This is a genomic window from Micromonospora sp. NBRC 110009 (assembly GCF_030518795.1).
Classification (GTDB): Bacteria; Actinomycetota; Actinomycetes; order Mycobacteriales; family Micromonosporaceae; genus Micromonospora.
Window position 1 is genome coordinate 6038634 of record NZ_CP130427.1, and the last position, 115343, is coordinate 6153976.

Below are 115343 nucleotides of genomic sequence, written 5' to 3' on the forward strand. Positions count from 1 at the left end.
CCGGTCGCTCCCCGGCGCGCCGTACGGACCGCGCCCGCCCGCGTCGGACGTCGACCCCACCTCGCCGACGCCCGTCCCCGGCACCGGCGGGGTCGGCTCGGCCAGCGCCGGGCACGGTGACTCGGCCGACGCCGGCAATACCGCCTGGGCCCCGCCCGCCCTGGCCGAGCACCACTGCTCCCGGGCGGACGGCGACGTCCCGCCGTCCCGCGCGTCCCGACCCGGCACCCGCCCCGCCTGACCGACGCGCCGGTGCGCTCTCCGCTGAACGCGGGCGCCACCGGCGGGTTGCGGCGCGTCCCCGTCAGCCTCACGGCCCCGGTGGCCCGCGCCGGCACGCGGCGATTCCGCGAACCCCGGCGCTCTTCCGACTACCCATCTCGATGGTGTCTTTGGAGACAACCATGAGCGTGAGACTTCCCGTCGTCCGGGCCCGATGGTCCGACACCGGCCGGCTCGTCGATCTCGTCACGGCCACCCTCTCCCCCACCAGCCTCGGCGCCTGGCTCGTCCCGGACGAGCGGCGCCGCTCGATCGTGCTGGCCGCCGCGGCGCGGATCTGGATCGAGCACGCGCTGCTCGTCGGCGACGCGTTTTTGCTCCGCGACGGCACGGCCGCGACGGTCTGGTTCCACCGCTACCGACCCATTCCGGCCCCGACCCGGTACGCCGACCGGCTCGGCCAGGCATGTGGCGAGTACGCGACCCGGTTCCTCCTGCTCGACCAGAGGCTCAGCGCGCAGCGCCCGGTCGAGGCGCACAACCACCTGGCGATGCTGGCCGCGCCGGGACCCCACGGCGCCCGGCGGGCGGCGGCCGTGCTCGCCGGCGCGCAGCGCTGGATGGACACCCTCGGCCTGCCGACGTACGCGGAGGCGTTCACCGAGGCCGACCGGGAGCTCTACCGGCGGCACGGCTACGCCGACGGGGAGGCCTTCCGCGTCCCGGGCGGCACGACCACCCATCCGATGTGGCGGGTGTCGCCGCTCTGGACCGCCCGCGCCGGCGGCAACGCCCACTGGTCGACCCACTACACCTCGGGCCGGGCGCGCAACAGCTGGTCGGCGGCGCTGAGACAGGTCTGACCGGCGAACCGAGGCACGGACCGGCCCGACACGCGCGCGCTCGACGACGCCCGATCCGTCCGGTCGCCCGGGGCGGGACGCTGGCCGACCGGTCACGGAGCGTGAGATCGCGAGATGCGCCACATCCCACCGACGCGGACGGCCACGGCGTCACCGCAGCTCCGCTAGCCTGTCAGGCCGAGCATGGACACGATTCGGCCGAGCAGTCGGAGGGTATCGGGTGCGGGTGCTACCTACCGGTGACAACGACAACGCGGGTGGTTCCGCCGCCCCGACCCCGGGGCGGAAGCGGCGACGCCACCGCCTGCTGATCTTCCTGGCGGTCTTCGCGCTGCTGGCCGGCTCGGGCCTGGTGGCCGGCGGCTACTACTTCGACAGCGTGCCCACCCCCACCGACCTCAAACTGCCGGAGTCGACCACGGTCTACTACGCCGACGGCCGCACCCCGATGGCCAAGCTCGGCGCGGAGAACCGGACCATCGTTCCGTACGACCAGATGAACGACTCCGCCAAGCAGGCGATCGTCGCCGCCGAGGACCGCACGTTCTGGACCAACAAGGGGGTCGACTTCAGTGGCGTGCTCCGCGCCGCCTGGTCGAACCTGACCGGTGGCCAGCGTCAGGGCGCCTCCACCATCACCCAGCAGTACGCGCGGGTCGCGGCCGACCTGCGCGGGGTCACCTACTCGCGGAAGCTACGCGAAGCGGTCATCGCCTGGAAGCTGGACGACAAGTACCGCAAGCAGGACATCCTCGGCTTCTACCTGAACACGGTCCCGTTCGGCCGGGGCGCGTACGGGATCGAGGCGGCCGCGCAGACGTACTTCGGCAAGACGGTGCGCCGGGACGCCCCGCCGGCGCAGCAGCTCACCCAGGCCGAGGCGATGGTGCTCTGCGCGATGGTGAAGCAGCCGGAGGCGGACCCGAACGACCCCGAGGGCTCGCCCGGCTACGACCCGGGGCGCAACGCCAGGGCCAGGCAGAACTCGATCGACCGCTGGAACTACATCCGTGACGGCATGGTGAAGCTGGGCTACCTGACGCCGGAGCTGGCGGCGAACCTGGCGTACCCGGACTCGGTGAAGCCGATCGACCGGAACGCCGGGCAGTCCGGGCTCGACCGGCCCACCGGCCTCGTGGTCAACCACGTGCTCAGCGAGCTGCGCCAGACCGAGCAGTTCAAGGGCAAGCCGGACGAGGTCATTCGCGACGGCGGCTACAAGATCGTCACCACCGTCGACAAGCGGGTCCAGGACGCCGCCGAGGCGGCCGCCGACATCCGCCGCGACAGCGCGCCCGAGGCGGTCCGGGGCCAGCCGAAGAACTGGCAGGCGGCCCTCGTCGCGGTGGAGCCGGGCACCGGCCGGGTGCTCGGCTACTACGGCGGCAACGGGGGTTCCAGCGGCGCCGACTACGCCGGCTGGTACTACGACGAGAAGGGCCAGGCGCGGGGCTTCGGCCAGCACCCGCCGGGCTCGTCGTTCAAGGTGTACGACCTGGCCACCGCCGTGGAGAACGACATCTCCGTGAAGCAGCACTTCGACTCGCCGGACACCAAGGAGTTCCCCGAGTCGGGACGGACCAAGGGCAGCGCGGCGGGCCCGATCCGCAACGCCGAGCACGCCCCCTGCCAGCCGAACTGCGCCCTCTGGGAGGCCACGGTGGCCTCGCTGAACGTCACCTACTTCGAGCTGACCGAGAAGCTGGGCGTCGCGAAGGTCATGGACATGGCCAAGCGGGCCGGCATCAACTCGATGTGGGAGACCGTGAAGGGCAATCCGCAGCCGCAGCGAGTGGACCTGCGCGAGCAGCCGGCCGAGGAGGTGGCCAAGCGCTTCTCCACGGAGGTCGGCATCGGCCAGTACGGCATCAGCGTGCAGGACCACGCCAACGGGATGGCCACCTTCGCCGCCGGCGGCAAGCGCGCCGAGGCGCACTTCGTCCGGTCGGTGACCAAGGGCGACGAGAAGGTCTACAGCGAGCAGCTGAAGGCGACCGACCTGGGGCTGGACCAGGAGGCGATCGACCAGCTCGACTGGACGCTGCGCCGGGTGAAGGCCGCGAAGCTGGACAACGGCTGGGACTCCGCCGGCAAGACCGGCACCTGGCAGGCCGGGCAGAGCACCACGCAGAACGTGCACACCTGGATGGTCGGCTGGACCGGGGCGCTGGCCGCCGCCGTCTGGCTCGGCACCACCGACGGCAAGCCGCTGAAGACCACGGACGGCAGCTACGAGGTGTACGGGTCGACCGGTCCGGGGCCGATCTGGCGGCAGTTCATGGAGCAGGCGACCGCCGCCATGAAGCTCGACCCGGACAAGTACCGGTTCGAGGACCCGAAGTTCCCCAACGACGCGCCGACCGAGACCGCTCCGCCGCAGCCGGCCCCCGCCACGTCCTCGGTTAGCCCGAGCGCCCAGCCGACGCCGGACGCGGAGCCGTCCAGCCCGAGCCCGAGCCCGAGCGACCGGAAGACGCCGCTGCCCACCTGGTCGCCGCCGGCGACGCCGCTGCCGAGCCTGTCCCCGTCGAAGAGCCGACGACCGGGCTGACGGCGGTGGCGGCGGTCCGCGCTCCGGACCGCCGCCACCCGTGGAATGATCCAGCCGTGGCGCAGTCGACGGCGAACGCGGTACGGGCGGCGTGGACGGCGCTGGGCGGGGACCCGGCCGACCCGGCGACGGTGGACCTGCGCGGCCCGGCCGGCACGCTCCCGGCCCGGCTGCCCGTCACCGACCTGGCGGTGGCCTGCGTCGCGGCCGCCGGGCTGGCCGCGACCGAGCTGGGCCGGGCCCGGGGCCGCCACCCGGCCGGCCCGCTGATCGTGGACAGCCGGGCCGTGGCGGTGGCCTTCACCAGCGAACGGCACCTGCGTCTGGACGGGCGGGCGTTCACCGGCTTCGCCCCGCTGTCCCGGTTCTGGCCGGCCGCCGACGGCTGGGTACGCACCCACGCCAACTACCCGCACCACCGCGACCGCCTGCTGGCCGCGCTGGGCCTCGACCCGGCCACCGCCGACGACGACGCCCTGGTCGAGGCCGCGGCGGACCGGATCCGCGCCTGTCCGGCCACCGACGTCGAGGAGCGGGTGTACGCCGCCGGCGGCCTCGCCGTCGCGACCCGTACACCGGACGGGTGGGACGGCCATCCGCAAGCGGCGGCGGTCGCGGTGGAACCGCTCGTCCGGCTGGCCACGGACGGCCCGGCGGCGCCCCGCCGGTTGCCGCCCGCGCCGGCCGGGCTGCCGGCCGCCGGGGTACGGGTGCTGGACCTGACCCGGGTGATCGCCGGACCGGTGGCCACCCGGTTCCTGGCGCTGCTCGGCGCGGACGTGCTCCGGGTGGACCCGCCGGGCCTGCCGGAGATCGGCGGGCAGCACCTGGACACCGGCTCCGGCAAGCGCTCCACCCTGCTCGACCTGGGCCGGCCCGCCGACCGGGACCGGTTCGAGGCGCTGCTCGCCGAGGCCGACGTGGTGGTCGGCGGCTACCGACCGGGGGCGCTGGCCCGGTGGGGCCTCGCCCCCGACGCGCTGCGCCGCCACCGCCCCGACCTGGTGGTGACGTACCTGTCGGCGTGGGGCCCCACCGGCCCGTGGGCGGGGCGGCGCGGCTTCGACAGCCTGATCCAGGCCGCCACCGGGATCGCGGAGGTCGAACGGCATCCGGACGGCACGCCGGGCGTGCTGCCCGCCCAGGCGCTCGACCACGGCACCGGCTACCTGCTGGCGGCGGCGGTGCTGCGGGCGCTCGCCCTGCGGGCCCGGGACGGGGGCGCCTGGTCGGTGGAGCTGTCCCTGGCCCGGGCTGCCCGATGGCTGCGCCACGACCTGCCGGCCGGGCCGGCCGCGGCGGGCGCGGTGCCCGACCCCGGGCCCTGGTGCGACGAGCGGGACGCCCCGGTCGGCCGGCTCCGCTACGCGCTGCCGCCGGTCACCCTGCCGGGCGGTCCGCATACCTGGGCGACGCCGCCGAGCCGCTGGGGCGCCGACCAGCCGGCCTGGCTGCCGGTGACCTAGCCGGCGCGGCACGCCAGGGTGCCGGGTCAGGGAGCCAGCACCAGCTCGCCGAGCCGGTCGTCGAGGGCCGCCGCGTCCACCCCGCCCGGCCAGCCCCGCAGCAGCGCACCGCCCTTGGCGACGAGCACCACGGCCGGCGGTTCGCGGACCGCGTACGACCGCGAGATCGCCCCGTCGCCGTCGACCACGACCGGGTACTCCACCCGGTGCTCCCGCAGGTAGCGCTGCACGTCCGGCGGCTTGTCCTCGGTGACCACCCCGACGAACACCACCGCGTCGCGGTGGCGGCGGGCCAGGTCGCTCAGCGCGTCCTGGCGCTGCCCGCACAGGGTGCACCAGGAGCTGAAGAAGACCAGCACCACCGGCCGGTCGGCCCACAGGTCGGCGAAGGCGACCCGGCTGCCGTCGGTGAGCGGACCGGTGACGGCCGGCGCGCCGGGCGCCCCGGACGGGGCGGGCCGCAGCGCGCGACCCGCCGGCGCCGGGCCGGGCAGCGCCGCCGCGCCACCGGCGACCGGCTCCGTGCGCGCCGGCGCCCCGGCCCCGCCGGAGCAGGCGGCGGTGGCGAGCACCCCGGCCAGCGCCAGCGCCACGGCGGCCAGGCGGAGGGCGGGCCGGCGGGTCATGACGGCACCACCGCGACCAGCGCGGGTCCCTGGCTGCTGTTCGGGGTGAGGGTGATCGGCGGGTGCCCGTCGACGACCAGGCCGTAGGCGTCCCGCTCGGCCACCGTGACCGGGACGTCGAACTCGCAGTAGGTGGGGACGCGGGCCACCTCCAGGTCCTCCTCGAAGGTCGGCACCGCGGTGCCGGACGACAGCGCGCCCGTGGCGAGCGTCCGGCCGTCGGCGTCGACCACCTGGAACGGTGCCCGGTTGTGGAAGTGGGTGTAGGGGCCGGTGCCGGCGCACTCCACGCCCTCCGGCCGGATGTTGATGTCCCGGACGAGCACCCGCACGGTCAGCGCCGACCGGGCTTCGTCCGCCTCACCGCACGCGGTCAGCGCGCCGGCGAGCAACCCCGGCACGCACAGCGCTGCCAGCAGGCGCCGCATCAGTCCTCCCAGGTGGTCGGGGCGGGGCCCGGGGCGGTGGCGGGCACCGCCCCGGGCTGGTCGCGTGGGTCAGCCGAGCAGCGCCCGGGGCCGCTCGACCCGGCACTGGCTGGTCACGGTCCTGCTGGGGTCGCTCTCCGAGGTGGCGGTGAGCGTCACCAGGGTGGTCGCTGTCGCGTCGGCGGCGGCGCCGACCGAGACGCTCACCGGGGTGGTGGCGCCGAACTCGGCCGTGGCCAGCTCGTTCGGCAGCTCCACCCGCCAGCCCACGCCACCGACGCTCGCCGAGAGCCGGTACACGTCGGACTTCAGGTACGCCTCGGCGTCCTCCGGGTGCTGCTGGTCGCCCGCCACGTACCGTCCGGTGTTGGTCAGGTCGAACGTGCAGCTGGCGCCGTTGCCGGTGGGCTGGCTCCGGGTGACCAGGGAGCCCTTGGAGAGCGCCACGCCGTGCTCGCTCGGGCCGGCGCCGTCCAGGGACCGCACCGCCACCGTGTACGACAGCACCCCGTCGCCGTCCCGGCGCACGTTGAGCACGTAGAAGTGCAGGCGGTTGGCCTCGTCCACGTACTCGTACTCGCTGCCGGAGTTGGCGCCGGCGTGGAACAGCGCGTCGGACAGCTGCCGGTAGTCACCCATGGTGAGCTTCTGCGGGGTCCCGTTCGGCTGGTAGAAGTCCACCATGTCGATGTCCTGCGGGTTGGCGTCGACGACCCACACGAACGGGGCGCTGTCGGTGTTCTTCGTCTTGCTGATCAGCACGCCGTTGTCCGGGGTGAACGAGTCCGCGCCCATCCGGTCGACGACCTCGACGGTGTAGTTGTTGTAGCGGCCACCGTCGCAGAGCGGGTCGGTGGTGACGCTGCACGCCGGCGCGCGGTCGGCGTTCATCGCGATGTTGATGCCGGTGAGCCCGCCCGGGCCGGCGTCCACCGCGCGGGCGGTGACGTCCGCGACCACCGGGCCGGAGGTGGCCAGCGCCTCCCGGGACAGCCGCAGCACGTGCTCCTCACCGAGCAGCCCGATCTTCAGCTTGTCCCGGACGGTGTGCAGCGAACCCATCGAGCCGCCGTTGACCGGTGGGATCTGCCAGCGGGTGTGCGGCCCGCCCGGACCGTTGAAGGAACCGCGCGACATCATGCTCCAGATGCCGGTGTACGCGCGGCGCAACGGCGTGCCGTACGGGTTGTTGTAGTTGTCCCCGATGCTCAGCAGGTGGCTCAGCTCGTGCGCGTAGACGCCCATGCCCGAGCTCTCCGCCTGGGTGGACGAACCACCGCCGGCGTTCGGCCAGATGGTGGCGGCCGCCTTCCAGGAGGTCCACTCGACGTACCGGGTCTTCGCGTAGTTGGGCAGGGCGGGGTCGGGCGGGCCCCACGCGTCCGGCACGTCCTCCTTGGTCTGGAACATCATCTGGCCGAACTCCTGCCAGGTCGAGGACTCGTCCTGGCCGGCGGAGAGGATGAAGACCAGTTCGAAGCTGTTGGCGACCTCGTCCCCGACGGCCGCGCGCCAGGCGCCGAGCCCGTCGGTACGGATGTTCCGGGCGCAGGTGTCCCCCGACGGGCAGGCGCCGGGGTTGAAGCCGTTGTCGATGCCGTACTGGTAGGACTTGGACGGCATCTCGTACGGGCCGAAGCCGGTGAGGTCCACGCCGTACCGGCCGTTGGAGTCCTGCATCCAGTACTCGTGCAGGGTGTGGCCCCGGTTGAGGTCGCCCGGGGAGTTCAGGAAGTCGGTGTAGAACCGCGCGACCCGGTCCCGCGGCACGTTCGCGGCGCTGGCCTGGGGATTGCCGAAGACCGTGGCGCCGGCCGGCTTGGTGATGACGAACGGCTGGTCCGGGTAGTCGAGCGTGACCAGGGCGATCTTGAAGTTGCGGACCGATCCCCGCACGGTCGGGTCGGCCCAGTTCCGGTGGGGCACCGGCCGGTAGTCGTCCCAGGTCATCGTGTCGGGGTTCTGCCAGTGCTGCGGGTCGAGCACCTGGAACGGGGCGGGCCCGTCCGGCGGGTCGCCCGGTGCGGCGGCGGCCGGCCCGGAGCCGGTCGCGACCAGGACGGTCGCGGCGGCGGCAGCCAGCACCGAACGCCACACCGCACGCCTGGTGGGCAGCGGGTGCATCGAGTCACCTCTCAGGTCGGGGCTCAGGGGCGGGGCGATCGAGGGCGGGCGCTCGCCGTTCCGATCGATCACACCCGATGCCGAATCTAGGAGCCGGCCGGGAGGGTGGTCACCGTGCAGATGTCGGCAGGTGGGCGGGCGACTTCCGACACGTGCAGGACGCCGCCGACCGGTGCCGGCGACGCCGTTACCCGTCGGCGGCCCGCATCGCCCGCCCCATGTCCCGGCACAGCTGCGCCTCGGTCTCGGGGGACAGCGCGCCGCGCGGTGGGCGGCACGGCCCGCCGTACCGGCCGGCCAGCCCCATCGCCAGCTTCACCGCCTGCACCAGCTCCGGCTGGGGGTCCCAGCTGAACAGGTGGTACAGCTGGGCGTAGAGCGGCAGCGCCGCCGCCAGGTCGCGGGTGACGCAGAGCCGGTGCAGCCGCAGGCAGAGCCGGGGCAGCGCGTTGGGGCTGTGCCCGATCCACCCGGTCGCGCCGCACACGGTCAGCTCCAGCAGCGCGTTGTCGGCCCCGACCAGGACATCGAGGTGGGGACAGAGCTCGCGGACCCGGTGCAGCCGGCTCACATCCGTCTCCCGCACCGCCACGACGCCGTCGGTCTCGGCGACGCGGGCGAGCAGTTCCGGGGTCAGGTCCACGGTGGACTCGCCTGGATCGTGGGACGCCACCACCGGCAGCCCGACCGCGGCCACCTCGCGGTAGTGCGCGACGACCTCGGCAGCGGCGGCCGGATACCCGACCGGCGGCGGCGCCAGCACCGCCTGCGCCCCCGCCGCCAGGGCCTGCTCGGCCCACTGCCGGGACTGCCGGCTGCCGTACCCGCCGACGCCCGGCACCACCGCGCAGCCCCGCGGTGCCGCCTCGACGGCGGCGCGGACCACGTCGGCGCGCTCGCCGTCGGAGAGGGCCCGGTACTCCCCCATCGGGCCGCACGGCGTCACGCCCTGGCAGCCCTCGTCGGCCAGCCACCGGACGTGCTCCTGGAGCCGGTCGTGGTCCAGCGAGAGGTCGGCCCGGAACGGCGTGGGGACGGCGACGATGACGCCCTGCCAGGGCGTGGTTGCGGCCACGACGTGTTCCCTTCTCGGACACTGCGGTCGGCCGGCGTACCCAAGGCCGGGACGCCCGCCCTGGCCCCTCGGGCCGGCACCCGCACACGTTAGGGGCGGTGCCGGTCGGGGTCTTCCGACAGATGCCGGAAGACCCCGGCGCGGTCCGGCTACGGCTGTCGCGGTGCCGGCACGGGGGATTGCGCAGCGGCCAACATCATCGGAAGGTAAGCCAACGGTCCTACCAGCACACTCCCGGCCCGGGCCGTGCGGAGAGCCGCCGGTACCGGGCCGGTCCGGGGGGAGCGCATGCGCGTGGAACTGCAACGCATCGTCGACCGGGTCGCGGCACGGGTCAGGCGGCCGGCGCTGATCGAGGACCGCCGCCAGCGGGTGGTCGTCTACAGCGAGCACACCGGGGTGATCGACGGGGTACGCCGCAGCTCGATCCTGCGCCGGCACACCACCCCCGAGGTGATCGCCTGGGCGCGGAAGATCGGCATCATGGAGGCCCGGCAGCCGGTCCGCACCCCCGCCTGCCCGGAGCTGGACCTGCTGCCCCGGGTGTGCGTGCCGATCCGGCACCGGGACCTGCTGCTGGGGTTCGTCTGGTTCATCGACGCGGCCGACGGGATGACCGACGAGGACATCTCGGTGGTGACCGAGGCGGTGCCGGACCTGTCGCTGGCCCTCTACCGGGAGAACCTGCTCGGCGAGCTGACCTCGCAGCGGGAGACGGAGGCGACCCGTACCCTCCTCGTCGAGTCCCCGGAGGCGCGGTGGGAGGCCGTGCGGTCGCTGCTGACCGACGGCGCGGTCGCCCGCGACGGCCAGGTCACCGCCCTGGTCGCCGAGCTCGTCGCGGCGCCCGACGAGGCGCTCGACGACGCGGCCCGGATCGCCCTGGAGCACGCCCTCGTCGCCACCCGGCAGTGGGTCGGGTCCCGCGAGACGTTGCACCTGGTCCGGCACGATCACGGGGTGCTGCTGCTCTGCGGCGGGCGGAGCACCGGGCGGGTGGCGGCGGAGGACGCCGCCGCACACCTTGACGAGGCCCTGCGCGGCGCCACCCGGGGCCTGGCGTCGGTGGCGCGCACCGTCCTCGGGATCGGCGACGCCCGGCCTCGCCTCTACGACAGCGTGCTGTCCTACCAGGAGGCGTTCCAGGCGGCCCGGGTGGCTGTCCAGCTGCCGGCCCTGGGGTCGGTCGTCGCCTGGTCGGAGTTGGGCATCTATCGCCTGTTGTCCGGTGTGGACGCCCGGCAGTTGGACGCCGCGCGGGTGCACCCGGGGCTGGGCCGGCTGCTGGACGACGAGTCCCAGCAGGTGCTGCTGGAGACCCTGGAGGCCTACCTCGACCTGGCCGGCAACGCCCACGCCACCGCGGAACGCCTGCGGCTGCACCGGACGACGCTGTACTACCGCCTGCAGCGGGTGGAGCAGCTCGCCGACACCGACCTCAAGGACGGCAACGAGCGGCTCTGCCTGCACCTGGCACTGAAGCTGGGCCGGCTGACCGGCCGGTACCGGCCCGGGCGGTAGCCGGCGGGGCGGGGCGCCGGTGCCGGGCGCCCCGCCCCAGGTGACGGCTACAGGCCGGCGGCCGCCGCCGCCGTCCGGCCGCCGACGATCGGCAGGGTGATGCGGCTGCGATCGAAGTGGACGGTGAGGTACGCCCGGTTCTGCTTGGCCCGGCTGCTGTAGCCGGAGTAGGAGCCGAGCAGCACCACCCCGAGCTGGTGGCCGGTGTCGAAGATGTAGTCCTCGGGGAGCAGGTTCAGGTCCACCGCGGTCTTCTCGCCGGGCACCAGCGGCGTCGAGACGGCCGGCGAGTCGAGGTTCAGGCCGTCGATGACGCCCTTCGTCACCAGTTCCTGCGGGTTGCTGGCGACGGTCTTCTCCGTCCTGCGGTAGCAGGCGTCCTCGGCGAAGCCACCCCAGTCGGCCGGCTCACCCCAGCAGTCCTCGTCGGTCAGCGTGCGGATGCCGTCGCCTGAGGTGCTGAACCGCTGGCGGGTGCCGTAGTCGACGAGCAGCCCGGCGAAGCTGGTGTCCGTGCCATCCACGGTGGCGTTGATCCGGACCACCGGGGTGCCCGAGATGTGCAGCGGCGCGGTCAGCGCCGCGGAGAGGAACACCAGCCGGTTCTCGGTGTTGGCGAGGGGGTCCGACGGGTGGCGGATGGCGTTGGTCGCGGTCATCGTCGGCGTGTCCTGGAAGGTCGCCGACGCGTTGCCGGGCCCGGAGCGGAGGGACAGCCCGCCGGCGTTGCCGGCGGCCGGTGCCCCCAGGAACACCTGGGTCGGCTGGGTGTCCGGCAGCGGCCACCGGCTGGCCGTCTCCCAGACGTCCGGCGCCCGCTCCAGGTCGACGGCCGGCTCCCGCATGATCCCGTTGTCGATGCCCTGGAGCCAGTGGTCGAACCAGCGGTGCAGGGTGTCGACCCAGGCGGCGCGGCGGAAGTCGAACGGGTCGACGTGGCCGGTGCCGGTCAGCCAGAGCTTGCGCGGCACGCCCTGCTCGCCCAGCGCCGCCCACCACTTGCTGAAGTGGTCCGGGCGGACGTTGTCGTCGTTGATGCCGTGCACCACGAAGACGCTGGCCCGGACCCGGTCGGCGTGCGGCACGTAGTCCCGCTCCGCCCAGAAGTCGTTGTAGTCCCCGGTGACGTCGTCGCCGCCCTGCCCGAGGGCGGCCCGCACCGGGGCGCAGTACGCCCGGCGGGCCGGGTTGGTGACCGTGTTCGAGAGGCTGCCCGAGTAGTTGTTCGCCCGGGTGACCAGGCCGTTGCTCCGGGAGTAGTCGTACCAGCTGGAGATCGCCGAGATCGGCACGATGGTGGTCAGCCCCGCCACCCCGTCGGCCGCGGCGGCGTTGGCCAGGGTGCCGTCGTAGGACTTGCCGATCATGCCCGTGCGGCCGTTGTGCCAGTCCGCCACGACCTCCCGACCGGCGGCGTCGAAGCCCGGCCGGCGCCCGTTGAGCCAGTCGATCGCGGTCGGCGCGCTGATGTTGTCGGCCCGCCCGCCGGTGACCGGGCAACCGGTCGAGTTGTTGGTGCCGATCATGTCGAGCAGGATCACCGCGTAGCCGCGCGGCACGAAGTAGTTGTCGTAGAAGAGCGGCCACCGGTCGTTCAGCCCGTCCCCGTCGACGTCGGCCTTGCACTCGCTCTCGTTGCCCCGGCAGACCGTCGAGTAGTACGGGCTGGCGTCCATCACCACCGGCACCTTCAGCCCTTGCTCGCTCGCCCTCGGCCGGATGATGTCCATGGCCACCACGTCACGGGCCCCGTCGCCGTCGGTGTCGACGTCGGCGGTGACGAAGACCCGTTCCCGGACCGCGTCGGCGTAGCCGAACACCGGCTGGGTGACGCCGCCGCTGATCACCAGACCCGGGGGTCCGTCGGCGCCCGGCTGGGCCAGGGCGCCGGTCGCCGGCAGCCCGGTGGCCACGACCGCCAGGGCCACCACCGAGGCGCGCCAGGCACGTCTTGCGCTTCGCATCCGCGTGCTCCTCCTCCCCGCACCGGCCGTCGTGCGCGGCTCCGCCCCGCGTCCGGGCGGACCACCGCCGCGACGGTCGCCCCGAACCTATTGATCGACGCGGGTCCACGTCATCGGACACCTGTGGAAGTTGACCCGCGTCGGCTCCTACGGCTGTCGCAGGGGCCGGGCCGGGACGCGAAGGTGCCGGGCACGAGGGTCGACCCCGTGCCCGGCACCGGTCCGGTTACAGCTCCCGGACCCGTACGTCGCGGATCTCGATCAGGTCGTTGTTGCTGTGGTTCTGCAACCCGACGAACCCGCTGAGGAACTGGCGCAGGTCGGTCGGCGGGTCACCCGCCCGGCTCGACGCCTTGCCCGGCGTGTTGTCGAACTCGTTGATCACCACGCCGTTCCGGATGATCGAGTAGTGCTGCCCGACCACCCGGACCTCGTAGTCGTTCCACTGGCCCTTCGGGGTCACCCCCGCCTGGTCCAGGTTGTTCGGGTCGAAGTTGTAGATCGACCCGGTCTTCTGCGGCTCACCGGTCGGCCCGTCGTAGATCTGGATCTCGTGGCCGCAGTAGATCGCCACCCAGGCCTGCGAGCTGCGGGCCGAGCCGACCGTGCCGCAACTGCCGGCCGGCCGCTGGTCCACCGGGATCCGTGGGTCCGGGAACCGGGTGAAGACCCCGCTGTTCGCGTACGTGGTGCCGGTGGAGACGTCCCGGAACTTCAACCGCAGCGAGAAGTCGGCGAACTCGTCCTTGGCGTACCAGAGCATGCCGAGCCCGCCGGAGCTGCGGATGGAACCCTCGGGCTGCAGGGTGAACGATCCGCTGGGCGCCTGCCGCCAGTCGGCCAGTGACCCGGCGGTGCCGTCGAAGAGCGGCTGGTAGCCCGGCACCTTGCCGATCTGCGACTGGGCCGCCGCGCTGTTCAGCTTGGCCGCCTCCTTGTTGTCCAGCACGCCGTCGCCGCGCAGGTCGTTGACCACGTCGGCGACGTGGCTGACGAACTGGCCGTGGTTCGACCAGTTCCGCTCGTCGTCGATCAGGTCGTTGACCGTGCAGCCGCCGCCGACCTCGTGGTTGGTCACCCCGGTGTCGGTGTCGAGCAGCCGGACCGTCTTGCCGGTGTCCGGCGCGGCACAGCCGGTGGTGACGGTGATCTTCGCGGTGGAGGTGGTGCCGTCGGCGTACGTCACCTTGAGGGTCGCCTGGTAGGTGCCGTAGTCGGCGTAGGTGTGGGTCGGGTTGGCCTCGTGCGACGGCGCGCTGCCGTCACCGAAGTTCCACTCCCACGCCACACCGCCGGCCCGGGCCGCCGAGAACGCGATGGTCTTCGGCTGGCTCGGGGTGACCGCCCGCCAGGTGGCGTCGCTCGGCCGCGGCGTCGCCTCGCCACCGGTGTACACGACCCGGATCAGCTTCTGGTTGCCGTGCAGGCTGAAGAAGCCGCCCGCGTAGTCGAGCATGTAGAGCGCTCCGTCCGGGCCGAACTTGGCGTCCATCCAGGACTGCAGCTGGGTGGCGCCGGAACCGGAACGGATGATCTGACGCAGGTCCTCGGCGAAAGCCGGCGGGCGGTGGTCGGCCACCCCGGCCGGGTCGACGGTGACGGCGACCCGGTTGCTGGCGTTGGACTCGTCACCGATGAACCACTTGTCGTCCCAGTACGCCGGCCAGGCGACGCCGCTGCCGGTGTCCACCTTGTCCCGGTGGTAGGTCGGGCCGTTCATGATGGCCTGCCCGCCGCCCTTGAGGTACGGCTGGGTGAAGGTCTCCTCGCCCAGCACGTACGAGGGCAGCCCGCTGCCGTCGGTCCGCTTCGGGAAGACCGGGCCACCGCCCTGCGGCGAGTACCAGATCATGTTGTCCCGGATCGGCGGGAGGTTCACCAGGCCGGTGTTGCGCGGCGAGGTGTTCTTCGGGTTGTCGCAGTCGTACCAGCCCGTCAGCACGTTCGCGTCGGTGTTGCTGCGGTCCCGGTACGGCTGCCGGTTACCCATGCAGTACGGCCAGCCCTGGTTTCCCGCGGAGGTGATGATCGTGGCGGTCTCGTACTTGGCCGGGCCGAGGTCCGGGCTCGGGGCGCCGGCGTCCGGGCCGACCCAGGCCGCGGTCAGCCAGTGGTTGACCGGGTCCCAGGCGATGCGGGCGATGTTGCGCACGCCCATCACGTAGATCTCCGGGCGACTCTTGCCGCCGCCCTCCTCCTTGCCGGTGAACAGGTTGCCGGCCGGGATGGTGTAGGTGCCGTCCGCCTCCGGGTGGATGCGGAGGATCTTGCCGTTGAGGTCGTTGGTGTTGCCGGCGGTACGCCGGGCGTCCTGGAACGAGGTGCCCTTGTAGTCCTGGGTCCAGTTGTTGCCGGAGTACCCGTTCGACCCGCCGGAGGAGTTGCTGTCACCGGAGCCGATGTAGAGGTTGCCGCTCTCGTCGAACGTCATCCCGCCACCGGCGTGGCAGCAGCTGTGGATCTGGGTGTCCCAGTGCAGCAGGTCCTTGCGGGTGCTCTGGTCGATGGTCTGCTTCGCGGCGTCGTAGGTGAACCGGGAGACGGTCCGCTGGCCGATCCGCCGGTCCCGGTCGATCGACTCGTGCGGCATCCAGTAGACGTAGACCCAGCCGTTCTCGGCGAACTTCGGGTCCAGGGTGATGCCGACCAGGCCCTCCTCGTTCTTCACCAGTTCACTGCCGCTGCCCCGGTTGCCCATCACGGCGAGCGCGGTGAGCAGCTTGGGCTGCTTGGTCTTCGGGTCCCACTGGTGGATCGTGCCGCAGCCGAGGCCGACCTTGGGGTCGTCCCAGCTCACGATCGGCCCGGACGGGCAGGCCGCCTTGCCGATGTAGAACACCTTCCCGTCGGGGGCGATGGTGAGGCCGTGCGGCTCACCGATCTGGTCGAGCTGGCCCGACTGGTTCGCGGCGGTGAGCCGCTCGATCCGGTAGTTCGACGCGATGGTGGCCTGGCAGTCGCCGCGGACCAGGCCCGCCGACCACTTGATGGCCCCGGCCAGGTGGCCCTGGAACTGCTTGTCGCTGGTCCAGCTCGCCTCGGTCCGGCCCATGCCGGTGTAGAAGGACCGCCCACCCTCGTAGTCCTGGCACCACGACACCGGGTGGAACGCCCCGTTGCCGCTCAGGCCCGCGTTGTAGGTCCCCTCCTCGACCTGCGCGACCGTGTGGACCTTGCCGATCGGGCTCGGGTCCCAGTTGATCCACTGGTCGGAGCGGGTCCAGGTCAGCGGCAGGCCCTTGTTGGCCGGGTGCTGCCGGTCGGTGAGGTCGACGGTGGCCTTCTGCACCGTGCTCTCCGGCGCCGGGCCGGCGTCCGGCCCGATCAGCCACAGCTCGGCCAGCTGGATCAGCGGCTCCCCGCTGTTCGCCGTGACGTTGAGCCGGTAGTGCTGGTAGGCGGTGGTGTTGGTGAAGCTGTACTGCTTGGTCTGGAACCGCTGCGGGAAGGTCTCGTTGCTGCGGGTGTCCAGGTCCGTCCAAGTGGTGCCGTCCTGGGAGCCCTGCAGGGTCCAGTTCTTCGGGTCCCGGCCGGGGAAGTCGTTGGCCGACGTGAGGGCGTACCGGCTGACCACCACCGGCGTGGCCAGCTTCGCCGCCAGCCAGCCGGTCGGCGAGAAGGTCAGCCACTTGGTGCCGGTCGACCCGTCGATCGCCTTCGCGGCGGTCTCGTTGGGCGGGTTCTCCCCGCTCGCGGTCGCCGAGACCGGCTTCTCCGCGTTGGGCAGGCCGGCGGCCGGCCGGGTGCCGATCAGGCCGGTGAACCAGGACGAGTCGGGCTGGGCGCGCGCCGCGTCGTGCACGCCGACGAACCCGCCGCCGCTCTTCACGTACGCCTGGAACGCCGCCTCCTGCGCGTCGTTGAGGGTGACGCCGTTGGCGGAGAGGAACACCACGGCCCGGTAGCGGGCCAGGTTGCCGAAGGTGAACACCGCCGGGTCGGCGGAGTCGTCGACGCTGAAGCCCTGCTGCTCCCCCAGGTCCCGGATGGTCGCGGTGGCCTTGGCGACCGGGTCGTCCTGCTTGTCCACCGGGCCGTGGAAGACCAGCACCTTGACCGCCGCGGCGGCCTCGGCCGCGGCCGCGGGCGTCGGGGTGAGGGTCTGGCCCGGCAGGGCCAGCAGGCCGAGCGCCAGGGCGGCGCTCGACGCGAGCGCCCCGACGCGGCGGCGGCCGCCGGGGCGACGCGGACCGGTCGACGGGGGCGGTGTGGGCGTGATCGGTCCCGTCGGATCGGCGCCGAGGCCGATCCAGCGGGAGAACCGGAAATGGCGTCTGTCGGCCATCTCGACTCCTCCTGGGTTGGGTTTCCGGGTTCGTCGACTCCGCCGGCGAGCTGAGACGCTCACCGGATGAGGGCGTACGCGTCCACCGGCGCCACCCGTGCGCGGGCGGCCGGTGCGGCGGTGCGGGTGGTGGTGCGGTCCGGGGACCGCCGGTCCTCGACGCTGAGGCCGGCGGTCCCGAACCCGTCAGTCGTGCTGGTGGGCGGCGTCGTCGGCGGCGGGCGCCGCGGCGGCGTCGGCGGCGGTGTGCTGGTGGTGGTCCATGCCGGGCGGCATGTTCCCGTTCTCGTCCAGGACGTGCAGCATCGTCGACATCCCGGCGTCGGAGTGGAACTGCATGTGGCAGTGCAGCATCCAGTGGCCCGGCCCGACCGAGTCGCCGGCGACCACGCTGACGCCGAAGGAGTCGCCCGGGCCGAGCGTCTTGTTGTCGATGATCGGCACGGAGTCGGCGAACGGCTGTCCGTTGCTCACCACCCCGGTGCGGGTGTCCGCCCAGGAGTGCCCGTGCAGGTGGAAGGTGTGCATGTCGTTGCCGACGCCGACCACGACGAACTCCACCCGCTCCCCCTTGCGGGCGACCAGGCAGGTCGGGCCGGGCTGCGGGTTCACCTCCGCGCAGGTGTCAGTCGCGGTGCCACGGCGCAGGTTGATGCTCTGCCGGTCACCGAAGACCACGGTGTAGGTGCGGTCCGGCTTCGGGTCGCCGGGGCGGCGGACCACCAGGCCGCCGAAGAGGCCGGCGGAGAGCCCCTGGGTGCCGTGCGGGCCACCCACCACATGGTCGTGGTACCACCAGTACCCGGCGGTGCCCTGCGCCCCGGTCCGGTTGTTCCGCGGCTGGGCGTACCAGGTGTAGGTGCGGGAGCCGCCCGACGGGACGTACGACCCGCTCTGCACCGTGCCGTCGGAGTCCTGGGTGTACTTGACCCCGTGCACGTGCAGGGAGACACCCAGCGGGTGGCTCGGGTCGGTCCGCAGCGCCGCCAGCGTCGCCTCGGGCACCTGGTTGTGCAGGGTGATGGCGAGGCACTCGCCCTCCATCATCTCCATCAGCGGGCCCGGGTAGGAGGCGGTCTCGGGGGTGAGGCCGTAGCCGAGCCGGACCTGGGTGCCGTCCTTCGGCAGCTCCACCGCGTACAGCTGGATGGTGCGGTCCGGCTTGGTGCAGCCGTCCGGACGTTCGGCGAACATCCCGGTGCGGGCGGCGGCGAAGCCGCCGGCGCCGACCAGGGTGAGCAGCACGACCGCCGCGACGACCAGGATCCGCCGGGCACCGGTGCGCGGGCGCTCCCGCCGGGTGTCCACCGGCCCGGGCTCGGCCGCCGGCCCGTCCTCGACCAGCCGCCAGGCGCTCACCGGGCACCCCGCAGCTCGACCATGCGCTGGTAGCTGCGCTCGGCGGCACCGAGGGATCCGGGCGGGTTGGGCTGGGCCCCGGGCGCGGAGTCCTGCTCCCAGAGGAACTCGAAGCGCCCCCGGCCGGTCAGCTCGCCGAAGAAGTCGGCGAACGGGATCACGCCCGCGCCGAACTCCACGTCGGCGTAGGAGTTGCCCTGCTGCGGGTCGGGCAGCGGGACGCCGTCCTTGACGTGGAAGAGCGGGTAGCGGTGCGGGTGGGCGTTGACGTACTCGACCGGGCGGAAGCCCGGGTACTTCCGCGCCCCGCCGTACGCCCACAGGATGTCCATCTCGAGGAAGACGTACCGGGGATCGGTGAGCTCCAGGAAGAGGTCGTACAGCCGCACGTCGGGACGGTCCGTCGCGAAGGCGAACTCGACGGTGTGGTTGTGCTGGTAGAGCTTGAGGCCCCGGGCGGTGGCCGCTTCGCCCCAGGCGTTGAACTCGGCGGCGGCCGCCTGGTAGCCGGCGATGGTCCGGTTGCCGGTGGGCGCCTCCGCGGTGCCGATCGCCGGCATGCCGAGGATCTCCGCGACGTCGAGCTCCCACGCCAGGTTGGTGCGGAAGTCGCGCAGCCCCCGGTGGCTGCCGGCCGCCTTCAGCCCGTTGTCATCGAGCAGTTGGCGGATCTGCTCCGGGGTGATGGCGCCGACCGAACCCTGGGTGTAGCCAGCGAACTCCACCTCCCGGTAGCCGATCCGGGACAGCTCCTCGAAGACGGCGGCGAAGCCGACCTGGGCGATCTTGTCGCGGACGCTGTAGAGCTGGATGCCCACATGTCCCTGCGGGATGAGCTTGCCCTGACCCCCCTGCTCAGCCCCGGCCGGCAGCGCGCCGGCCAGGCTGGCCGCGCTGACCGCCACCGTGGAGCCGGCGAGGCCCCTCAGCAGGGTCCGGCGGTCGATCCTGTTCCTTGCCATGGTGTCCTTCCCTTCCAGTCAGCAGCAGGTGTTCGAGCCGCCGGAACAGCAGGCGGTCAGCGGGGCGATCCGCACGTTCCGGAAGCTGATGACGTCACCGGTCCCGTGGTTCTGCAGGCCGACGTAGCCGGTCGCGCTCTGCCGCCCGGCGCCGCCCGGGTCGTCCGCCCGGGGCGGGCTGAAGACGGCGTCGGGCTTGTTGACGTACTCGTTGATCAGCTTTCCGTTGCGGAAGATCGAGTAGTGCTGGCCGACCACGCGGATCTCGTAGTCGTTCCAGGTGCCCTTCGGGGTCACGCCGGCGCCGGCCAGGTCGACCCGGTCGAAGCCGTACACCGAGCCGCTCTTGTACTGGTCGCCGTCGCTCCGGTCGAGGATCTGGAGTTCGTGGCCGTACTTGATGGCGACCCACTCGGGGCGGGACTCCGTCGGGTGCTGGCGGACGTCCGGGAAGCGGACGAAGACCCCGCTGTTGGCCCGGCCGTCGCCGGGGGCGTCGTCGCGCCACTGCAGCTTGAGGGAGAAGTCACCGTACGCGGCGACCGGGTACCAGAGCATGCCCAGCCCCGGCACGGCCTTGCTGGTGATCGACCCGTCGGCGTTGCGGGCGAACCCGCCGGCGCCGACCTGCTGCCAGCGGCCGAACGAGGCGGCCGTGGCGTCGAGGATCGGCTGGTAGCCGTCCTTGCCCGCCGGCTTGCCGACGCCGGAGCGGCCGGCGGCGCTGACCAGCTTGCCGTGCTCGGAGTGGGTGACGATGCCCAGGTGGTGCAGGTGCTCGGCGATCGCGCTCACGTACGAGACGAACTCCCCGTGATTGGCCCAGTCCCGCTCCTCCTGGATGACGTCGTTGATCGTGCAGTCGCCCTGGACCACCCGGTTGGGCACGCCGCTGTCGACGGTGCCGAGCCAGACGGTGGGCCGGGTGTCCCGGACGCACTCGGGCTGCGGTCCGCTGGCGACCACCGTGAAGGCGACCGAGGCGGTGCCGGAGGTGTTGCCGGCCTTGTCGGTGGCCCGGTAGCTCACCGTGTGCTGCCCCGGCTGGTCGACGGTGACCGGGGCGGCGTAGCGGGCGTACGGCTGGCCGTCGAGGGAATACTCGACGCGGTCCACGCCCGACCCGCTGTCCGCCGCGGACAGGGTCACGGTCGCGCTGCCGACGTACGCGCCGTCGTCGTCGAGCTGCCCGGAGAGGGCGGCGGTGACGGTCGGCGGGGTGGTGTCCGGGGCGGGCGGGTCGACCACGGTGAACGACACCTGCTGCGGCGACGAGGTGTTGCCGGCCTTGTCGGTCGCCCGGTAGCTCACCGCGTGCTGGCCGACCTGGTTGACGGTGACCGGGGCGGTGTAGGCGGCGTAGGGCTGCCCGTCGAGGGAGTACTCCACCCGGTCCACGCCCGACCCGCTGTCCGACGCGGTCAGCGTGACGGTGGCGCCGCCGACGTAGGCGCCGTTGGCGTCCCGCTGGCCGGTGACCGCCGACGTCACGGTCGGCGGGGTGGTGTCGGCCGGAGTGGGCTCCACCACGGTGAACGACACCTGCTGCGGCGACGAGGTGTTGCCGGCCTTGTCGGTGGCCCGGTAGCTCACCGTGTGCTGCCCCGGCTGGGTCACCGTGACCGGCGCGGCGTAGCCGGTGTAGGCGCCGCCGTCGAGGGCGTACTCGACCCGGTCCACACCGGACTGGGTGTCGCTGGCCGACAGGGTGACCGTCGCGCTGCCCACGTACGCGCCGTTGGTGTCCCGCTGGCCGGTCACCGAGGCGGTGACCGTGGGCGGGGTGGTGTCGGCCGGGGTCGGCTCCACCACGGTGAACGACACCTGCTGCGGCGAGGACGTGTTGCCGGCCTTGTCGGTGGCCCGGTAGCTCACCGTGTGCTGGCCCGGCTGGTTCACCGCGACCGGGGTGGCGTAGGCGGCGTAGGGCTGCCCGTCGAGGGAGTACTCCACCCGGTCCACACCCGACCCGCTGTCCGACGCGGTCAGGGTGACCGCCGCGCTGCCGACGTAGGCGCCGTTGGCGTCCTTCTGGCCGGTCACCGCCGCGGTCACGGTCGGCGGGGTGGTGTCGGCCGGCGGCGGTTCGACCACCGTGAACGACACCTGCTGCGGCGACGAGGTGTTGCCCGCCTTGTCGGTGGCCCGGTAGCTCACCGTGTGCTGACCCGGCTGGTTCACCGTCACCGGCGCGGCGTAGCCGGCGTAGGCACCGCCGTCGAGCGAGTACTCGACCCGGTCCACACCCGACTCGCTGTCGGCGGCGGTGAGGGTGACGGTCGCGCTGCCCACGTACGCGCCGTTGGTGTCGCGCTGGCCGCTGACCGCGGCGGTCACCGTCGGCGGGGTGGTGTCGGTGGGCGGCGGTTCGACCACCGTGAACGACACCTGCTGCGGCGACGAGGTGTTCCCAGCCTTGTCGGTGGCCCGGTAGCTCACCGTGTGCTGACCCGGCTGGTTCACCGTCACCGGCGCCGAGTAGGTGCCGTAGGCGCCGCCGTCCAGGGCGTACTCGACCCGGTCGACGCCGGAGCCGCTGTCCGTGGCGGTCAGCGTGACGGTGGCGCTGCCGACGTACGCGCCGTTCGCGTCCTTCTCGCCGGTCACCGCGGCGGTGACGGTCGGGGCCGTGGTGTCCGAGCCACCGCCGCTGACCACCAGCAGGCCGGTCATGCCGCCGTGGCCGGGGATGGAGCAGAAGTAGCGGTAGGTGCCCGGGGAGAGCACCACGTCCATGGTCCAGCGGCCCCCGTTGGCGTCCGTCGGATCGGCGAGGACGTTGACGTCGACGTCGCTGTTGTACCGCGGGTCGCCGGTCTCGAAGGTCAGGGTGTGCTGCATCCCCGTGGTGTTGCCGGTGGCCGCGCTGTTCTCGAAGACCAGGGTGGCCGGACCGGCGACGGCGGTGGTGGGTGCGGACCGGTAGGCGAGGAAGTTGTCGCCCGCCGTCCAGGTGAGCACCTGGGCCTGTAGCGGCGTCGTGGCGGCAGCCGGGGCCGACCGTTCCGGGTCGGTCGGCCGCGCGTTCGCCGGGGACGAGGGGAGGCCGGTGGTCAGCAGCAGCGCCAGCGTGGCGAGGGCGGCCACCGATCTCCGGAGCCGGCGCACCGGGCGCCGGTCCCGCGGTGGATGTGAGTTCATGGGTTCCTCTTTCACGGTCCGGGAAGCAGCGGGCGGAACGTGCGTGCGTGTCGTCGGTGCGGTTCGGAGCTGGCGTGCCGGCGTCGAGCCCCGTCGGCCCCTCCCAGGCCGCGCGGGATCCCCGGCCGTGGCCGGCCGGCCACGGTCGTTCTGCGGGTATGACGGAGCGCACCGCGCCGACGGCGGGGACCGTCGCGCACAGTGGTGCTCGCTTCAGGAGCTGGTGGGGTTGGTCGGGTACGGGCAACGGTCGACCCGTGGCGCGTGCCGCGCCGGATCGCCGTGGGTGGCGTTGACCCGGGGTTGGCCCTCGTTGGCCGGTCGTGGCCGCCGGACGTGTTGCGCCGCCTGGGGCCACAGTCGAGAGCTACCGTGCCGGTAGTTCATCTCGACGAAACATATCGATGATCCCGACACTACTGACTTCCTCTCAGCGTGTCCATAGCTTTCGTCAGTTCCGTGACTACTTTTCTACGACCCAAACGAAAGTAGTTGGCGGATTCCTACGGCCTCGCCGTAGGCCGGCCGACCGGCGGCCGGGCGCCGATCAGGCGGGGTGGCGAGCACCGCGTCGACGGCGGCGACGAACCCGCCGAGGTCGGCGGCGAAGGGCCGGCCGCTCGCCGTCGTCCGCGGCGGTCCGGCCGTCGATCCACCGGTTGACCGCCCAGCGCCACGGGCAACCCTCGCCCGGTTCACCCACCGCGACCAGGATGAGGCATTCATCGATCCTTTGGCATCGATTGGCAGGAGAGCGGGCGGCTTGTTACGACATCCACCGAACGGCGGCTCGGCCGCCCGGTACGGGTGATCATCACGGTCCGTTCGGCACCGGCTCGCGGCCCGGAAGGGGTATGCCGACCCGGATCTTCGACCGAGGGCGAAGACACGCCATTTGCACGGAGCGGCAAGAGCCGCAAATCAACCAGACGACCGTCCAATGAGAATCGCGTTAGCCCTGATCAGGGGCTATAGAAGATCATGGCTTCCTAGATCCGCGCGGTCGGCGCGATGACCGGGAGGTGTCGGTTGCCCGGGTCACCCATTGATCCCGGCCGAAGGCCGTGTGATTGTGCAGCAACGAGTCGCCGACCCCCGGCGACCCGGACGGTCGATCTGTCGAACCGGGGCCACGCCGGCAGTCCCCGGAGACCGACCGCCTCCCGCCTCGCTACACCGCGCCGCACGCCCCCACCGGGCTCCGTGCTGCGCGCCTAGGAACAGGAGCACACCCCCTTGAAGCTCTCACCCCGCCTCGCCGCGCTCTCCGGCGCGGCCGCGGCCGGCCTGATCGCCGCCGGCACCGCCGCGGCCGTGCAGGCCGCGCCGCCCAGTCCCGGTCCCGACGCCGCCCAGGCCCGCGCCAACGCCGCCAGGTCGGCCAGCGCCCTGGTCGCCACCCGCCCCGCCTACCTGCACACCAGCGCCGACGAGGCGTTCGTGCAGAAGCAGGTCATCTCGTCCGAGGGCACCCAGTACGTCGCCTACGACCGCACCTACAGGGGGCTGCCGGTCACCGGCGGCGACTTCGTGCTGGCCACCGACGGGGCCGGCAACCTGAAGTACGCCTCCGTCGCGCAGCAGCAGGCCATCGGCAACCTCGCCACCACGCCGACGCTGACCTCCGCCGCCGCCGAACAGACCGCCCGCGCCCAGCTCAAGACCGTCAGCACCGTCGAGGGCACCAACCTGGTGGTCTACACCCTCGGCGCCAAGCCGGCGCTGGCCTGGGAGACCACCGTCCGCGGCACCGCCGCCGACGGCCCGAGCCGGCTCACCGTCGACGTGGACGCCGTCAGCGGCAAGGTCCTGCGGACGCAGGAACACGTCATGCGCGGCAGCGGCACCGGTGCCTGGAACGGTCCGGTCACCCTGACCACCACGCTGTCGGGCAGCACGTACTCCATGAAGGACCCGAGCCACACCACCCTGGTCTGCCAGGACGCGGCCACCAACACCACGTTCAGCGGCTCGGACGACGTCTGGGGCAACGGCACCGCCACCAACAAGGAGACCGGCTGCGTCGACGCGTTCTTCGGCGCGCAGACCGAGGGCAAGATGCTCTCGGCCTGGCTCGGCCGCAACGGCGCCGACGGCAACGGCGGCTACTGGCCGATCCGGGTCGGTCTGAACGACCAGAACGCCTACTACGACGGCACCCAGGTCCAGATCGGCAAGAACACCGCCGGCGGCTGGATCGGCTCGATGGACGTGGTCGCGCACGAGATCGGCCACGGCATCGACGACCACACCCCGGGCGGCATCTCCGGCAGCGGCACCCAGGAATTCGTCGCCGACACCTTCGGCGCGGCCACCGAGTGGTACGCCAACGAGCCGTCCACCTACGACGCCCCCGACTTCCTGGTCGGCGAGAAGGTCAACCTGGTGGGCAGCGGCCCGATCCGCAACATGTACAACCCGTCGGCGCTGGGCGACCCGAACTGCTACTCCAGCAGCATCCCGAGCACCGAGGTGCACGCCGCGGCCGGCCCCGGCAACCACTGGTTCTACCTGCTGGCCATGGGCAGCAACCCGACCAACGGCCAGCCGACCAGCCCGACCTGCAACGGCAGCACCGTGACCGGCCTCGGCATCCAGAAGGCCATCAAGATCATGTACAACGCGATGCTGCTGAAGACGACCTCGTCGTCGTACCTGAAGTACCGCACCTGGACGCTGCAGGCCGCGAAGAACCTCTACGGCAGCACCGGCTGCACCGAGTTCAACACCGTCAAGGCCGCCTGGGACGCGGTCAGCGTGCCGGCCCAGTCCGGTGACCCGACCTGCTCCGGCAGCACCACCCCGCCGCCGACCGGTTCCTGCTCCGGCCAGAAGCTGGCCAACCCGGGCTTCGAGTCGGGCAACGTGAGCTGGAGCGCCACCTCCGGCGTCATCACCACCGACAGCGGCCAGGCCGCGCACGGCGGCTCGTGGAAGGCGTGGCTGGACGGCTACGGCACCACCCACACCGACACCCTGTCCCAGTCGGTGGCGATCCCGTCCGGCTGCCGGGCGACGTTGACGTTCTGGCTCCACATCGACACCGCGGAGTCGACCACCACCACCGCCTACGACAAGCTGACCGTCAAGGCGGGCAGCACCACCCTGGCCACCTACTCCAACCTCAACCGGAACACCGGCTACGTGCAGAAGTCCTTCGACATCTCGTCGCTGGCCGGCACCACCGTGAGCATCTCGTTCAGCGGCGTGGAGGACAGCTCCCTGCAGACCTCCTTCGTCGTCGACGACACGGCGGTCACCCTGTCCTGAGCAACACCGGAGCGGCCGGTCGTCGTCCTCCCGACGACCGGCCGCTCCGTCGTGTCAGGCCCCGCGCGTGTCAGGCCCCGCGCGAGGGCACCGCGGTCACGCCGGGCGATCCGCCCGAGCGGCCGGCTCCCCGTTCCGGTTGAGCCGGGCGACCACGCTCTCCATCGCTCGGCCGAACGTCTCCTTCTGCCGCACCGACTGCTCCGGCAGGCCGCCGAGCCGCGCGGCGAGCGCATCGACGTCGGCCCGCGCCGAGGCGGTGACCCGCGCGTCGAGTTCGGCGAGCGCGACATTGGCTGCCGCCACCACGTGCTCGCAGACGGTCTCCCAGCCGGCCCCGGCCAACGCCGGGTCGACGCTGACGGACTCGAGCCGGCCACCCTGGACGGCCACCACCCGGACCAGGCCGTCGGCCGCGGCGCCCTCGGCGCGGAGCAGCTCGCCCGGGTCGCCGTCGGCGTGCCCACCGTCCCGCGAGCGCATGAAGGACAGGGCCTGCTCGGTCTGGGTGAGCAGCTCGTCGAGGCTCGCGGCCGCGGAGAACGGGTCGATGGTCATAGCCGCGCTTTCTTCACGTCTTTCCGGAGCACCGTGACGATAGCAACCGCGCCCGACAGCGACGCGGTCCACACCGCTCAGAACGTCCGCCGGTACAGCGAGCAGCCCTGACACACCTCCGGCGGCGTGTCGGCAGCCAGCCGCCGGCGGAACGCGCGGTTGACCGGCGGTCTGTTCACGCCCGCTGGCGCACGCCGACGGCCTCCGCGCTGAGGTCCGCGTGGAGGAGGCGGAGCGCCGCCTCGGCCGGCGACCCGGCCGCCGCCGGGTAGGTCATCAGTCGGTGGCCGGCCTTCCCGGGCAGGTGCAACATCTCGAAGTCGAGGTCGAACTCCCCCACCACCGGATGCCGGAACCGGTTGGTGCCGGAGACGCAGGTCTGCACCGGATGCCGGGACCAGAGGGCGGCGAAGGCGACCGCGCCGCTGCTCCTGCTCGGCCCGGACCGGGGGTGGATGGTGCTGCTGCTCGTCACCACGTTCGTCGGTGGGGTGGCCAACCTGGTGGTGATCGTCGGCTTCATGGTGACCGCGACGTCCGGCCTGCCCGACGGCGAGCAGGGCCTGGCGACCGGCATAGCCACGCTGAGCCAGCAGGTGGGGATCACCGTCGGCATCCCGGTCATGTCCGCGGTGTTGGCCGCGGTCGTGCACGGCCTGGGCACCGAGGGCGCCGGGGCCGTACTGCGCGGGGTCACCACCGCCGTCGGGGTGAACGCCGCCGTCTGCCTGCTCGGCGCGGGGCTTGCCGCGCTCCTGCTCCCGCCGCCCCAGCCAGGCGGTCGGGCGGCCGTGGGCTGAGCGGCTGCGGCGTGGCGTCACGGGACGAGACGCGCGGAACGCCCGACCGGGAGACCGGTCGGGCGTTCCGCTCGGACCGCCGGGGAGGTCGGGTCCGGTGGTGCCTCAGTGCAGGCGCAGCCGCTGGCCCGGGAAGATCAGACCCGGGTTGCCGCCGACCACGCCCTTGTTGCGCTCGTACAGCGCGTGCCAGCCGCCGGCGACCTGGTGCGCGCCGGCGATCTCGGACAGGGTGTCACCGCGCTTGACCACGTAGCTGCCACCGCCGGTGCTCGGCGCGGTACGCCGCTGCTTGTGGGTGGCGTGGTCGCTGCGCGACGACCGGTCCTTCGTGGCCTTCCTGGTCGACTTCTTCTTCGACCCGCTGTCCGACTTGGCCGAGTAGTGCTTGGTCGAGCCGGCCTTCTTGCCGCAGACCGGCCAGGCGCCGATGCCCTGGCCGTCGAGGACCTTCTCGGCGATGGCGATCTGCTCGCTGCGGCTGGCGAGGTCGGCACGGCTGGCGTACTTCCCACCGCCGTAGCCGTTCCAGGTGCTCCGGGTGAACTGGAGACCGCCGTAGTAGCCGTTGCCGGTGTTGATGTGCCAGTTGCCGCCGGACTCGCACTGGGCGATCGCGTCCCAGTTCACGCTGGACGCGCTGGCCGGGGCGGTCGGACCGAGGAGGGCGGCGGCGCCGGTGGCCGCGCCGGCGACGAGCGCGCCGACGGCGACGCGACGCCGGGTGGTCCGCTGGGGACGGGCGATATGTGCACTTGCCATGTGGGATTCCTCCACGCCGACGAGGTGAGCTGTCGGGTTCGGGCCGAGGAGCCCGGCCGCCGGCCGGCGGCTTCACCCCGAGGTGTCGAGCACCGAGGAACGTGTGGGTCCCCCGCTTCCGCCTGAGGTCCAGGTCCCGCCGGCCGGTGGCGGAATTAGGCGTTACCGGCCTGCGGTGTCCGCGATCGCGAACGGAGACGACGTTAGGTCCGGTTTGGGACGGTCGCCCACTTCTTGTGAAGTTCTTCACCCGGCCGAGCGACGTCCGCCCACTCCGAGTTGCGGACCGGCCGAACATGCCCTACAAGCACACGCATCACCCACAGTGACCGTCCAAGCCGGTCCCGCAGCCGTCCCTTCAGTACGTCAGGCCGTAGCCCTGCGCGTAGAGCGGGACCTGGCCGTCGCCGGCGTTGATGGGCTGCTGGCTGACCGAGTTCATCCAGGTCATCGGCAGTTTGCCGGTGGGCGCGTACCCGCCGAAGAGGACGTCCGCGACGCCGGCGCCCTCGGTGCCGGGCAGCCACGAGGCGAGCAGCCCGTCCCACTTGGGCAGCTCCGCCGCGATGTCCAGCGGCCGCCCGGAGACCAGCACCACGATCACCGGCACGCCGGCATTACGCAGCGTCGTGATTGTCCGAAGGTCCTCCCGGTCCAGGCTCATGCTGCCGGTGCGGTCGCCCTGGCCCTCGGCGTACGGCGTCTCGCCGACCACCGCGATGGCGGCCCGGTAGCTGCTGTTGATGCCGGTGCCGCGCTGGTTGTAGGTGACCGTCGTGGTCGGACCGACGGCGGCGCGGATGCCCTGGAGGATGGTGGTGCCCGGGGTGATGTTGCCGGAGGAGCCCTGCCAGGAGATGGTCCAACCGCCACTCTGGTTGCCGATGTTGTCGGCGTTCCTGCCGGCCACGAAGATCTTGTTGTTGTCCCGGGCGAGCGGCAGGATGCCGGCGGAGTTCTTCAGCAGCACCTGGGACTCGCGGACGGCCTGCCGGGCCAGCGCCCGGTGGGTGGCGCTGCCGACCGTCGAGGTCCAACTCCGGTCGGTGTACGGCCGCTCGAAGAGGCCCAGCTCGAACTTCTTGGTGAGGATGCGCCGGTTGGCGTCGTCGATCCGGCTCATCGGCACGTGCCCGTTCTGCACCTCGGCCCGGAGCGTGCTGATGAAGGTCTTCCAGGCGGTGGGCACCATGACCATGTCGATGCCGGCGTTGATCGCCGTGCTCACCTCGGCGGCGGTGAAGCCCGCGGCGCCGTCGATCTGGTCGATGCCGTTCCAGTCCGAGACCACGAAGCCGGAGAAGCCCAGTTCTCCCTTGAGGACGGTGGTGATCAGGTACTGGTGGCCGTGCAGCTTCACGCCGTTCCAGCTGCTGTAGGAGATCATCACCGCGCCGACGCCACGCTGGACGGCCGCCTGGAACGGGGGCAGGTGGATGGCCCGTAGGTCGGCCTCGCTCAGCTGGGTGTTCCCCTGGTCCACCCCGCCGGTGGTGCCGCCGTCGCCGAGGTAGTGCTTGGCGGTGGCGAGCACCGAGGTGGGACCGCCGAGGGTGGCGCCCTGCAGGCCGGTGACCAGGGTGGACATGCTCGACGGCAGGTCCGGGGTCTCGCCGAACGACTCGTAGGTGCGGCCCCAGCGGTCGTTGCGGGCGACGCAGAGGCAGGGCGCGAAGTCCCAGTCCACCCCGGTGCCGGTGATCTCCTCGGCGACGGCCTGGCCGATCTGCTGCACCAGGGCGGGGTCGCGGGTGGCGCCGAGCCCGATGTTGTGCGGGAAGATCGTCGCACCGACGACGTTGTTGTGGCCGTGCACGGCGTCCACGCCGTAGATCATCGGAATGCCGAGCGGAGTGGCGAGGGCGCCCCGCTGGAAGCCGTCGTACATGTCGGCCCAGGCGGTGGCGGTGTTCGGCGAGGGCGCGGAGCCGCCACCGGAGAGGACCGAGCCGAGCCGGTAGGTGGTCAGGTCGGTGGCGGTGACCGAGCCGCGCTCGGCCTGGGTCATCTGGCCGATCTTCTCGTCCAGGCTCATCCGGGCGAGCAGGTCGGCCACGCGGGTCGCGACGGGCAGCGTCGGGTCCTGGTACGGCAGGCCGGCGGCGGCGGCCGGCGGCGGTGCGGCCACGGCGGTGACCGCGACGAGGAGGAGGGATAGGCCGAGGGGGCGGTGACGGGTCACGGGTCGCTCCTTCCGGAGGAACGTGCGGCCGATCACCAGCAGCCTATGCGGTTCTCACATTCACCGACACCACTGCAATCCCCACATTGTGAACAGTCCTTGCGGTCGGGGAGCGGGGGCGCGCCGGCCCGGCGCGGACTACGGTGGCGAGGTCCGGCGCGGTCGCCGGGCCGGTGCGCAGGCGGAGGACCATGACTGACTACGGACACGACCTGACCTTCGGCGGGTTCATCACGCCCGTCGCCGGCCAGGTCGAGCAGGTGGTGGCGCTGGCGAAGCGCTGCGAGCAGGCCAACCTGGACCTGCTCACCTTCCAGGACCACCCGTACCAGCCGGGCTTCCTGGACACCTGGACGCTGATGTCGTACCTGGCCGCGGCGACCAGCCGCATCCGGCTGGCCGGCAACGTGCTGAACCTGCCGCTGCGCCAACCGGTGGTGCTCGCCCGTAGCGTGGCCAGCCTGGACCTGCTCAGCGGCGGCCGGGTGGAGCTGGGCCTGGGGGCCGGCGCGTTCTGGGAGGCGATCGAGGCGGTCGGCGGACGGCGGCTCAGCGCCGGGCAGGCGGTGGACGCCCTCGACGAGGCGATCCGGGTCATCCGCGAGGTCTGGAACGTCGAGCAGCGCGGCATGGTCCGGGTGCCGGGCACGTACTACCGGGTGGTCGGGGCGAAGCGGGGGCCGGCGCCGGCCCACCCGGTGGAGATCTGGGTCGGCGCGTACAAGCCGCGGATGCTGCGGCTGGTGGGGCGCGCGGCGGACGGCTGGCTGCCGTCGCTGGCGTACCTGCCGGACGGGCCGGCCGAGCTGCCGGCGATGAACGCCGTCATCGACGAGAGCGCCGAGGGCGCCGGGCGAGACCCCCGGTCGGTGCGGCGGCTGCTGAACATCAGCGGTCGGTTCACCCGGTCCTCCGGCGGTTTCCTCGCCGGCCCGCCGAAGCAGTGGGTGGAGGAGCTGGCCGGGTTGGTGCTGGACCACGGCATCTCCACCTTCATCCTCGGCGCCGACGACCCCACCGCGATCCAGCTCTTCGGGCAGGAGGTCGCGCCCGCCGTGCGGGAGCTGGTCGCCGCGGAACGTGCCCAGCCCGGCGCCCGGGCCGGGGCCACCGAGGAACAGCAGGAGGCGGTCGAGGCCGGGGGCGCCACCACGCTCGCGGTCACCCCCACCCCCGATCCGGGGGTACGGCTGACCGACCACCAGCTCTGGGACGAGTCCACCCGCCCGGTCGCCCCGCCGGCGCCGGCCGGGCACGTCTACACCCCGCACGACCAGGCGGTCGGCGCTCACCTCGTCGACGTGCACGACCACCTGCGGCAGGAGCTGGCGCAGGTGCGCGACCTGCTGGGGCAGGTCCGGCGCGGGGTGGTCTCCGCCGGTGCCGCCCGGGCCGTGCTCAACCAGATGACCATGCGGCAGAACAACTGGACGTTGGGGGCGTACTGCGCCGCGTACTGCACGGTGGTGACCCAGCATCACGGGCTGGAGGACAACTCGGTCTTCCCGCACCTGCGGCGCGCGGACCCGGGGCTGGCCCCCGTGCTCGACCGGCTGGAGGCGGAGCACGTGGTGATCCACGACGTGGTCGAGGGCGTGGACCGGGCGCTGGTCGACCTGATCCGCAACCCGGGCGACTTCACCGAGATCCAGAAGGCGGTGGACCTCCTCACCGACACCCTGCTGTCGCACCTGTCGTACGAGGAGCAGCAGATCGTCGAACCGCTCGCCCGGTACGGCTTCTACGCGGGTCAGGTCTGAGGCGTGGGTTGTTCCCGCTCGCCGGCGCGTCGCGGCGTGAGATAGCTGACTTTTGTTTTCCTAAGTCAGCCGGGTAGCGTCAACGGCATGACCGACTTCCTCGCGCAGCGTGACACCTGGTCCGCCGCCAACTGCTCGATCGCCCGGGCGCTCGACGTGGTGGGCAACCGGACCACCCTGCTGCTGCTGCGGGAGGCGTCGTTCGGCACCCGGCGCTTCGACGACTTCGCCCGCCGGGCCGGGGTCAGCGAGCCGGTGGCCGCCGCCCGGCTGAAGCAGCTCGTCACCGACGGCCTGCTGGAGCGGCGGCCCTACCGGCAGCCGGGGCAACGCACCCGCGACGAGTACGTGCTCACCGCCAAGGGGCGGGACCTGCTGCCCGTGCTCGCCGCGCTGCGGCAGTGGGGCGACACGTACGCCGTCTCCGAGACCGGACCGTCGGTCCGGGTGGCCCACCACGACTGCGGCGCCGCCGTGCACGTACGGCTGCGCTGCGCGGCCGGGCACGACGTGTCGCCCGGCGAGGTGGACGTGCTGCCCGGCCCCGGCCTGCTCCCGGCGACGGCCTGACCCGCCGATCTCGGCCACACCCTCAGGAGCGACACATGAAGATCTCTGGACGCACAGCCCTGGTCACCGGGGCCAACCGCGGCTTCGGCCGGCACCTGGCCGCCGAACTGCTGGCCCGCGGCGCCACCGTCTACGCCGGCGCCCGCAACCCCGACACCGTAGATCTGCCCGGGGTCACCCCGGTGCGGCTGGACATCACCGACCCGGCGTCGGTGGCGGCCGCCGCCGCACTCGCCGGCGACGTCACCCTGCTGATCAACAACGCCGGCTCGGGCACCGGCGCCGACCTGCTCGACGCCGACCCGGCCAAGGTCCGGCTGGAGATGGAGACCCACTACTTCGGCACGCTGGAGATGGTCCGGGCGTTCGCGCCGCGGATCGCCACCAACGGCGGCGGCACGGTCCTCAACGTGCTCTCCGCGCTGTCCTGGATCGCCCTCCCGCAGGTCGGGGCGTACAGCGCGGCCAAGTCGGCCGAGTGGGCGATGACCAACGCGCTGCGTACACAGCTCGCCGACCGGGGCGTGCGGGTCACCGGGCTGCACGTCGGCTACATGGACACCGACATGACCGCCGCGCTGGACGTGCCGAAGTCCGACCCGGCCGCGATCGCCCGGATCGCCGTCGACGGCATCGAGGCCGACCGGTACGAGATCGTCGCGGACGAGACCTCCCGCCAGGTCCTCGCCGGCCTGTCCGGCGGGGTGGCCGCCCTCTACCCCCAGCTCCCCTGACCCCGCAGCGGGGCAAGGAAGGGGCCCTTCTTAACGCCTGGCGTTAAGAAGGGGCCCTTCCTTCTCCGCGGGCGGGGGGCGGGGTGGCACAGTGGGCGGAATGCGAGAGGGGTACGCGCACCAGGCCGTCCTGGAGATGGCGCCGGACGCGGACGAACGCGCGCCCGGAGCGGCGGTCACCGTGGCGCTGTGCGGCCACTGGGAGCACGAACCGCCCTGCCCGGTCGCGGCGCACCACACCCGCGCGGAGCGGGCGGGCGACCGGGTGCGCCTGTGGATCCTCTTCGCCACCGAGCCGCACCGCGAAGCGGGCGTGCGGGAGGAGATCGACCGGGCGTTGGCGTGCGGCGAACTCGTCGGCCCGGAGGGCGGGACGACCCGGTGGCGGCTGCTGCGCAGCGGGACGCGCGAGCCGTCGCCCGAGGAAGCGGCCCACCTGGGGCGGCTGGCCCGCGGCTGACCGACCGCCACGGTCCGCCGACCGCCACGGTCCGCCGGCCGCGACGGCGGGCGTCGCGGCCGGCGGGTCGCCGGTGCTAGAGGGTACGGGCGAGCCGGTCGGCGAGGATCCGGGTGAACCGGGACGGGTCGGCCAGCTCCCCGCCCTCGGCGAGCAGCGCCATGCCGTGGAGCAGCTCGGCGGTCTCGGTCAGAGCGGTGGCGTCGGCGCCCTGCTCGTGGGCCTTGCGCAGCCCGGTGACGAGCGGGTGGGTCGGGTTGAGCTCCAGGATCCGCTTGACCCGGGGCACCTCCTGGCCCATCGCCCGGTACATCTTCTCCAGCGTCGGCGTCATGTCCTGGGCGTCGCCGACCACGCAGGCCGGGGAGGTGGTGAGGCGGGTGGAGAGCCGGACCTCCTTGACGCTGTCGGCGAGCGCGCCGCTCATCCAGGTGAGCAGGGCGGCATACTCCTGCCGCTCGGCCTCGGCCTTCTCCTTCTCCTCGGCGGTCTCCAGGTCGACCTGCCCCTTGGCGACCGAGCGCAGGGTCTTCCCGTCGTACGCGCCGATCCGTTCCACCCAGACCTCGTCGACCGGGTCGGTGAGGATGAGCACCTCGTAGCCCTTGGCGCGGAACGCCTCCAGGTGCGGGGAGTTCTCGATGGTGGCCCGGTTCTCGCCGGTGGCGTAGTAGATCTCGGTCTGGCCGTCCTTCATCCGCTCGACGTAGTCGCGCAGGGTGGTCGGCTCGGCCGGGTCGTGGGTGGACGCGGCCCGGACCAGGTCCAGCAGGGCCTCGGTGTTGTCGAGGTCCTCGATCAGCCCCTCCTTGACCACCGCGCCGAACTGGCTCCAGAAGGTGCGGTACGACTCGGCGGACAGCTCCTTGAGGGTGGCCAGCACCTTCTTGACCAGGCGGCGGCGCACGGCGCGGATCTGCCGGTCCTGCTGGAGGATCTCCCGGGAGATGTTCAGCGACAGGTCGTGCGCGTCCACCACGCCCTTGACGAAGCGCAGGTAGTTGGGCATCAGCGCGTCGCAGTCGTCCATGATGAACACGCGCTTGACGTAGAGCTGCACGCCGCGGCGGCCCTGCGGGGAGAACAGGTCGAGCGGGGCGTGCGAGGGCAGGAAGAGCAGCGCCTCGTACTCGAAGGTGCCCTCCCCGCGCATGTGGATGGTCTCCAGGGGGTCGGCCCAGTCGTGGGCGACGTGCCGGTAGAACTCCTTGTACTCGACCTCGTCGACCTCGTCCCGCGAACGCGCCCAGAGCGCCTTCATCGAGTTGAGCGTCTGCTCCTCGCGGGTGGCGGCCCCGTCCTCGCCGGAGCGCTCGACGGTCATCCGGATCGGCCAGGCGATGAAGTCGGAGTATCGCTTGACGATCTCCCGGATGGTCCACTCAGCGGTGTAGTCGTGCAGGTTGTCCTCGGCGTCGGCGGGCTTGAGGTGCAGGGTGACCGAGGTGCCCTGGGGCGCCTCGTCGACCGACTCGACCGAGTAGGTGCCCTCGCCGGTGGACTCCCAGCGGGTGCCGCCGGTCTGCCCCGCGCGGCGGGTCAGCAGGGTGACCTTGTCGGCGACCATGAACGTGGCGTAGAAGCCGACGCCGAACTGGCCGATCAGCTCCTGGGAGGCGGCGGCGTCCTGCGCCTCCCGCAGGGTCCGCAGCAGCTCGGCGGTGCCGGACTTCGCGATCGTGCCGATCAGCCCGACCACCTCGTCGCGGGACATCCCGATCCCGTTGTCCCGCACGGTCAGCGTGCGGGCGGCCTTGTCCACCTCGATCTCGATGTGCAGATCGGCGGTGTCGACGTCGAGGTCCTTGTCGACCAGCGACTCCAGCCGCAGCTTGTCCAGCGCGTCCGACGCGTTCGAGATGAGTTCGCGCAGGAAGACGTCCTTGTTCGAGTAGATCGAGTGGACCATCAGCTGCAGCAGCTGACGGGCCTCGGCCTGGAACTCCAACGTCTCGACCCGGTCGCTCACACCGACTCCCCTTCCACTTCGCGGGCTTACCGCGGAAAGGATACGAGGCGTACGCGCCCGGCCACCGGAGGGTGGCGTCGGCGGTGACCGTCACCGGCGGACGTGCGTCCCCGCCGCCCGGCGGTACGCGGCCCGCACCGCGGCCAGTTCGGCGACCGTGGGGACCAGCGAATCGAGGTAGGCGCGATAGGCGAGCAGCTCGGGCTGGAGCTGCCGGCGGGCCTGGATGATCCGGCGCACCGGCACGTCACGCAGGTTCTTCGGCATGGCGACCGCCAGCGCGAGGACAGCGAAGGACTGAGCGGGCTCGGGGCGGGCGAACGAGGCCGGTGCCGGACGCCACCTGCGAAATCCGACTGGTCCAACCAGTTGACGGGTTGATGTGGCCGGGGCCACACTCCTCTCCATGGCCTTCGCCCCGGTCCCCCGCGCCTCGGTCTCCGACCACGTCTTCGGCCAGCTCCGCGACGCCATCGTCAGCGGCCGCTACCGACCGGAGGAGACCCTGCCCGGCGAGCGCGAGCTGGCCGCCGCGTTCGAGGTCAACCGGCACGCCGTCCGGGAGGCGCTCCGCCGGCTTCAGCAGCTCGGCCTGGTCCGGGTCAGCCAGGGTGGCGCGACCCGGGTGCTGGACTGGCGGGTGCACGCCGGGCTGGACCTGGCGCTTTCCCTGGCCCGCTCGGTCGACGTACTCCCGGTGCAGACGCTGGTCCGCGACATGCTGGAGATGCGGGCCTGCGTCGGGATCGACGCGGCCCGGCTCTGCGCCGAGCGCGCCGACCCGGCGGTCACGGCCGCGCTGGTCCGGGCCGCCGAGGAGTACGGCTCGCTCGCGCCCGACCTGGCCGCGATGGCCGAGGCCAACATCGCGATCTGGCGGCTGGTCGTGCGGGGCAGCGGCAACACCGCCTACCTGCTGGCCTTCAACAGCCTGGTGGCCGGCACCTTCGCCGTCGGCGACGTCCCGCCGGACGCCCGCGCCGCCGAACTGCTCGACGTCGCCGGCCACCGACGGCTCGCCGCCGCCATCGCAGCCGGCCAGGGTACGGCCGCCGCCCGGCACGCCCGGGCGCTGCTGACCGCCCCGGTCACCACCCCCACCGCCCCCGCCCCCCGAAGGAGAGCCAGCGCATGATCCCCGCCGTGCTCTACGCCGTCCCGGCGTTCCTGCTGCTCATCATCATCGAAGCGGCCTCCTACCGGTTCCTGCCCGACGACGACGAGCGCGGCTACGAGGTGCGCGACACCACCACCAGCCTCTCCATGGGGCTGGGCAGCCAGCTCATCGGCGTGCCGTGGAAGCTGCTCACCGCCGGCCTCTACGCGGGACTGTGGCTGGTCGCGCCAATTCCCCTCTCCCCCGGCGACTGGTGGACCTGGCTGATCGTCTTCTTCGCCGACGACCTCGCCTACTACTGGTTCCACCGGCTGCACCACGAGGTCCGCGTGCTCTGGGCCAGCCACGTGGTGCACCACTCCAGCGTCTACTACAACCTCTCCACCGCCCTGCGGCAGAGCTGGACCCCGATGACCTCGCTGCCCTTCTGGCTGCCCCTGGCCCTGCTCGGCATCCCGCCATGGATGATCTTCCTGCAGCAGTCGATCAGCCTGCTCTACCAGTTCTTCCTGCACACCGAGCGGGTCAACGTGCTGCCCCGGCCGATCGAGCTGATCTTCAACACCCCGTCGCACCACCGGGTCCACCACGGCTCCAACGCCGAGTACCTGGACCGCAACTACGGTGGCATCCTCATCGTCTGGGACCGGCTCTTCGGCACCTTCGAGCCGGAACGGGCCACGGTCCGGTACGGGCTGACCAAGAACATCACCACCTACAACCCGCTGCGGGTGGCCACCCACGAGTTCGCCGCGATCTGGGCCGACGCCCGGTCCGCCCGCTCCTGGCGTGAGCTCGTCGGCTACGTGTTCGGCCGGCCCGGCTGGCAGCCGTCCCGGTGAGGCGCCCCTGGCTCGCCCTGTTCGGGGTCGCCGTCGCGGTCGAACTGGTCGGGGTCGCGCTGGACGCGACCCCGGTCCAGTGGCTGGCCAAGCCGCTGCTGGCCCCGCTGCTGCTGGCGTACCTCTGGTCGGTCCGGCGGCGGGTCGACGGCGTCGCGGTCGGCCTGGTGTTCGCCACCGCCGGGGACGTGGCGCTGCTCGTGCCCAGGCCGGCCGCGTTCCTGGTCGGCATGGGCTGCTTCCTGGTCACCCAGCTCGGCTTCCTCACCGCGTTCCTGCGGCACCGCCGGCCGCCGGTCCCGGCCGTGGTCGGCTACCTGCTGACCTGGGCGGCGGCGAACGCGCTGCTGTGGAGCCCGCTCGGGCCGCTGCGGTTGCCGGTGCTCGGCTACAGCCTGGCACTGTCCCTGATGGCCGCCGCCGCGGCCGGGGTCTCCCGGCGCACCGCGGCCGGCGGAGCGTTCTTCCTCGTCTCCGACCTGCTGATCGGGGCGGGCGCGGCCGGAGTGGACCTCCCCGGCGCCGGCCTGCTGGTCATGTCGACCTACTCGGCGGCCCTCCTCCTGATCACCACCGGGAGCGCCCGCGTCAGGACCGTCGGATCGCCGCGCCGGTCCGGCGGCGCCGGGCGGTCGGCCCAACCGCAGAGCGTGACCGCCCACAACCGGATAGAGTCCGGCTGAGCCCCGCCCCCAGGACCTGTCGTCCCCTGTTGGAAGCGGTGTGGGCATGCGTCGACCGAGTCAGCCCTGGCCCGGCGAGAAACTGCTGAACCGGCTGCGTCGGCGGGACCCGGGCTATCGCCTCATTCGTCGGGCCGCCCGGCTGACGCTCGTCGCATCCCTGAGCTTCTACGTCTGCCGCTACGGCCTGGGCAACCGCACCCTCGCCACGTACGCCCTGTTCGGCACGGTCGCCATGGGCAGCTTCGCCCAGTTGCCGGGGCCGGCCGCGGTGCGGGCGCGAACCCTGCTCGCCGCCGTACCGGTGGCGTGGTTCCTCACGGCGGTCGGCACCGTGCTGGCGGTGCGCACGTGGGCGGCGACGGTCGGGATGCTCGTCATCGGGTTCGCCGTGGCGTTCGCGGGGGTCGGCGGGCCCCGCCTGGTGGGGCTGGCCAACGCGCTCCAGCTCTTCTACATCCTGGCCTGCTTCCCGCCGTATCAACCCGACACCCTCCCGGCCCGGCTGGCCGGCGTCACGCTGGGCATCGTCCTGGTCGCGCTCGCCGAGGTGACGCTCTGGCGGGACCCGCCACCGGTCACCTTCGCGCAGCGCCTGGCCGAGGCGGCCGACGGCCTCGCCGATTTCCTCGAAACGACGGCCGCTGTGCTGGTCAAGCAACCCGGCGCGGAGCAGGCGGCGACGCGGCGCCACGCCCGGGCGGTCGAACTGGTCGAGCAGCTGCGGATGCGCCACCTGGCGGTGACGGCGCGCCCGACGTCGGCCGGCCGGCGCGACCGTGCGTGGCGGGACGCGGCGACGGCCGTGACGGAGGTGCTCACGGTCGCCGAGTCCCTCGCGGCCCAGCCGGGCACGAGCGGCAGCGGGGGCGCCGACCTGCCGGGCACGCTCCGGGGCTGCGCGGCGTCGCTGCGGCGCTCCGGCGACATCGCGGTGCGGCGAGCGGATGCCCCGGCCGCCGACGAGCTCGGGGCCGGCGAGTCGTTCGTCCAGCGACGCGCCCCGGCGGGGCGGGCGGAGGATCCGGCCGGGCTGCGTGCGGACGCACTCGCCCGGACCCTCGTCGAGCAGGTCAGGGTGTGCGCGACGGCCGTCCGGGTCGCCGCCGGTCGGCCCGCCCCGGGGCCAGCCGGCGCCGGCCCGGACCAGTTCTGGTACGCCCGGCGCAGCGCGTTGTCGCTGTACTGGCTGCAGCTCCGGGCACACCTCACCCCACGGTCGGTGTACCTGGAGGGAGCGGTGCGGCTCGCCGTGGCCCTGGCCGCCGCTCGCGCGATCGCCGGAACGATCAATTTGCAGCACGGGTTCTGGGTCCTGCTGGCGACGCTCAGTCTCATGCGGGCCTCCGCCGCCGACACCCGAACCACCCTTTGTCCGGCGCTGGTCGGCACCCTCGTCGGCGGCGCCGCCGGCAGCCTGCTCCTGGTCGCCTCTCCCGCCCACCAGGCGTACGCCGTGCTGCTGCCGCTCGCGATGGTGCTGGCCTTCGGCGTCGGCCCCCTGTTGGGGCTGGGCTGGGCCCAAGCGCTGCTGACCCTGCTGCTCATCGTCGTCTTCGCCCAGCTCACCCCGGTGAACTGGCAACTGGCCGCGGCCCGGGTGGTGGATGTCGCGATCGGTGCCGCGGTCGGCGTCCTCGCCGGCCTGCTGCTGTGGCCCCGGGGCAGCGGCGGCGAGCTGCGCCGGAACGCGGGGGCCTACCTGGACGCCAGCGGGCAGGCTCTCGAGAAGGTCGTCGAGGGGCTCGCCGGTACGGCGGACGCCCGCCGCGCCGTCGACGCGGCGCGGCGGGCGGAGGCGCTCGCCACCGCGTCCTTCGTCCAGTACCACGCGGAGCGCCACGATCCGCGCATGTCCGGCGTCAACTGGGACGCCGTGTTGGGTGCGGCGCACCGGGCCAGCCACGGAGGGCAACTGCTCCTGTTCCACCGCCGGCCCGGGGTGCTCAGGCCGTGGCCCCGCGCCAGCGCCGCGCTGGTGCAGCGGGCCCACCGGCTGCGGTCCGGCTATGCCGAACTCGGTCGCCAGGTGTCGCAGGGCCGCGTCAGCCGCCCGCCGGCGCCGGCGGGCGCCGCCGGGGACGTCGTGGAGCAGGTGCACGAGCTGGTGCGCGGCGGCGAGACACGACCCGACGTGCTGTCCGTGGTGGAGGTCGAGGTCTGGCTCAGCGATCTCGACGAGCACCTGCACCGCGTCGCCGCGCCACCGGCCTGACCGCCGACCGTAGCCGCCCGGCTGCGCACGGCCGGCGGGTATCCTGCTCCCGGTCGAGGGTACGGGGGGGTGGAGCGTGGCCAGGGAGAACGGGCGCAAGCTCATCGCCGCCAACAAGAAGGCCCGGCACGACTACACGATCCTGAAGACCTACGAGGCCGGGATCGTGCTGGCCGGCACCGAGGTGAAGTCGCTGCGCGAGGGGCGGGTGTCGCTGGTCGACGCGTTCGCCCAGGAGCGCGACGGCGAGCTCATGCTGTACGGCCTGCACATCGCCGAGTACGGCTTCGGCACCTGGACCAACCACCAGCCCCGGCGCACCCGCAAGCTGCTGCTGCACCGGGTCGAGATCGGCCGGATCCTGGAGAAGCTGCGCGACGGCGGGATGACCCTGGTCCCGCTCTCGATGTACTTCTCCAACGGCTGGGCCAAGGTCGAGCTGGGTCTGGCCCGCGGCAAGAAGTCGTACGACAAGCGGCAAGCCATGGCGGAGCGGGACGCCAACCGGGACATCGCCCGCGAGCTGGGCCGCCGCCTCAAGGGCCGCCGACCCGCCTGAGTTCGCGACAACCACCCCCGACAGTTCCCCGCCGCCATCAAATACAAGGTCTCTTGTACATCAGATGTTGTGGGTCTACCCTGACGGCATGACAGACGAGCCGGAGACCCTCCACCTCACCGATCCCCGCGCAATGCGGGCGCTCGCCCACCCCACCCGGCTGCGCCTCCTCGGCGAGCTGCGCGTCCGGGGCCCGCAGACGGTCGGCATGCTGAGTGAGGTCGTCGACGAGGCGGTCGGCTCGGTCAGTTACCACCTGGGCAAGCTCGCCGAGCACGGCTTCGTGCGGGAGGCTCCCGAGCTGGCCCGCAACCGCCGGGAGCGCTGGTGGCGGGCGGCCCACGCCCGCACCAACTGGGAACCGATCGAGGCGCTCGGCGACCCGGAACGCAAGGCCGCCTCCGACCTGCTCCGCCGTGCCGTGCTGGACCGATACGTCGACCGGCTGCGGGCGTACCTCGACGCCGAGGCCACCCTCGACCCGGAGTGGGTGCGCGGCACCGCCAGCAGCGATTCGTGGCTCCACCTCACCAGCGACGAGCTGGTCGAGCTGCGCACGGACCTCGAGGCGCTGGCCGCGCGCTGGCAGGCCCGCAGCGACCCGGACCGGCCCGACGCCCGGACCGTCACGCTGATCTACCACACCTTCCGGGACCCGCGATGACGTCGGCGCCGCGCCACCGGTCCCCGCTGTTCGGGCTGCTCGCCGGGCACGTGGTCTCGCTGACCGGCAACATGCTCACCCTCATCGCGCTGCCGCTGTACGTGCTGGCCGAGACCGGATCCCCGGCGGCCACCGGGCTCACCGGCGCGTTCGCCACCGCGCCCGTGGTGCTCGGCGGCGCCTTCGGCGGCGTGCTCGTCGACCGGATCGGCTACCGCCGGGCCAGCGTCCTCGCCGACCTGGTCTCCGGCGTGACGGTGGCCGCCATCCCGGTGCTGCACGCCACCGTCGGGCTGCCGTTCTGGGCACTGCTCGGGCTGGTCTTCCTCAGCGGCCTGCTCGACACCCCGGGTCAGACGGCGCGGACCGCGCTGCTGCCGGAGGCGGCGACCGCCGCCGGCGTACCGATCGAGCGGGCGATCGGCTGGTTCGAGGCCACCGAACGCAGCGCCCGCCTGATCGGCGCGCCCGTCGCCGGCCTGCTGGTCAGCGCGCTCGGCGCGCTGCCCGTGCTGGCGGTGGACGCGGCAACGTTCGCCGTCTCCGCGCTGGCGGTCGCGGCCCTGGTGCCCGCCGGCATGCGACCGGCCGGCGACCCGGACGCCGAGTCCGGCGGCTACTGGCGCGAGTTCGCCGCCGGGCTGCGCTTCCTGGTCCGCGAGCCCCTGCTGCGGGCGATGGTGCTGCTCGTCCTGGTCACCAACCTCTTCGACGCGACCAAGAGCAACGTCCTGCTGCCCGTGGTCGCCACGCGCGACCTCGGCGGGGCGACCGCGTTCGGCGTGCTGGTCGGCGCGATGGGCGGCGGCGCGCTGGTCGGCTCGCTGCTGTTCAGCGCCGTCGGCCACCGGCTGCCGCGCCGCGCCACCTTCGTCATCGCCTTCGCCGTCGCGGGCGGGCCGCCGTTCTGGGCGCTGGCCGCCGCTCCCCCGCTGCCGGTCGTCGCCGCGGTCTTCGCCGTGTCCGGCCTCGCCGCCGGCGCGATCAACCCGCTGATGGGCGCGGTGGAGCTCGAACGGGTGCCGGCGCAGATGCGGGCCCGCGTGTACGGCGTGATCGGCGCGGGCGCGTGGGCCGCCATGCCGCTCGGCGCGCTCGGCGCCGGGCTGGCCGTCGACCGGTTCGGCATCACCGCCACGCTGCTCACCGTCGGCACCTGCTACGTCCTGGTCACGCTCACCCCGCTGCTCGGCGGCCCGTGGCGGGCGATGCGCCGCCCCGCGCCGGCGGACCCTCGTCCGGACCCGGCACCGACCAGCACCGGGGCGCCGGTCGCCTGACCGACAGCCGGGGTGTTAGGAGGGGCCCCCGGTACAACGCGAGGCGTTAACCGGGGGCCCCTCCTTTCCTCAGGCGGCCACTCGGGCGAGCAGGGCGAACGCCCGGACCGTGGCGGGGGTCAGAACGGGGCGTCCACCGACAGCCGCCGCACCTGGGTCAGGTACGGGTCCAGCTCCCCCACCTCGAACCGGCAGGTGCCGATGACGTGCCAGAACTGGCCGCCCGGGTCGCCGTCCAGCTTGTACCGGCCGTCCGGGCTGACCGCGGCCCAGCCCTCCGGCAGGCCGATCAGGGTCGCCCGCAGTTGGGCGTGCTCCGGGTCGGCGACGTCCCACAGCCGGACCGTACCGTCGTCGCCGGCGCTGGCGAGCAGGCTGCTGTCCGGGCTGAACGCCACCGACCAGACCCGCCGGGTGTGCGCGGCCAGGGTGCCGTGCAGCCGGCCCGTGCCCGGATCCCACAACCGGATGATCAGGTCGTCCCCGGCGGTGGCGAGCAGGGCGCCGTTGGCGCTGAACGCGCAGGACCAGAGCCGGCCGGTGTGCTCCGTGAGTAGGGTGCGCCGCTCGCCGGTGAGCGCGTCCCACACCACGGCGGTGCCGTCGTTGCTGGCGCTGGCGAGCAGCGTCCCCTCGGCGTTGAAGCAGACCGCGTACACCCGGTCGGTGTGCTGCTCCAGGGTGAGCCGGCAGGTGACCGTGGCGGCGTCCCAGAGCCGGACGAGCTGGTCATCGCAGCCGGTGGCGATGGTCTCGCCGTCGGGGCTGAACGCCACGGCCCGCACCCGGCCCCGGTGCGGGGTGAGCGTGGCGAAGTGCCGGCCGGTCCGCCGATACCACAGCCGGACGGTGTCGTCGTCGTTGGCGGTCGCCAGGGCGTCCCCGTCCGGGCTGAACGCGGCCGCCCAGACGTGGTCGGTGTCCACGTTGAGCTCGCGTTCGTCGGCTCCGGTGTCGGTGTTCCACAGGTGCACCCCGCCGTCGCCGCTGGGTGCGGCGACCAGCGACTCGCCCGGGCAGAAGACCGCGGAGAGCAGCCGGTCGGCCGGGCTGGCGAGCTGTCGGACCAGCCGGCCGGTACGCGGCTCCCACAGCCGGACCACGCCGTCGTTGCCGCAGGCCGCCAGCACCTCCCCGTCGTCCCGGAAGGAGAGCGCGGTGACCCGGCGGCCGTGCCCGCGCAGGGTGTACTGGAGCTGTCCGGTGTGCACGTCCCACATCCGGGTGGTGCCGTCGTTGCTGCTGGTCGCCACCTGGGCCTGGTCCGGCCGCCAGACCACCGGCCAGACCGAGCCGCGGTGCCGGGTCAGCTCGTGGCGGAGCTGGCCGTCGGCGGTGTCCCAGAGCTGGATGCCGCCGTCGCTGGCGGCGGTGGCGAGCAGGGTGCCGTCGGCGTTGAACCGGACGCTGTAGATCGCCCCCCGCTGCCGGCCCAGCACCCGCACCGGCCGGCCGGTCTCCACGTCCCACAGCCGCAGCGCGCCGTGGGTGTCGCCGGTGGCCATCAGGCCGCCGTCGGGGTGCACGTCGAGGGCGTACACGTCGGCCTCGTGGCCGCGCGGCTGGCGCACCAGCTCCCCGTCGGTGGCCCGGCGGATCCACACCCGGCCGTGCTGGCCGACCGCGACCAGCGACCGGCCGTCCGGGGTGTGCACCACCCGGTAGACCACCTCCGGCTCGCGGACCTCGAAGGCGGGCTTCCCGGAGGCGATGTCCCAGCCCCGCACCACGCCGGCGCTGTCCACCACCACGAGCCGGCGGCCGTCCGGGCTGAACGAGATGCCCCAGATCGGCGCCGCATGGCCGGACCACTCGTGGCGCAGCCGGGCACTCCGGGTGTCGTAGAGCCGGACCACGCCCGCCGCGTCGCCGACCGCCAGCCGGCCCCGCCCGCCGTCGGTGAGCAGCGGCCACACCCAGCCGGCGAAGACGTCCTCGATGACGTGCCGCACGTCGCCGTGGTCGGCGTCCCACAGCCGTACGGTCAGGTCGGCGGCGCCGGTGACGAGTTGGTGCGAGGCGGCGTCGAAGCGCACCGCGTAGACCCGCCCCCGGTGCCCCTGGAGCGTGCGCACCGGCAGGCCGGTGGCCGTGTCGCAGATCAACACGCCGCCGTCGTCGCTGCCCACGGCGAGCACCGCCCCGTCCGGGCTGTACGCCGCCGGCACCGGCAGCCGGCCCACCTCGAAGCCGTAGGAGACGCCCACGGCCGGCGGGGCGAGACCGGGCGCCACCGGGCGACCGGGGGCGATCACCGCGCCGCGCAGCTCCGGCGCGCGCAGCAGCGCCGCGTCGGCGCTCACGTCGATCAGCGCGGCCCGGTGCCAGGTGCTGCCGGCGATCCGGGCGCCACGCAGGTCGGCCCGGAACAGCCGGGACCCGGCCAGCTCGGCGGCGCGCAGGTCGGCGCCGGTGAGCCGGGCCTGGTCCAGCCGGGCGCCGCGCAGCCGGGCGTGCTCCAGCCGCGCCTCGGTCAGGTTGGTGGCGACCAGGCGGGTGTCGGTCAGGTCGGCACCGGTCAGGTCGGCGCCGCCCAGCTCCCGGTGTGACAGGTCCTCGCCGCGCAGCACCGCGCCGCGCAGGTCCGCCCGGTCGGGCAGCCGCAACCGGGCGCTGAGCCGCAGCGCGTTGGCCCGGACGATCTCCCCGGCGGCCTCGTCGCCGAGCACCCGGGCGGTCCACGCGGTGCACCGGGCCGGGTCGGCGAGGTCGCCGAGGAACTCCACGGTCAGCCCCGACAGCGGGCGCACGGCCAGCGCCGAGGACTCCTCGCCCCGGTTGATCTGGGCGGCGATCCCCTCGGCGACCAGCCACTCCATCACCGAGGTGTGGATGAACCCGAAGAGCCCGTCGTCGGTGCGGACCAGCAGGCTGCCGGCCCCCACCGCGTGCACCGCCTGCGGCCCGGAGAGCCGGGACTCGGCCAGCCCGGCGAGCTGGCCGGCGGCCTCGGTCAGCTCGGCCAGGCGCAGGTAGGACTCGCCGCTCTCCCAGAGCTGGAAGGCCAGCCGGATCACCGCCTGCCACAGCTCGGGGCGGCGCAGGCTCACCGGCACGCCCGGGATGCCCTGGGTCCGCCGTTCCTCGAAGTCCAGCCAGGACTCCAGGATCTCCCGGTAGAGGGCGGCCGCGCTGAACGTGCCGCCGGCCCCCGCGACGGCGGCCAGCCGACCGTCGTCGAGGTTGGCGATGAAGCCGAGCATCCGCGGGTTGCGGGAGAGGCCGAGCAGGTCCTTCACCCCGGCGAGCAGGTCCATCCGCTCCCGCGCCGCACGCTCGTCCCCGCCGTACCGGTGGCGCAGGAAGGCCTCGACCTGGCCGGGGGTGAAGTCCTCGATGGCCAGCACCCGGCGGTGCGGCAGCAGCCCGACCCGCTCGCCGAGCGCGGTCAGCACCTGGGAGTTGGTCTTGAAGTGCTGGGTGCGGCTGCTCACCACGATCTTGGCGTTCCCCTCGGCCGCCTGGAGCAGGGTCTCCAGGTGGTCCGCCGCCCGGTCGTACGTCACCCGGGCCACCAGCTCGTCGAAGCCGTCGAAGAGCAGCACGATCCGCCCCTGGCGGAGCATGTAGCGGAACGCCTTGAGGTCGATCACCTGCTCGCCGTGGTTGGCCAGGTGCGCGGCGACGAGACCGTCCACCGAGTGCGCCTTGTCCAGCGCGCGGAGCTCCACCAGGATCGGGATCAGGTCCGGGGCGGCGGTGGGCAGCCGGCGGGCCACCTCGCGCAGGGCGAACGTCTTGCCCCGGCCGAAGTCGCCGAGCACCAGCACGAACCGGCCGTCCGGCGCGGAGGCCAGCTCGAGCAGCTCGTCCACCACGTCCTCGCGGACCCGCTGGTCGGCGCCGACCAGGTGCCGGTAGCGCTGCGGCACGTACTGACCGGGCGGGTAGAGCCGGTCGGCCTGTAGCCGGGCGGTCTGCGCGGCGACGTACTCGCGCAGGTCGAGCAGGCCCTGGAACTCGGTCAGGTGCAGCACCCGGACGCCCCGCCGCTGCGCCTCCTCGGCCAGCCCGCGGGGCACCCGGTCGCCGTCGTAGACCAGCTCGGACGGGATGTCCGGGTCGGTGGCGTGCACCCGCCGGGCGAACTGGTCGACGTCGGCGGCGGTCGGGGTGCCGACGTGGCCGCCGACCCGCTGCTGACGGACCACCCCGTCGGCCCGGTAGGTGACGAACAGGTGCGGCGGCTCGGCCGGCACCCGGCGGACCAGCACCCGGTCGTGGCGTGCCTCGCAGACCTCGGCGAGCCGGTCCAGCAGGCGGTCCAGCGGCGCCGGTGGCACCACGGCGGGCGCGGCGGCCGGCCCGTCGGCCGGCCGACCCTGGGTCGGCCCCTCGTCGGCGGTGGGCAGCCGCGGGTCGGGCACCTGGGCCGGACCGGCCGCGCCGAACGTCGCCTCCGCCTGCGGCCAGCGCACCACCGTCGGCTCGCCCACCTCGTTCCGGTCGTCCCGGCCGAGCACCCAGCGGGTCATCCCGCCGGCGGCCAGCCGGAGCACCTGCGCCCGGCCGTCCCGGGAGGCGGTGGCCAGCGGCACCGCCGGGTCGACCCGCGCGCCGGGGGCGGCGTCGGAGAGGAGCAGGTTGAGCATCGGCCCGACCATGCGGTGGAAGGAGGCCCGGTCGCGCAGGGTCACCCCGTCCGGGACGGCCACCTCGTCGGCGTACGGGGTGCGAGGGCCGGGGGCGTGCGCCATCGCGCCCAGCCGCAGCCAGCCCGACTGCTGGTAGTGCAGCAGCCGCTGGGCGAACCAGGTGGACTGCGCCTCGCCCAGGAACCCGTACCGGTCCTCCTCGCGGTGCGTGATGGCGACGGTGGAGTTGAGCCCGGCCACCACCACCCGCAGGTCGGGCACGGGGAAGAGCGTCCAGGGCTGCTCACTGTCGAAGATCCGGTCGTCGAGGCCCTGGTAGAGCTCGTCGAAGAGACGCGCGTAGTGCCGCCACTTCGGCCAGTACGGCGGCTGCGGGTCGACGTCGTCGGCCTCGCAGGTGGCGAAGTAGGCGCGGCTGGCGGCCATGGTCACGTCGCGCCGGCCGGGCACCACGACCAGCCGGTGCGGCTCCAACCCGAGCAGCACCCGCAGCCCGGTGAGGAAGGTCAGGGCGTCGGAGAACTCGCGCGGGCTGCCGGACTCGGTCAGGTTGCCGGCCACCACCAGCAGGTCCGGCCGGGGCACCCCGTCGTTCATCAGCAGGGTGAGGTCGCCCATCAGGTGTTCCTGCAGCTCGCCGGGGGTGACCGGGGCGCCGGGGGCGATCACGCCGCGGCCGAAGCGCGGGCCGGCCACCTGGAGCACGGTCAGCGCGCCGCGGGACACCGGCGCGGCGGTGGCGGCGGGCGGGAACGGCGGCGGGTTGATCGGCGTACGCCGGGCCCGGCGCTGCGCGGGTGGGCCGGCCGCGGGGGTGGCGAGCACCCCGGCCGGATCGGCGGGGTGGTGCGGGAAGGCCGGTTGCAGGTCGGGCTTGGCCCGGCCGTCGAGCGCCTCCCGGATCCGGTCGAGCACCCGGCCCCGCGCCTGCGCCGGGTCGGTGACCCCGACCAGGTCGACGTAGGTGATGGTGGCGAGCAGCCCGTCGACCGGGCAGTCCTCCACCCGGACGGTGACCAGCTTGTTGCCGGTGCCGTCCGGGTCCGCCCGCAACGCGGCCTGCCACTCCAGCTTCCCGTAGGTGGAGTGCAGGTAGCGCTCGGAGAGGACCGCGACCACGACGGCGGCCTCGCGGACGCCCCGGTCCATGAAGTCGATGAAGTTGGTGCCGGCGACGAAGTCCCACGCCTGGAGCAGGGTCCGGTAGCCGGCGGACTCGAACTCCCAGGCGAGCCACGTCGCCCAGCGCTCGTCCGCGGGCGAGTAGCTGATGAAGAAGTCGATGGGGCGGTCGGACCGGGTGGGGTGCACGCCTACAACCACATGTCATTATGGACACTGATCGTCAATCCGTGGATACCGTCGGCAGCCGCGTCGGGCGCGGCCGGGCGGGCGCCGGTGTGCGAGGATCATCCCTCGTGGAGACCGTCGGCGAGCCGCCGTCCGCCGCGCCGGACCGATCCCGCTGGGGTCGACTGCACGTGCTCGACTGGATCGCGATCGGGCTCGCGGTGGTCGGGCTGGCGTGTGTCCTCAGCGGGCTTCTCCCCCGCGCGGACGCCGAGGCGACGATACGCCGGATCGTACCCATCCTGATCTTCCTCGGCACGGTGGTGGTGCTGGCCGAGCTGACCGCGGTGGCCGGGGTGTTCGACGCGCTCGCCACGCGGGTGGCGATCACCGCCCGGGGCAGCTACCGGGTGCTGTTCTGGCTCTGCGTCGGGTTCGCCTCGGTCACCACCATCGCGCTCAACCTGGACACCACCGCCGTCCTGCTCACCCCGGTGATGATCGCCCTGGCCCGCAGGCTCGGCGTGCCGCCGACGCCGCTGGCGATGACCACGGTGTGGCTGGCGAACACGGCGAGCCTGCTGCTGCCGGTGTCGAACCTGACCAACATCCTGGCCAGCGACCGGATCTCGCTCGATCCGGTGCCGTGGGCGGCCCGGATGTGGTGGCCGCAACTGGTCGCCATCGTGATCACCATGCTGCTGCTCTGGTGGTGGTACTGGCGGCCCGCCCGGGCGGGCGCGGACCCGTTCGTTCCCCCGCCGCCGCACGTGCCGCCGGACCGGGTGCTGTACCGCACCGCGTTCGGCGCCTGCCTGCTCTTCGTCGCCGGGATCCTCGCCGGCGTGGAGATCGGACTCGCCTCCGGGGTGGCCGCCGCGATCCTGGTCGCCGGCTTCGCGGTCCGCGCCCGGGGCAGCCTGACGCTCGCGCTGGTCCCGTGGCGGCTGCTGGTCTTCGTGACCGGGCTGTTCCTGGTGGTGCAGACGATCGGCCGGCATGGTCTGGACACCGTGATGGGCACGCTGATCGGCGGGGATCCGGGCGCCGAGGGCGCGCTGCGGGCGGGCGCCGTCGGCGCGCTGGTCGCCAACGGGGTCAACAACCTGCCCGCGTACGTGGCCGGCGAGGCGGTCATCGCCGTCGACCACCACACCCAGTTGCTCGCCCTGCTGGTCGGCACCAACGTCGGCCCGCTGGCCACCCCGTGGGCGTCGCTGGCCACCCTGATCTGGTACGAGCGGTGCCGGGCCGCCGGGGTGGCGGTACCGCTGGGCCGGTTCGTCGCCACCAGCGCCGCGCTGGCCGCCCTGGCCACCACCGCCACCGTCACCGCCCTGCTGATCGGGCCGGGTTAGCGCCGGACGGACGCCGACCGGGCCGCCGGCCCCGGCTCAGCGCGGCCGGCGGGACAGCCGGCGGGCGACGTACAGCAGCGCGCTGCCGGCGAAGAGCACCGCGCTGACCGCCAGCCACCGGCCGACCATGGCCCCGGGCGACAGGCCGGTCGCCCGGGCGTACGTGCCGTCGCCGAGACCGAGGACGCCGGGCAGGTAGACCAGCAGAAGCAGGCCGGCGCCGAGCGCCGGGACCCGGACGTGGTTCAGCGCCGACGGGGGGCCGCCGCGGCCGAGGACGCCCCGCAGCGCCCGGTCCACCGACGCGTACGCCGGGAAGAGGACCAGGTCGTGCGCGACCGCCGCGCCCACGAACCACAGCAGCATCCGGCCGGCCGTCGGCTCCCCGGCCAGCCGCAGCGCGATCCAGCCGGTCACCGCGAAGCAGCCGAGCAGGAGCAGCAGGTGCCAGGGCGCCGCGCCGTACGCCCGCCGGAACTCACCCATCGAACGCGATCTCCTCGACCCACTTGGTGCAGTGCACCCCGGGCAGCGCGGGCACGATGATCCGCGCCGGGTAGCCGTGGTCCGGGCTGAGGTCGACGCCGTTGACCCGCAGGGCGAGCAGCGCGTCGGCGTCGGTCACCTGGTCACCGTGGAGGATCGCCTCGCGGAACAGGCCGGCGCGTTCCAGCGACCGGACCCGCGCCACGGTCGGGCGGGGCGTGCCGACCAGGGCGGCCAGGTCGCGCAGCCGGACCCCGGTCCAGGTCTGCGCGGTGGACCAGCCCTCCACGCAGGCGATCGGCAGGGCGGCCGTGTGCTGGGCCAGGGCGAGCAGGCGGCCCCGGTCCAGCGTCACGGTGCGCTCCCCGCCCCGGACGGTCAGCCGCCAGGCCGGCCCGGTCTGCTCCCCGGTCACGCCCGCCGCGGCGACGCTGCGGTTGACCGGGAAGCCGTTCGGGCCGTCGGCGAAGCGCCGACCTCGCGGCAGCAGCAGCGCGGTGCGGCGCAGCGCGTCGACGCTCTGCCCGAGGGTCAGCGCCGCCAGCAGGAGCGAGCCGCCGCCGACCAGGGCCAGCACCCCGCGCCGGCTCAGCGTCGCCGGCCCGGGCAGCCGGGCCACCAGCCCGTCGGGGTCCGGCGGCTCCGGCCGGGTCCGCTCGACCGGGGTACGCCCGAGGCCGGGCCCGCGCAGCGCGGTGACCAGCCGGGGCAGCTTGATGGCGACGTGGGTGACCAGGGCGGCCGTGAAGACCCAGGCGCCGTACCAGTGCGCGGTGTAGAAGTCGAACCCGAACAGGTACGCGTACTGGATGTTGAGCAGGCCGGTCGCCGTCTGGAAGAGGATCCCGCCGACCAGCAGGAGCAGCGACAGCCGCTCCAGCACCTGGGCGACGGAGCGGGCCGGCGGCCAGTCGAAGAGCTTGGGCACCACCGACCACAGCTTGCCGAGGACCACCGGCACCAGCACGATCCCCAGGGTCACGTGCAGCCCCTGGGTGACCCGGAACAGCCAGGCGGGTCGGGTCGGCCAGTCGAAGACGGGCGGGTGCAGCCACCCCACCTCGCGGGGGAACGCCTGGCCCAGGCGGGGGCCGTAGGCGATCCAGTCGAGCAGCCCGGTGACGATCACCAGCGGCAGGGTGGCGAGCAGCACCGCGCCGAGCACCGAGGTCAGCCAGGGCCCGCGGACCGGGCTGCGCCAGGCGTCGGTGACCGCGCCGGCTCCGGGCGGCCGGTGCCGGTCGAGCCACCGCCACAGCCGTGCCGGGGCGGCGGACGGCGGACCGTCCGGACCGGCCGGTCGGGGTGGGCTGGCGGACACGATTCCTCCTGTTGTGCGCGCTCCGGGCTCCAGCCAGACGCTAGACGCCGCAGCCGCCGGCCGGTCCGCTTTACCGCATTACCGAAGCCTTACCGCCAGCTCTTACGGACTGCTGACGTCCGCCGCGAATGGCCCGACCGGGGCCGCGCGGTGCCCTAGCGTGGGCCCATGCGGGTACTGGTCACCGGCGCCGCCGGTTTCATCGGATCGCAGGTCGCCGACCTCCTGGTCGCCGAGGGGCATGAGCCGGTCTGCCTGGACGCGCTGCTCCCCCAGGCGCACGGCGGCGCGCTGCCGGAGTGGTCCCGACGGCACGAGCCGGTGGTCGGCGACGTTCGCGACGCCGGGCTGTTGGACCGGCTGCTGTCCGGGGTGGACGCGGTCTGCCACCAGGCGGCCATGGTCGGGCACGGGTTGGACCCGTCCGACGCCCCCGACTACGCCAGCCACAACGACCACGGCACCGCGGTGCTGCTCGCCGCGATGCACCGGGCCGGGGTGTCCCGGCTGGTGCTGGCCAGCTCGATGGTGGTCTACGGCGAGGGGCGCTACACCTGCGCCCGGCACGGCGTGGTCCGGCCCGCGCCGCGCCACGCCGCCGACCTGGCCGCCGGCCGGTACGACCCGACCTGCCCGGGCTGCGGCGGCACCCTGACGCCCGCCCTGGTCCCCGAGGACGCCCCGCTGGAGCCGCGCAGCACGTACGCGGCCAGCAAGCTGGCCCAGGAGCACTTCGCCGCGGCCTGGGCCCGGCAGACCGGGGGCGGGGTGTGGGCGCTGCGCTACCACAACGTCTACGGGCCCCGGATGCCCCGCGACACCCCGTACGCCGGGGTCGCCTCGCTGTTCCGGTCGGCGCTCGCCGACGGGCGGCCGCCCCAGGTGTACGAGGACGGCCGGCAGCGCCGCGACTTCGTGCACGTCACCGACGTGGCCCGGGCCAACCTCCTGGCGCTCACCGCGCCCACCCCGGAGGGTCTGGTCCCGGTGAACGTCTGCTCCGGGGAGCCGCACACCGTCGGGGACCTGGCCGTCGCGCTCGCCGGGGCAATGGGCGGCCCCGAGCCGCAGGTGATGGGTGGCGCGCGGGCGGCCGACGTCCGGCACGTGGTGGCCGACCCGACCCGGGCCCGGGAGCTGCTCGGCTACGCCGCCCGGGTCGGCTTCGTCGACGGGGTGACCGCCTTCGCCACCGACCCGCTGCGCGAACCCGCCGCCCTGGTCGGCTGACCCGCCGCACCGCCCGGCGGGCAACGGCGGCGCACCAGGCCGGACGGCTACCCGCTGCGGCGGGAGATCCGCACGCCGAGCCCGACCGCGCCGACGACGAGCAGGGCCGCCAGGAGCTGGAGGCCGGGCGAGTCATCGGCCTCCCCGTACCCGAGGCCGGCGACGCCGACCACCATGGCGAGGATGGCGACGGCGGCGAGGACGTACCTCATCGGGGTTTCCCTCCGTGCGGTGGTGCGGCCTGACGGCTCATTCCTCGACCCACTCGAGCAGGTCACCGGGTTGGCAGTCGAGCACCCGGCACATCGCTTCCAGCGTGCTGAAGCGGACCGCCTTGGCGCGACCGTTCTTCAGCACCGCCACGTTCGCCGGGGTGAGCCCGACCCGCTCGGCGAACTCGCCGACGCTCATCTTGCGTTTGGCCAACTCGACGTCGATGCGGACGACGATGGGCATCAGATCACCGCTGCCATGTCGGTCCGCAGCGTGGTGGCCTGCCGCAGCAGCGTCCGCATCACCACCATCAGCAGTCCCAGCACCGCGACACCGATCACCATCAGGAACAGCAGCAGCGGCAGGCCGGGGTCGTCCGCGTTGAGGCCGACGAGGAGGAACACGCCCAGGAGCACGACCCACGCGGCGACGATCGCCCACACGATGGCATCCACCCACCCCAGGGATGCCTCGCTGAAGACACGCCCTGTGACCATGCATCGACTCTCGCTCGTTTCCTATCGATTGTCAATAGGAACGAGCAGCTCCGGCCCCGGTCAGGACACCGTGAAGAGCAGGTGGTTGACGGCGAGCGCGGTGAGCGCCTGCCCGGCCAGCCACCAGCGGCGGGCCGGCGCCGGCAGGTGCGCGGCGGCGACCAGCAGCCAGACCACGAACGGCAGCCAGATCCGTTCCACCTCGGCCTTGCTCATCCCGGACACGTCGGCGGCGGTCACCACCAGCGCGGCGGCGGCCGGCAGCAGCACGGCCGGCCCGAGCGCGGCCACTCGGGCGAGCAGGCCTGGTCCGAGCGCGGTCACCCACCCGGCCGGCCCTCGGCCGGGCCGGCCCTCGCCAGCCCCGGGGCGATCGGCCACCGCGGAGCCGGGTGGCCGCCGACCCGCGCGGATCGCCAGCGCCGTGCGGCGCAGCGCCGGCCCGAGCACCGGCCCGGCGGAGAGCAGCAGCGCCGCCAGGTTGGCCCAGACCCAGTAGCCGTAGGGGCGGTCGGCCGCCCAACCCTGGTAGTAGCGCTCGACCACCCGGTCGTACCCCTCCCACCAGCGGAAGCCGGCCAGCAGGAACAGCGCGGTCACCGCGGCGACGCCGGCCGCGCCGGCGAGCAGCACGGCCGGGCGGCGGTCCCGGCGCGCCGCCAGCACCGCCACCGCCAGCACGCCGACCAGCACGAACCCGTACGACAGGTGCAGCGCGAAGCCGAGCAGCAGCCCGCCGACGAGCGCGGCGGCGGGCCCGCGCACCGCCAGCAGGGCGAGCCCCGCGGCGACCACGCCCGTGAAGATCGCGTCGCCGGAGGCGCCCAGCCAGACCGCGCCCGGCAGCAGCACCAGGAACGGCAGCACCGCCCGGGCCGCGTCGGCGGCCCCCAGCGCCCGCAGGGTGACCGGGACCGACACCACGGCGGTCGCGCCGACCAGCACGCAGCAGAGCGCCGCGGCGGTGCCGCCGCCCAGCCCGATCCGGTCCAGCCAGACGAAGACCAGCAGCGCGCCCGGCGGGTGGCCGGCGGTGTGGGTGGACCACGAGTCGGGCTGGAAGTCGAGGATCCGGTCGGTGAAGCCGGCCAGCATCCCGCGGATGTCGACCACCCCGGGCACCTCGTGCAGGTACTCCGCCTGCGGGGTGAGCCGCCGGGTCAGCCCCGCCGACCAGCCGTCGACCAGGGCCAGGGAGAGCGTCCAGGCGACCGCCGCCAGCCAGCCGGCGGCCAGCAGCGGCCCCCACCGGGCGGTCCGGGCCCAGCGCAGCCCCGGCCCGAGCACCACCGCCGCGACCAGCACCGCGAGCGGGGTGCCCCAACCGACGTGCGGGCGCCAGGTGGCGTAGAGCGGCGCGGCGTTCGCGTGCAGGCCCCCGCCACGCCGGTTGAGCACCAGCCCGGCCAGGACCGCGGCCGCGAGCAGCAGGGCCTCGACCGCCAGCACGAGCAGGTCGGCCCGGTCCGGGGGCGCGGACGGGCCCACGCCGGAGGTGCGCGGCAGGGTGGGTGCGGGTCTCATGACGACCGGACCGTACGGCGTGTCCGGGCGGGCCGGGGGCCGAACCGCCGTCCCGTCACCGGACGGTAAGAATCACCTGGTCGGTAAGGGTTCCGTAAGCACGATCGGGGCGTACGACCGCGGACACCGGCCTAGCGTCGGCGGCATGCGGACGCAGATCGACGTGGTGCTGCCGTGCCTGGACGAGGCCGCCGCCCTGCCGGGTGTGCTGACCGCGCTGCCGCCGGGCTACCGGGCGATCGTGGTGGACAACGGTTCCCGGGACGGCTCGCCGGAGGTGGCCGCCCGGCTCGGCGCCCGGGTGGTGCGGGAACCCCGCCGGGGCTACGGCGCGGCCGTGCACGCCGGGATCGAGCACGCCGAGACGGAGCTGGTCTGCGTGCTCGACGCCGACGGCTCCTTCGACCCGGGCGAGCTGCCCGCCCTGGTAGCCCCGGTGGCGGCGGGCACGGCGGACCTGGCGGTGGGCCGGCGCCGGCCGGTGCGCGCCGGCGTCTGGCCGTGGCACGCCCGGGCCGGCACCGCGCTGGTCGCCGCGCTGCTGCGGCAGCGGGGCGTGCCGCTGCGGGATCTCAGTCCGATCCGGGTGGCCCGGCGGGATGCGCTGCTCGCCCTCGGGGTCACCGACCGGGCGTTCGGCTACCCGCTGGAGCTGATGATCCGGGCCGCCGCCGCCGGCTGGCGGATCCATGAGCGCGACGTCCGGTACGCGCCGCGCGCGGCCGGCACCCGGTCCAAGGTCTCCGGCTCGGTGCGCGGCACGCTCCGGGCCACCCGCGATTTCGTGGCCGTGCTGCGCACCGTGGACGGCCGGCGGTGACCGTCCTGCTCGTGGTGGCCAAGGCGCCCGTGGCCGGGGCGGTGAAGACCCGGCTCTGCCCGCCGGCCACCCCGGCGCAGGCGGCCCGGATCGCCGCCGCCGCGCTGCGCGACACCCTCGACGCCGTCGCCGCCACCCCGGGGGTCACCCCGGTGCTCGCGCTGGCCGGCCGGTTCGCCGGCGCCGAGGACGGCGCGGGCCTGGCCGCCGCGGTGGCCGGCTGGCCGGTCCTGCCGCAGCGGGGCGAGGACTTCGCCGCCCGGCTGGCGTACGCCCACGCCGACGTGGCGGCGGCGTACCCGGGGCGACCGGTGCTGCAGATCGGCATGGACACCCCGCAGGTGACCGCCGTGGGACTGGCCGCGGCCGTACGCCGGTTGGGGGCGATCGGGACCGACGCGGTGCTGGGCCGGGCCGCGGACGGCGGCTGGTGGGCGCTGGGCCTGCGCGACCCGCGGCACGCGGTGGCGCTGCGGGGGGTGCCGATGTCCACCCCCGCCACCGGGCGGCTCACCTGGGCGGCGCTGGCCGCGCGGGGCCTGCGGGTCGGGGCGCTGCCGGTGCTGCGGGACGTGGACGGCTGGGCCGACGCCCTCGCGGTGGCCGGCCCGCTCTCCGGCGGCCGGTTCGCCCGGGAGGTGGCCGCGCTCCGGCGCGCCCTGGTGCCCGGGGGCCGGCGGTGACCGTCGACGGGTTCGGCACCACGCTGCGCCGTCGCCCGCTGGGCACGCACTGGCTCGTGCACGCCGACGGGACGCGCAGCCGGCTACCGGTGGAGCGATGGCACGGTCCGGCCGAGGCGGCGATCGCCTCGGTGGTGGCCCGCTGCGCCGGCCCGACGCTGGACCTGGGCTGCGGGCCGGGCCGGCTCACCCAGGCACTCACCCGCGCCGGGCTCACCACCGTGGGCGTGGACGTCTCCGCCCGCGCGGTGGCGCTGACCCGGGCGCGGGGCGCGGTCGCCGTCCAGGCGGACCTGTTCGATCCGCTGCCCGCCGAGGGACGGTGGCGGCACCTGGTCCTGCTGGACGGCAACATCGGCATCGGCGGCGACCCGGGAGCGCTGCTGCGCCGGTGCCGCGCGCTGCTCCGCCCCGGGGGCAGCGTCCTGGTGGAGCTGGACCCGCCCGGCACCGGCGCCTGGCAGGGACAGGTGCACGTGGTGTCCGGCCGGCACCAGGGGCCGAGCTTCCGCTGGGCGAGCCTGGACACCCGCGCGGTGCACGACGTGGCCGCGACGGCGGGGCTGGCCGTCCGCGAGGTCTACCCGGCGGGTCCGCGCTGGTTCGCCGAGCTGGTCACCGGGTAGCGGCCCCGGCGGGGTCAGTGGCCGAGTCCGGCGAGGTCGAGCCCGCGGAGCCGCTCCGGGTCGGCGATCACGTCGATGGCGGCGATCTTACCGTCGGTGACGGTGAACGCCATGACCGACAGCGGGCGACCGCCCGCGCTGACCAGGACGCCGGCGGTGCCGTTGACCAGCACGGGCCGGGCGAACGGCGAGAACCGCCCGAAGGTGGCGGCCTGGGCGGCCACGGTGCGGGCCCCGGTGAGCACGGTCGTGTGTCGGGCCCGGGTGGCGCCGCCGTCGGCGCGCAGCACGACGTCGGGGTGCAGCACGGCGACCAGCGCGTCGAAGTCGCCGTGGTGGGCGGCGCCGAGGAACGCCGACACCACGGCACGCTGCCGGGTGAGGTCCGGGTCGGGGGCGGGCGCGCGGCCCTGCACCCGGCGGCGGGCCCGGCTGGCCAGCTGCCGGGCGGCCGCCGGGGACCGGTCGATCATCTCGCCGATCTCCTCGAACGGCACGGCGAACATGTCGTGCAGCACGAACGCGAGCCGCTCGGTCGGGGTCAGGGTGTCCAGCACCACCAGCAGCGCCAGCCCGACCGAGTCGGCCAGGACCGCCGCGTGCGCGGGATCTTCCGCCTCGTCGGCGCGGACGACCGGGTCGGGCATCCGTACCTCGAGGGGCTCCTCACGGCGGGTGTTGCGGGCCCGCAGGGTGTTGAGGCAGACCCGGGCGACCACCGTGGTCAGCCACGCGGCGAGGTTGTCCACCTCGTCGGCGTCGGTGCGGGCGAGCCGCAGCCAGGCCTCCTGGACCGCGTCGTCGGCCTCGGCGTGCGCGCCGAGCATCCGGTAGGCCACCGCCCGCAGCTGCGGCCGGTGCTGCTCGAACCGTTCGGCCAGCCAGGTGTCCTCGCCCATGTCCCGTCCCTTCCTCGCCCGCTTCCACCGATCCGACCCGAGGGATCCGACCGATGTGACGACATGTGGCCCCGCTCACAGCGGTCACACTTCCCGGCCGCCACGGGTCGAGGCGGTGAGGGCACGAAACCTGGCGGGCCCCGGACACGGAGGACGACATGAACGCACCCATTCTGGTCACCGGCGGCACGGGCACCCTCGGCCGGCTGGTCACCCCGCTGCTGCGCGACGCCGGCCACCCGGTGCGGGTGCTCAGCCGCCACGTCGGGCACCCGGGCGACGGCGTCACGCACGTCACCGCCGACCTGCTCGGCGGCGAGGACGTCGAGCCGGCCGTCCGCGGCACGGAGATCGTCCTGCACCTGGCGGGTGGCCCCAAGGGGGACGACCAGGCGACCCGCAACCTGGTCCGGGCAGCGCGGCGGGCCGGCGTACGGCACCTGGTGCACATCTCGGTCATCGGGGCCGACCGCGTGCCGCTGGCCTGGCTGCGGTCCAAGCTCGACGCCGAGCGGGCGATCGCGGATTCCGGGCTGCCCTGGACGACGCTGCGTGCCGCTCAGTTCCACGACCTGGTGCTGGCCATGGCGGAGAAGATGGCGAAGCTGCCCGTCGTGCCGGTGCCGGGCGGGCTCCGGCTCCAGCCCGTCGACGCCCGCGAGGTCGCGGCCCGGCTGGTCGAGCTGGCACTCGGCGCGCCCGCCGGGCTGGTGCCCGACCTGGCCGGCCCGACCGTGTACGGGATGGACGAGCTGATCCGCGGCTATCTGGGGGCGGTCGGCAAGCGCCGGCTGCTCATGCCGGTCCGGCTGCCGGGGAAGCCCGGGCGGGCGTACCGGAACGGCGACAACCTCACCCTCGACGGCGCCACCACCGGCACGCGGAGCTGGGAGGCGTTCCTGGCCGAGCGGCTGCCGCAGCGCCGCGCGGTTCCCGGGACAGTGGTCGGGTGAGCGTGCCGCTGATACCCGCCACCAGGGCAGACAATCCTCCGGATCCGGCGGAACGGTCCGGCTGCCGTCATGAGCCGGCCGGCGCGGGTGGCCGGAGCGGGCCGAAGGCACGCCGGACCAGCGAGTTCGCGTCGTCCTGCGACAACCCGCTGGCGACGATCAGGTCGCTGACCGCCGTACGGACCTGGGCGATCACCACCGCCCCCGAAAAACCCACCCCGGCCCGGTAGGCGCGGCCGGCCACGCTGACCGCCCGCAGAGCCAGCTCGCGCGCCTGGTCCGGCTCGGCGCCGCGGGTGAACTCGCGGCGCATCGTCCGGACGGCATCGGCAAGGCACGATACCGCCGCGGGCATCTGCGGCGGGACAGGTTCCCCGTCCTCGATCAGGGTCACGGCGCGGCGGATGAGGGTTCCGCTGTTGCGCATCGCCCGGTCCACGGGGTCCACCGCTTCGGCGAAGCGGCTGATCGTCCCTTGCCGGGTGTCCCACCGCACGGGTGACAGATGGCTGGTTTCCTGGGCGCCCCTCGCCGCCTCGGTGAAGGCGGCAAGTTCCTTCTTGTTGTTGCGCAATCGTTCGAGAGCAGTCTGAGCAAGGCCGGCGTCCCGCTGCTTCAGCGCGGCGACGGTGGCTTCGAGTTGATCGACGAGCAGATCCAGCGCCGGTCCGGCGGCGCGGTTGATGATCCTGAGCGGGTTCAGCGGGAGCAGCACCGAGCTCACGACAATGGTCACCGCGCCGCCGATGAGCGCGTCGAGGATCCGCGGTACCTCGAGATTCGATATCGATGGACTCAACGTACCGATGAGCACCGCCGTCGCGGCCGACTGGACCGCCAGCGCGGGGCTGCCGCCGATGAACGCGCCCGCCAGCACGGCCAGCACCACGATCAGACCGAGCTGCCACGGCCCGGTCCCCAGTAGGTAGATCAGCAGGTCACCGATCCCGATCCCGAGGGACACGCCGATGACCAGCTCGACCGTACGGCGCAGTCGCTGGCCAACTGACGCCGCCAGCACCACGACCGCCGAAATCGGCGCGAACACCGGCTTATGAATATGCAGCAGACTGCCGGCCACCCACCAGGACAAACCGGCCGCCAGGCCCGCCTGCGTCGCCAACCCGACACCCGCGCGGACCCGACCCAGCCGGTCCCGGAACGCCTGCGCCGACCGGCTGAACCACTCGGCCATCCCGTCACGGTCCTGGCGCCCCCGTCCATTGCCATCCTTGGGCGGACCACCACCGACCATGGCCGCGGCTACCCCGTCACGGAACTCTCACGCCTCCACCTGCCCACCGACTGGGTCTCCGGTGGGCCGCACACCGCACCAGGCGGGGGTGGCGGTGCCCGGTGGCGCGACCCTGCTGTGCGAGGTTCGGACGTTCTGGGTGCGGACGGCGGGCATGGTCGGCAGCGGCACGATCGCGCTGCTGTGTGCGAGCGAGTGTGCGCTAGGCACCCGGCTGGCCGGCGCAGGTTGCCCGGGCCGGCTTCGAGCATCCGCACCGGCCGACGGTCCCACTCTGCTCCCCCACCACTGCGCGGCACCCAAGCTTCGCACGGCTTCCGGAATACCTGATCTGAGGCGACACTGGTCATGCGACCGCCGGCCCGGCAACCTCGACGATGGAACCCGGCACCAAGGGGTGCGTGTGAATCTGGGCGCTGTCCTGGTCACCGGCTTGTTCGCCGGGGGCGTCTCCTGCGCCGCCGCACAGGGCGGGCTGCTCACCGGCCTGGTCGCCCGCCAACGCGGCGTCGCCGCATCGAACACGCCGGGCGCCCGGCCGGAGGCGACGGCCGGGTGCCGGCAGGAGCGGGCCGTCGCCCTCGAACCACGCGAGGCCTGGCCAGAACGCGTGCTCGGCGGCTTGCGGGCGGCGCGCGATCGGGCCGGCGACGACCTCGCCCCGGTCGCCGCGTTCCTGGGCGGCAAGCTGGTCTCCCACACCCTGCTGGGCGCTCTGCTCGGCGCCCTGGGCGCTGCCGTGCAGCTCTCACCCACCATGCGGGTCTGGACCCAACTGGCCGCGGGCGCGCTGATCATGGCCTTCGGACTAGCGCAGCTCGGCGTCAACCCCTTCACTCGGCTCACCATCGGCACCCCGACGGCGTGGTCGCGGTTCGTTCGCGGCCGCGCCCGGTCCGAGGCCGCCTTCGCCCCCGCCCTGCTGGGCTTCGTCACCATCCTTGTGCCGTGCGGGGTCACCCTGTCCGTCGAAGCCCTCGCCGTCGCCTCGAGTTCGGCGCTGGCCGGCGCCGCGACCATGGCGGTGTTCGTGATCGGCACCGCCCCGCAGTTCACGATTCTCGGGTACGTCGCCCGTGCGGCCGCCGCCTGGCGAAGCCGTCTGGTCCTCGCCACCGGCCTGCTGATGCTCGGCATCGGCCTGTACACGCTCAACGCCGGACTCACCCTGGCGGACTCACCCCTCGCCGCCCGGAACCTCTCGGTCGCTCTCGGGTTCGGTGCCGACCCCGCAGTGGGCGGCCCGGCTGTGGTGCACCGGTACCTGGACGGCCGGCAGGAGGTCGTCGTCACCGCCCGCAGCGACGGATACGAGCCGGCCAACGTCGCGGTCGCGGCCGGGGTGCCGACCACTTTGGTGGTTCGCTCACAGAACAATCATGGCTGCACCCGCGCCCTCGTCGTCTCCGGGCTGGAGCGGCAGTGGATGCTGCCGGAAAGTGGTGAGACCCGCATCGACCTGGGCGTCCTGCAACCCGGCGTGCTGTCCTACACCTGCGGCATGGGCATGTACGGCGGGCAGTTGACCATCACCAACCGGCAGCAGGAAGGCGGGCCGGAGCGCCCGATCCGCACCTTGGGGTGGCCGGAATGAGCCGTCTGAGCGGTATGCCGACGGGGGATGGCGGCGGAGCGCCCGAGCGGGAAAGATCCAGGTTCATGACGAGCGACTTCCGGATCGTTCGAGCGGAGGGCGGGAAATGGGTCGACGCCGATGACCCCGGCGCAGCTACGCGCATACGTCGCCGTGGTCCGGCTGGGATCCGTCAAGCAGGCCGCCGCGCAGCTCGAGGTCTCCGAGTCGGCCGTCTCGCTGCACATCGCGCAGTTGCGCAAGGAGTTCGGCGACCAGTTGTTCTCCAGGACGGCGGCGGGCCTCGCGTTCACCCCCGGTGGCCTGCGGCTGGCCAGTCGCGCGGCGGAGTTGCTGGGCCTGCAGGACCGCACGGTGCTCGAGGTGAGTGCGGCGGGACGCGGCCGCCGCCTGCTGCGGGTGGCCGCGTCCAGCCTGTTCGCCGAGCTGGCCGCGCCGGGGCTGCTCGAGCTGTTCGCCAAACGCGCCGCCGACCTCGACGTCGAGCTGAGTGTCCGCAACCCGGCCTCCTTCGAGACGCTGCTGCAGACCCGTGCCGCGGACATCGCGATCGGGCCGCAGTCGTCCGCCCTCGACCCGTCGATCGCCGCCCAGCCGGTAATGAACTATCGACTCGTGATCGTCGTCGGCCCGGACCATCCGCTGGCCGGGGTGCGGGCGTCGGCGGCGCAACTGCGTGAGCAGACCTGGCTGCTCGGGCCGTCGGCGGCCACCGACCTGGGCGCGGTCCAGGCGATGCTGCGCCGGCTCGCCGTGCCCGACGACCGGCAGCAGATCTTCCAGAGCCACGCGGCCGCGGTGACCGAGGCGAAGCGCGGCAAGGGCATCGCACCGGCGCTGTCGTTCGCCGTCGCGCCGGACGTCCGTCAGGGCCATCTCCTGCTCACGCCGGGGCCGCACGCGACACTCGAGGCCGTCTGGCATTCGCTGGTGCTCGCCACGGGCACCCCGCCGGCCGCCGCGGAGCTGTCCCGGTTCGCCTCGACGCCGCGGGCGATTCAGGCGATGATTCGCGGCGCGGGCGTCAGCGTGGGCCACTTCAAGCCGGCGGTACACGTGACACTCTGGAGCTGACGGGCGGCGTCCACCAGGTCCTGGAACGTCCCGGCCGGCAGCAACCGGTCGCAGTAGGGCAGCGCGGCGGCCATGCCCGCCACCCGGGGGGCGAAGCCGGGGGTCCCGGCCCGCGGATTCAACCAGACGATCCGGTACGCGCGGCGGCGCAGCTTGGCCATCACGGCGGCCAGTTCGCCGGGTGGGTCGCTGTCCCAGCCGTCCGAGCCGATCATCACCACCGCCCCCCGGACGGCGTCACCGTGGTGGGAGGCGAGGAGGGCGCGCAGGTTCGTGGCGATCCGGGTGCCGCCGAACCGGTCCGACACGGCCGCACTGGCCTGCGCGACCGCCGTGACCGGCGAGGTGTGTCGCAGCGCGACCGTGAGCCGGGTCAGCGTGGTCGCGAACGCGAACACCTCGGCGTCGGCGACCAGCGCGAACGCCCGCATCAGGTGCAGGTAGGCCGTCGCCTGCGCGCGCATCGACTCGCTGACGTCGCAGAGCAGCACGACCCGGCGGGGTCGCCGCACCGGCCGCTCGCGGACCACCTCGACGGGTTCCCACGCGGTGCGGCGGGCCCGGGCGACCGTCGGCCGCAGCGCGACCCGCCGTCCGGCCGGGCTGACGGCGTGCCGTCGGGTACGCCGGGTCGGCCAGCCGGCGACGGCCGCGCGCAGGGCCTCGCCGAGCAGTGCGACCTGCGCGGCGTCGAGTTCCTCGAACGGCCGGTCGGCGAGCCCGGCGAGAGCGGCGGGGCGCCGCTCGGGCAGCCGCAGCGCGGCATCGGACGTCCCCGCCTCGGCAACGGCCGGTGGCAGCGTCGCCCACGGCAGTCCACCGCCCGGGCGCGGGTCCGCGGTGTCCGCGGGCACCGGGACGTGCAGGTCGTCGCGGCGACCTGGCGGAGCCGCGGACCGAGTCAGTGGCAGCGGTGGCGCGTCGGCGAAGACGGCGGCGAAGACGCGGTCGAACGCGGCGAGGTCGGCGTGGCGCCGGACCAGGCTGATCCGGGCGGTCCAGTAGAGGGTGGATCTGTCCACGGGTGGGTTGGCGGCGAGTGCCCGGACGAAGTCGTCGACGTCGGTGAGCCCGGCAGGGACGCCGGCGTGCCGCAGCCGGTCGACGAGGGCCACGGCGAACGCAGCCCGGTCGATCCCGCGGAGCAGGCCGGAGCTCACCGGCGGGCGACCAGCCAGGCGATCACCGCCCCGACGGCGACCAGGCCGACGAGCACCGGCACGAGCCGCTTGGTGATCGACCGGCCGGCGATGCTGAGCAGGTCGAGCGCCTCGGCCTCGGCGGCGGGTCCGGCGGTGGTGGCCGTCGGGTCGGCGGGCGTGGGCTCGACGGCGGCGGGGCGGGAGGTGGGCACGGTGGCTGCCGAGGTGACGGGCTCCGGCTCGGGCCGGGTGGCGAAGGCGACCCGGGGGCTCGCCGATCCGGCGGCCAACGCCGCGGCACCCGGCTGCTCGGGAGCCGACGACGCCGCCGGTTCCTCGGCGGCCAGCCTGGCCTCGAGATTGGCGACGAACTGCGCGAGCAGCTTGCCGGACACCTCCTTGATCATGCCGCTGCCGAACTGGGCCAGCTTCCCCGAGATCCTCAGGTCGGTGTCCACGCTGACCAGTGTCCGATCGCCGTCCGGCCGCAGCTGGGCGGAGACCAGTGCGGCCGCGTTGCCCGCGGACCGAGCGTCGCGGCCCTTCGCGTCGATCACTCCGTGGTATCGCGCGTCGTCCCTCTCGACGAACCGCGCCGTGCCCGCGAACTCGGCGATGACCGGCCCGACCTTGACCTTGACCTTGCCCTGGTGGACGTCTCCGTCGACGCCGGTGAGCTGGGCGCCCGGCAGGCACGGCGCGATCCCTTCGAGGTCGGTGAGGACCGCCCAGGCTCGCTCGATCGGGGTGTTGACCGCGAACTCGTTGGTGATCCTCATGGTTGCCTCTCCTGGTGGGTGCCGAGCGCGGCGGCGACGGTGGCACGGTCGTCGGTGGTCTTGGCGATGGCGCCGATGGTCCGCAGGACGTCGCCGGCGCCGAGATCGGTGGCGCCGAGCACGGACAGCGCGGCGACCCAGTCGATGGCCTCGGCCATACCGGGGGCCTTGTCCAGCTCGAGGTCGCGCACGCCGCTGATGAACTCGGTCGCCGTGCGGATCAGCGGCTCGGCCGCACCCGGCACGGCCCGGCGGACGATCTCGGCCGCCCGGCCCGGCTCAGGGAAGTCGATCCAGTGGTACAGACAGCGGCGGCGCAGCGCGTCGTGCAGCTCACGGCTGCGATTGGAGGTGAGCACGACGACCGGTGGCGTGGTCGCGGTGAACGTGCCGAGCTCGGGGATCGTGATGCCGGCCTCGCCGAGGAACTCGAACAGGAGGGCCTCGAATTCGTCGTCGGCGCGGTCGATCTCGTCGATCAGCAACACCGGCGGCACCGGCCCCGAATGGCGTACGGCCCGCAGAATGGGCCGTTCCTGAAGGAACTCGGCCGTGAACAGGTCGGCGTCGGTGAGCTTCGCGTGCCGGGCCTCGGCGAGACGGATCGCGAGCAACTGTCGCTGGTAGTTCCACTCGTAGAGCGCTTCGCCCGGGGTCAGCCCCTCGTAGCACTGCAGCCGGATCAGCGTCGTGTCCAGCGCCCGGGCCAGGGCCTTGGCCGCCGCGGTCTTGCCGACACCGGGCTCGCCCTCGAGCAACAGCGGCTTGCCGAGCTTCAGCGCCAGGAACAGCGCCATCGCCATGCCGTCGTCGGCCAGATAGTCCACGGCGTCGAGCCGGCGCTTGACCGCCAGGAAGTCCTTCACGGGGCCTCGCCCGCCAGCAGCCGTTCGTAATCCGCCCGGGTGTCGACGTCGATCGGCACCGGCCCGTCGGCGGGCACCTCGGTGACCGGGTAGCGGCCCGAGTGCAGCAGCTTCCAGACGGCCTTGTCGCCGTGCAGGCCGGACAACTCGGGGAAGACCTCGCGGCCGAACCGGAACGGATGCCCCAGCCCGTCGGAGTACCGGCACACGCCGAGCGGGGTGGGCGCCGCGGCGACCCGCCGGACGTCGGCGGCGCGCACGCCGGGCTGGTCGCCGAGGAGCAGGACGATCACGTCGGCGCGCGGGTCCACCACCTGCACCGCCGTCCGGATCGACGACCCGCAGCCGGCGGTGAAATCCGGGTTCTCGACGATCTCGACCCCGGTGAGGTCCACCCGCTCGCGCACCAGGCTCACCGCGCCGCCCAGCGTCACGAGCAGCTGCTCGAAGCGGCAGGAGCGGGCCAGCTCCAGGGTCGCGTCGAGCAGCGTCCGGCCCCGGTACGGCAGCAACTGTTTGGCCCCGCCGATCCGCACCGACGCTCCGGCGGCCAGGACCAGACCGGTCACGAACACGGCTATGCCGCCGTGAAGCTCGTGCGGCAGCCGGGGCAGCAGAACCAGAAGTCCCGCCCGTCAACCTGCGCCTGCGGCGTCTCCGGCCCGATCAACACGGTCATTCCGCACACCGGGTCGACCGCCTGCTGCGGCCGCGCCACCGGCGGGCCCGACACCGGCGCGTCCGAGCAGGGGGTCAGCCCGTCCACCCTGATCGCCCGAACCACCTCGGCCATGATCGACAGGGCGATCTCCTGCGGCGTACCCGCCCCGATGTCCACCCCGGCCGGCGAATGGACGCGGGCCCGTTCGGCGTCGGTCAGCGCCAACTCGTCGAGCAGGGCCGCGGCGCGCTTGCGGCTGGCGACCAGCGCGATGAGGCCCACGCCGGCGTCGAGCGCGGCCCGGATGGCGTCCTGCTCACCCTTGCCGAGCCCGGCCACCACGACCGCGGTGACACCCGAGTAGTCGCCGGAAGCCGAGACCTCGAAGTCGAGGAACGCCGCCAGCTCCGCCACGGCGGCGCTGATCGGCGTGCTGCCGATCAGCCCCAGCACCGGCGCGGGCAGCATCGGCCGCAGGAAGATCTCGATCGCGCCGCCCGAGTGGCACGGGTTGACCACCACCCGCGCGCCCGGCGTCTCGGGAAACGCGGCCGTGTCGTCCGGAAGCACCCGGAGCAGCAGGGTGTTGCCGTCCCGCAGGGCGTCGAGCGCGGCCGTGCGGACCGAACTCTCGGCGCAAGCCCCGCCGACGAAGCCCTCCATCGAGCCGTCCGCGAGGATCACCGCGGCATCGCCGGGCCGCGCCGACGTCGGGTCCTGGGCGCGGACGACAGTGGCGTGCACGAACGGCTCGCGCGAGGCGCTCAGCTCGCGGGCGCGGTCGTCGATCAACGTCATCAGGGCCCCTCAGACCGGCGGCCGCGGGTGACCGCGCATCGCGTCCCAGACCCGCGACGGCGTCAACGGCATGTCGGCATGCCGGACGCCGAACGGCTTGAGGGCGTCCACGACCGCGTTGACGATCGCCGGCGGCGAGCCGACGGTGGCGGACTCGCCCACGCCCTTCGCGCCGATCGGGTGGTGCGGCGAGGGGGTGACGGTGAAGCCGGTCTCCCAGTCGGGCACCTCGAGCGACGTCGGGATCAGGTAGTCCATCAGCGACGCGCCGAGGCAGTTGCCGTCCTCGTCGAACGCGATCATCTCCATCAGCGCCATGCCGACCCCGTCGGTCAGCCCGCCGTGCACCTGCCCCTCGATGATCATGGGATTGATCCGGGTTCCGCAGTCGTCGACCGCGATGAACCGCCGCACCTTGACCTGTGCGGTGCCGGGATCGACGTCCACCACGCAGATGTACGCCCCGTGCGGGTAGGTCAGGTTCGACGGGTTGTAGCAGATCTGCGCCTCGAGCCCGCCCTCGACGCCCTCGGGCAGATCGCCGGCGCCGTGCGCGCGCAGGGCGATGTCCTGGATCGTGACGGACTTGCCCGGGTCGCCCTTGACGTGGAATGCGCCCTTCTCCCAGTCCAGGTCGGCGACCGAGACCTCGAGCATGCCGGAGGCGATGATCCGGGCCTTGTCGCGGACCTTGCGGGCGACCAGGGCGGCCGCCGCACCCGACACCGGCGTCGAGCGACTGCCGTAGGTACCGAGGCCGAACGGGGTGTTGTCGGTGTCGCCGTGCACCACGTCGATGTCGGCCGGCGGGATCCCGATCTCCTCGGCGACGATCTGGGCGAACGTCGTCTCGTGGCCCTGGCCCTGGGACTGCACGCTGAGCCGGACCACGGCCTTGCCGGTCGGGTGCACGCGCAACTCGCAGCCGTCCGCCATGCCCAGGCCGAGGATGTCCATGTTCTTGCGGGGCCCGGCGCCGACGGCCTCGGTGAAGAACGCGATGCCGATGCCCATGAGCTCGCCTCGGGCCCGCTTCTCCGCCTGCTCCTGACGCAACTCGGCGTAGCCGGCCAGGTCCATCGCGAGCCGCATGGTGGGCTCATAGTTGCCGGAGTCGTACACCCAGCCGGTCTTCGTCGTGTAGGGGAACTGCTCCGGTCTGATGAAGTTCTTCAGCCGCAGCTCGGCCGGGTCCATGCCCAGCTCATCGGCGAGGCAGTCGACGATCCGTTCGACCAGGTAGACGGCCTCGGTGATCCGGAACGAGCAGGCGTACGCGACGCCGCCGGGAGCCTTGTTGGTGTAGACCGCGGTCATCTTGCAGTAGGCGGCCTCGATGTCGTAGCTGCCGGTGAACACGCCGAAGAACCCAGCCGGATACTTCACCGGCGCGGCGGTGCCGTTGAACGCGCCGTGGTCGGCGAGCACGTTGGTGCGGATGGCCAGGATCCGGCCGTCCCGGGTCGCCGCGATCTCGCCGTGCATGATGTAGTCGCGGGCGAAGCCGGTGCTGATCAGGTTTTCGGACCGGTCCTCCATCCACTTCACCGGCACGCCGGTGACGATGGAGCCGACGATCGCGCAGACGTAGCCGGGATAGATCGGCACCTTGTTGCCGAACCCGCCGCCGATGTCCGGCGAGATCACCTGGATCTTGTGCTCGGGGATGCCCGCCACGATCGCGTACAAGGTGCGGTGCGCGTGCGGCGCCTGCGTGGTGGACCAGAGCCGCAGCTTGCCTTCGACCGCGTCGAAGTCGGCGACCGCCCCGCACGTCTCCATCGGCGCCGGGTGCACCCGGGGGTAGACGAGGTCCTGGCTGACCACCACGTCGGCGCGGGCGAACACGGCCGCGGTGGCCGCCTCGTCGCCGGTCTCCCAATCGAAGCAGTGGTTGTTCGCCTTGCCCTCGAGGTCGTCGCGGATCAGCGGGGCGTCCGGCTCCAGCGCGCGCCGCGCGTCGACGACCGGCTCGAGGACGTCGTACTCGACGTCGATCAACTCGATCGCGTCCCGCGCCTCGTACCGGGTCTCGGCGACGACGAACGCCACCTCCTGACCCTGGAAGCGCACCTTGTCAGTGGCGAGCACGGCCTGCACGTCGTTGGAGAGGGTCGGCATCCAGGCCAGGTTCAGCTCCGCCAGCATCGCCCCGGTCACGACCGCCTTGACCCCTGGCGAGGCCTCGGCGGCGCTGGTGTCGATGCTGACGATCCGGGCGTGCGCGACCGGCGCCCGAAGAATGGCGAGGTGCAGCATGCCGGGCAGCTGGACGTCGTCGACGTACCGGCCCCGGCCACGAACGAACCGCGGATCCTCCTTGCGCAGCATCCGGCCGTACCCGATCGGCTTCTGATCGTTGTCGTGGAAGGTGTCCACGCGATCGTGCACGGTCGTCATGCGACGCTCCCCACGCTCTGGCCGGCGTCCGCGCTCTCGCCGGTTTCGCTTGGCTGGGTCTGCTCGGGAACCCGGGCCGCGGCGGCGGCCTCGTGCACGGCGGCCCAGCGGACCGACCGCACGATGGTGGCGTAGCCCGTACACCGGCAGATCTGACCCGAGATCGCCTCGCGGATCTCGGCCTCGGTCGGGTCCGGGTTCCGGTTGAGCAGCGCCCGGGCGGTCATCATCATCCCGGGCGTGCAGAAACCGCACTGCAGGCCGTGGCACTGCATGAAGCCCTGCTGGATCGGGTCGAGCTCGGCGCCGTCGGCCAGGCCCTCGACCGTGCGTACCTCGTGGCCGCCGGCCATCGCGGCAAGTACCGTGCACGACTTCACCGGCTCGCCGTCCAGCCAGACCACGCAGGTGCCGCAGTTGCTGGTGTCGCAGCCCCAGTGCGTGCCGGTCAGGCCGAGCACGTCCCGCAGGAAGTGCACCAGCAGCAGCCGACCCTCGATCTCCCGGGTGACCTCGACGTCGTTGACGGTCATGGTGACCTGCATGCTCAACTCCTCGCCCGCTCGACGGCCCGGCGCAGGGCCCGTCTCGTCAGCTCGGCGGCCAGATGCCGCTTGTAGTCCGCGCTGCCACGCTGGTCGGTGACCGGGTCGCAGCTGCGCGCCGCGATCGCCCCGGCCTGCTCGAAGAGGCTCTCGGTGGGCTCCTGGCCGCGCAGCGCCGCGGAGATCTCCGGGATACCGGTGGTGTTCGGCCCGACCGCGGCGAGCCCCACCCGGGCGTCCGCGATCGCGCCGCCGTCGAGCCAGACCGCGGCGCCCGCCGAGACCACGGCCCAGTCGCCGGCCCGGCGCTCGACCTTCTGGTACGCGCTGCCACCGCCCGGCCGCACCGGCAGCCGGATCTCGACCAGCATCTCCGCGTCGCCGACCGCCGTCTCGTACGGCCCGACGTGGAATTCCTCCATCGACACGACCCGCTCGGCGCCACCCGGCCCGCGGATCACACAGCTCGCGTCCAGCGTCGTGCAGACCGCGGACAGATCCTCGGACGGATCCGCCTGACAGAGCGAGCCGCCCAACGTGCCCCGGTTGCGCACGACCGGGTCGGCGATCACCCGTTCGGCATCGGCGAAGATCGGGAACGCCGCGGCCAGCTCGGCGGACTCGAGCAGCTCACGGTGTCGGGTCAGTGCGCCGATCCGTATCTCGTCGCGCCCCGGCCGGATGTAGCCCAGTTCCGGGTGCAGATCGTTGATGTCGATCAGATAGTCGAAGTTGGCCAGGCGCAGCTTCATCATCGGCAGCAGGCTGTGCCCGCCGGCGACCAGCCGGGCTGTGCTGCCGAGCCGCTCCAACAACCCGATGGCCTGGTCCACACTGGTGGCTCGCTCGTACTCGAACGGCGCCGGAACCTGCATGTCGCACCTCCGCAGTCCGGCAAAATCTCACCCCGGCGCGTACCGAAGTCAACGCCGACCTAAGCAATCACTTAGGTCGGCGTTGACGGTGCCGCCGCAGCTCGCGGATCGTGCTGCCATGCGGGACATCGTCGAAGGGCTGGCAGCCTGGCGTGCCGCCGGCGTCGCGTTCGCCGTGGCGACCGTCGTCCGGACCTGGCGGTCGGCCCCCCGGCAGCCGGGCGCGGCGATGGCCGTCGCCGCCGACGGCGAGGTCCTCGGCAGCATCTCGGGCGGCTGCGTCGAGGGCGCGGTCCACGAGCTCTGCCAGACGGCGATCGATACCGGCAAGGCGCGAACGGAGACCTACGGCGTCAGCGACGACGACGCGTTCGGCGTGGGCCTGACCTGCGGCGGCACCATCGAGGTCCTGGTCCAGCCGGACGTCGCGCTGACCGAGCTCGACGAGGTGCTCGCGGCGATCGGGGACGGCCGGCCGGTCGCCACGGCGTCGGTCGAGGACGCGCAGTTGGTGGTCTGGCCCGGCCGGGTCGCGGGCAGCCTCGGCGATCCTGACCTGGACCGCGCCGTAGCGCAGCGGGCAGTCGGAATGCTCGCGCTCGGCACCACCGGCACCATCCACCTGGGTGCGCACGGGGACCAGCGGCGCGACGAGCTGTCCGTCTTCGTTCAGTCGTACGTGCCCCCGCCCCGGATGATCGTCTTCGGTGCGATCGACTACGCCGCGGCGGTGGCCCGGATCGGTCGGTTCCTCGGCTACCACGTCACGGTCTGCGACGCCCGCCCCGTGTTCGCCACCCGCAAGCGCTTCCCGGAGGCCGACGACCTCGTCGTCCAATGGCCGCACAAGTACCTCGAGTCGGCCGTCGTCGACGAGCGCACGGTGCTGTGCGTGCTGACCCACGACCCGAAGTTCGACGTGCCGCTGCTCGAGGTGGCCCTGCGCACGCCGGCCCGCTACATCGGCGCGATGGGTAGCCGCCGCACCCACGAAGACCGGCTACGCCAACTGCGCGAGGCGGGTGTGAGCGAGGCCGCCCTGGCCCGGCTCTCCTCCCCGATCGGGCTGGACCTCGGCGCGCGGACGCCGGAGGAGACGGCCGTGGCGATCGCCGCCGAGATCATTTCCCTGGCCTGGGGTGGCTCGGGCCGTCCCCTCACCGGCCTCGAGACCCCCATCCACCGCACCGCCCTTGAGTCAGGCGGCTCCGACCTCCCCAACGGCGGGGAATGAATGCGCCAACCGTAGCTAGTCCGGCCAGCCAGCCGGGTTGCTGACGGACTCTCGGGAGATGCCCGAGCCGGTCTCCGGCCAGGCACCGAAGCGCTCCTCGTACAGGTGGGCGAAGAGGTAGCAGAGTTGCTCGCACTCGGCGTCGAGCACGGCCATCGCCGGCTCCGCCCGGACCGCCGCATAGAACTCCCGACCCATCGCCAGGATGAACCCGCGGGCGTACAGGAAGCCGTCGTCGGAGCCGTCCGTGACCTCCTGAATGTCGGCGCGGTCGATGTCGTACAGCTTCCGCTCGACGACCCGGCCGAGGTCGACCAGCTCCGGGCCCGACAGCCCGGCACACAGCTCACGCAGCGTCTCGACGAAGGGGTCGAGCCAGTCGTCGATCGCGTAGAGCTCGTCGTCCTCGGCGCCCTCCGGGTCCCGCTCGAGCAGGGCGCGGCGCAGCGCCGCCGGCTCCGGGCCCAGCCGGGCCCACGCCTGCTCCAGCAGAGCCCAGAAGCGGGCCTCCTCCTCGACCGTCGGCAACCGCGACGAAGCAGCAAGATCGGTACCAGTCACAGGGCGGACGGTAGCCGGACCCACCGACAAGCTGAGGCGGACGACCCCTCGTTCGCGGATTGTCGTGTCGACCGGGCTCGACCGGGTATGCCGCCGGAGGCGTCCAGCGCCACGGGTGGGATGCCGAGGCGGTATCGCCGATCGAGCGGACCGTCGCACCCGTCTGCACAGAAGGGGAGCCCGACGTGCCGCACGATTCCGAGGACCGGGGGCCGGACAGCGAGCGCCAACTGGGCCGCGGCAGCCGTCGGGACGCCTCGGCCGAGGAACAGCTGGACGACGCGATGACCGACGACGATGCCCGGACTCCGGACACCTCACCGACCGAGCTGGAACCCACGTGGCGAACCTTGGAGGCGTCGGACGGCCAGGCGCCGGCTCCGCCCGCACCGCCCTGACACCCGCACGGGCCGTACCGCTGCTCAGGCGTGGCTGCGGCGCAGGACGTCGGTGGTGACGAGCGGCGGGTAGTGCGCGCCGAGTTCCCCCGATCGCCGCTGGTAGTCCGCGACGAGGTCCAGCAGCGGGCGGCCCGTCGGCCGCCGGCCAGGGCGGATGTCACAGGTGCCGACCTTGCTCTCCTGGATCAGCACGTTCGGATCGAGCGTGATGCCGAACAGGTCGTTGGCCGAGTCGCCACGGATGAGGCCCTCGTATCCCCAGTGATAGGGCACCCAGATCTGGTGGATGATCCGATCGTCGATCCGGAGGGGGATGAGCCGGTCGGTCACCATGACGCGCGCCTCGATGGCCGCGCGGGTGCTGATCAGGTGGGCCCAGCCCAGGTGGGTGAGCCCCCTTTCCGCCGCGAGTTCGGGCGACACCTCGACGAACATCTCCGGCTGCAGCTCCGCGAGGCGGGTGACGGTCCGGCTCATCCCGCCCGCCGTGTGGTGCTCGGTGAGCCGGCTGACGGTGAAGACGTACGGGAACACCTCACTGTGCGGTTCCGGCGGGCTCGGATTGAGCGTATTGACGCGGTGGGTGTAGACCTTGCGGGTCGGGTTCTCCTGCTGGCCATAGAGCGGGTTGCGCACCGGTGACTCGACCGGCTCGTAGTGAGTCGGCATCGGCCCGTCGAGCACCCCGGCCGGTACGTACAGCCAGCCCTTGCCATCGCCCTGCATGACGAAGGGGTCGTCGCCGGCGAGCCCCTCCGTGCCCGAGGCCCCCTTGGGTGGCCGGTACGTCGGCGGCTTGGTCTTCTCGAAGTCCGGCACGTCGTACCCGGTCCACTCCCCCTTCTCGGGGTCCCACCAGACGTACTTCTTCCGCTCGCTCCAGGGTCTACCGTCCGGATCGGCGGAGGCGCGGTTGTAGAGGATCCGTCGGTCCCCCGGCCAGGCCCAGCCCCACTCCGAGGCCACCCAGTTCTGCGCCGAGCCGGGCTTGCGGCGGGCGGCCTGGTTGACGCCGTCGGCGTACACCCCGCAGTAGATCCAGCACCCGCCGACGGTGGAGCCGTCGTCCTTCATCTCGGTGAACGCGGACAGCGGACGGCCGGTGGCCACCTCGTAGCCGTTGATCTCCTTGAGCACGGCCTCGGCGCTCGGCTCCGCCTCCGGGCCGTGCGTCGGGTAGTCCCAGGCCAGGTCGAGCAGCGCCCGGTCACGCGGCTTGTCGGAGCCGGCCAGCCGTTCCCGGATGATGCGGCCGAGGTGGTAGAAGAACCACAGCTCGGAACGGCAGTCGCCCGGCGGGTCCAGGGCCTTCTCCCGCCACTGCAGCAGCCGCTGGGTCTGGGTGAAGGTGCCCTCCTTCTCCACGTGCGAGGCCGCCGGCAGGAAGAACACCTCGGTGCGGCACTCCCGCGGCACGATCTCGCCGGTGGCCACCTCGGGGCTGTTCTTCCAGAACGTCGCGCTCTCGATCATGAACAGGTCCCGGACCACCAGCCAGTCCAGGTTCGCCATCCCCAGCCGCTGCGCCCGGCCGTGCGCCGAGCCGACCGCCGGATTCTGACCGAGCAGGAAGTACCCCTTCACCTTGCCGTCGATCATGTTCAGCACCTGCTGGTACGTCCCGTGGTCGCCGGTCATTCGGGGCAGGTAGCCGTAGCAGTAGTCGTTCTCGGCGGTGGCGGCGTCGCCCCAGTACGCCTTGAGCAGGTTGACCCCGTACGCCTTGGCGTTGCCCCAGTAGCCCTTCTGGCCCGGATTCCGGATGCTCTCGATCCAGTCGCGGAAGGTCGGGTGGTCGGCGTGGTGGGGCATCGGCAGGTAGCCCGGTAGCAGGTTGAACAGCGTGGGGATGTCCGTGGAGCCCTGGATGCTGGCGTGCCCGCGCAGGGCCAGGACGCCGCCGCCCGGGCGGCCCATGTTGCCCAGCAGCAGCTGGATGATCGCCCCGGTGCGGATGTACTGCACGCCGACGCTGTGCTGGGTCCAGCCCACCGAGTAGACCAGCATGCTGGTTCGATCCCGGCCCGAGTTCTCCGTCCAGGCGCGGGCCAGCTCCAGGAACTTCTCGGCCGGGATGCCGCAGACCCGTGCCACCATCTCCGGGGTGTAGCGGGCGAAGTGCCGCTTGAGGATCTGGTAGACGCAGCGCGGATGCTGCAGCGTCTCGTCCCGCTCGACCTGGCCGCCGATCGGCGCACCGTGCGACTCGTGCTCCAGCCCAGCCGCGGTTTCCCGCTGGGTTTCGGTGTCGCGCGCGAGAGCGGTCCGTTCGTGCCCCGCGTACTGCCAACTCGTCTGGTCGTAGCTGGCGTTGGCCGGCTTGAAGCCGGAGAAGAAGCCGTCCAGATCCTCGGTGTCGAGGAACTTTTCGCTGACGATCGTCGCGGCGTTGGTGTAGGCGACCACGTATTCGCGGAAGTCGAGCTCGTTCTCCAGGATGTAGCGCACCACGCCGCCGAGCAGCGCGATGTCGGTGCCCGCCCGGATCGGCAGGTACGTGTCCGCCAGCGCGCTCGTCCGAGTGAACCGCGGGTCGACGTGGAAGACCTTGGCGCCGCGCTTCTTGGCGTCCATCACCCACTGGAAGCCCACCGGGTGGGCCTCGGCCATGTTGGAGCCCTGGATGATGACGCAGTCGGAGTTGATGAGGTCCTGCTGGAAGGCCGTCGCCCCGCCGCGACCGAAGCTGGTCCCCAGACCGGGGACGGTGGCGGAGTGTCAAATCCGCGCCTGGTTCTCGATCTGGAGCGCCCCCATCGCCGTGAACAGCTTCTTGATGAGGTAGTTCTCCTCGTTGTCCAGCGTCGCCCCACCCAGGCTGGAGATCCCCAGCGTCCGGTTCAGCGGCCGCCCCGCGTCGTCGACGTCCTCCCACGTCTCGTCACGGGCGGCGAGGACCCGGTCGGCGATCATCTGCATCGCCGTGTCGAGATCCAGGTCCTCCCACTCGGTGCCGTACGGGCGGCGGTAGCGCACCTTCTGCTGGCGCAGCTCACTGGTCACGTAGTTCTTGCTGGCCGAGCCCTTCGGGCAGAGCCGGCCGCGGGAGATCGGGCTGTCCGCGTCCCCCTCGATCTGGGTGACCTGCCCATCCTTGACATACACCCGCTGCCCGCAACCCACCGCACAGTACGGACACACCGACCGGGCCATGCTGTCGGCCGTCTCCGTGCGCGCGGTCAGGGCCGCCGACCGGGCAGACTGGGCCGCGGCGCCCCGGCCGAGCGGGTCGGTGCCCGTGAGCTGCCGGTATACCGGCCAACCCGCGATCCACGTGCGCACACCCATCTCAGCACCTTTGCGGCAAGCCGGACGAAACGCGAACGGTTCGACGATAGAGGAGCCGCCCCGGCGGACGCAGCGAAACGAGTGGCCGGATCACCGGACCGCCCGTCGACGCGACGGCGGGAAGGTACGGTCACCCGGATGATCGAGGAGCTGACGCGGGGATATCTTCGAGCGGTTGATCAAGTCCTGCCCGGCTACGTGCAGGGCCTCTACGTCGTCGGGTCCGCCGCACTCGGCGCGTGGCAGTCCAGCGCCAGCGACGTCGATACCGTGATCATGACATCCCGCCCGGCGGCCGGCGACGACCTCGCCCGACTCGCGAAGATCCACGCCGAGCTGCCCCGGTCCCCGCACTTCGACGGGGTCTACCTGGAGCCCGAGTTGGCGCACTCCTGGCCGACCGACCGGCGCGCCGTGCCGTTCGTGGTCGACGGCGAGTTCACCACCGACAGGCCCTGCGGCGAGCTGACGCCGGTGCTGTGGCTGACCCTGCGGCGGTACGGCATCCGGGTGCGCGGCCCGGCGGTCGCCAGCCTGGGGGTGCGGGTCGATCCGGAGCAGCTGCGCCGCTACAACCTGCACAACCTGCGTGAGTACTGGCAGGCGGCGGCCGACGGGTTCCCGGCGGACCTGGCCGGCGTCGCCCCCGACGCGATCCTGGACGCCGGAACGGTGAGCTGGTTCGTGCTCGGGCCCGCGCGGTTGCACTACACGCTGGCCCACGGTGACGTCATCTCGAAGGCCGCAGCAGGCGAATATCTCGGGCAACTGTTCCCGGAATACGCCGATCTCGCGCACCGGTCCGTCCGCTGGCGTGCCGGTGAAGCAGAGCGGTTCACCGCCACAGACCTGATCACCGCAGGCGACAGTGTCCACGCGGTGGCCGACGACGCTTGGCGCCGCTTCGGCGACCCCGAGACGGCCCGGCCCCTGGCCGGGTGAGTGCGCGACGGCGCCGGGGCCGCCGCGCGGCGGCTGACCGAACTGCGGTGAGCGTCGGGCCGCCGAGGCTCACCAACCGACCGAGGTGAGGCTGATCGGGGTGAGCCGCCGTACCTGCGGCTCGATCCACTGTGCCGCGGTGACCAGCTTGACCAGCCGGTCGATGGTCTCCGGTGGTCCGGCCACGAAGCTGCGCCGGTCGGCCGGGCAGCCGTACCGGTCGTCGAAGCAGCCGCCGTCGAGGGCCCGGACCACCATGCCGGCCTCGGCGGCCAGCAGCATCCCGGCCGGCAGGTCGACGGCCTCCGGGCGGTAGCCGACGATGCCGTCGATGTCGCCGCGGGCCAGCATCACCCAGGACAGCAGCGGCGCCCACAGTTGCAGCACCCGCCGGGCGGTGGAGTCGAGCACCACCTTCAGCGCCCGGGCGGTGCTGTCGTCCCGGCGTACCTCGTGGCCCTGCGTCCAGGCGAGCACCGGCGCGGCCGGCACCGGCCGGTGCGGCGCGCGCAGCGGCCGGCCGGCGGCACCGGCCGCGTGGACGAAGGCGCCCTGACCGCGTACGGCCGACCAGGTACGCCCGGCGACCGGGTCGTGGACCACGCCGAGCACCGGCGAGCCGCGCTCACAGAGCGCGATCCCGACCACGTACGCGGGCAGCCCGATCGCCACGTTGTTGGTGCCGTCGAGCGGGTCGACCAGCCACGCCCAGGACTCGTCGGGCGCGTACTCGCCACCCTCCTCGGCGATCACGCCGTGCCCGGGCCAGCGGCTCCGGATCCGGTCCACGATCAGCCGTTCGGCGGCCAGGTCCAGGTCGGTGACCAGGTCGCCGGAGGCGTTCTTGGCCCGGGCGCGCAGCTCCCCCCGGGTGCCCTGGCGCAGCAGCCGCCCGGCGGCGCGAGCCACCTCCACGGCGAACAGGTGCGCGTCGCGCAGGTCGGGTCCGCCTCTGCTCGGCTCCTCGTCCATGGCTTCCTCCAAGCCGGTCAGCCCCGTGCCAACAGTCGGGCGATCTCCCGCGCCATCCGCGCGGTCTCCCCCGGGTCGCAGCGGTCCCGGCGGACCCGGTGGCTGCGCCCGTCGACCGCGCCGAGGCTCAGGTCGCACACGCCGGGCGTGGTCCGCCCCAGCGCCACGGTCACCGCCGGCTGCCCCGAGTCCACTTCCGAGGTGTGGAAGCCGCCGGCGCGCAGCGCGTAGGAGTCGCCGGCCGAGTGGGTCTCCACCGTGGCGGTCACCGCGGTGACCAGCCGGTCGGTGGCGGCCATCTCGTCGACGTCGCCGCTGCTGCGCACCTCGTACACCCGCCAGGCCGGGTCGACGGGGGTGTCGGTCACCTCGATCAGCTCGTTGCGGACCCGCCCGTGCAGCACGTGGCTGAGCAGGTCCCAGCTGTGCGAGTGCATGGCGGACGTGGTCGGCCGCACGGGCTGCGGGTCGGCCGGCCAGGCGTGCACGCACACGCCGTCCGGGCCGGCGCGCTCCACCGGCAGGCAGGTGAAGCCGAGCGGGTGGCGGACGGCGTGCAGCGGTCGCCGCCCCTCCGCGACGTCGTCGAGGACGTCGAGCACCCAGCCGCGCAACAGCTCCGGCCGGGTCCCCCGGTCGATCTCCCGTTCGAGGTCGGCGTAGCTCATCATGCGTACGGGTTCCTCGCCTGGATGGCCCGGCCCACGATGTCGGCGACCTCCCGGTCGCCGAAGGACCGGGGTAGCGGCAGCCCGAGCGCGGTGAACAGCCGGCGGACCTGCTCCACCGAGGGCTCGTCGTCGAGCTTGACCTGCGCGGCGGCCTCGATCGGCACGCGTCGACTCTGCTCGCGGCTGTACTGCAGCTCGATGTTGTAGCGGTTGTAGTAGAGCTCCTTGCGGTCGATCCGCAGCGCCGGGGTCTGCGGATTCTCCTGGGTGATGATGACGCAGGTCGACGAGAGGTCGTAGCGGAAGGTGGTCATCTGGGCGGAGAGCCGCACGTCGATGGTGAGCAGCCCGGAGCGTTGCAGGTGCCAGCAGGCGGCCAGCACGGTGGCGTAGGACTCCTTGCGGGTCCGGTCCACGGTCCACCGCTCCTCCCGCGCGTCCGGCGCCAGGCTGCGCCGGAACCGCGCGTACCGCTCGCAGATCTCCTCGTCGGTCGGGTCGATGATCTCGAGGGCGACGTGCAGGGTGCCGTTGCGGCGGCGGGCGTGCTCCAGGCACTCGGGCAGGGTGACCGCGCGCGTGTAGGTGCCGGTGCCGCCCTTGAACGTCCACCGGTCGGTGTGCCGGCGGGCCTCGGCCAGGGCCTGGCCCACCTCACTGCCGTGCAGGACGCGGACCATGGAGACGCTGTCGATCGCCTCCCGGGCCCGGTTCAGCGCCCCCTCCGGGCCGGTGATCTCGTGCATCTGCGGAACCAGCTCGGTGAGCCGGTCCCGGGTGTCGGTGAGCACGTTGCGGACCTGGTGCTCGGCGGTCTCCCGGCGCAGCCGGTCCCGCAGCATGGACTGGGCGAGCAGGGCGAGGATCAGCAGGATGGCGCTGTTGACGACCTCCTGGCTGACCGCGTTGGTCAGCCCGAGGACCGCGACGGTCACGGCGATGAGCAGCCCGATGAACGCGTCGAGGTTCTTGACGACCCAGGTGAACAGGCGCGCCATGACATCCCCCGGTCGACGACGGAATCCCCATGATAGCCCGTTGTCAATATCATCATCACGCGCTGTTCGGGGGCGGTGGTGGTGCGCCGAGCCGGCGGGCCGCGCAGATGAGCGACCCGCCGAGCCCCGGCGCGATCCGGGCGAGCAGGCGGGAGGTCACCCAGCGTCCGCCGGGCAGCCGCCAGCCGACGTGGTTGGAACGGATCGCCAGCGGCGTGAAACCGGCCTGGCACAGCACCCGCCGCAGCAGCGACGCGGTGAACGGGCGGATGTGCAGCCACAGGTACGGGTGCAGCGGGTCCACCTGGCGGGGGGCGCGGCCGGCGAGGAAGGCCAGTCGGTCCTGGACGGTCGCCAGGTTGGGCGTGGTGAGCACGAGCAGCCCGCCCGGGGCGAGGACCCGGTGGCACTCGCGCAGCAGCGCCAGCGGGTCGTAGACGTGCTCGATCAGTTCGCCGGTGAGCAGCCCGGCGAAGCTGCCGGCACGGAACGGCAGGCCGCGGGTGGCGTCCAGGCACACCGGCAGCGCCCGGCCGGCGGCGGCCGCGCGGGCCTCACCCAGCGCGGCCTCCGCCACGTCGGCCACCACGAGCGGCCCGGGCAGCTCCGCCGGGTCGAGCATGCTGCGCGGGCCGCAGCCCAGCTCCAGCACCGGCCCGGCGCTGCGGACGCCGTCGACCATCAGCCGGGCCGCGACGGCCCGGCGGATCCGGTGGTACGGATCGTCGACGTACCCGTTGACCCGTGCGCCGTCGTGGTAGCTGCGTCGGTTGGCGCGGCGGCCGTGCGCCTGCGCGCTGCCCGACGGGACCCCGATCGGCGGCTCGGCCATCGCACCCTCCACTGCGGTCGGCGCCCCGGGCGGCGGCGCCCGCCTCCAGCCTGGCACCCGCCCCGGCCGCGGGGCGGGACATCCGCACCGGGGTGAGCGGACGCGGCGGGGCCCGCAGCCGGGCCGAAGGCGGCGCTCGACTCGCGGTCCGGCTCGCCGAGGAGTGCGGCCGCGGGCGCCGGCGGTCCACCGCCGGCGTCGTCACCGGCGGGCGTCCAGCAGCCGGTCCAGCACGGTGGCCGTGGCGATCAGCGCCAGGTGGCTGAACGCTTGTGGGAAGTTGCCGACCTGCTCGCCGCTCGGCGCGATCTCCTCCGAGTAGAGGCCGAGCGGGCTGCAGTAGGTGAGCATCTTCTCGAAGGTCAACCGGGCGTCGTCGAGGCGGCCCGACTGAGCGAGCGCCTGGACGTACCAGAAGGTGCACATGGTGAAGGTGCCCTCGTTGCCCGGCAGGCCGTCCGGGGACGCCTGCGGGTCGTACCGGTAGACCAGGCTGTCCTTGACCAGATCCCGGTCCATCGCCCGCAGGGTCGACTGCCACATCGGATCCCCCGGCGCGACGAACCCGACGCCCGGCATGGCGAGCAGCGACGCGTCGAGGATGTCCGTGGCGTAGTGCTGGACGAAGGCGTTCCTGCCTCGGTGGAACCCGCGTTCCATGATCTGGTTGTAGACCGTGTTCCGCGCCGCCACCCAGCGGACCACGTCGGCGGGGCGACCGAGGTCCTGGGCCAACCGGATGGCCCGGTCGAAGGCCACCCACGACATCAGCCGGCCGTAGGTGAAGTCCTGCCGGCCGCCCCGGGTCTCCCAGATGCCGTCCTCCGGCTGGTCCCAGTGCTCGCAGAGCCAGTCGATCACCCGGGTCAGGTTGCACCACCCCTCGTGGGAGCCGCGCAGGCCCTCCCGGTTGGCGAGTTGCAGACAGTTGAGCGCATCACCGAAGACGTCCAGTTGCAGCTGGCGGGCCGCGTTGTTGCCGATCCGCACCGGCGCGGAGCCGCAGTACCCCTCCAGGTGCGGCAGCAACTCCTCCGCGAGGTCGCGCGAGCCGTCCACCCGGTACATGATCTGCAGCGGCTCGCCGCTCTCGTCGGCGTCGCGGATGCGCTGGGTGAGCCAGTCGACATAGCCGCGCGCCTCGGCGGTGAAACCCAGGCTCAGCAGGGCCCGCACCGAGAACGATGCGTCCCGGATCCAGGTGTAGCGGTAGTCCCAGTTGCGCTCGCCGCCGACCTGCTCCGGCAGGCCGGCCGTCGGCGCGGCGACCAGACCACCGGTCGGCGCGTACGTCATCAGCTTCAGCGTCATCGCCGAGCGCTCCACCATCTCCCGCCACCGGCCGGTGTAGCGGGAACAGTCGAGCCAGCGCCGCCAGTGGTCCCGGGTCCGCTCGTACAGCTCGGTGACCTCGGCCGCGCTGACCACCCGGGGCGGTTCGGGAGATGCGGTGTGCAGCACGACTCCCTTGATCTCGCCCTCGCGGAGGGTGCCGGTGATGGTGACGCCACCCTGCTCGTCGGGAGGGTAGTCCCGCTCGTCGAGCACCTCCCCGTGCCCTCGGACCGGGTTGACGGTGAGGCTGAGGTGGCGGCTGCGAAAGACGGCGCCGTCGGGGCTGACGTCGACGGTGTGCGGTTCCCGGCCATAGCCGAAGCGCGGCCGGCAGACCAACCGAAACCGCATACTGCCGCGCACCATCCGGAGCATTCGGACGATGGCGTGCCGGTCGGTCGCGACCTCCCCCGCCACCGGCATGAAGTCGAGGAGCTCACCCACCCCGTCCGCGCTGAGGAAGCGGGTGATCAGGATGGGCGTTCCGGGCAGGTACAGCTGCTTGCTGGCGTAGTCGACCCCGCAGGGCGAAATCTGGAAGTATCCCCCGTTCCGCCGATCCAGTAGGCCGCCAAAGATGCTGGGCGAGTCGAACCGGGGCGCACAGAACCAGTCCAGGGTGCCATCCCGCGTGATCAGCGCCGCCGTCTGCAGGTCACCGATCAGCCCGTGGTGCTCCACCGCCGGGTACGACTCCACTGCCCAACCTCCCCAGGTCAGGCCCCCGCGTACCCGCCTAGGCGGGCGGCATGCCGCCCGGGCACGATCAGGGACATGACGGGCGAGACGACCGATTGGGTCACGGTGGCCGGCTACGAGAACGTGCCGGGCTGCCCGACGCCGCTGGCGGCCGTGCGGGGTTGACTGCGCGACCGGGGCGTCGACTGGATGCCGTTCGAGCCGGGCGAGATCCGCCACCCGCCGCACAGCTGGGCCGCTCGAGGCTGCTCGCCTTCCAGGCCGCCCATCCGGTACGCCGGGACGGGACAGCCGGACGGACCAGCGGGCAATAACCTGGATCGATGAGACCGCGGGGGTGGTGGCCGGTGGCAGCGCTGCTGACTGCGGCGGCCCTGACGGGGTGCGCCCGGGCGGACGGGGCGGAGGGTCCCCAGGTGCCGGGCTGCACGGTCCCACAGGACGAGGACACGCTGCTCGACGCGTACGCGGACGACCCGGTCCTGGCGGTGCGCCCGGAGGGTGCGCAGCGCATCGGGAAGCTTGCCCGCAGCAGCGGCTGCCATCAGCTCAACAAGGAGGACGTGTCGAACACCGCGGTGACGCTGTCCTGGCGCCCGTCCCGCGACTACGACGACACCAGCCTGCGCCAGATCTACGACCCGGTGGCCGGTCGCGCCGGCTGGCGGTACGCGGTGGACCCGGACGCTCCGCCGGACGGACCAGGCGTGGCGACCCTCACCTACTGCCGCAGGGTGCGCGGCGTCACCAGCCGGCTGCTGATCCGGGCCCAGGCCGCCCAACTGATGGACGTCCGGCCGAGCACGCCGGACCGGCCACCGTCCCCACAGTGGTCTGTCGTCAGCCCGGCCCTCATCTACCTCACGATCTACGCCGCCCCCGCCTGCCCGCGCCCCTGACCGCCGGCAACCGGCTGGCGGCCGGCACCGGCGAACGGGACGGGGCGCCGGGTCATGCGGGCCGGTCACCCTTGCCCCCGCCGTCTGGAGCCCTGGCCGGATCGAGGGCGCCGGCGAGTTCGACCACGGCAGCGGCGTACCGCGGGTCCGTGTGGTACGGCCAGTGCGCCTCGATCGGCGGCGGGACGGTGTCCATCGGCGGGATGATGACCGCGCGGGGGTCGCGCAGGCGCACGTCCACCTGGCCCGCGGGGCCGCCCACGGCGGGGGTGTCGCCGGGGCGATGGGTGGAGAAGATGGCCCCGCCGACCGGGTCGGTGTTGCGCCACAGGTTGCGCCACCGCCACCCGATCCGCTCACCGGTCTCCCGCATGACGTCGTCGCCGAAGTAGGCCGGCATGAGGTGGCCGTAGAGCCTGCGCAGCGGCGAGCCGTAGGTGAGCAGGGCGACCCGGCGCAACGTCTCCGGCGGCAGCTGCAGGATGGCCGCCGCAGCCAGCGCGGAGCCGTGGCTGTGCCCGGACAGCAGCACCTCATGCTCCCGGCTCAGGGCGCTCACCCGCCGCGCCAGCTCCGGTACTGCGCGTTCGGCGTAGCAGGGCGGCGCGAACGGGTGGGTGGTGCGGGGAAAGAACGTGCCCAGGTCCCACAGCACCCCGGCCGCCCGCCGCACCTCCGCCGAGAAGTAGGCCATCACGCCGATCGTCAGCAGCCCGAAGACGATGAGCCCGAGGGAGAACGTCCCCGCGTCGGTGAGGTAGGCCGCGAACCCCACGAACGTGCGACGGTTTCCACCGAGCTGCTGCACCAGCTGGGTCGGGCCGATCTCGGCCAGGTCGAGCGCGGTGAACGCGAGGCTCAACAGCGCGAGCACGAAGTAGACGATGAGCAGTGGGCTGAACTGCTCGGCCAGGCGCGACCTGCTGATCGCCCGGCGCACCGCCCGCATCCGGCGCGCCGCTTCCGGGGGCGCCTCGGGAAAGTCCTCCTGACTGATCCGGGCCGCCAGCCGTTCGCGCCGACGCCGGCTGAACCGGCCGGCGTACAGGCCGACGATGGCGACCAGCAGTACGGTCACGAGGGCGCCCAGGGCGTCCCATCGATAGGCGAGCGGCGGATCCAGCGGCGGGGCGCCGGCCGGGGGCGGATGCTCCGGGCCGGGGATCGTGCCCCGGTCCAGCACGTCGGCCGTCCGGTAGACCAGGCCCGCGGTGAAGGTGGCCGAGAGCCCGGCCGAGATCGCGCCGAACACCGGGGCACCCAGACCCCGGAAGAACGCCCGCGCCGCGGGCGGTGCGCCACGCTGCTGCCACACGGCGACCCCGGCGAGCGCCGTCAGCAGCACGGCCTGGCCGAGGATCACCACGTTGACGGTGAGGGCGAAGCCGGGCAGCGCCCCATTCACGGGCTCGGGGGGACGCGGCAGCAGGGCGTACCCGGCGGTCAGGGCGGTGACCGCGGCGACCGCCACGCGCAGCGGCCGGATGACTGACCGGGTCCAGTCCCAGCCGGTGTGCGGGGCACTCAGCGCGGGCAGGCAGAGCAGCACCAGGCAGGCCGTCAGGAGCAGCAGGGTCACGGCGAGCAGGGCCACCCCCACCGCGCTCACGTGCCCGGCGGTGAGCGCCATGAGGACGCTGAGGTCCAGCGTGAAGTACGCGATCGCCACATGGATCGACCGGAGCCGCCCGACCAGCACCTCCCCCTGCCAGAAGCCGTCCGCGTCGAGCCGGTCCCCGGGTGGGGCGCCGGAGGCGCCGTACGGGGCCTGGAAGTCCTCGAAGGCCCGTGCGGAGCGGGCGCCGATCCACCAGACGAGCCGGATGGCGGCGGCCGGCAGCACGGCCAGGACGACCAGCCGCGGCCCGGTCGGCACCTCGGCGAGCCAGCCCAGGTAGCCCCGCCCGGCGGTGCAGGGTTGGTACGGCACGCACTGCCAGCCGATCAGATCCAGGAAGACACCGATGATCGCCAGCACGAACATGGCCGTGATGGTGGCGCCGAGCAACCGGCACAGGGCCTTCACGAGGCCGCCGCCACCGCCGGGCGGCCGGAGCCACGCGGCCAGGTTGCTGAACATGAAGGGCAGCAGCAACAGCAGCGCCACGGTTCGGGCCACGGTGCCGGCGGTCAGGTTCCGCCACTGGTACGCCTCGATGGTGACGCCGGCCGGCCCGCTGGTGACGCCGAACCCCGGCCGGGGCCGGTAGAACCCGGCGCTGCGGTCACCGGCGACCCGGACCACCACCGGATGGTCCAGCAGCGCTTCGGCCCGTACCCCGGAGACCCCGTGTACGCGCAGCTCGACCACATCTCGCGCCATCTGCCCCTGACTACGCCGTCGGTTCCGCCCCGGCCCGCCGCAGGCCCGGTCGAGCCTGCCGGGCGCGCATACCCGGGAACGAGTCCGCCATACCCGAGTGCGGCCACGCCGTTCGGGGTCAGGAGCGAGCAGCAGCTGCCGCTGTGGACGGCTCCGGAACGGTCAGTCCGCCAACGCCGCGCTGATCGCGCGTACCTGCGCGGGCGCGACCGACCGCCAGTAGTCGCCGTCGTGGCAGCCGGTGCCGATCTCCACGACGCCGGGGTCGGGCAGCCGGTCGCGGAGGGTGCGTACCGCCGGGGTGAACGGGTCCGCCGCGCCGATGGCGATCCGCACCGGCAGGCCGGCGAACTCGCGGGCGCGGGCGGTCACGTCGTAGCGGTCCCACTCCTGCGGGCCGTCGAAGGCGCCGGCGTTGGCCCGCCGGGCGTCGGCGTACGAATGGAAGACCGCCGGTGAGGTGGCCACGACCAACCGGAACCGGTCGGGGCCGGTCAACGCGGCGAGCAGCGCGCCGTACCCGCCCATCGACCAGCCGGCCACCGCCAGCCGATCGGTCCGCAGCCCCCGGTCGGCGAGCAGCGGCAGGAACTCGTCGACCAGCATGCCGAGCGGATCGTCGTCCGCGTGCGGGTGCCAGTACCCGTTCCCGCCGTCGGGCGCGGCGAGGGCGAACGGGGCCACGCCCTGGGACAACCCGCCGGCGAGGAACTCGGGATACCCGGCCGCGCCGACGGCGGTGCGGGCGTCGGCCGCGTACCCGTGCAGGGCCAGGCAGACGGGCAGCGGCGCGCCCGGGGCGTACCCGGGTGGGTAGGAGATGGCGAAGCCGACCTCCCGGCGGCGGGCCGCGGAGCGGAAGCTGCCGGTGAGCGGCGGGGGCGCCGCAGCGCGCGGCGCGTCCGGCGGGCGGGCGTCGCACCGGCCCAGGGCGTGGTTGAGCACCGAGCGGCCGGGCAGCACCTCCGCGTCGACCAGCGCGACGCCGCCCGCGCCGAGGCCGGTGAGGCCGGCGGCGACGCCGAAAGCCTGTAGGAGTCGGCGGCGGGTCAGCGGCATCCGGTCACCGTAGACGGTCGAGGTGCTCCGGCAGCAGGGCCAGGGTCGGCGCGAGCTGCGAGTGCCGCGGCGCCGGCAGCGCGTCGCGGGTGAACCAGCCGATCCGGTCGAACTTGTGCGGCTCCCCGATGGCGACCTCGGCGGGGTCGACCCGGACCGCGAAGACCACCGCCACCCAGTGCGACGGTGGGTCGTCGCGCAGCACGTTACGCACCCCGAGCAGGGTGATCGCCAGCGGCGAGGTGACGTACTCCTCGCGGACCTCGCGGGCCACGGCGGCCTCGAACGTCTCGCCGAACTCCAGCGCGCCCGCACCGGTGTCCCAGGTGCCGGGCTCGTCGCGGGCGCCGGGGCCGCGCCGGGCAAGCAGCAGCCGGGCCGCGCCGTCGTGGCAGACGAACACACAGGACACCGAGGGGGTACGCGCAGCCATCAGCTCATTCTGCGCGACCCGGTGCCGCGGCCGGGGCCGGCCGGCCTCCTCGGCCGGTACGGGAGCCCGCGTACCTGTTACCCGGCGGTTACCCGGCTGCGAAGCCACTGTGGCACGGCAGGTCGACGGTCGAGTCCGACAACCACCGGAGCCGCTCCGGTGGTCCACCGGAGCATCGACAGGAGGAGAGCGATGAGACTGAGGAGAGCACTGCTGGCGCTGGTGATCGCGCTCGGCGGGCTGGTCGCCGGCGCAGGCGGCGCCACGGCGGCCACCGCCCCGTACTGCGGGATCACCTGGGGCAGCACGGCCAGGGCGGGGGGCGCGCTCAGCACCGACCCGCTGGTCGAGGTCCGCACCGGGCGACACAACTGCTGGGACCGGGTGGTCTTCGAGTTCGCCGGCCCGGCGAACGGCTTCTCGGTCGCGTACGGGGAGACGTACACCGAGGGGCAGGGGCTGGCCTTGTCCCCGTACACCGCCGGGGGTGCGCTGCTGCGGGTGTCGCTGCGCGCGCCCGCGTACGACGACGACCACGTGGCCACCGTGCCGTACCGCGCGGGTGGGCACGCCGCGACCGTGCTGGGCTACCGGACCCTGCGGGACGTGGTCTTCGGCGGCAGCTTCGAGGGCTACACCACCTTCGCCGTCGGCGTCCGCGCCCGGCTGCCGTACCGGGTCTTCGTGCTCAGCGGCCCGGGCACGCACAGCCGGATCGTCCTCGACGTGGCCCACAAGTGGTAGGCGTGACCGGTACACCGGTGATGGGGGCCGGTCGGCCCCCATCACCGACCGTTGCGGCAGGGCACCCCGGCGTCGCGCCCGGCTACCCTGAGCGTGTCATGGAGGGCCGCGTGCTGGTGGTCGAGGACGATGCCTCCATCCGGGAGGTCAGCGCCCTCGGGCTGCGGCGGTCCGGGTTCCGGGTGGAGACCGCGGTGGACGGGCCGGCCGCCCTCGCCGCCTGGCGGGCCCGGCCGGTCGACCTGATCGTGCTCGACGTGATGCTGCCCGGCCTCGACGGCTTCGAGGTGTGCCGGCAGATCCGCCGGACCAGCCAGGTGCCGATCCTCATGCTCACCGCCCGCACCGACACCATCGACGTGGTGGTCGGGCTGGAGTGCGGCGCGGACGACTACCTGCGCAAGCCGTTCGACCTGCCGGAGCTGGTCGCCCGGGTCCGCGCGGTGCTGCGCCGCACCGTCGCCCCGGTCGAGGAGACCACCGTGACCGCCGGCCCACTGGAGATCGACCCGACGCGGTTCGTGGCCCGCAAGTCGGGCCGGGAGCTGACCCTCACCGCCACGGAGTTCCGGCTGCTGCTGGAGCTGGCCCGCCGCCCCGGCCAGGTGTTCACCCGCGAACTGCTGCTCGACCGGGTGTGGGGGCACAGCTACCTCGGCGACTCGCGCCTGGTGGACGTGGCGGTGCAGCGGCTACGCGCCAAGGTGGAGGACGATCCGGGCGCCCCGACCCTGATCAGGACCGTCCGCGGGGCGGGCTACAAGCTGTCGACGGGGTGACGCGATGACGGCGGGGAGGGTCGCTCCGGGGCGCCTGCGGCGCCGGCTGGTCATCGCGTTCGTCCTCATCGCCGGGGTGTCCGCCGGCGCCCTCGCCGGCGGGTCGTACCTGATGCTGCGCCAGGCCCGCTTCGACGGCTCGCTGCAACGCGCCGCGGCCGACGCCCGCTACCAGCTCGTGCTCGCCGCGCAGTTCCTGCCGCTGACCGACGCCCGCCGGGCGGACCTGCTGGCCAGCTTCGCGCAGAACGGACGGCCGGTGCTGCTCGTCACCGAGGGTGTCCAGGCGTCGAACCCCGGGTACGCCCCGGCGCCCGGCCCGGCGCTGCGGGAAACGGTCGCCGCCGGTCAGCTCGGCTTCCAACGCTCCCCCGACGGCGCCAGGCCGCGGCTGCTGGTGGTCGGCGGCCGGATCCCCGGCTCCACCGCCGAGCTGTACGTGGTGACGGTGGAGGACGACCTCGTCGACGACCTCCACCAGCTCCGCACCGCGCTGGCGGTCGGCTGGGTCGCGGTGGTGCTGCTCGCCGCCGCCGTCGGCAACTCGCTCGCCCGGCGGACCCTCGAACCGGTCGGCCGGGCCAGCCGCGCCGCCCGGGCGGTCGCCGAGGGGCTGCTGCACACCCGGCTGCCGGTCGGCGGCCGGGACGAGTTCAGCGCCTGGGCCGCGTCGTTCAACGAGATGGCCGAGGCGCTGGAGACGAAGATCGAGGCGCTGTCCCGGGCACAGGCCCGGGAGCGGCGGTTCACCGCCGACGTGGCGCACGAACTGCGTACCCCGGTCACCGCCCTGGTGGCGGCGGCGTCACTGCTGGCCGAGCAGCTCGACGCCCTCCCCGCCGACGCCCGCCGGGCCGCCGAACTCCTCGTCACCGACGTGGTCCGGCTGCGCCGGCTCGTCGAGGAGCTGATGGAGATCTCCCGCCTGGACGCCGGGCGGGAGGCGGTGTCGGTCCGGCCGGTGGACGTCGTCGCGCTGCTGCGGGGGATCGCCGACGCGCGAGGCTGGACCGACCGGGTCACCGTGGCCGGCGCGGCGCCCCCGACCGTAACGGACCCGCGCCGGCTGGAACGGGTGCTGGCCAACCTGATGGCCAACGCGGTCGAGCACGGCGGCGGCGAGGTCCGGGCCGAGGTGCGGCACACCGGGACGTCGCTGGTCGTCGAGGTCACGGACCGGGGGCCCGGCATCCCCGCCGCGCACCTGCCGCACCTGTTCGACCGCTTCTACAAGGTCGACCCGTCCCGCACCGGAGCCGGCAGCGGCCTCGGCCTGGCCATCGCGCTGGAGAACGCCCGGCTGCTCGGCGGCCGGATGGAGGCTCGCAGCGAGGTCGGCCGGGGCACCTGCTTCCACCTCGAACTGCCCGCCGACCGCGGAGGTGACCCGTGCGACGCCTGATCGCGCCGCTCGCGGCGCTGCTCCTGCTCACCGCCGGCTGCGCGCCGGCCCGGAGCGGCACCCTGGGCCCTGCCCCGGCCGCACCGACCACCCGGACCGGCACGACGCCCGGCTCCCCCTCCCCCGCGCCCGCGCCCGCGACCAGCCGCCACACCCCGCCGACGTTCGCCGCCCCGAGCGGCCCCGCGTCGCCCGGCCCGGACGGGACGATCACCGTGCAGCTGTGGTTCACCCGAGGCGGGCAGCTCGTGCCGACCCGGCGTACGCTGCCCGCCACTCTGGCCACCTCCCGGCTGGCGCTCGCCGAGCTGGCCGCCGGGCCGTCCCTGGCCGAGACCGCCGCCGGGATGACCTCCCTGGTCCCGCCCGACGTGCAGGTGACCCGCATCGCCGGCCAGGTGGCGACGCTGGTCCCGCCGGCCGGCTTCGACAGTGGCGGCGCGGCGACCGTCCGGCTCCGCCGGGCGCAGGTGGTCTGGACGCTGACCCAGTTCCCGACCGTGCGACGGGTGGCCTTCACCTCGACCGACACCGCGCCGACGGGCCGCGACGAGTACGCCGACCTGCTGCCCCCGATCGTGGTGACCGCCCCGGCGACCGGCGACCGGGTCACCAGTCCGGTCACCGTCACCGGGACCGCCGACGTGTTCGAGGCGACGGTGAGCGTCCGGGTGCTGGACGCCGCGGGCCGGGAGATCGGCACCGCGTTCACCCTCGCCACCTGCGGCTCCGGCTGCCGGGGCGACTACCGGGCCAGCGTGCGCTACCGGCGGGCCACCACCGGTCCGGGCACGGTAGAGGTCTACGAGGTGTCCGCGCGGGACGGGTCGCGGATCAACGTGGTGGCGGTCCCCGTCATCCTGGCTACCAGTGGCTGAGCCGCCGCCGGTGCCCGCCGCACCAGCAGCCGGGCGACCAAAAAGTTTTGTGAGGTTCCTACAAATCGTGCCGCGTAGGGTTCGGTGATTACAACATGGCGCGGGCAGCCGGCACGCGGAAAGGTGGATCTCTGCCGAGGGCCGCCGTCTCGCGGCGCGTTCATCGTGGGTCAACCGGAGGGATCGGTCCAGTGTTCAGCCGTATCGCCATCGTCAACCGTGGAGAGGCCGCGATGCGGCTCATCCACGCGGTCCGAGAGCTGGCTGCGGAGACCGGGGCCCGGATCGAGACGGTCGCCCTGTACACCGACGTCGACCGCACCGCCACGTTCGTGCGCGAAGCGGACATCGCCTACGATCTCGGTCCCGCGTCCGCGCGCCCGTACCTCGACCTGATGGCGCTGGAGCGGGCGCTGGTGGAGACCGGGGCCGACGCCGCGTGGGTCGGTTGGGGCTTCGTCGCCGAGGACCCGGCGTTCGCGGAGTTGTGCGAGAAGGTGGGGGTCACCTTCGTCGGGCCGAGCGCGGACGCCATGCGCAAGCTCGGCGACAAGATCGGCGCGAAGCTGATCGCCGAGGAGGTCGGCGTGCCGGTCGCGCCGTGGAGCCGCGGCGCGGTCGAGACCCTGGACGCCGCGCTGGCGGCGGCGACCGAGATCGGCTACCCGCTGATGCTCAAGGCGACCGCGGGCGGCGGCGGGCGCGGCATCCGCGTGGTCACCAACGCGGCCGAGCTCGCCGACGCGTACGAGCGGACCAGCCAGGAGGCCGCGCGGGCGTTCGGCAGCGGCATCGTGTTCCTCGAGCGCCTGGTCACCGGCGCCCGGCACGTCGAGGTCCAGGTGATCGCCGACGGCCAGGGCACCGCGTGGGCGCTCGGCGTCCGCGACTGTTCGGTCCAGCGACGCAACCAGAAGGTCATCGAGGAGTCCGCGTCGCCGGTGCTCAGCCCGGCGCAGGCCGCCGAGCTCAAGGCCTCGGCCGAACGGCTCGCCGTCGCGGTCGGCTACCGGGGCGCGGCGACCGTCGAGTTCCTCTACCACCCGGGCGACCGGCTGTTCGCGTTCCTCGAGGTCAACACCCGCCTGCAGGTCGAGCACCCGATCACCGAGTCCACCACCGGCTTCGACCTGGTCAAGGCGCAGCTGCACGTCGCCGCGGGCGGGCGGCTCGAGGGCGAGTGCCCGGTGGAGCGCGGGCACGCCATCGAGGCCCGGCTGAACGCCGAGGACCCCGACCGCGACTTCGCGCCCTCCCCGGGACGGATCGCGCGGCTCGACCTGCCCGCCGGGCCGGGCATCCGGGTGGACACCGGCGTCAGCGAGTGCGACACCATCCCCGCCGACTTCGACTCGATGATCGCGAAGATCATCGCCTACGGCCGCGACCGCGACGAGGCGCTCGGCCGGCTGCGCCGGGCGATGGCGAACACCACGGTGATCATCGAGGGCGGCGCGACGAACAAGAGCTTCGTGCTCGACCTGCTCGACCAGCCCGAGGTGATCGACGGCAGCGCGGACACCGGCTGGATCGACCGCGTCCGCGGCGAGGGCAGGCTCGTCGCGCACCGGCACTCCGCCGTCGCGCTCGCGGCCGCCGCCATCGAGGCGTACGAGGAGGAGGAACGCGCCGAGCGCCAGCGGCTGCTGTCCACGGCGGCCGGCGGGCGCCCGCAGGTGCAGCACAAGAGCGGCCGACCGCTGGACCTCAAGCTGCGCGGCGTCGGCTACCGCATGCGGGTGGGGCGGATCGGCGCGCACCGGTTCCGCGTCGGCATCGAGGCGGGCGGCTCCGTCCGCACCGCCGATGTCGAGCTCGACCGCTTCGACCGGCACACCGGGCAGATCGCCGTCAACGGCGCCCGGTACCGGCTGCTCACCGGGACGCACGGGCCGGTGCACCTGGTCGAGGTGGACGGGGTGACGCACCGGGTCAGCCGCGACGAGGGCGGCGTCCTCCGCTCGCCCATGCCCGCGCTGGTCGTCGCCACGCCCCTCGAGGTGGGCGCCGAGGTCGAGGCGGGCGCGCCGGTGCTGGTGCTGGAAGCCATGAAGATGGAGACGGTGCTCCGGGCGCCGTTCAAGGCGCGGCTGAAGGAATGCGCCGTCGCCGTGGGCAGCCAGGTGGAGGCCGGCGCGCCGCTGCTGCGGCTGGAGCCGGTCGCCGACGAGGACACCGAGACCACGGACGGCCCGAGCGCCGCGCCCGTCGAGCTGGACCTGCCCGCCGCGACCGAGGAGATCCCGGCCCGCCGGCGCGCCACCCGTGGCCAGGAGGACCTGCGCGGACTGCTGCTCGGCTTCGACGTCGACCCGCACGACGACAGCCGGGTGCTCGACGACTACCTCGCCGCGCGGCAGGCCGCCACCGAGGAGGGCCACCGGCCGCTGGCCGAGGAACTCGACCTCGTCAACGTCTTCGCCGACCTCGCCGAGCTGAGCCGCAACCGGCCGACCGTTGAGGACGGCGGCGGAAGCCACGTGCAGAGCGCCCGCGAGTACTTCCACACCTACCTGCAGAGCCTCGACGTCGAGCGGGCCGGACTGCCCAGCGCGTTCCAGGCCAAGCTCGCCCGGGCGCTCGGGCACTACGGCGTCACCGACCTGGAGCGCTCCCCCGAGCTCGAAGCCGCGGTATTCCGGATCTTCCTCGCCCAGCAACGCGCGTCCGCCGACGCCACGGTCGTCGCGACGCTGCTGCGCGCGTGGCTGCGGGAGTCCCCGCCGGACGAGACCCTGCGCGAGCCCGCCGGGCTCGCCCTGGAGCGGCTGGTGGCCGCCACGCAGGTCCGTTTCCCCGTGCTCGCCGACCTCGCGCGTGGCGTGGTGTTCGCCTGGTTCGGCCAGCCGCTGCTGCGCCGCAACCGCGCCCGCGTCTACGCCCAGGTCCGCGCGCACCTGCGCCACCTCGACGCGCACCCGGACGCGCCGGACCGCGCCGAGCGCATCGCGGAGATGGTGCGCAGCACCGAGCCACTGGTCCGGCTGCTCGGCCAGCGGCTCGTCCGCGACCACCTGGACAACGCGGTCATGCTGGAGGTGTTGACCCGGCGGTACTACGGCAACAAGCGGCTCACCAGCGTCCGCACCCGCGAGGTCGCGGGCTGCACGTTCGTGGTCGCCGAGCGCGCCGTGTCGAGCGTGGTCTCCACCGCGGTGCGCTTCGACGCGCTCGGCAGCGCGCTGCGCGGGCTCGCCGAGCTGGCCGGCGGCGAGGACGCGGTCGACGCCGACATCTACCTCGCCTGGGAGAACCAGCCCGAGGACTTCGACGCGATGGCGGCCGCGCTGCACGAGGTGATCAACGCGCACCCGCTGCCGCAGCAGGTTCGCCGGCTCACCACCACCGTCGCCGGCCGCGCCGGAGCGGTGATGCACCACCACTTCACGTTCCGCCCGGCCGGCGCCGGGGTGACCGAGGAGCGGCTGATCCGCGGCCTGCACCCGTACATCGCGCAGCGGATGCAGCTGGAACGGTTGCACAAGTTCGACCTGACCCGGCTGCCGTCCTCGGACGAGGAGGTCTACCTCTTCCAGTGCGTGGCGCGGGAAAACCCGTCGGACGAGCGGCTCGTCGCGTTCGCGCAGGTGCGCGACCTGACCGCGCTGCGCGAGCAGGACGGCCGGCTGGTCGCCCTGCCGACGACCGAGGACACCGTCGCCGCCTGCCTCGACTCGATCCGCCGCGCGCAGTCACGGCGTCCGTCGAAGACCCGCTTCAACACCAACCGGATCGTGATCTACGTCTGGCCGCCGAGCGACCTCACCCGCGAGGAGATGGAGATGATCGCCGGGCGCGTGCGCCCGACGACCGCGGGCGCCGGGCTGGAGGAGATCCTGTTCATCGCGCGGCAGCGCGACCGCGCGACCGGCGAGCTGACCAGGATCGCCGTACGGATCTCCTTCGACGCCACCGGCGGCGCCGCGCTGACCGTCGGCGAGCCGCCGGTTGAACCGGTCGAGCCCCTCGACGCCTACCGGCTGAAGGTGCTGCGGGCCAGCAGCCGCAACACGGTGTACCCGTACGAGCTGACCGGCCTGCTCGGCGACTTCGTCGAGCACGACCTCGACGACGACCACGCCCTGGTGCCGGTCGACCGGCCCAAGGGGCGCAACAGCGCCGCGATCGTCGCCGGCGTGGTCACCACGCCGACGTCGCGGCACCCGCAGGGCGTCACCCGGGTCGTGCTGCTCGGCGACCCCACGAAGTCGCTCGGCGCCCTGTCGGAGCCGGAGTGCCGCCGGGTGATCGCCGCGCTGGACCTGGCCGAGCAGATGCGGGTGCCGCTGGAGTGGTATGCGCTCTCCGCCGGCGCCCGGATCTCCATGACGTCGGGCACCGAGAACATGGACTGGGTGGCCGCGGCGCTCAAGCGGATCGTCGAGTTCACCCAGACCGGCGGTGAGATCAACATCGTCGTGGCGGGCATCAATGTCGGCGCCCAGCCGTACTGGAACGCCGAGGCGACGATGCTCATGCACACCAAGGGCATCCTGGTGATGACGCCGGACTCGGCGATGGTGCTCACCGGCAAGCAGTCGCTCGACTTCTCCGGCGGCGTGTCGGCCGAGGACAACTTCGGCATCGGCGGCTACGACCGGGTGATGGGCCCCAACGGGCAGGCGCAGTACTGGGCGCCGAACCTCCCCGCCGCGCGGGACGTGCTGATGGCGCACTACGACCACACGTACGTCGCACCCGGCGAGGACGCGCCACGGCGGGCGACCACCGCCGACCCCACCGACCGGGACATCTCCCCCTTCCCGCACGCCCTGGCCGGCAGCGACTTCACCACCGTCGGGGAGATCTTCTCCGCGGCGGCCAACCCGGACCGGAAGAAGCCGTTCGACATCCGCACCGTGATGCGGGCGCTCGCCGACCAGGACCACCCGGTGCTGGAGCGCTGGGCGGGCATGGCCGACGCGGAGACCGCGGTGGTGCAGGACGTGCACCTCGGCGGCATCCCGGTGTGCCTGCTCGGCATCGAGTCGCGGGCGGTGCCCCGGCGCGGCTTCCCGCCCACCGACGGCCCGGACACCTACACCGCCGGGACACTCTTCCCGCGCTCGTCGAAGAAGGCCGCGCGGGCGATCAACGCGGCCAGCGGCAACCGGCCGCTGGTGGTGCTGGCCAACCTGTCGGGCTTCGACGGCTCACCCGAGTCGATGCGCAAGCTGCAACTGGAGTACGGCGCCGAGATCGGCCGGGCGATCGTCAACTTCCGCGGGCCCATCGTGTTCTGCGTGATCTCGCGATACCACGGCGGCGCGTTCGTGGTGTTCTCGAAGGCGCTGAACCCGAACATGACCGTGCTGGCGCTGGAAGGCTCCTTCGCCTCGGTGCTCGGCGGCGCGCCCGCCGCCGCGGTGGTCTTCTCCGGCGACGTCAACGCCCGCACCGCGGCCGACCCGCGCGTACGGGACCTGGACGCCCGCGCCACGGCCGCCTCGGGCACCGAGCGCGCCGCGTTGACCGCGGAACTCGACGAACTCCGCTCGTCGGTCCGCGCCGAGAAGCTCGGCGAGGTGGCCGCGGAGTTCGACCGGGTGCACAACATCCAGCGCGCGGTCGAGGTCGGCTCCGTGGACGCCGTCATCCGCGCCGCCGAACTGCGTCCGCGCATCATCGACGCCATCGAGTCCCGTCTGCGTTGACCGGGGTCGGCCACCAGCTCGAATCCAGTGGTGGGGGGGGGGGGGGGGGGGGGGGGGGGGGGGGGCCCCCCCCCCCCCCCCCCACCGACAGCTGCTGGTCCACTCGACCAGGATCCCCACCCGGCTGCGGCCGTCGCGCCTGCCGCCGGCCGTCGCCTGGAAGACACCTCGCTGACCAGTTCGAAGCCCGTCGTGCGGCGGCATCCGTCCCCGTACGCGGGTCAGGTGGGTTGATCGTGTCGGCGTCTGCTGACAGGCTGCCGCTGTGGATCTAGGACTTGCGGGGAAGACAGCCTTCATCACCGGGGGAAGCAGTGGCATCGGGCTGGCCATCGGCCGGGCGCTCCAGGCAGAGGGGGCGAAGGTCACCGTCTGCGGACGGGATCCAGAGCGGCTGAGGGAGTCAGGACTGCCCGGCGTCCAGGCGGACGTCACGGATCCGGACGCGCTCGCCCGGGCCGTAGACGAGGCGGCCGAGCAGATGGGCGGGCTCGACCTGCTGGTGGCCAATGCCGGCGGCGCATACGGGGGTGGGCTCCTGGATTCCACCCCCGAGGACTGGCTGCGGACGTACGAGTTGAACGTGCTGCATGCCGCCCACGCCATCCGCACCGCGGTGCCGCACTTCGAGCGGCGCGGGGGCGGCAGCGCGCTCATCGTGGCGTCGATAACGGGCTGGAAGCCGGGCCCCAAGTCGTCGTACGCCTCGGCGAAGGCGGCGGAGATCCACCTCGCCGCCACACTCGGCCAGGAGCTGGGCCCGCGCAACATCCGGGTGAATGCGCTCAGTCCGGGTTCGGTGATGTTCGAGGGCGGGGGTTGGGCCTGGTTCCGGGACAACCGACCGGAGCAGTACGAGGCTTTTGCCCGCGACGACTTCCCTCTTGGGCGGCTGGTCGAGTTGCACGAAGTGGTGGACGTGGCGTGCTTCCTCCTGTCGCCCCGCGCTGGCGGGGTCAACGGCACCAACATCTGCGTGGACGGCGCCCAGGATCACCCGAGCGCGGGCCGGTTCTTTCCGTAGCCGCTGCTGGCCAAGGTTCCCGCAGTGCCCGGACTGGCCGGCCGGCCCCCGAGGACGCCCCGACACCCCGCTCGCCGACCGCGGCCACCACGACAAGTACCGGCGCCTGGTCTCGGCAAGGCATCGACCCGTCATCGCCCGCCGCGGCGCTGGGCACGGCTCCGGCCTAAGTACTGACACGTGGCCTGTTCTGCCAGGATCGGCGCATGGCGAACGTCTGGTCCGGTGTCACGATCGACTGCCTCAACCCCGAGCGGGTAGCCCGATTCTGGAGCGCCCTGCTCGGTCGCGAGCCCGGCCCGTCGCAGGAGGGCTGGGTCTACCTCGGCGAGCGAGGTGACCCGCAGCCGCGGCTGGTGTTCCAGCCGGTGCCTGAGCCGCAAACAGGCAAGGTGCGGGTTCACCTCGACATCTCGGTCGACGACATCGACGAGGCCATGACGCAAATCAACAGTCTCGGTGGCCGGTTCACCGGCGAGCGTCACGACTACAAGGAGGGTGTGGTCGTCGTCATGGCCGACCCGGAGGACCACGAGTTCTGCCTGGTCAAGTACTACGGCTAACGGCGGCGCGCGGACGCAGAGTCAGCCGCCTGGTCGGCGCTCGTCGGGTTGCCGACCGGGGACTGCAGGACGCGGATCAAGCGCGTGGCGCCTGCGCTGGAGAGCGGAGCGAGGCAGAGGCGTTCCATTTCCTGGCGGGCGAATTCGGCGTCGTGCAGGCGCTTCCGCCCGGCCGGCGTCAGCTGCACGATGTTCTTGCGTCGGTCCTGAGGGCTGCGGCGCCCGCTCAACGAGTTCCTTCCCCTCCAAGGCGTCGACAAGGGCCACCCTCGTACAGCCAGCAGCCCGCTTCGCAGACGCTCAGTGCGGTATCGAAGGAGACGAACATGACGCCGCCGACGAGCACACCGTCCAGCCAACTGCCCCGGCAACCCTCCCGGGCCCCCTTCCCGGGATCGTCCTCCGCCGCGCCGAGCCCGGGTCGGCACACTAGGCCTGTGTCGGAGCCCCTTCCAGCGCGGCCAGAGTCTCTCGCAGCCACTTCAGCTCGGTCCGAGTCGTCGCCGTCGCGATCGTGAACAGCCCCTGCCGGAACGGGTCGTCGAAGTCAGCGGCGCGCAGCGGCCGGTCGCCGTCCCAGAAGAAGCTGGCGGGCTGGGTGAGGAATTCGAGCCGCCGCCGCAACACCGCGGCCTGCTCGGCCGGGTTGTCGAGCTGGCGCAGGAACCCGAGCAGTGTGAACCACCGGTTCTCGTCGGTGATGAACAGGTCGTCTGGCTCGCGTAGCCGCTGCATCAGGGCCTTCTCCCCGGTTGCGGTCAGCGATAGTACGTGCCGGGGCGCGGCGACCTGACCCGGCTGCAGCTCGCGTCGTAGCAAGCCGGCCGCCTCCATCCGTTTCAGCAGCGGATACAACGTCCCGTCGGCGATCGGGCGTACGTGCCCGGTCAGCGCGGCGACGCGTTTACGCAGCTCGTACCCGTGCAACGGCTCGTCGCAGAGGAATCCCAGGACCGCAAGCTCCAGCATGATCAAAATCATACCCCCTTGCCGGGATACCTCGGAATCTAGATATCTTCTGCGCCATGCATAGCGCTCAAGTCCTCCCCGACGGCTCCCAGATGCGCTGGGTCGAGATCGCCGGTGTCCAGCCCACCCGCGTCTACATCCACGGTCTCGGCGCCAGCTCTGCGCCCTACTACGCGGAGGCGGTCGCTCAACCCGCGCTGGCCGGTCACCGCTCACTGCTGATCGACCTGCTCGGTTTCGGGATCAGCGACCGGCCCGCCGACCAGGCGTACACCCTTGAAATGCACGCAGACGTTCTGGCCCGCGCGCTCGACCAGGCCGCGGTGGCTCAGGCCGACGTGATCGCGCACAGTCTGGGCGGCGCCGTTGCGTGCGTGCTCGCGGCTCGTCATCCCCAGCTCGTACGCCGAATGGTGCTGGTCGATCCGGTATTGGACCCGGTACGACCCCTTCCGGCGGTCAAGCGCCCGGGGAGCTCGGGCATTGGCGTGTACCGGTCGGAGGCCGAGTTCCTCGACCACGGCTGGGCCGAGACGATGGATCACGTCGGCCCGCAATGGGCCGCCACGATGCGTCTGGCCGGGCCGCAGGCGCTCTACCGCACGGCGATCAACGCGCTACTCGGGAGTACGCCGACACCACGCGAGCACCTGGAGAGCCTCACGATTCCGCGTACGCTGTTGTATCCCGCGGCGGACGGACCGCGCTTCGACGCCGACCGGCTGACCGCCGCAGGCGTCGCGGCGGTGGCGATCCCCGACAGCGGTCACAACATCATGATCGACAACGTCGACATGTTCACCCGCGCCGTCGCCGCCACATTACGTGACTGACGTGATGTGGATTGGCCGGCGATGAGGTCGCACAGCCGTCGGTCGCCCCAGGCCGTCCAGGTGGGACGCTCACCGTCACGCCTCGCCTCAAGTAATGCTCAAATCCGCTGCGGGCAAGCGATCGAAACGAAGAACGCGCATACGCTCACCGCACCCGGCTCGCTCGCGGTCCTCCCCGAACCGGTCACGGCGGCGACCGTCTTCCTGCCCGGGCCGACCCTGCGCGAGTCCAGCACGACCGTCCTGACCGGAGCCGCCCGAGCCGAAACAGGGCCGGCCACCGGCGTAGCTATACGTCGCAAGCAGAAGGAGGGGGAGCATGCGACACATACGACGACGCATCGCGCTTCTCGCGCTGCCCGCCATGGTGGGAAGCTTTCTCATGACGACCGCGCCCGCGGGCGCGGATCCCACCGGGTCCGCAGCCACAGCGGGCTCGGGGCGATCCCGCCTCGAGGATCCGGAGGCGGTACGCCTCGTACGCATCCAGCTGACCGGCGCCGACCTGCTGGACAAGGTGGTCGCCGCCGGCTTCGACCTCGAACACGGCCTCCAGCGCGTGCCCGCCGGCATCGAGGGCGAGGCGGTGGTGACCGCCGAGCAGATCGCCGAACTCGAGGCGATGGGCGTCAAGATCCTCAGCGACGGCGAGGGCTTCGCCTGGAGCGAGGAAGCCGACGGCGGGCTACAGGCATTCCGCGCGAAGGCTGTCCAGCCGCTCACCCATGAGGAGACGGTGCGAGTCGTTCGCGCCGACTGGTTCACGACGAAGGGCCAGGGTTTCCTCTACGTCGAGGCGCGGACCACCGAAGGGGCGCAGACGAACCCGATCGTCGGGATGCACCTCGAGAACGACTCGGGCCCGGGGACGTCGTTCGGGTTCGCCCGGACGATGAGCCGGTTCGTCGACTCCGGGCAGTACATGTTCCACCGGGACCTGTTCAAGCTCGACGCACGCCCGAACCAGATCCGGGTCACGAGCTCGACCGGAGGCGTCGCCACCGGGTATGTCTCCAACTGGCTCGAGGACGGCGCGCCGCCGCTGACCTCGACGCCGGGATACCAGTCGGACTTTGTCGACGGCTACAAGCACCCGCAGCAGCTCTACCGCCGCGCCGAGGAGATCGCCCGCCAGTACCCGGACATTGCCGAGATCGTCTACCTGCCCAACAAGACCAACGGCTACCAGCGCAAGGCGCAGGCCACGATCGGTGGTACGGGGCAGGCCGCGGTCGTCGTCAGCTCGGCGGCGTGGGGCCACCAGGGTGGCAACGACATCACCGTCGAGTTCGTGAACCGGCCCGGCGCGAACCTCCCGCTCGCGGTCGAGGTGGCGGGCAAGGCGATTCGCGTCCTCCTCGCGAAGGACGCCTCCGGTGGGCTCGCGAGTACGGCCGCACAGGTGGCTGCGGCGCTGGAGAGCCAGTCCCAGGGTCTGATCGACCGGGCGCACCCGTATCGCACCAACGCGGGCACCGGCATCGTCGCGCCGACGTCCGGCCCGGTCGCGCTGACCGACTTCCTCGACCAGAAGCGCGCCGGCGCTCCGGAGGGCGAGGTGCCGCGCGGCCCGGCCACCATCCCCGTCCTGCGGATCGGCAAGCACCGCGACGGCAGGAACCCGGGCGTCCTCATTCAGGCGCAGGACCACGCCCGCGAATGGGTGCCCGCGGCGACCTCGCTGGAGGCGGCCGAGCGTCTGGTGCACAACTACAAGTCCGACTGGGAGACGAAGAAGATCGTCGACAGCACCGACGTCTTCCTCATCCTGTCCAACAACCCCGATGGGGCGAACTACAGCTTCTACAACTTCGCGTCGCAGCGCCGGAACATGACCAACCACTGCCCGGACGAGAACGCCGATCCGGCCCGGCGCAACTCCTGGGGTGTCGACCTGAACCGGAACTACCGGGTCGGGTCGGGCCACGACGGCTACGCGGGCGGATCGAGCAGCTGCATCAGCGACACCTACCAGGGACCGGAGAAGCTGTCCGAGCCCGAGTCGAAGAACATCATCTGGCTCGTTGAGAAGTACTCCAACATCAAGTTCATGATGTCGGTGCACTCCAACGGCGGCCAGTTGTTCTGGCAGCCCGGCGCCTACATCGCCGACGGCCGGATCACCACGCCGCGCCCGCCGCTGGGTGACGAGGCGTTTTACTGGCAGTCGGCCGCCCGGATCCTCTCGCAGGTCAAGGCGCACCGGGAGACCGTTGTCACGCCGGAGAACGTCGGTGGTTCCTCGGACGTCCTCTACTCCTCCGCGGGCAACGTTCGCGAGGACCTGTACCACACCTACGGCATCTACGCCTTCGGCTGGGAGGTCGGCGGCTCGGTCTACAACCCGGCCACCGGCAACTGGCAGGGCGGTTCGTTCCAGCCGGCGTGGGTTGGGAACCCGGATCTCGTCAGCGGCCACTCCGAGACGATGGAGTACGCCAACGGGATCATGGAGATGTTCCGGGTCGCGGCGGAGTGGGGCAAGGACCACCAGAAGCCGACGTCTCGGCTCGCTCCCGGCGGCGGGAAGTACTCCGGTCCCGTCGACGTGCGCTTCGAGACAAGCGAGCCGGCCACCATCTACTACACGACGGACGGCAGCCGGCCCACGCTCGAGTCGCCTCGCTACGAGGCGACGGAGTTCCGTGAGCCCGGGCAGGTGTTCCACGTAACGGAAACGACGACGTTCCGCTGGTTCTCGGTCGACAGCGCCGGCAACATCGAACAGAACTACGACCCAGCGAACAACGACACGCGCAACAACTACCGCACGGCGACCATCAGCCTCGAGCAGTAGCCGGGCGACAAACCGCCCTTCCCGTGATCATTGCCTCGTCAGTTGGTTCCGCTCGCGCTGACGAGGCAATGGTCGCGCGTGGACAGCTCAGGTGCCTCACGTTCTATCACCACAGTAGAAGAACGCCGGCGCTCACCAGCGGCATGAGCGGGAACGCCGACGAGGTGGTGCGCTCAGGGTGCACCACAAATCTGGGGCCCGCTGAGCGCTTCGCTGCCGGCCCACACAGTCCCGCAGGCGCTCGTCCCGAGACGGCCGGACCTTCCAGGTCCGGCCGTCCCGTCATGTGCGGAGTGCTTCTCGGCGCCCGACCGGATGGTCCCGCTGGGCGGCGTCATGGGTCAGGAAGATCGCCCTGCCGCAGGCAGCGACGGCGTCGTCAGCCCGTCCGAGCCGGACGAGCAGGTGGGCGCGTGCCGCCGAACAGCTGGGCCGCGACGCCGATCGCGGCGTCGCGGCCCATCCGCTCACCTTCCGAGCCCTTGCGGGATTAGTCCGCGTGCGGCAGTGCGCGCAGGACCGTCAGGGTCATGCTGTTGTTCTTGTAGGACGCCCGGAACAGGTAACCGCCCGCGCTCAGGACCCGGTTCTCGGGCAGCGCGTGGAAGCTGCCGTTGATCGAGCCGCCACTCATGACCGTCAGCACGGTTCCCGGGGTCAGCGATCCGCGTACGTCCAGGTCCAGCTCGCCGGCGAGCGTCAGCTCACCCGCGGCGCGGACGCTGGTGTAGTCGTCGTCGCCCGAGATGGTCACGGCGAGGCGACCCTGCTGGCCGATGTTCACGTTCCCGCCGACGCTCAGCGCGTTGCCGGCGGTGACAGGCACATCGGTGATCTGCGCCGCCTCCTCCGACGTCAGGCCGGGCTGGAGCACGCCATCGGTGACGTTGATGTTCCCCGCCACGCTGCCGTTGCCGCCGAGCGTCCCGCCGCGTACGTCGATCGCGCTGGCGTGCGAGCCGATGATCGACAGCTTGCCTGCCTCGACGCTGCTCGTGCCGTGCCAGGTGTTGTTGCCGGTCAGGAACAGGATGCCGTCGCCCTGCTTGGTGAGGCTGCCCTCGTAGACGCGGGCGTTGCGGGCCTGCTCGCGGCGCATCCCGATGGCGTAGTCGGACTTGTCGACGTCGCTCGCGTCGGCGGGCAGGCCGTTCGCCCACCCCTTGGCGGCCTTGGTGGCCTCCCAGGTGGCCGCCTCGGCGGCGTCCTCCTGCTGGCGTGCCCGGATCGCGACGTCGGAGATGTCGTTCGACCAGACGTCATTCTGTCCCTGCAGGTCGGCCACGAACGGCCCCAGGAACTGGCCCGGGCCCTTCATGGCCTCGCGCAGGCTGACCGTGTGCCAGCCGTTGCGGCTGTCGGGCACCTGCACGATCTGCCCGCGGGTGGGGTTCAGCACGGCGGTGCCCGCCGCGTCGCTGACCGTGTTGTTCTGCCGGCCGGTGGTGAACATCGTGTAGAGCGCCTGCTCGTTGGTCATGTACGGGAAACGCTGCATGATCAACGCCAGCGCGGCAGCCGAGTGCGGCCCGGCCATCGACGTTCCCGACGAGCTTCCGTACCGGGGCTCGGGCACACCGTTGACGACCGACACGGTCGTGCTGTTGATGCCGTTGCTCGGCGCCGTCACGCACGACCACTTCGCCACACCGCACTGGTTGAAGGTCTGCTGGCCGGGGACCAGGACAGACCCGTCGGCGTGGAACGTGCGCCCCACCGTGGGGTTGATTCCCGACGTCGTGTACCAGCGGCCCTCCAGCTCCGGCATGAAGTACGGCGCGGCACCGCGCGGCGACGGGTTCACGTAGCCGCTGTTGCCGGCGGTGAACTGGATGACCGTGCCGGTACGGGCGGCTTCGATGGCACCGTTGAGCCAGCGGATGGTCTGGCCGTTCGCATCGACGACCCCGTCCGGGGTGGACCAGAGGCGCCACGCCGTGTTCAGACCGAAGCCCGCGGGGCTGCCGGGCGGCGCGTCGTACGTGTTGTAGTTCTCCGTGTTGGGCTGACTGCCCCAGCTGCTGGTGATGATCCGGATGGGCTTGCCGTTCGCCGTCTGGGCGGAATTCACGGCCCGGTAGACGTTGGCGATGTAGGCGTTGTCAGGCCGCTGCGCCGCGGTCGCGGTCGCTGGCAGGAGACCGTAGAGCACGCCGTCTGTCTTGCCGGTGTTGCCCATGTACACGTTGCTGTTGAACGCGACCCCGTGCATGTTGGCGGCGGGTCCGCCCGGCTGCGTCTCACCAACCCCGTCGCGGCTCGCACCGATGGTCCCGCTGACATGGGTGCCGTGGCTGTCGTTGAACGCCGGGTTGTAGAACCCTGGCGTGGGGCCCGTGTTGCCGCCCTGCGCTTCCACCGAGAAGTAGCGGTCCCCGACTGCGTAGTTCGTGTCCAGGCTGCCGTGCTCCCGCAGGTGCCCGGCGAAGACGCCCGAGTCGACGACGCCGATGTCCATCCCGGTGCCGGAGTAGCCGGCGGCGTAGGCGAACTCCGCTCCCATCGACACCAGACCGGCATCCCGGTTGAACTCAGGGGTACGCCAGCTCGCCGGCTCACCGAACCGGCCGGGGTCCCCCTCATAGGACGTGATCGGCGGCGCGGACGGCTCCGCCCTCGCCGGCTGTGCGACCGCGCCGAGCACCACTATCGGTGCCAGCGCCGCGATCAGTCCCGTTCTCATACGTCTGCTGGTTGGCATTTGCAGCCCCCTCGAAGATCGGTGGGCGGAATTTATCCCGGCGTCCAGATGGGATCAAGACGGCGACGGACACGATTCCACCTACCTCCGAAGTGACCGTTGCCGCTGGTGGGGAGGTGCGCCAGGGAAAAGCGTTGCCGACGTGGAAGTCCAGTCAGCCTCACGGGCGATCCAGGATCGCGGCGCGGACTACGCTGACCGCCGTGACGACAATTGAGCAGCTTGAGCGGGACGTTTGGCCGGATCCCAGCCCGGACGCCACCTCTCTGGTCAGGCGTTGCACCGAGCTGCGACGTAAGCCGTTGGATGAGTTCACGGTCGAAGATCTGCGCATCATGCTCGGGCAAGAGGTTGGCATACCTGCTTTGCTGCCGCGTGCGGTACGAATCCTGCTCCGCGACCCGCTGGTGGAGGCCGACTATTACCCGGGTGACCTGCTCGCCAACGTGCTGCGGCTACCCGACTCCGCGTGGTCGGGTTTACCAGCGGAACGGAAGCGGCTGGCATCTGTTCTAGCTGAGCTCGTTGCCGCTCCCCCGTTCTCTGACCCTGACCTTGGACCTCACGACCCGAACCGAGTGCTTCGTGACGCCACCGTGCGGTTTCTGAGGCAATGAGAGCCAACTCCTGGAACAGTCCTACCGGACGAGCCTCAATGGCGGTCGTCAAGCTCCAGGGGACGTAGTGGCCTGGGTGTTAGAAGAAGATCAGGGGTGGGCCGTCGCGGTGAGCCGTTAGGGATGCCGCAGAGGGGGTTGGGCCCCGCACCCGACCGTCGAGGTGCGAGCGGCAGGAGAACCGAGGTCAGGTAGTCGTCCGACCTGGCTGCATGACCTCGCCGGTGTCGAAGGCACGGGGACTGGTGCCGTGACCGGTGCTGTTCCCCGCCGCGCGCCGCCGCAGCGACTGTCGCCCGCTCAGATGACCGAGGGCCAGGGCGCAAAAAATCAGGATCGTCACGGCAATCGTCCGCGGAGCCATCTCTGCGAGGTCGCGGGGTGGCGTGCTGCCATAGTTGCGAGAAAATGCGACAGCTGTGGGATGCAGCGCGAATGAAACCAAGGCCGGAATCACAGATATCATTCCGAGCCATCGGAAGGGCCTCCTGACGGTCAACCACGTTGCGGACAGACGTCCCACTCCGGATATGAGAATCAGGCTGAGGGGCAAACTCACGGTCGTGGCCAGCCGGAGGCCGATAGCCATGGCGTGATCAGGAGAACCACCGGGCGGAGTCACCGGCACGAAACCGCCGACGAGCCCCGCGACCAGCGACATGCTCGCCTGGGTCAGGACGGCCAGCGCCAGCACTCGACCCGCCAGCTTCGGACGACGTACGAGCTCCGGTGCCTGCGCCTCGCCGTTGCGCGCGGCGCGCCACACCAGCAGTACAGCAACCAAGGCCGCCGTCGTAGGCGCCCAGAACGCCGCTTCGTTGTCGGATACGCCGACCTGATTCAGGACAAGATAGGTAATCAGTAGGATCAACAAGGCTCGCCACACGGTCGCAGTATCTTGTGGGCACGCAGACACCACAAGGCGGAGCCGACCCGCGCCAAGGGCTCAAAGATCGCGCTTAACGACCGCAGGAGCGCACACCAGCCGGCGCTGCGGAAGGTGCTCCTGACCCGCAAGGAGGGTCGTTGCGGCCGAGGCCATCAAGCGGGCGAATGTCGAGTGCCTCACGGCGGCCAGCCGTGGCACGATCCCGCCCGTGGACTCACCCGAGGTTGCAGCGCTGTTCGACCAGGCTGTGGAGAGGTCGCGGGTGGGTATCGCCTCCGACGACTACGAGGACATGTGGGAACTGCTGCACCGAGCAGCCAAGGCCGGCCGGTTCGCTGCAAGCCTGGCCATCACGCAGATGACCTCTCTTGACGTAGCGGTGCGGTCGACCGCGTGCGATCTGCTTGGCGTCGCCAGCCAGACGCACGAGGAGATCCGCGAGGACGCGGCGGCGGCGCTGCTCTCGTTGGCCGCGAACGAGGCCGACGACGAGGTGAGGTGGTCCATCGCGCGGGCGCTCGGCGCCACCGATGATGCCCGTGCGACGCCGGTGCTGGTCAGCCTTGCCGGGAGTCCCGACCCCGAGATTCGGCTCGAAGTGGCGATGTCGCTGCCGGCCGTGCTGGTCGACGACGCAGATCAGGCCGGCGTGACGGCGCTGGTCGATCTGTGCGGTGACCTTGACCCGCAGGTGCGCAACTGGGCCGCGTTCGGTCTGGGCTGGCAGAGCACCGCCGACGGACGGATGGTCCGGCAGGCGCTGTGGGAGCGCACCAGTGACAGCTACGGTGAGGCCCGCGAGGAGGGTATCCGGGGGTTGGCTCGGCGGCGGGATCAGCGGGCACTGCCGCTGGTGGCTGATCTGCTTGCCCAGCAGAGCGTCCACCCCTTCACCTTCGAGGCTGCCGGCTTTCTGGGCCACCCGTCGTTGGTGCCGCTGCTCGAGAGCTTCGATCCCACCAGCCACGGCGTGGCCGCAGCACTACGGGAGTGCGATCCCCTACGCCGCGCCCGCCGCGACGCCTCCGCCATGATGCTGTTCGATACCCTGCACGCCCGCCTGCCCGACGTCGAAATGGCGATATTCGCCGAACGTTTCGAGCTTGGCCTGGAACTCGAGGTCACCGGCGGGACCGACGGCAACCGGACGGCGCGGTGGTCGGTGGAGGCCCTGCTTGCGCGCGCCGGAGGCGATCCGCAGCTGGCCGCGCAGTTGGCTGCAGACGACCTGATGTCATGAAACGTCGGTGCCCCCGGGCCAGGCCGAGCTGCCGGCATGGCACCTCGCCACCAAGGATCCGGCGTTATCGCGCCGAGTGATGTCCGGGACGTAGGTGGGTCAGGTCTCCGCCAGCCCGCGATGCAGGTACACCCCGAGGCAGTCGCGAAAGGCGATCACCGGGCGCTAGCTCCAGGGAACAGTGTCCGACACCTGTGGCCGGGCTAAAGGGCTTGGCTTGGCTCTACGGATGGCTGTACGGCGCTGTCATGTGTCAAGATCTCGGCGCGCGTCGTCGTACGCTCCGGCTGATACCGGGGCCAGCCGTAAGGGAGCGCCCATGGAGATCCGGGTCAACAAGCCGTTCGATCCCGCCCGGCTACTCGCTGACCTACGGATCATCTACGGCGACACTCTGCACGCCACACGATCCTTCGCCGTAGCCGCTGTGGCCGTCGGTGCTGGCGGCGCAATCCTGCTCCTGGCCCTCTCCGGCATGAGTGGTCTCGTGGTTGTCCTACTGGCGCTGGCGGTCTACGGCGTCTACCTCGGCTTCGGCAATTCGCGATCTCTACAGCGGGCGGTGTCCGACCTCCCCGAGATCTGCCAGCACGAAGCGCTGCTCATCGTGACCGAGGACCGGATCATCCAGGAGCAGCCGTCGATCCGTAGCGAGATCCTGTGGACAGCCATCACCCGGGTCGTCGAAACCGACGCTGGCTGGCTCCTGTTCTACGGCCCCCGCCAGGCGATCTCGCTACCCAGAGAGGGTATGGACCACGAACAGGAGCTACAGTTCCGGGCCCACCTCACTGCGCCTGCATCGGTGGCAGCCTGAGAGATGCGACGTCAGACTGTCGCGGTCGACCACCGTTGCCGGGCGGCGGTTACCACATCGGGGTGGCCTGGGCTGAGCGCCGCGGCGTGCAGCGCCCAGGCGAGCCGTCCACCGGCCTCCGACAGAAAACCTAGTTGCTGCGTTTGCTGGCGTCGAGGGCAGCCTGCTCCACTCGCTGACGGTAGTCCAGCCACCATGGCGCGTCGGCGGGGGGCAGGTTGTCGTTCCTGGGCAGCAGCCCGGCCGCGCCGTCGATGAGTTCCCGCACGATGTCAGCGTGGCCGGCGTGCCGTTGCGTTTCCGCGATGACGTGGACCAGGACGTGGTGCAACGTGACCGCTGCATCGCCCCACCATGGCACTCGGCCGACATCATTCAGCGCAAGGGCTTCGATGGTGGCGTCGGCGTGGGCGCTCGCGCGACGGTACAAGTCGACGATCTCTTCGCGCGTCTCATCCGCGGTCGCCCACATGTCGGCATTGGTCTCCGCCCCGTCGCCGACGTACGGCAGCTCCTGCTCGAACGGCCGGCCGAACACGACGCCGAAGTAGAGGATCTCGCAGACCGCTGAGTGTTTCACCAGACCGAGCAAGTTGGTGGCGGTCCGGGTCAGCGGGCGCCGAATATCGTATTCGCTGAGCCCGTCGAGCTTCCACAGCAGCGCGTCGCGGCCGCCCTTCAAGTAACTGTGCAGGTCTGCCTTCATGGTGCCACGATGGCATCTGGTTGGGTGTCGGCGCTGCCCCGGATGACCCAGGCGATGAGTGGCATACCTGGGTGGCCGGCGTCAAGCGAGGCCTGACGCCCCGCGCCGCGACGAAGCCCGGGGTGGGGATGCGGCGTGAACGGCCGACGCCGCCAGGCTGTCAGCGTTGCGGTTGATGCCCGGACCAGGCCGGCTGAGCCGCTCACTTCCGCCGAAACGTGCAGCGCTCGTTGCTGTCGGGATCGCCGATGAAGAAGAACATCTCGTCGTCATCGGCGAGCCAGTCGTCCCAGGCAAAGTTCTCGGGCGGCCCGAAGCGTAGGTTCACCGTCTGGTAGGGCGAGAGCGCTTCCGGCGCTTCCAACTCCCAGGTTCCCTGCCCGCTGTCCGGTTCGAAATCGAGTGGCTCATCTTTAGTTGCACAGGCGCGGAGAGCTGCGGCGGTGAAGGTGCCGTCGGAGTTGACTTCTAATGTCGCTCCTTGATCATTGACCCAGGTGCCGGCAAGTTCTTCCTGCGTGAGGTGGGGTGAGGGGCCGACTGGTCCGCACCCCCACGCGCAGCCACCAACAAGCAGCAAGCTGACCAGCAAAGTCCAAGTTCGGCGTACCGACACTCCGGCAAGGTACAGGAGGGATGCCGGCCGGCCAGCTCCAGCGTCTCGCCGAATCCGCCGAACGCGTGTGTCGACCCGACGCACAGCACCAAGTCGTAATCGCCGTCCGGCACGTACGTCCGGGCGTCGCGCTCGTGCAGGGTGAGCCGGTCGGCGAGGCCGCGTGCGGCGGCGGCGCTGCCGGCGCGTTTGAGGCGTACGGGCGGACGTCTACGCCGACCGCGTCTGCGCTCTTGGAGCCGGCAACGAGGGTGACCTGGCCGGTATGGTCCCGGTGCCGGCAGTCGCGGCCCGCAGACCAGACGGACGTTGAGTGAGGTGACGATGTTCCTGTGGGTGCATTACGTCGATATGGTGATCGCGTTGCTGGCCGTGCCCATCGCCGTCGCCGCGGGCTGGGTCGTGATGCGTCTCCCGGCCTCGACAGGCTCAGGGCCTTCGCGGCTGCGGCGTCTGCTGTTCGGGCTGTTGCTCGCCGGCGCTGCGCTGCGGGTGGTTGCTGCTCTGCTTCTGCTGCGAAACGGGTGGGACTTCGCCGGGCCGAGGTTGGTGTTCGTCGCCCCGGCGCTGGTGCTCGTCGCGACGGTTCATCGGGTGTGGGTGCGCCCGATGCTGCGATCGCCAGGTGGTGAGTCGCGGATAGCCGCCTGGCCCGGCGCCTACTGGGCGGCGACGGCCGCAGTTGGTGTGGTGCTGGTGGCCAGCGCTGCCCAGCTGGCCGGTATGCGTGCCGCCGCAATGACCGGAGCGGTGGTGGTCGGCGCCGCTGCGATGGGATCGGTGTGGCGACGGACCGGACGAAGCCGGGGGTCAGCCGGCCGGTGGTGGCGTACGGCGGCGAAGGGAGCCCTCGGCGTCGCGGTGGCCGCTGCGGTGCTCGTGGGATGGTCCACCGCCAGCCAGTTGCCGGCGCGCAGCAGCATGATCGGCGGCCCCGTTGACACCGGCGGCGGCGGCATGACCGACCATAGCCGGCACGGTGGTGTCAGTGTGACCACGTTGACCGGCACCGATACCGGGGGCGCACCGGTACGTCGGTTCACCTTGACGGCGGAGCCCGCCGCGGTCGAGCTGGACTCGGGCCAGCAGGTGCAGGCGTGGACGTTCAATGGCGTCACTCCTGGCCCCGAGCTGCGGGTCCGGCAAGGGGATCTGGTGGAGGTGACGCTCGTCAACCGGCTGCCCGGCGTGGGAGTGACGCTGCACTGGCACGGCGTGGACGTGCCCAACGCCATGGACGGCGTCGCGGGGGTGACCCAGGACGCGGTGGCGCCGGGAGGCCGGTTCGTGTACCGCTTCCGGGCCACGCAGGTCGGCACGTACTGGTACCACTCACATGAGATGTCCTCGATCCAGGTGCGTCGGGGCCTGTTCGGGGCGTTCGTGGTCCTGCCCGCCGAGGCACCAGAGCAGGGCGCTGCCGTTGACGAGACGGTACTGCGGCACACCTGGGTGGACGAGGACGGCGTCGCGACGCTCGGGGTGACCACCGGCGTGCAGCGGAGACAGGTACCGGCCGGCCGGCCGGTACGGTTACGGCTGGTCAACACCGACGGCAACCCCGCCACCTTCACTGTCACCGGCGTCCCGGTACGGGTCGTCGCGATCGACGGCACCGGGGTACATGAACCGAACATTCTCAACGGGGTGCGGATCCTGGTCGGCGGCGGAGCCCGTTACGACCTCGCGTTCACCATGCCCGACCAGCCGGTGGTCCTACACGCGGACGGCCCGACAATCGTCTACAGCCCCGACGGGAACGCCGGCCCGGGCGGTGAGGGGCCGGCGCCGGCGTTACTGAACCCCGCCCGCTACGGCACCCCCGCAACCACCCCGTTCGGGACGGCCAGCCACGTCGACCGGCGCTTCACGCTACGCGTCGACGAGCGGCTCGGCTTCTACGACGGCCGCCCAGCAGTGCTGTACACGCTCAACAACCGATCGTTCCCGGACGTGCCGATGCTCATGGTCTCCCCCGGTGACCTGGTCGAGGTCACCTACGTCAACCGCAGCGGCCAACACCATCCGATGCACCTGCACGGCCATCACATGCTGGTCCTCAACCGAAACGGCCGGGCCACAACCGGGAGCCCCTGGTGGGTCGACACCCTCGACGTCGGGCCTGGGGAGACCTACCGGGTAGCGTTCCGGGCGGACAACCCCGGGATCTGGATGGATCACTGCCACAACCTCGAACACGCCGCGAATGGGATGATCTTGCACCTGGGCTACGCCGGAGTCACCAGCCCCTTCCACACCGGGGCCGGCACCGCCAACCACCCGGAATAGCCCTGAGGGGGCGACCACCTGCCCGACGGCGAAGGCGTGGCGGACGGCGGGGCGCATCCCCTCGCGGATACCGAACCGAGCCCCACCGCCTGACGCACCAGTGTTGTCCGTCCGCCGGTCACTCGTCGGGCAGGGGCCAACACTCGCTCATCCGGCCGCTGACCCGGCCCGGGACAGGCCAACGGGGCTCCCTGCCCGCAACCTGACGGTGACCGGGTCCTGATTCCACCGACCTATCGATGGTGTTGGTGCAACGATGGAAGGCGTGGGAACTGTGAAATCTGATTCGCCTGCCGTCTCGCCGCTCGCTGGCGAGCCGATCAAACGTGCCGATGCCGAGCGGCTCGCGGGAGTGCTGAAGGCGTTCGCCGACCCGGCCCGGCTGCGACTGCTCAGTCTGATCCAGTCCGCTCCGGAGGGCGAGGCGTCCGTGAGTGACCTCACCGCGCCGCTTGGTCTCTCCCAGCCGACCGTCAGTCATCACCTTCGGATCCTCACCGAGGCCGGCCTGCTCGAGCGCGAGAAGCGGGGCGTCTGGGCGTACTACCGCCTGGTGCCGTCCGCGATCGCGACGATCGCCGACCTGTTGACTCCGCCGCGCAAGCGGGCGACGAAGAAGGCCCGCTGAGCGCACCCTCGAAGGCCGACCCCGGGTCCTGTTCCCGCCGCCTTACGGGCCCGACATTCACACGATGATCGGCGGCGGCAAGTAGTTGCCCGTCACGGGCGGGGCTCGGGTCGCGTGACAAGGTCATCAACCGAACCGCCAGCGGGCCGCCTCGAGGTAATCGTCGTGGGCTTCTTCCGACTGCCGCATGCTCGGATAACGATCACCGCGGTACCTTCGCTGCAGCAGTGTGACCCTGTGTGCACAGGTCGGACGCGCCTGAAACGGGTCCGGTAGGCAACCCGGGCCGAGCGCGGGTAGGCGGCGGGTGTCGAACCGGATCGTCACGAGGGCGCGAAGGAGGATCGTCATGGCAGCGACCCGGCAGATCCTGTTCATCCAGGGCGGCGGCGCGGGCGCGCACGACGAATGGGACGACAAGCTGTTCGACAGCCTGAGGCGGGAACTCGGGGACGGGTACGAGGTCCGCTACCCGCGCATGCCCGACGAGGACGACCCGAGCTACGCCAGGTGGAGCGCGGCCATCCGGCGTGAGATGAAGGCCTTGGACGACGGCGCGGTCGTCGCCGGCCATTCGGTGGGCGGGACGATCCTCATCAACGCGCTCGCCGAGCGACCACCGGAGCCGGAGCTCAGGGCGATCGTGCTGATCGCCGCTCCGTTCGTCGGCGCGGGCGGCTGGCCCGGCGACGAGTTCGAGCTGCCGCATGACCTCGGCGCGAGGCTGCCACAAGGTGTGCCGGTGCACGTGTTCCATGGACTCGAGGACGAGACCGCTCCACCGTCGCATGCTGACCTGTACGCCCGCGCCATCCCGCAGGCACAGCTGCACCGGCTGCCCGGGCGCGATCACCAGCTGGACAACGACCTGAGCGAGGTGGCGAAGACGATTGGTCCTGACTGCCTCGGACCCGTCACCCAGGCATAGCGAAGAGCCCGGGAGCCCTTCTGATCGACAGCCAGGGCTTCGGCGCTCGGGTTTCTTCACCGGCGAGAGACGGCCGTGACGCTGTGCCGGCCAGGGGATGCTCCGGCCGGCACAGCGCCACCGATC

93 protein-coding genes, 1 pseudogene and 1 riboswitch (2 of these 95 cut by a window edge) are annotated in these 115343 nt (G+C 72.7%); of the genes and pseudogenes, 45 read left to right on the top strand and 49 right to left on the bottom strand.

Features of this window, described 5'->3' with window-relative positions:
* The 4 genes from Q2K19_RS28585 to Q2K19_RS28600 all read left to right on the top strand — a co-directional run.
* Nucleotides 1-241, top strand: partial view of a hypothetical protein gene (locus tag Q2K19_RS28585; RefSeq protein WP_302765219.1) — the final stretch only. The gene continues 746 nt to the left of window position 1, outside the view; only the last 241 of its 987 coding nucleotides appear in the window; the start codon falls outside the window, past its left edge; the stop codon is at nucleotides 239-241.
* 163 nt (nucleotides 242-404) lie between these two features.
* Nucleotides 405-1085: a hypothetical protein gene (locus tag Q2K19_RS28590; RefSeq protein ID WP_302765220.1), complete on the top strand. Its 681-nt coding sequence runs from the start codon at nucleotides 405-407 to the stop codon at nucleotides 1083-1085.
* A gap of 220 nt (nucleotides 1086-1305) precedes the next feature.
* Nucleotides 1306-3636 carry a transglycosylase domain-containing protein gene (locus Q2K19_RS28595; RefSeq protein ID WP_302765221.1) on the top strand — a complete coding sequence of 777 codons (2331 nt, stop codon included), beginning with the start codon at nucleotides 1306-1308 and terminating at the stop codon, nucleotides 3634-3636.
* A gap of 56 nt (nucleotides 3637-3692) precedes the next feature.
* A complete protein-coding gene (locus tag Q2K19_RS28600) occupies nucleotides 3693-5102 on the top strand; it encodes a CoA transferase (RefSeq protein ID WP_302765222.1) in 1410 nt (469 codons plus the stop codon).
* Between the two features lie 26 nt (nucleotides 5103-5128).
* Here Q2K19_RS28600 and Q2K19_RS28605 read toward each other — a convergent pair whose 3' ends face one another.
* From Q2K19_RS28605 to Q2K19_RS28620, 4 genes are all read right to left on the bottom strand, one after another.
* Nucleotides 5129-5728: a TlpA family protein disulfide reductase gene (locus Q2K19_RS28605; protein ID WP_302765223.1), complete on the bottom strand. Its 600-nt coding sequence runs from the start codon at nucleotides 5726-5728 to the stop codon at nucleotides 5129-5131.
* Entirely contained in the window at nucleotides 5725-6156 is a 432-nt protein-coding gene (locus Q2K19_RS28610) for a hypothetical protein (RefSeq protein ID WP_302765224.1), read from the bottom strand. Before Q2K19_RS28610 ends, Q2K19_RS28605 begins: the two co-directional genes overlap by 4 nt.
* A gap of 69 nt (nucleotides 6157-6225) precedes the next feature.
* Nucleotides 6226-8280: a M6 family metalloprotease domain-containing protein gene (locus Q2K19_RS28615; RefSeq protein WP_302765225.1), complete on the bottom strand. Its 2055-nt coding sequence runs from the start codon at nucleotides 8278-8280 to the stop codon at nucleotides 6226-6228.
* 187 nt (nucleotides 8281-8467) lie between these two features.
* The gene (locus Q2K19_RS28620) at nucleotides 8468-9355 is read right to left on the bottom strand and encodes a dihydrodipicolinate synthase family protein (protein WP_302765226.1); all 888 of its coding nucleotides are present in this window, start codon (nucleotides 9353-9355) and stop codon (nucleotides 8468-8470) included.
* 294 nt (nucleotides 9356-9649) lie between these two features.
* Between Q2K19_RS28620 and Q2K19_RS28625 the strand changes: the two genes are divergently transcribed.
* Complete coding sequence (locus tag Q2K19_RS28625; RefSeq protein ID WP_302765227.1) at nucleotides 9650-10876, top strand: PucR family transcriptional regulator; 1227 nt, start codon at nucleotides 9650-9652, stop codon at nucleotides 10874-10876.
* A gap of 47 nt (nucleotides 10877-10923) precedes the next feature.
* Here the strand turns inward: Q2K19_RS28625 and Q2K19_RS28630 are convergent, their stop codons facing one another.
* The 5 genes from Q2K19_RS28630 to Q2K19_RS28650 all read right to left on the bottom strand — a co-directional run bounded on the left by Q2K19_RS28630 (nucleotide 10924) and on the right by Q2K19_RS28650 (nucleotide 22587).
* Complete coding sequence (locus tag Q2K19_RS28630; RefSeq protein ID WP_302765228.1) at nucleotides 10924-12840, bottom strand: Xaa-Pro dipeptidyl-peptidase; 1917 nt, start codon at nucleotides 12838-12840, stop codon at nucleotides 10924-10926.
* Nucleotides 12841-13066: 226 nt separating this feature from the next.
* On the bottom strand, nucleotides 13067-17125 hold the full coding sequence (locus Q2K19_RS28635; RefSeq protein ID WP_302765229.1) for a ThuA domain-containing protein: 4059 nt from the start codon (nucleotides 17123-17125) through the stop codon (nucleotides 13067-13069).
* 186 nt (nucleotides 17126-17311) lie between these two features.
* Nucleotides 17312-18484 carry a multicopper oxidase domain-containing protein gene (locus tag Q2K19_RS28640; protein ID WP_302765230.1) on the bottom strand — a complete coding sequence of 391 codons (1173 nt, stop codon included), beginning with the start codon at nucleotides 18482-18484 and terminating at the stop codon, nucleotides 17312-17314.
* A complete protein-coding gene (locus Q2K19_RS28645) occupies nucleotides 18481-19446 on the bottom strand; it encodes a sugar phosphate isomerase/epimerase family protein (RefSeq protein ID WP_302765231.1) in 966 nt (321 codons plus the stop codon). The genes Q2K19_RS28640 and Q2K19_RS28645 overlap by 4 nt, the downstream gene beginning before the upstream one ends.
* Nucleotides 19447-19464: 18 nt before the next feature.
* Nucleotides 19465-22587 carry an OmpL47-type beta-barrel domain-containing protein gene (locus tag Q2K19_RS28650; RefSeq protein WP_302765232.1) on the bottom strand — a complete coding sequence of 1041 codons (3123 nt, stop codon included), beginning with the start codon at nucleotides 22585-22587 and terminating at the stop codon, nucleotides 19465-19467.
* 1236 nt (nucleotides 22588-23823) lie between these two features.
* Here Q2K19_RS28650 and Q2K19_RS28655 point away from each other — a divergent pair.
* On the top strand, nucleotides 23824-25857 hold the full coding sequence (locus Q2K19_RS28655) for a M4 family metallopeptidase (protein WP_302765233.1): 2034 nt from the start codon (nucleotides 23824-23826) through the stop codon (nucleotides 25855-25857).
* Nucleotides 25858-25953: 96 nt separating this feature from the next.
* On the opposite strand, the gene Q2K19_RS28660 is transcribed toward Q2K19_RS28655, so the two are convergent.
* Both Q2K19_RS28660 and Q2K19_RS28665 read right to left on the bottom strand, forming a co-directional pair.
* Nucleotides 25954-26415 carry a YbaB/EbfC family nucleoid-associated protein gene (locus tag Q2K19_RS28660; protein ID WP_302765234.1) on the bottom strand — a complete coding sequence of 154 codons (462 nt, stop codon included), beginning with the start codon at nucleotides 26413-26415 and terminating at the stop codon, nucleotides 25954-25956.
* Nucleotides 26416-26590: 175 nt separating this feature from the next.
* Nucleotides 26591-26890, bottom strand: coding sequence for an MmyB family transcriptional regulator (locus Q2K19_RS28665; RefSeq protein ID WP_302765235.1), 300 nt, complete (start codon nucleotides 26888-26890; stop codon nucleotides 26591-26593).
* On the opposite strand from Q2K19_RS28665, the gene Q2K19_RS28670 reads away from it, so the two are divergent.
* Nucleotides 26871-27215 carry a hypothetical protein gene (locus tag Q2K19_RS28670; RefSeq protein WP_302765236.1) on the top strand — a complete coding sequence of 115 codons (345 nt, stop codon included), beginning with the start codon at nucleotides 26871-26873 and terminating at the stop codon, nucleotides 27213-27215. The genes Q2K19_RS28665 and Q2K19_RS28670 overlap by 20 nt on opposite strands.
* Nucleotides 27216-27320: 105 nt before the next feature.
* Here the strand turns inward: Q2K19_RS28670 and Q2K19_RS28675 are convergent, their stop codons facing one another.
* Entirely contained in the window at nucleotides 27321-27977 is a 657-nt protein-coding gene (locus Q2K19_RS28675; RefSeq protein ID WP_302765237.1) for a LysM peptidoglycan-binding domain-containing protein, read from the bottom strand.
* A gap of 4 nt (nucleotides 27978-27981) precedes the next feature.
* Nucleotides 27982-28149, bottom strand: a riboswitch (cyclic di-AMP (ydaO/yuaA leader).
* Between the two features lie 186 nt (nucleotides 28150-28335).
* Entirely contained in the window at nucleotides 28336-30159 is a 1824-nt protein-coding gene (locus Q2K19_RS28680) for a glycoside hydrolase family 3 protein (RefSeq protein WP_302765238.1), read from the bottom strand.
* Nucleotides 30160-30350: 191 nt separating this feature from the next.
* Here Q2K19_RS28680 and Q2K19_RS28685 point away from each other — a divergent pair, with 191 nt between their 5' ends.
* From Q2K19_RS28685 to Q2K19_RS28700, 4 genes are all read left to right on the top strand, one after another.
* The gene (locus Q2K19_RS28685) at nucleotides 30351-31919 is read left to right on the top strand and encodes an LLM class flavin-dependent oxidoreductase (RefSeq protein ID WP_302765239.1); all 1569 of its coding nucleotides are present in this window, start codon (nucleotides 30351-30353) and stop codon (nucleotides 31917-31919) included.
* An 87-nt stretch (nucleotides 31920-32006) separates the two neighbouring features.
* The gene (locus tag Q2K19_RS28690; RefSeq protein ID WP_302765240.1) at nucleotides 32007-32489 is read left to right on the top strand and encodes a winged helix-turn-helix transcriptional regulator; all 483 of its coding nucleotides are present in this window, start codon (nucleotides 32007-32009) and stop codon (nucleotides 32487-32489) included.
* Between the two features lie 35 nt (nucleotides 32490-32524).
* Nucleotides 32525-33223 carry an SDR family oxidoreductase gene (locus Q2K19_RS28695; protein ID WP_302765241.1) on the top strand — a complete coding sequence of 233 codons (699 nt, stop codon included), beginning with the start codon at nucleotides 32525-32527 and terminating at the stop codon, nucleotides 33221-33223.
* A gap of 100 nt (nucleotides 33224-33323) precedes the next feature.
* Nucleotides 33324-33683, top strand: coding sequence for a hypothetical protein (locus Q2K19_RS28700; RefSeq protein ID WP_302765242.1), 360 nt, complete (start codon nucleotides 33324-33326; stop codon nucleotides 33681-33683).
* A 76-nt stretch (nucleotides 33684-33759) separates the two neighbouring features.
* Here the strand turns inward: Q2K19_RS28700 and htpG are convergent, their stop codons facing one another.
* Both htpG and Q2K19_RS28710 read right to left on the bottom strand, forming a co-directional pair.
* Nucleotides 33760-35592, bottom strand: coding sequence for a molecular chaperone HtpG (gene htpG / locus Q2K19_RS28705; protein WP_302772815.1), 1833 nt, complete (start codon nucleotides 35590-35592; stop codon nucleotides 33760-33762).
* 150 nt (nucleotides 35593-35742) lie between these two features.
* Nucleotides 35743-35919 carry a hypothetical protein gene (locus Q2K19_RS28710; protein ID WP_302765243.1) on the bottom strand — a complete coding sequence of 59 codons (177 nt, stop codon included), beginning with the start codon at nucleotides 35917-35919 and terminating at the stop codon, nucleotides 35743-35745.
* A 139-nt stretch (nucleotides 35920-36058) separates the two neighbouring features.
* Between Q2K19_RS28710 and Q2K19_RS28715 the strand changes: the two genes are divergently transcribed.
* The 7 genes from Q2K19_RS28715 (at nucleotide 36059) to Q2K19_RS28745 (ending at nucleotide 43012) form a co-directional block, all read left to right on the top strand.
* The gene (locus Q2K19_RS28715; protein WP_302765244.1) at nucleotides 36059-36787 is read left to right on the top strand and encodes a FadR/GntR family transcriptional regulator; all 729 of its coding nucleotides are present in this window, start codon (nucleotides 36059-36061) and stop codon (nucleotides 36785-36787) included.
* Complete coding sequence (locus Q2K19_RS28720; protein ID WP_302765245.1) at nucleotides 36784-37611, top strand: sterol desaturase family protein; 828 nt, start codon at nucleotides 36784-36786, stop codon at nucleotides 37609-37611. The genes Q2K19_RS28715 and Q2K19_RS28720 overlap by 4 nt, the downstream gene beginning before the upstream one ends.
* A complete protein-coding gene (locus Q2K19_RS28725) occupies nucleotides 37608-38294 on the top strand; it encodes a lysoplasmalogenase (protein WP_302765246.1) in 687 nt (228 codons plus the stop codon). Before Q2K19_RS28720 ends, Q2K19_RS28725 begins: the two co-directional genes overlap by 4 nt.
* Before the next feature lie 46 nt (nucleotides 38295-38340).
* Nucleotides 38341-40509, top strand: coding sequence for an FUSC family protein (locus Q2K19_RS28730; protein WP_302765247.1), 2169 nt, complete (start codon nucleotides 38341-38343; stop codon nucleotides 40507-40509).
* Nucleotides 40510-40585: 76 nt separating this feature from the next.
* Nucleotides 40586-41068: an SsrA-binding protein SmpB gene (gene smpB / locus Q2K19_RS28735; RefSeq protein ID WP_302765248.1), complete on the top strand. Its 483-nt coding sequence runs from the start codon at nucleotides 40586-40588 to the stop codon at nucleotides 41066-41068.
* Nucleotides 41069-41156: 88 nt separating this feature from the next.
* Nucleotides 41157-41732 carry a winged helix-turn-helix domain-containing protein gene (locus Q2K19_RS28740; RefSeq protein ID WP_302765249.1) on the top strand — a complete coding sequence of 192 codons (576 nt, stop codon included), beginning with the start codon at nucleotides 41157-41159 and terminating at the stop codon, nucleotides 41730-41732.
* Nucleotides 41729-43012 carry an MFS transporter gene (locus Q2K19_RS28745; protein ID WP_302765250.1) on the top strand — a complete coding sequence of 428 codons (1284 nt, stop codon included), beginning with the start codon at nucleotides 41729-41731 and terminating at the stop codon, nucleotides 43010-43012. Before Q2K19_RS28740 ends, Q2K19_RS28745 begins: the two co-directional genes overlap by 4 nt.
* Before the next feature lie 119 nt (nucleotides 43013-43131).
* Here Q2K19_RS28745 and Q2K19_RS28750 read toward each other — a convergent pair whose 3' ends face one another.
* Nucleotides 43132-48918, bottom strand: a complete 5787-nt coding sequence (locus Q2K19_RS28750) for a WD40 domain-containing protein (RefSeq protein WP_302765251.1) — start codon at nucleotides 48916-48918, stop codon at nucleotides 43132-43134.
* A 107-nt stretch (nucleotides 48919-49025) separates the two neighbouring features.
* On the opposite strand from Q2K19_RS28750, the gene Q2K19_RS28755 reads away from it, so the two are divergent.
* On the top strand, nucleotides 49026-50255 hold the full coding sequence (locus tag Q2K19_RS28755) for an ArsB/NhaD family transporter (RefSeq protein WP_302765252.1): 1230 nt from the start codon (nucleotides 49026-49028) through the stop codon (nucleotides 50253-50255).
* Between the two features lie 36 nt (nucleotides 50256-50291).
* Here Q2K19_RS28755 and Q2K19_RS28760 read toward each other — a convergent pair whose 3' ends face one another.
* Together Q2K19_RS28760 and Q2K19_RS28765 are read right to left on the bottom strand one after the other, a co-directional pair.
* Nucleotides 50292-50741 carry a hypothetical protein gene (locus Q2K19_RS28760; RefSeq protein ID WP_302765253.1) on the bottom strand — a complete coding sequence of 150 codons (450 nt, stop codon included), beginning with the start codon at nucleotides 50739-50741 and terminating at the stop codon, nucleotides 50292-50294.
* A complete protein-coding gene (locus tag Q2K19_RS28765) occupies nucleotides 50734-52062 on the bottom strand; it encodes a molybdopterin-dependent oxidoreductase (RefSeq protein WP_446839751.1) in 1329 nt (442 codons plus the stop codon). Before Q2K19_RS28765 ends, Q2K19_RS28760 begins: the two co-directional genes overlap by 8 nt.
* A gap of 168 nt (nucleotides 52063-52230) precedes the next feature.
* On the opposite strand from Q2K19_RS28765, the gene Q2K19_RS28770 reads away from it, so the two are divergent.
* Nucleotides 52231-53292, top strand: a complete 1062-nt coding sequence (locus Q2K19_RS28770; protein WP_302765254.1) for an NAD-dependent epimerase/dehydratase family protein — start codon at nucleotides 52231-52233, stop codon at nucleotides 53290-53292.
* Between the two features lie 47 nt (nucleotides 53293-53339).
* On the opposite strand, the gene Q2K19_RS28775 is transcribed toward Q2K19_RS28770, so the two are convergent.
* The 4 genes from Q2K19_RS28775 to Q2K19_RS28790 are packed head-to-tail and all read right to left on the bottom strand — an operon-like array spanning nucleotide 53340 to nucleotide 55526.
* Nucleotides 53340-53504, bottom strand: coding sequence for a hypothetical protein (locus Q2K19_RS28775; RefSeq protein ID WP_302765255.1), 165 nt, complete (start codon nucleotides 53502-53504; stop codon nucleotides 53340-53342).
* Between the two features lie 37 nt (nucleotides 53505-53541).
* Nucleotides 53542-53748 (bottom strand): helix-turn-helix domain-containing protein, encoded by a 207-nt coding sequence (locus Q2K19_RS28780; protein WP_091094605.1) that lies wholly within the window; start codon nucleotides 53746-53748, stop codon nucleotides 53542-53544.
* The gene (locus Q2K19_RS28785; RefSeq protein WP_302765256.1) at nucleotides 53748-54002 is read right to left on the bottom strand and encodes a DUF2975 domain-containing protein; all 255 of its coding nucleotides are present in this window, start codon (nucleotides 54000-54002) and stop codon (nucleotides 53748-53750) included. The genes Q2K19_RS28780 and Q2K19_RS28785 overlap by 1 nt, the downstream gene beginning before the upstream one ends.
* Before the next feature lie 60 nt (nucleotides 54003-54062).
* Nucleotides 54063-55526 carry a hypothetical protein gene (locus Q2K19_RS28790; RefSeq protein WP_302765257.1) on the bottom strand — a complete coding sequence of 488 codons (1464 nt, stop codon included), beginning with the start codon at nucleotides 55524-55526 and terminating at the stop codon, nucleotides 54063-54065.
* Between the two features lie 145 nt (nucleotides 55527-55671).
* On the opposite strand from Q2K19_RS28790, the gene Q2K19_RS28795 reads away from it, so the two are divergent.
* From Q2K19_RS28795 to Q2K19_RS28805, 3 genes are read left to right on the top strand one after another with little or no spacing between them, the layout of a single operon-like run.
* Nucleotides 55672-56346 carry a glycosyltransferase family 2 protein gene (locus Q2K19_RS28795; RefSeq protein WP_302765258.1) on the top strand — a complete coding sequence of 225 codons (675 nt, stop codon included), beginning with the start codon at nucleotides 55672-55674 and terminating at the stop codon, nucleotides 56344-56346.
* A complete protein-coding gene (locus Q2K19_RS28800) occupies nucleotides 56343-57029 on the top strand; it encodes a TIGR04282 family arsenosugar biosynthesis glycosyltransferase (protein ID WP_302765259.1) in 687 nt (228 codons plus the stop codon). Before Q2K19_RS28795 ends, Q2K19_RS28800 begins: the two co-directional genes overlap by 4 nt.
* Nucleotides 57026-57655 carry a methyltransferase domain-containing protein gene (locus tag Q2K19_RS28805; protein ID WP_446839750.1) on the top strand — a complete coding sequence of 210 codons (630 nt, stop codon included), beginning with the start codon at nucleotides 57026-57028 and terminating at the stop codon, nucleotides 57653-57655. The genes Q2K19_RS28800 and Q2K19_RS28805 overlap by 4 nt, the downstream gene beginning before the upstream one ends.
* A gap of 14 nt (nucleotides 57656-57669) precedes the next feature.
* Here Q2K19_RS28805 and sigJ read toward each other — a convergent pair whose 3' ends face one another.
* A complete protein-coding gene (gene sigJ / locus Q2K19_RS28810) occupies nucleotides 57670-58554 on the bottom strand; it encodes an RNA polymerase sigma factor SigJ (protein ID WP_302765260.1) in 885 nt (294 codons plus the stop codon).
* A gap of 158 nt (nucleotides 58555-58712) precedes the next feature.
* Here sigJ and Q2K19_RS28815 point away from each other — a divergent pair, with 158 nt between their 5' ends.
* On the top strand, nucleotides 58713-59507 hold the full coding sequence (locus Q2K19_RS28815) for an SDR family oxidoreductase (protein ID WP_302765261.1): 795 nt from the start codon (nucleotides 58713-58715) through the stop codon (nucleotides 59505-59507).
* Nucleotides 59508-59574: 67 nt separating this feature from the next.
* On the opposite strand, the gene Q2K19_RS28820 is transcribed toward Q2K19_RS28815, so the two are convergent.
* Nucleotides 59575-60630 (bottom strand): FUSC family protein, encoded by a 1056-nt coding sequence (locus Q2K19_RS28820; protein ID WP_446839749.1) that lies wholly within the window; start codon nucleotides 60628-60630, stop codon nucleotides 59575-59577.
* 535 nt (nucleotides 60631-61165) lie between these two features.
* On the opposite strand from Q2K19_RS28820, the gene Q2K19_RS28825 reads away from it, so the two are divergent.
* Entirely contained in the window at nucleotides 61166-62356 is a 1191-nt protein-coding gene (locus tag Q2K19_RS28825) for a sulfite exporter TauE/SafE family protein (RefSeq protein ID WP_302765262.1), read from the top strand.
* A 120-nt stretch (nucleotides 62357-62476) separates the two neighbouring features.
* Nucleotides 62477-63430, top strand: a complete 954-nt coding sequence (locus Q2K19_RS28830; RefSeq protein WP_302765263.1) for a LysR family transcriptional regulator — start codon at nucleotides 62477-62479, stop codon at nucleotides 63428-63430.
* Here Q2K19_RS28830 and Q2K19_RS28835 read toward each other — a convergent pair.
* From Q2K19_RS28835 to Q2K19_RS28870, 8 genes are read right to left on the bottom strand one after another with little or no spacing between them, the layout of a single operon-like run.
* Nucleotides 63355-64590: a vWA domain-containing protein gene (locus tag Q2K19_RS28835; RefSeq protein WP_302765264.1), complete on the bottom strand. Its 1236-nt coding sequence runs from the start codon at nucleotides 64588-64590 to the stop codon at nucleotides 63355-63357. The genes Q2K19_RS28830 and Q2K19_RS28835 overlap by 76 nt on opposite strands.
* Nucleotides 64587-65351 (bottom strand): SRPBCC family protein, encoded by a 765-nt coding sequence (locus Q2K19_RS28840; RefSeq protein ID WP_302765265.1) that lies wholly within the window; start codon nucleotides 65349-65351, stop codon nucleotides 64587-64589. Before Q2K19_RS28840 ends, Q2K19_RS28835 begins: the two co-directional genes overlap by 4 nt.
* Nucleotides 65348-66217 carry an AAA family ATPase gene (locus Q2K19_RS28845; protein ID WP_302765266.1) on the bottom strand — a complete coding sequence of 290 codons (870 nt, stop codon included), beginning with the start codon at nucleotides 66215-66217 and terminating at the stop codon, nucleotides 65348-65350. The genes Q2K19_RS28840 and Q2K19_RS28845 overlap by 4 nt, the downstream gene beginning before the upstream one ends.
* Entirely contained in the window at nucleotides 66214-66786 is a 573-nt protein-coding gene (locus Q2K19_RS28850; protein WP_302765267.1) for a nucleotidyltransferase family protein, read from the bottom strand. The genes Q2K19_RS28845 and Q2K19_RS28850 overlap by 4 nt, the downstream gene beginning before the upstream one ends.
* A gap of 8 nt (nucleotides 66787-66794) precedes the next feature.
* Nucleotides 66795-67676, bottom strand: a complete 882-nt coding sequence (locus Q2K19_RS28855; protein WP_302765268.1) for an XdhC family protein — start codon at nucleotides 67674-67676, stop codon at nucleotides 66795-66797.
* A 9-nt stretch (nucleotides 67677-67685) separates the two neighbouring features.
* Entirely contained in the window at nucleotides 67686-70076 is a 2391-nt protein-coding gene (locus Q2K19_RS28860) for an aerobic carbon-monoxide dehydrogenase large subunit (RefSeq protein WP_302765269.1), read from the bottom strand.
* On the bottom strand, nucleotides 70073-70621 hold the full coding sequence (locus Q2K19_RS28865; RefSeq protein WP_302765270.1) for a (2Fe-2S)-binding protein: 549 nt from the start codon (nucleotides 70619-70621) through the stop codon (nucleotides 70073-70075). The genes Q2K19_RS28860 and Q2K19_RS28865 overlap by 4 nt, the downstream gene beginning before the upstream one ends.
* Before the next feature lie 2 nt (nucleotides 70622-70623).
* Nucleotides 70624-71496 (bottom strand): FAD binding domain-containing protein, encoded by an 873-nt coding sequence (locus tag Q2K19_RS28870; protein ID WP_302765271.1) that lies wholly within the window; start codon nucleotides 71494-71496, stop codon nucleotides 70624-70626.
* Between the two features lie 118 nt (nucleotides 71497-71614).
* Here Q2K19_RS28870 and Q2K19_RS28875 point away from each other — a divergent pair, with 118 nt between their 5' ends.
* Nucleotides 71615-72730 (top strand): XdhC family protein, encoded by a 1116-nt coding sequence (locus Q2K19_RS28875; protein WP_302765272.1) that lies wholly within the window; start codon nucleotides 71615-71617, stop codon nucleotides 72728-72730.
* A gap of 15 nt (nucleotides 72731-72745) precedes the next feature.
* Here Q2K19_RS28875 and Q2K19_RS28880 read toward each other — a convergent pair whose 3' ends face one another.
* The gene (locus tag Q2K19_RS28880) at nucleotides 72746-73291 is read right to left on the bottom strand and encodes a DUF4240 domain-containing protein (protein WP_302765273.1); all 546 of its coding nucleotides are present in this window, start codon (nucleotides 73289-73291) and stop codon (nucleotides 72746-72748) included.
* Between the two features lie 185 nt (nucleotides 73292-73476).
* Here Q2K19_RS28880 and Q2K19_RS28885 point away from each other — a divergent pair, with 185 nt between their 5' ends.
* Nucleotides 73477-73689: a hypothetical protein gene (locus tag Q2K19_RS28885; protein ID WP_302765274.1), complete on the top strand. Its 213-nt coding sequence runs from the start codon at nucleotides 73477-73479 to the stop codon at nucleotides 73687-73689.
* 24 nt (nucleotides 73690-73713) lie between these two features.
* Here Q2K19_RS28885 and fdh read toward each other — a convergent pair whose 3' ends face one another.
* Complete coding sequence (fdh, locus tag Q2K19_RS28890; protein ID WP_302765275.1) at nucleotides 73714-76980, bottom strand: formate dehydrogenase; 3267 nt, start codon at nucleotides 76978-76980, stop codon at nucleotides 73714-73716.
* Between the two features lie 138 nt (nucleotides 76981-77118).
* Here fdh and Q2K19_RS28895 point away from each other — a divergent pair, with 138 nt between their 5' ends.
* The gene (locus Q2K19_RS28895) at nucleotides 77119-77922 is read left to right on the top strand and encodes a nucleotidyltransferase domain-containing protein (protein ID WP_302765276.1); all 804 of its coding nucleotides are present in this window, start codon (nucleotides 77119-77121) and stop codon (nucleotides 77920-77922) included.
* A gap of 69 nt (nucleotides 77923-77991) precedes the next feature.
* Here Q2K19_RS28895 and Q2K19_RS28900 read toward each other — a convergent pair whose 3' ends face one another.
* The 5 genes from Q2K19_RS28900 to Q2K19_RS28920 all read right to left on the bottom strand — a co-directional run bounded on the left by Q2K19_RS28900 (nucleotide 77992) and on the right by Q2K19_RS28920 (nucleotide 83429).
* Nucleotides 77992-78894: an inositol monophosphatase family protein gene (locus Q2K19_RS28900; RefSeq protein WP_302765277.1), complete on the bottom strand. Its 903-nt coding sequence runs from the start codon at nucleotides 78892-78894 to the stop codon at nucleotides 77992-77994.
* 17 nt (nucleotides 78895-78911) lie between these two features.
* Nucleotides 78912-79565 carry a sulfurtransferase TusA family protein gene (locus Q2K19_RS28905; RefSeq protein WP_302765278.1) on the bottom strand — a complete coding sequence of 218 codons (654 nt, stop codon included), beginning with the start codon at nucleotides 79563-79565 and terminating at the stop codon, nucleotides 78912-78914.
* Nucleotides 79562-80563, bottom strand: a complete 1002-nt coding sequence (locus Q2K19_RS28910) for a hypothetical protein (RefSeq protein WP_302765279.1) — start codon at nucleotides 80561-80563, stop codon at nucleotides 79562-79564. Before Q2K19_RS28910 ends, Q2K19_RS28905 begins: the two co-directional genes overlap by 4 nt.
* Before the next feature lie 55 nt (nucleotides 80564-80618).
* Nucleotides 80619-81395 carry a methyltransferase domain-containing protein gene (locus Q2K19_RS28915; protein ID WP_302765280.1) on the bottom strand — a complete coding sequence of 259 codons (777 nt, stop codon included), beginning with the start codon at nucleotides 81393-81395 and terminating at the stop codon, nucleotides 80619-80621.
* 201 nt (nucleotides 81396-81596) lie between these two features.
* Nucleotides 81597-83429 carry a glycoside hydrolase family 15 protein gene (locus Q2K19_RS28920; RefSeq protein ID WP_302765281.1) on the bottom strand — a complete coding sequence of 611 codons (1833 nt, stop codon included), beginning with the start codon at nucleotides 83427-83429 and terminating at the stop codon, nucleotides 81597-81599.
* A gap of 323 nt (nucleotides 83430-83752) precedes the next feature.
* Between Q2K19_RS28920 and Q2K19_RS28925 the strand changes: the two genes are divergently transcribed.
* On the top strand, nucleotides 83753-84328 hold the full coding sequence (locus Q2K19_RS28925; RefSeq protein ID WP_302765282.1) for a hypothetical protein: 576 nt from the start codon (nucleotides 83753-83755) through the stop codon (nucleotides 84326-84328).
* 52 nt (nucleotides 84329-84380) lie between these two features.
* On the opposite strand, the gene Q2K19_RS28930 is transcribed toward Q2K19_RS28925, so the two are convergent.
* From Q2K19_RS28930 to Q2K19_RS28940, 3 genes are all read right to left on the bottom strand, one after another.
* Nucleotides 84381-86651: a hypothetical protein gene (locus Q2K19_RS28930; RefSeq protein WP_302765283.1), complete on the bottom strand. Its 2271-nt coding sequence runs from the start codon at nucleotides 86649-86651 to the stop codon at nucleotides 84381-84383.
* Nucleotides 86652-86813: 162 nt separating this feature from the next.
* Nucleotides 86814-87710 carry an alpha/beta hydrolase gene (locus tag Q2K19_RS28935; RefSeq protein ID WP_302765284.1) on the bottom strand — a complete coding sequence of 299 codons (897 nt, stop codon included), beginning with the start codon at nucleotides 87708-87710 and terminating at the stop codon, nucleotides 86814-86816.
* A gap of 4 nt (nucleotides 87711-87714) precedes the next feature.
* Entirely contained in the window at nucleotides 87715-88143 is a 429-nt protein-coding gene (locus tag Q2K19_RS28940; RefSeq protein ID WP_302765285.1) for an NUDIX domain-containing protein, read from the bottom strand.
* A 192-nt stretch (nucleotides 88144-88335) separates the two neighbouring features.
* On the opposite strand from Q2K19_RS28940, the gene Q2K19_RS28945 reads away from it, so the two are divergent.
* From Q2K19_RS28945 to Q2K19_RS28975, 7 genes are all read left to right on the top strand, one after another.
* Complete coding sequence (locus tag Q2K19_RS28945) at nucleotides 88336-88887, top strand: AMIN-like domain-containing (lipo)protein (protein WP_302765286.1); 552 nt, start codon at nucleotides 88336-88338, stop codon at nucleotides 88885-88887.
* 98 nt (nucleotides 88888-88985) lie between these two features.
* Complete coding sequence (locus tag Q2K19_RS28950; RefSeq protein WP_302765287.1) at nucleotides 88986-89666, top strand: response regulator transcription factor; 681 nt, start codon at nucleotides 88986-88988, stop codon at nucleotides 89664-89666.
* A gap of 4 nt (nucleotides 89667-89670) precedes the next feature.
* Entirely contained in the window at nucleotides 89671-91068 is a 1398-nt protein-coding gene (locus Q2K19_RS28955) for a sensor histidine kinase (protein WP_302765288.1), read from the top strand.
* Nucleotides 91056-91946, top strand: coding sequence for a Gmad2 immunoglobulin-like domain-containing protein (locus Q2K19_RS28960; protein ID WP_302765289.1), 891 nt, complete (start codon nucleotides 91056-91058; stop codon nucleotides 91944-91946). The genes Q2K19_RS28955 and Q2K19_RS28960 overlap by 13 nt, the downstream gene beginning before the upstream one ends.
* A gap of 191 nt (nucleotides 91947-92137) precedes the next feature.
* Nucleotides 92138-97600 (top strand): ATP-binding protein, encoded by a 5463-nt coding sequence (locus Q2K19_RS28965; protein WP_302765290.1) that lies wholly within the window; start codon nucleotides 92138-92140, stop codon nucleotides 97598-97600.
* Between the two features lie 265 nt (nucleotides 97601-97865).
* Entirely contained in the window at nucleotides 97866-98624 is a 759-nt protein-coding gene (locus Q2K19_RS28970; RefSeq protein ID WP_302765291.1) for an SDR family NAD(P)-dependent oxidoreductase, read from the top strand.
* Between the two features lie 206 nt (nucleotides 98625-98830).
* Nucleotides 98831-99187, top strand: coding sequence for a VOC family protein (locus tag Q2K19_RS28975; protein ID WP_302765292.1), 357 nt, complete (start codon nucleotides 98831-98833; stop codon nucleotides 99185-99187).
* A gap of 274 nt (nucleotides 99188-99461) precedes the next feature.
* Here Q2K19_RS28975 and Q2K19_RS33570 read toward each other — a convergent pair.
* Both Q2K19_RS33570 and Q2K19_RS28980 read right to left on the bottom strand, forming a co-directional pair.
* Nucleotides 99462-99560 (bottom strand): annotated as a pseudogene (locus Q2K19_RS33570) (GNAT family N-acetyltransferase); the annotation flags it as partial.
* 56 nt (nucleotides 99561-99616) lie between these two features.
* Nucleotides 99617-100156 carry a PadR family transcriptional regulator gene (locus Q2K19_RS28980; protein WP_302765293.1) on the bottom strand — a complete coding sequence of 180 codons (540 nt, stop codon included), beginning with the start codon at nucleotides 100154-100156 and terminating at the stop codon, nucleotides 99617-99619.
* A 92-nt stretch (nucleotides 100157-100248) separates the two neighbouring features.
* Here Q2K19_RS28980 and Q2K19_RS28985 point away from each other — a divergent pair, with 92 nt between their 5' ends.
* Together Q2K19_RS28985 and Q2K19_RS28990 are read left to right on the top strand one after the other, a co-directional pair.
* Nucleotides 100249-100989 (top strand): alpha/beta fold hydrolase, encoded by a 741-nt coding sequence (locus Q2K19_RS28985; RefSeq protein ID WP_302765294.1) that lies wholly within the window; start codon nucleotides 100249-100251, stop codon nucleotides 100987-100989.
* Between the two features lie 319 nt (nucleotides 100990-101308).
* Entirely contained in the window at nucleotides 101309-103786 is a 2478-nt protein-coding gene (locus Q2K19_RS28990; RefSeq protein WP_302765295.1) for a M14 family zinc carboxypeptidase, read from the top strand.
* A 490-nt stretch (nucleotides 103787-104276) separates the two neighbouring features.
* Here the strand turns inward: Q2K19_RS28990 and Q2K19_RS28995 are convergent, their stop codons facing one another.
* A complete protein-coding gene (locus Q2K19_RS28995) occupies nucleotides 104277-106469 on the bottom strand; it encodes an autotransporter serine protease (protein ID WP_302765296.1) in 2193 nt (730 codons plus the stop codon).
* A gap of 221 nt (nucleotides 106470-106690) precedes the next feature.
* Here Q2K19_RS28995 and Q2K19_RS29000 point away from each other — a divergent pair, with 221 nt between their 5' ends.
* Nucleotides 106691-107104, top strand: a complete 414-nt coding sequence (locus Q2K19_RS29000) for a contact-dependent growth inhibition system immunity protein (protein WP_302765297.1) — start codon at nucleotides 106691-106693, stop codon at nucleotides 107102-107104.
* A gap of 187 nt (nucleotides 107105-107291) precedes the next feature.
* On the opposite strand, the gene Q2K19_RS29005 is transcribed toward Q2K19_RS29000, so the two are convergent.
* Nucleotides 107292-107990, bottom strand: a complete 699-nt coding sequence (locus Q2K19_RS29005) for a hypothetical protein (RefSeq protein ID WP_302765298.1) — start codon at nucleotides 107988-107990, stop codon at nucleotides 107292-107294.
* Nucleotides 107991-108201: 211 nt separating this feature from the next.
* Here Q2K19_RS29005 and Q2K19_RS29010 point away from each other — a divergent pair, with 211 nt between their 5' ends.
* Together Q2K19_RS29010 and Q2K19_RS29015 are read left to right on the top strand one after the other, a co-directional pair.
* A complete protein-coding gene (locus Q2K19_RS29010; RefSeq protein ID WP_302765299.1) occupies nucleotides 108202-109233 on the top strand; it encodes a HEAT repeat domain-containing protein in 1032 nt (343 codons plus the stop codon).
* Nucleotides 109234-109552: 319 nt separating this feature from the next.
* Entirely contained in the window at nucleotides 109553-110050 is a 498-nt protein-coding gene (locus Q2K19_RS29015) for a YcxB family protein (protein ID WP_302765300.1), read from the top strand.
* Nucleotides 110051-110180: 130 nt separating this feature from the next.
* Here Q2K19_RS29015 and Q2K19_RS29020 read toward each other — a convergent pair whose 3' ends face one another.
* Together Q2K19_RS29020 and Q2K19_RS29025 are read right to left on the bottom strand one after the other, a co-directional pair.
* A complete protein-coding gene (locus Q2K19_RS29020; RefSeq protein ID WP_302765301.1) occupies nucleotides 110181-110756 on the bottom strand; it encodes a DinB family protein in 576 nt (191 codons plus the stop codon).
* 202 nt (nucleotides 110757-110958) lie between these two features.
* On the bottom strand, nucleotides 110959-111372 hold the full coding sequence (locus Q2K19_RS29025; protein WP_302765302.1) for a DUF6287 domain-containing protein: 414 nt from the start codon (nucleotides 111370-111372) through the stop codon (nucleotides 110959-110961).
* Between the two features lie 324 nt (nucleotides 111373-111696).
* On the opposite strand from Q2K19_RS29025, the gene Q2K19_RS29030 reads away from it, so the two are divergent.
* The 3 genes from Q2K19_RS29030 to Q2K19_RS29040 all read left to right on the top strand — a co-directional run bounded on the left by Q2K19_RS29030 (nucleotide 111697) and on the right by Q2K19_RS29040 (nucleotide 115217).
* Nucleotides 111697-113661 (top strand): multicopper oxidase family protein, encoded by a 1965-nt coding sequence (locus Q2K19_RS29030; protein ID WP_302772821.1) that lies wholly within the window; start codon nucleotides 111697-111699, stop codon nucleotides 113659-113661.
* A 256-nt stretch (nucleotides 113662-113917) separates the two neighbouring features.
* Entirely contained in the window at nucleotides 113918-114289 is a 372-nt protein-coding gene (locus Q2K19_RS29035; protein WP_302765303.1) for an ArsR/SmtB family transcription factor, read from the top strand.
* Nucleotides 114290-114638: 349 nt separating this feature from the next.
* Nucleotides 114639-115217 (top strand): alpha/beta fold hydrolase, encoded by a 579-nt coding sequence (locus tag Q2K19_RS29040; protein WP_302765304.1) that lies wholly within the window; start codon nucleotides 114639-114641, stop codon nucleotides 115215-115217.
* A gap of 124 nt (nucleotides 115218-115341) precedes the next feature.
* Here the strand turns inward: Q2K19_RS29040 and Q2K19_RS29045 are convergent, their stop codons facing one another.
* Nucleotides 115342-115343, bottom strand: partial view of a discoidin domain-containing protein gene (locus Q2K19_RS29045; protein WP_302765305.1) — a 2-nt sliver only. 2227 nt of this gene lie beyond the right edge of the window; a 2-nt sliver of its 2229-nt coding sequence is all that appears in the window; its start codon lies off the right edge, out of view; the stop codon is cut by the window's right edge — 2 of its three bases fall inside, at nucleotides 115342-115343.

Coding starts and splice junctions, on each gene's coding strand:
- Q2K19_RS28685 (WP_302765239.1), top strand. CDS start 30,351: ATGACTGACTACGGACACGACCTGACCTTCGGCGGGTTCATCACGCCC.
- Q2K19_RS28770 (WP_302765254.1), top strand. CDS start 52,231: ATGCGGGTACTGGTCACCGGCGCCGCCGGTTTCATCGGATCGCAGGTC.
- Q2K19_RS28790 (WP_302765257.1), bottom strand. CDS start 55,526: ATGAGACCCGCACCCACCCTGCCGCGCACCTCCGGCGTGGGCCCGTCC.
- Q2K19_RS28760 (WP_302765253.1), bottom strand. CDS start 50,741: ATGGGTGAGTTCCGGCGGGCGTACGGCGCGGCGCCCTGGCACCTGCTG.
- Q2K19_RS28635 (WP_302765229.1), bottom strand. CDS start 17,125: ATGGCCGACAGACGCCATTTCCGGTTCTCCCGCTGGATCGGCCTCGGC.
- Q2K19_RS28905 (WP_302765278.1), bottom strand. CDS start 79,565: ATGATGAGCTACGCCGACCTCGAACGGGAGATCGACCGGGGGACCCGG.
- Q2K19_RS28785 (WP_302765256.1), bottom strand. CDS start 54,002: ATGGTCACAGGGCGTGTCTTCAGCGAGGCATCCCTGGGGTGGGTGGAT.
- Q2K19_RS28925 (WP_302765282.1), top strand. CDS start 83,753: ATGAGACCGCGGGGGTGGTGGCCGGTGGCAGCGCTGCTGACTGCGGCG.
- Q2K19_RS28715 (WP_302765244.1), top strand. CDS start 36,059: ATGGCCTTCGCCCCGGTCCCCCGCGCCTCGGTCTCCGACCACGTCTTC.
- Q2K19_RS28995 (WP_302765296.1), bottom strand. CDS start 106,469: ATGAGAACGGGACTGATCGCGGCGCTGGCACCGATAGTGGTGCTCGGC.
- Q2K19_RS28980 (WP_302765293.1), bottom strand. CDS start 100,156: ATGCTGGAGCTTGCGGTCCTGGGATTCCTCTGCGACGAGCCGTTGCAC.
- Q2K19_RS28975 (WP_302765292.1), top strand. CDS start 98,831: ATGGCGAACGTCTGGTCCGGTGTCACGATCGACTGCCTCAACCCCGAG.
- Q2K19_RS28875 (WP_302765272.1), top strand. CDS start 71,615: ATGCGGGACATCGTCGAAGGGCTGGCAGCCTGGCGTGCCGCCGGCGTC.
- Q2K19_RS28990 (WP_302765295.1), top strand. CDS start 101,309: ATGCGACACATACGACGACGCATCGCGCTTCTCGCGCTGCCCGCCATG.
- Q2K19_RS28650 (WP_302765232.1), bottom strand. CDS start 22,587: ATGAACTCACATCCACCGCGGGACCGGCGCCCGGTGCGCCGGCTCCGG.
- sigJ (WP_302765260.1), bottom strand. CDS start 58,554: ATGGGCGAGGACACCTGGCTGGCCGAACGGTTCGAGCAGCACCGGCCG.
- Q2K19_RS28910 (WP_302765279.1), bottom strand. CDS start 80,563: ATGGCGCGCCTGTTCACCTGGGTCGTCAAGAACCTCGACGCGTTCATC.
- Q2K19_RS28615 (WP_302765225.1), bottom strand. CDS start 8,280: ATGCACCCGCTGCCCACCAGGCGTGCGGTGTGGCGTTCGGTGCTGGCT.
- Q2K19_RS28900 (WP_302765277.1), bottom strand. CDS start 78,894: ATGGACGAGGAGCCGAGCAGAGGCGGACCCGACCTGCGCGACGCGCAC.
- Q2K19_RS28730 (WP_302765247.1), top strand. CDS start 38,341: ATGCGTCGACCGAGTCAGCCCTGGCCCGGCGAGAAACTGCTGAACCGG.
- Q2K19_RS29035 (WP_302765303.1), top strand. CDS start 113,918: ATGGAAGGCGTGGGAACTGTGAAATCTGATTCGCCTGCCGTCTCGCCG.
- Q2K19_RS28865 (WP_302765270.1), bottom strand. CDS start 70,621: ATGCAGGTCACCATGACCGTCAACGACGTCGAGGTCACCCGGGAGATC.
- Q2K19_RS28855 (WP_302765268.1), bottom strand. CDS start 67,676: ATGACGTTGATCGACGACCGCGCCCGCGAGCTGAGCGCCTCGCGCGAG.
- Q2K19_RS28950 (WP_302765287.1), top strand. CDS start 88,986: ATGGAGGGCCGCGTGCTGGTGGTCGAGGACGATGCCTCCATCCGGGAG.
- Q2K19_RS28630 (WP_302765228.1), bottom strand. CDS start 12,840: ATGCGAAGCGCAAGACGTGCCTGGCGCGCCTCGGTGGTGGCCCTGGCG.
- Q2K19_RS28915 (WP_302765280.1), bottom strand. CDS start 81,395: ATGGCCGAGCCGCCGATCGGGGTCCCGTCGGGCAGCGCGCAGGCGCAC.
- Q2K19_RS29040 (WP_302765304.1), top strand. CDS start 114,639: ATGGCAGCGACCCGGCAGATCCTGTTCATCCAGGGCGGCGGCGCGGGC.
- Q2K19_RS28695 (WP_302765241.1), top strand. CDS start 32,525: ATGAAGATCTCTGGACGCACAGCCCTGGTCACCGGGGCCAACCGCGGC.
- Q2K19_RS28840 (WP_302765265.1), bottom strand. CDS start 65,351: ATGAGGATCACCAACGAGTTCGCGGTCAACACCCCGATCGAGCGAGCC.
- Q2K19_RS29020 (WP_302765301.1), bottom strand. CDS start 110,756: ATGAAGGCAGACCTGCACAGTTACTTGAAGGGCGGCCGCGACGCGCTG.
- Q2K19_RS28795 (WP_302765258.1), top strand. CDS start 55,672: ATGCGGACGCAGATCGACGTGGTGCTGCCGTGCCTGGACGAGGCCGCC.
- Q2K19_RS28780 (WP_091094605.1), bottom strand. CDS start 53,748: ATGCCCATCGTCGTCCGCATCGACGTCGAGTTGGCCAAACGCAAGATG.
- Q2K19_RS28740 (WP_302765249.1), top strand. CDS start 41,157: ATGACAGACGAGCCGGAGACCCTCCACCTCACCGATCCCCGCGCAATG.
- Q2K19_RS29015 (WP_302765300.1), top strand. CDS start 109,553: ATGGAGATCCGGGTCAACAAGCCGTTCGATCCCGCCCGGCTACTCGCT.
- Q2K19_RS28830 (WP_302765263.1), top strand. CDS start 62,477: ATGACCCCGGCGCAGCTACGCGCATACGTCGCCGTGGTCCGGCTGGGA.
- Q2K19_RS28720 (WP_302765245.1), top strand. CDS start 36,784: ATGATCCCCGCCGTGCTCTACGCCGTCCCGGCGTTCCTGCTGCTCATC.
- Q2K19_RS28955 (WP_302765288.1), top strand. CDS start 89,671: ATGACGGCGGGGAGGGTCGCTCCGGGGCGCCTGCGGCGCCGGCTGGTC.
- Q2K19_RS28670 (WP_302765236.1), top strand. CDS start 26,871: ATGGTGCTGCTGCTCGTCACCACGTTCGTCGGTGGGGTGGCCAACCTG.
- Q2K19_RS28710 (WP_302765243.1), bottom strand. CDS start 35,919: ATGCCGAAGAACCTGCGTGACGTGCCGGTGCGCCGGATCATCCAGGCC.
- Q2K19_RS29030 (WP_302772821.1), top strand. CDS start 111,697: ATGTTCCTGTGGGTGCATTACGTCGATATGGTGATCGCGTTGCTGGCC.
- Q2K19_RS28935 (WP_302765284.1), bottom strand. CDS start 87,710: ATGCCGCTGACCCGCCGCCGACTCCTACAGGCTTTCGGCGTCGCCGCC.
- Q2K19_RS28815 (WP_302765261.1), top strand. CDS start 58,713: ATGAACGCACCCATTCTGGTCACCGGCGGCACGGGCACCCTCGGCCGG.
- Q2K19_RS28590 (WP_302765220.1), top strand. CDS start 405: ATGAGCGTGAGACTTCCCGTCGTCCGGGCCCGATGGTCCGACACCGGC.
- Q2K19_RS28930 (WP_302765283.1), bottom strand. CDS start 86,651: ATGGCGCGAGATGTGGTCGAGCTGCGCGTACACGGGGTCTCCGGGGTA.
- Q2K19_RS28945 (WP_302765286.1), top strand. CDS start 88,336: ATGAGACTGAGGAGAGCACTGCTGGCGCTGGTGATCGCGCTCGGCGGG.
- Q2K19_RS28860 (WP_302765269.1), bottom strand. CDS start 70,076: ATGACGACCGTGCACGATCGCGTGGACACCTTCCACGACAACGATCAG.
- Q2K19_RS28870 (WP_302765271.1), bottom strand. CDS start 71,496: ATGCAGGTTCCGGCGCCGTTCGAGTACGAGCGAGCCACCAGTGTGGAC.
- Q2K19_RS28690 (WP_302765240.1), top strand. CDS start 32,007: ATGACCGACTTCCTCGCGCAGCGTGACACCTGGTCCGCCGCCAACTGC.
- htpG (WP_302772815.1), bottom strand. CDS start 35,592: ATGGTCCACTCGATCTACTCGAACAAGGACGTCTTCCTGCGCGAACTC.
- Q2K19_RS28660 (WP_302765234.1), bottom strand. CDS start 26,415: ATGACCATCGACCCGTTCTCCGCGGCCGCGAGCCTCGACGAGCTGCTC.
- Q2K19_RS28895 (WP_302765276.1), top strand. CDS start 77,119: ATGATCGAGGAGCTGACGCGGGGATATCTTCGAGCGGTTGATCAAGTC.
- Q2K19_RS28610 (WP_302765224.1), bottom strand. CDS start 6,156: ATGCGGCGCCTGCTGGCAGCGCTGTGCGTGCCGGGGTTGCTCGCCGGC.
- Q2K19_RS28940 (WP_302765285.1), bottom strand. CDS start 88,143: ATGGCTGCGCGTACCCCCTCGGTGTCCTGTGTGTTCGTCTGCCACGAC.
- Q2K19_RS28605 (WP_302765223.1), bottom strand. CDS start 5,728: ATGACCCGCCGGCCCGCCCTCCGCCTGGCCGCCGTGGCGCTGGCGCTG.
- Q2K19_RS28645 (WP_302765231.1), bottom strand. CDS start 19,446: ATGGCAAGGAACAGGATCGACCGCCGGACCCTGCTGAGGGGCCTCGCC.
- Q2K19_RS28700 (WP_302765242.1), top strand. CDS start 33,324: ATGCGAGAGGGGTACGCGCACCAGGCCGTCCTGGAGATGGCGCCGGAC.
- Q2K19_RS28675 (WP_302765237.1), bottom strand. CDS start 27,977: ATGGCAAGTGCACATATCGCCCGTCCCCAGCGGACCACCCGGCGTCGC.
- Q2K19_RS28985 (WP_302765294.1), top strand. CDS start 100,249: ATGCGCTGGGTCGAGATCGCCGGTGTCCAGCCCACCCGCGTCTACATC.
- Q2K19_RS28745 (WP_302765250.1), top strand. CDS start 41,729: ATGACGTCGGCGCCGCGCCACCGGTCCCCGCTGTTCGGGCTGCTCGCC.
- Q2K19_RS28775 (WP_302765255.1), bottom strand. CDS start 53,504: ATGAGGTACGTCCTCGCCGCCGTCGCCATCCTCGCCATGGTGGTCGGC.